Below are 113826 nucleotides of genomic sequence, written 5' to 3'. Positions count from 1 at the left end.
TGCACCTGGCGAGCATCTGGTGCGTCAGCGTCGGCACGATGATGTCGGCGTACTTCATCCTGGCCGCGAACGCCTTCATGCAGCACCCGGTCGGCTTCGCGATCAACGAGGCCAAGGGCCGGGCCGAGCTCACCGACATCTGGGCCGTCCTGACGAACAAGGTCGCGCTGGCCGCCTTCCCGCACACGCTCTTCGGCGCGTTCATGGTCGCGGCCTCGGTGATCATCGCGGTCGCCGCGTGGCACCTGGCCCGCAACCAGAACCTCGAGACGATGATGCCCGCGCTCAAGTTCGGCATGTGGACGATGCTCGCGTCCGGTGCGCTGACCGTGCTGTCCGGCGACCAGCTCGGGCTGACCATGGTCGACACGCAGCCGATGAAGATGGCCGCGGCCGAGGCGCTCTACAACACCTCGACGGGCAAGGACGCCTCGTTCTCGATCTTCACGCTCGGCACGCCGGACGGGGTCCACGAGCTGTTCTCGATCCGCATCCCGTACCTGCTGTCCTTCCTGTCGACGCACACGTTCACCGGCACGGTCGAGGGCATCAACGACCTGCAGGCGCAGTACTCGCAGGTCTACGGTCCCGGCGACTACAAGCCGATCATCTGGGTGACCTACTGGTCGTTCCGCTGGATGATCGCCCTCGGTGTCGGCGCGGTGCTCGTCTCGGTCGTCGGCCTGTGGCTGACCCGCAAGGGCCGGTTCCCCACGCAGCGCTGGGTCTGGCGCGTCGCGACCTGGTCGGTCCCGCTGCCCATGGCCGCGATGATCATGGGCTGGGTCTTCACCGAGATGGGCCGCCAGCCGTGGCTCGTGTTCGGCCTGCTCCGCACGGCGGACGGGGTCTCGCCGAACGTCACCGGGGTCGAGGTCCTCATCTCCCTGGTCGTGTTCACGCTGATCTACGGCGCGCTCGCGGTCGTCGAATTCGGGCTCATCAAGAAGGTCGCGCAGGAGGGCCCCGCCGCGCCTGCGGAGGTCGACGAGGCCACCGGCGAGGTCAAGCACGAAGTGACGGTCTACTAGGAATGGAACTGCCTGAGATGGATCTCCCCGTCCTCTGGTTCGCGATCGTCGGACTCTTCTTCGTCGGGTACTTCGTCCTCGACGGGTTCGACTTCGGCGTCGGCATGTCCCTGCCGTTCCTCGGCAGGGACGACACCGACCGCCGAGTCCTCATCAACACGATCGGCCCGGTCTGGGACCTCAACGAGACCTGGGTCATCGTCGCCGGGGCCTGCCTGTTCGCGGCGTTCCCGGAGTGGTACGCCACGATGTTCTCCGGCTTCTACCTCGCACTGCTGCTCATCCTGGTGGCGCTCATCGCCCGCGGGGTGTCGTTCGAGTACCGCCACCAGCGGAAGCACCCGGAGTGGAAGCGTCGCTTCGACCTGATGATCGTCGTCGGCAGCGCCGTCCCGGCGTTCCTGTGGGGTGTCGCGTTCGGCAACGTCGTCCGGGGCATCCCGATGGACGCCGGACACAACTTCACGGGCACGTTCCTCGACCTGCTCAACCCCTTCGCGCTGCTGACCGGGCTCGCGACCCTGCTGGTGTTCTTCACGCACGGTGTCGTGTTCGTCGCACTGAAGACCGAGGGCGACATCCGCGAGCGGGCGAAGCGCCTGGCGACCCGGGCGGGCGTCCTGACGATCGTCGTCGCCGCCGCGTTCCTGGTGTCGATGGCGTTCGTCCGCGCGACCCCGCCCAGCCTCGTGCTCTCGGTCGTCGCCGCACTCGCGCTCGTCCTGGCCGTGCTCTGCACCGCCTGGGGCAAGGAGGGCCGCGCGTTCGCGCTGATGGCGGTCACGATCGCCGCGGTGGTCCTCGCGATGTTCACGGCGATCTTCCCGGACGTCATGCCCGCGTCGAACGACCCGGCGAACAGCCTGAACGTCACGAACGCGTCGAGCGGCCAGTACACGCTGACGGTGATGAGCTGGGTGGCGCTGGTCTTCGTGCCGCTCGTGCTCGCCTACCAGGCGTGGACGTACTGGGTGTTCCGCAAGCGCGTCTCGCGCGCGCACATCGACCAGGCCGCGCACTAGGAGCCCCCGGTGAAGCCGCTCGACCCTCGTCTGCTCCGCCTGTCGCGCGCTGCGCGCTGGTCCGTCGTCGCGTCCGCGGCGACGGGCCTGGTCCGCACGCTCGCGACGATCGGCATCGCGTGGGGGATCGCCACGGCGGTCACGCTCGGCGTCGACGCGGTACGTGACGGGCGGCTCGCCGACGGGGAGCTCCCCGCCGCGTTCGTCCCGACGCTCGCGCTGCTCGCCGGCGCGTTCGTGGTCCGGGCGATCGCGGCCTGGGCGACCGACGACCTGGCGGCCCGGGCCGGCGCGACGGTGAAGAGCGAGCTGCGCGCGACCGTCCTCGCCCGTGCGGCGGAGCGCGGCCCGTCCTGGCTCGCGGAACGGTCGAGCGCCGGCTTCGCCACCGCCCTCGGCCCCGGGCTCGACGCCCTGGACGCCTACTTCGGCCGCTACGTCCCCCAGCTCGCGCTCACCGCCGTCGCGACCCCGGTGCTCCTCGTCGCGATCGGGTACGGCGACCTGACGAGTGCGGTCGTCATCGTGCTCGCCATGCCGGTGATCCCCGTGTTCATGGTGCTCATCGGTCTGGCGACCCAGGCGCTCCAGCGGCGGCAGTCGGACGCGCTCACCCGGCTCGGCGGTGCGTTCACCGAGGCGGTCGAGGGGCTCGCGACCCTCAAGGTATTCGGACGTGCCCGCCGCCAGGTCGGCCGCATCGGCACCGTCACCGACGAGTACCGCCGCGGCACCATCGGGGTCCTGCGGCTGTCCTTCGTCAGCGGCTTCGCCCTCGAGCTGGCGGCGAGCCTGTCCGTCGCCCTGGTCGCGGTGTCGATCGGCGTCCGGCTCGTCGACGGGTCACTCGGCCTCGGTGCCGCGATGTTCGTCCTCGTCCTCGCCCCCGAGGCCTTCGCGCCCCTCCGCCAGGTCGGTGCCGACTTCCACGCAGCCCAGGACGGCGTCGAGGCATCCGGTGCCGTGCTCGACGTCCTCGACGATCACAGCCGCGCGGCGTCGACCGACACCGATGCCCCCGACGCCCCGGCGGGCGCGGACACCGACCTGGTGCTCGAGGGCGTGGTGGTCCGCCGACCGGACGTCGTCGTCGGCCCGCTCGACCTGCGCGCGGGGCCCGGCACCGTCGTCGCGCTCGCCGGACCCAGCGGCTCCGGCAAGTCCAGCCTGATCGCCGCGATCCGCGGCGTCCTGCCGCACGACGGTACGGTGAGCGTGCCCGGCCCGGCGGGCGCACCCCGCGTGGAGCGCACGACCTGGGGCGACCAGCGCCCGCGCCTGGTGCGTGGCACGGTCGCCGAGAACGTCGCCCTGCACACGCGACCCGACGACCACGACGTGCGCCGCGCACTGGGCGAGGCGGGGCTGGGACTCGACCCGGGCCTCCCGGTCGGACCGGGGGGAGCCGGCCTGTCCGGCGGCCAGGCGCAGCGCGTCGCGGTCGCGCGTGCCCTCTACCGGGCCCGTCGCGCACGCACCCCGCTCGTCCTGCTCGACGAGCCGACGTCGGCCCTCGACGCGGACGCGGAACGCACCGTCGTCGACGCCGTGCGGTCGCTCGCGGCCGACGGTGCGGTCGTCGTGGTGGCGAGCCACCGCCCCACCGTGCTGGCCGCCGCGGACGTCCGCGTCGACCTCCGCCCCGGGGGAGTCGTGACCGTGACGCACCGACAGGAGGCACGCGCATGAGCCGGGAGGCCCGTCCCACCTCCGTCCTGCGGCTGGCCCTGCCCCACGGGGCCGGTTGGGCGAAGGCGGTCACCGCCGGCACGCTCAGTGCCGTCTGCGCGGTCGCGCTCCTCGCCGCGAGCGGCTACCTCATCACCCGCGCGGCCGAGCAGCCACCGATCCTGTACCTGACGCTCGTCATGGTCGGGGTGCGCGCGTTCGCCCTCGGCCGTGCCGCGCTGCGCTACGTCGACCGGCTCGCCGGGCACGATGCGTCGTTCCGTCAGCTCGCCGTCGTCCGCACCGAGATGTACCGTCGGCTCGCCTCGGTGGCGCCCGCCGGGCTCGGAGCGACCGGGCGCGGCGACCTGCTCACCCGGCTCGTCACCGACACCGACCGGCTGCAGGACCTGCCCATCCGCGTCGTCGGACCACTCGTCTCCGCGGGTGTCGTCGCCCTCCTCTCCGTCGTCGCGGTCGCCGTGGTCTGGTGGCCGGCGGCGGTCGTCCTCGTCGTCGCCCTCGCGCTCGCCGCGCTGCTCGGGACGGTCACCACGCTCGCCGTCGCCCATCGGTCGGACCGCGAGACGGCCGCCGAGCGCGGACACGTGGCCGACCTTGTGCTCGACACCGTCCGGACCCTCGACGTGTTCACCGCCTACGGCACGCTGCCCGACCGGCTGTCGACCATCGCGGCGCTCGATGCCCGTGTCACGCGCGCGGTCCGGCGTCGTGCGACCGTCGAATCGCTCGTCGGGGCCCTCATCGGCCTGGTCGGCGGCGGCGCCGTCGTGGGGGTGCTCGCGGTCGGGGCGCCCGCGGTCGTCTCGGGTGCGCTGGGCGGACCGCTCTGGGCGCTCGCCGTCTTCGTGCCCCTCGCACTCTTCGAGGTCGTCGGCGGGGTCCCGCTCGCCGTCCTGACGCTCCGACGGGTCCGCGCTGCCGCCGAGCGGGTCGAGCAAGTCGTCCCCGCGACGCTGCCGGACGGCATCGTGCCGGAGCCGGACGAGGCCGCGGACCCGGCGGAGCTCGTCGTCGACGGGCCCGTCCGCCTCGCGCTGCGCGACGTCACCGTGCGGTGGCCTGGCGCGACGACCCCGGCGGTCGACCGGGTCTCGCTCGACCTGCACCCGGGCGAGGTCGTCGTGCTCGAGGGTCCGAGCGGCGCCGGGAAGTCGACGCTCGTGGACGCCCTGGTGCGGTTCGTCGACCACGAGGGCTCCTACACGCTCGACGGGGTCGAGGCCCGGACGATGCACCCGGACGCGGTCCGTGCCCGGGTCGGGCTCGTGGAGCAGGATCCGTTCGTGTTCGACCAGTCGGTGCGGCAGAACCTGCTCTTCGCGCGCGACACCGCGACCGATGCCGAGCTCACCGACGTGCTCGACCGGGTGGGGCTCGGCCCGTGGGTCGGACGGCGCGGCGGGCTCGACGCCCCGGTGGGGGAGCGCGGCGGGCTGTTGTCCGGCGGACAGGCGCACCGGCTCGCGCTCGCCCGTGCGCTGCTGCACGCGTTCCCGGTGCTGGTGCTCGACGAGCCGACCGCCGACGTCGACCCGGACCTCGGCGACGCCGTGCTCCGCGACCTCGTCGGTGCCGCGCGGCAGGACGGTCGCACGGTCCTGGTCGTGTCGCACGTGCCGGTGCCGGCGGACCTCGTGGACCGAACGGTGCGGATGCGCGACGGGCGGATCGTCGCCGACGGAGTCGGTCCCCGGATCCGGTGACCGCCCGCCGGAGGTGCGGGCCGTCGGCGGGGCCGGGGCGGGCCTCCAGGCCTTGTACCCTTGGTGATCGTGACCACCGAGCACTCCACTGCGCACTCGACCGAGCACTCCGGCGCGCCCGCAGCCGTCGACCCGGACGCCTACGACTTCCGCCGCATCCAGGAGAAGTGGCAGCCCCGCTGGGAGGAGCTCGGGCTCTTCACGACCGACCTCGACGACTCGCGCCCGCGCAAGTACATCCTCGAGATGTTCCCGTACCCGTCCGGCGACCTGCACATGGGGCACGCCGAGAACTGGGCGCTCGGCGACTTCGTGGCGCGCTACTGGCGGCAGCAGGGGTTCAACGTCCTGCACCCGATCGGCTGGGACTCCTTCGGGCTGCCCGCCGAGAACGCGGCGATCAAGCGCGGCGTCGACCCGGCGGAGTGGACGTACGCCAACATCGAGCAGCAGAAGGCGTCGTTCAAGCGGTACGCGCCGTCCTTCGACTGGACGACCGAGATCCACACCTCGGACCCCGAGTACTACAAGTGGAACCAGTGGCTGTTCCTGAAGATGTACGAGAAGGGCCTGGCCTACCGGAAGGACAGCTGGGTCAACTGGGACCCGGTGGACCAGACCGTGCTCGCGAACGAGCAGGTCCTGCCCGACGGCACCTCGGACCGCTCCGGCGCCGTCGTCGTCAAGAAGAAGCTGACGCAGTGGTACTTCGCGATCACGAAGTACGCTGATCGGCTGCTCGACGACCTCAACCAGCTCGAGGGGCGGTGGCCGGCGAAGGTCATCGCGCAGCAGCGCAACTGGATCGGCCGCTCGGTCGGTGCCGACGTCGACTTCGTCATCGAGGGGCGCGACGAGCCCGTCACCGTGTTCACCACGCGGCCGGACACGATCCACGGGGTGACCTTCCTGGTCGTGGCGCCGGACTCCGACCTGGCGGCGTCGCTGGTCTCGTCTGCCGAGCCCGCGGTGCGCGACGCGTTCGACGAGTACCTGACCGCGACGCAGAAGACCTCGGAGATCGATCGGCAGAACGCCGACCGGCCGAAGACGGGCGTGCCGCTCGGACGCTGGGCGATCCACCCGCTGACGGGGGAGCGCCTGCCGATCTGGGCTGCCGACTACGTGCTCGCCGACTACGGGCACGGTGCGGTCATGGCCGTGCCGGCGCACGACCAGCGCGACCTCGACTTCGCCCGGGCGTTCGACCTGCCGGTGCGGGTCGTCGTCGACACCAACCAGCCGGTGACCGGCGCGATCCCGGTGATCCCCGAGGGCGCGACGCTCGAGGACCTGCCCGCCCTCGACCCGGTGGCGACGGGCGAAGCCCTGACCGGCCAGGGCCGGATGATCAACTCCGGACCGCTCGACGGCATGTCGAAGCAGCACGCGATCACCGCGGCGATCTCCCTGCTCGAGGAGCGCGGGACCGGCCGGGCCGCGAAGACGTACCGCCTGCGCGACTGGCTCATCTCGCGCCAGCGCTTCTGGGGCACCCCGATCCCGATCATCCACGGCACCGACGGCACCGAGCACCCGGTCCCGGTGGACGAGCTGCCGGTGCGCCTGCCGTCGACCGAGGGCCTCGACCTCAAGCCGAAGGGCACCTCGCCGCTCGGTGGGGCGACCGACTGGGTGAACGTGCCGAACCCGGTCGACGGTACCCCCGCGACGCGCGACACGGACACGATGGACACGTTCGTCGACTCGTCGTGGTACTTCCTGCGCTTCCTGTCCGCTCAGGACGACACGCAGGCGTTCGACCCCGAGGCCGCGCGGAAGTGGGCGCCGGTCGACCAGTACATCGGTGGCATCGAGCACGCGATCCTGCACCTGCTGTACGCGCGCTTCGTCACGAAGGTGCTGTTCGACCTCGGCTACCTCGACTTCACCGAGCCGTTCTCGGCGCTGCTCAACCAGGGCATGGTGCTGTCCGGCGGCTCGAAGATGTCCAAGTCGAAGGGCGGTGTCTCGCTCGGTGACGAGCTCGACGCGAACGGCGTCGACGCGATCCGTCTCGTGATGGGCTTCGCCGGTCCGCCGGAGGACGACATCAACTGGGAGGACGTGTCGCCGTCGGCGTCCGCGCGCTTCCTCGCCCGCGCCTACCGCCTGGCGCTCGACGTCACGTCGACCCCGGACGCCGTGTGGGCCGACGGCGACCGTGCCCTTCGCCAGGTGACGCACCGGTTCCTCGCCGACGCGCCGGGGATGATGGAGGCGTTCAAGTTCAACGTCGTGATCGCGCGCCTGATGGACCTGGTCAACGTCACCCGCAAGGCCATCGACAGCGGCCCCGGCGCCGGCGACCCGGCGGTGCGCGAGGCCGTCGAGACGATCGCCCTCGCCCTCGCCGTCTTCGCGCCGTACACCGGAGAAGAGATGTGGGAGAAGCTGGGCTACGAGGCGACCGTCGCCACGTACGGCTGGCGGAAGGCCGACCCGACGCTCCTCGTGCAGGACACCCTCACCGCGGTGGTGCAGGTCAACGGCAAGGTGCGCGACTCGTTCGAGGTGTCGAAGTCGATCGAGGCGGACGAGCTCGAGCAGCTCGCGCGCGATTCGGCGAACGTGCAGCGGTACATCGGCGACCGCGAGATCGTGAAGGTCATCGTGCGGGCGCCGAAGCTCGTGAACATCGCGATCAAGGGCTGACACGGCGCCTGCTGGGGCTGGCGGCAGTCCTCCCCAGCTGACCGGCCCGGCGGGTCCCTCCACAGGAGGGACCGCCGGGCCGTCGGCGTTCCCGCGGCCGACCTACCGTGCCGGGCATGACTGCTCCGTCTCCTGGACGGCCCGGTGGCGGGTCGTGGGTCTCCCGGTCCGCGCTGTCCCCGCGGGCGGCCGTGGTGCTGGCCGCGGTGGTGGTCGTGCTCGCCCTGGTGGTCGTCGCGATCAGCACGATCGGTACGCACTCGTCGGCCGGTGTGACGGTGACGAGCGGCCCGTCGTCCGCGGCGGTCAGCGGGCGCTCCGACTCCGTGCCGGATGCGGGTGCGTCGGCCCCGTCGGACGCGGGCTCCGGCTCCGGCGCGGGCTCCGGCTCCGGCGCGGGCTCCGGCACGCCCTCCGGCTCGCCGAGTGCGGCGGTGGTCTCCGTGTACGTGGTCGGCGCGGTCGCGCGGGCCGGGGTCGTCGAGGTCCCCGCCGGGACCCGCGTGGACGAGGCGCTGCGGCGGGCCGGGGGTGCCACGGGAGACGCCGACCTCGCTCGGCTCAACCTCGCTCGTCCGGTCGTGGACGGAGAGCGTCTGTACGTGCCGCGGGTCGGGGAGGACGACGTCCCCGAGGCACTCCGGCCGGATGCGCCGGGGGTCGGTGGCTCGGGTGGCGGGGGAACGGGTGCCGGCGGCGCCGCAGGGGGCAGCGGCGCGGGCGGAGGGGCCGCCGGTGCGGCCGTCGTCGACCTGAACACCGCCGACCAGACGACGCTCGAGACGCTGCCGGGCATCGGCCCGGCACTCGCGGCGCGCATCCTGGCATGGCGGGAGGAGCACGGTGGCTTCACGGCCGTGGACGACCTGCTCGAGGTCAGCGGCATCGGGGAGACGCGGCTCGCCGAGCTGCGCGACCGGGTCCGGGTCTGAGCCGTGGACGTGCGCACGAGCGTCGGGGACCTGCGTCCGCGGGCGGCCGAGCTGCGTCTGGCGGGTCCGGTGCTGCTCGCGTGGGTCGAGGCCGTCCTGCTCGTCGGGGTGCCGTCCGCCGCGTGGTGGTGCGCCGCGTCGACCGGGGCGGTCGGCCTCGTCGTCGTCCTGGTGCTCGTGGTGCTGACTCGGTCCGGACGGCAGGGCGGATCCGGCATCGACGACGAGGGCGCCGTGGTCCCCGACCCGTCGACGGATCACCACCGGGCGGTGGCGCGCGGTGTGCTCGGCGTCGTCCTCGTCACCGCCGGTTGCTGTGCGCTGGTCGCGGTGGCCGTCGCGGCGGGTGCGCCCGAGCGGTCGCCGGAGGCACTCGTCGACCGGACGGATCGGACCGTGTCCGTCGAGGTCGTGCTGACCCGGGACCTCGCCGACGCCGACCGGTCCACGACGGGCACGGTGCGTGCGCTCGACGCCGTCGGTGGGCTCGACGTCCCGGTGCGCGTGGTCCCCGGCGAGCGGCTCCGCGCGGCGGCCGGGTCGACGCTCCGCGCACGCGGGACGGTGCAGCTCGACGACGACGGGTCCCCGACCGCGGCGGTGGTCTTCCTGCGCGGACACCCGTCGGTCGTGCCACCGACGGGGCCGCTCGCGGCGACGGACCGCGTCCGGCAGGCGTTCGTGGCCGTGACGGACGGGCTGCCCGAACCCGGCGGCGCCCTGCTGCGCGGCTTGGCGATCGGGGACCGCAGCGGACTCGATCCGGCGACCGAGGCCGCGATGGAGACCACCGCGTTGACGCACCTGACGGCGGTGTCCGGTTCGAACTGTGCCGTCGTGGTCGCGCTCGTCGTGGCCGGGTGCCGAGCGATCGGGCTCCCGCGGGTGGTGCGGGTGGTCGTGGCCGTCGGGTTCCTCGCCGCGTTCGTGGTGCTCGTGCGACCCGACCCGTCGATCGTGCGCGCGGCGGTGATGGCGGTCGTCGTGCTGGCCGTCCGGCTCTCCGGCCGACCGCTCCGCGGGGTCCCGCTGCTGGCGCTGACGGTGCTCGGCATGCTGGTGGTGGACCCCTGGTACGCCAGGGCTCCTGCGTTCGCGCTGTCGGTGCTCGCCACGGGCGGCATCATCGTGCTCGCCCCGCCGCTGACCGCGCTGCTCGCCGAGCGGTGGGGTCGGGCCGTGGCCGCTGCCGTGGCGATCCCGGTCGCGGCACAGCTCGCGTGCTGGCCGGTGACGGTCGTGCTCGCCCCGTCACTGCCGACCTACGCCGTGCCCGCGAACCTGGTGACGGAGCCCCTCGCGCCGGTCGTCACGGTGACCGGACTCCTCGCGTGCCTGCTCGCTCCGGTGTGGCCGTGGGGCGCCGGGGTCGTCGCCCACGTCGCCTGGGCGCCCGCGGCGGCGATCGGCACGATCGCCCACGGTGCGGCCGCACTGCCCGCGGCGACACTCGACTGGCCGGCCGGACCACTCGGCGTCGCGACGGCGGGGACGGCGAGCACAGCGGTGGCCGCTGCCGTGCTTGCGGATCGCCGCCGACGGACCTCGGCGCTGGTGGCCGCCGGAGCCGTCGTCGCGATCGGCCTCGGGGTCGTGGCGGTCCCGCGGCTCGTCGTGCGGTCGACCGTGCCCGGCGACTGGTCGGTGGCGGCGTGCGACGTCGGCCAGGGCGACGCCGTCCTGGTCCGTGACGGCGCCGGGCCGGTCGCCCTCGTCGACACCGGGGACGACGAGGGACTGCTGCTCCGGTGCCTCGAGCTGCTCGGGGTCGACCGCATCGACCTGCTGGTGCTCACCCACTTCGACCGCGACCACGTCGGCGCGGTCGGGGCGGTGACGGACCGGGTGGCGCGGGCGCTCGTCGGGCCGGTCGGACGGCCCGAGGACGACCGGGTCGTCGAGGAGCTCGACCGGGCGGGCGTCGAGGTCCGCACCGCCGACGACGGGACCTCGGGCACCCTCGGTGCTCTCGACTGGCGGCTGGTGTGGCCGCCGGCCGGTTCGCCGGACTCCGGCAACGATGCGAGTCTCGTGCTCGAGACGATGCGCGGCGCAGCGTGCACGGCGTGCGTGACGGGAGTCTTCCTCGGTGACCTCGGGGCGCACGCGCAGCGGCGGCTCCGACCGATCGTGGAGTCGCACCCCGACGTGGTGAAGGTCGCCCACCACGGGTCCGCCGACCAGGATCCTGCGCTGTACCGACAGCTCGCGGCACCGGTCGGGCTCATCGGGGTCGGCGCCGACAACACGTACGGGCACCCGACGGCAGCGGCGCTCGACGCCCTCCGTGCTGCGGGGACGACCGCGTTCCGCACCGACGAGCAGGGCACCGTCGTGGTCTCGCGCTCGGCCGACGGCGCGCTGCAGGTCTGGACCGAGCGGACGGCTCCCCGGCCGTCGGTGGCGGCGCTGATCGGGACGGTGCCGGCTCGGTCGGCGGCTGCGGCTGCGGCAGTCCGGCCGGTCGCTGCTCCGTCGGCGGCGGCCCGTAGGATCGGACCAGGCCCCGACCAGCTCGTCCCGGAGCCGACGGAAGGAACGCATGCCCGCCAAGAAGCCCTCGCGCGCCGCCGCCGCGATCGACCAGGTGCCGTGGTCCGGCGTCCGACCGGCCCCCGTCGTTCTCGTCACCGGGCCCGAGCAGTTCCTGGCCGAGCGCGCGAGCAGCGTCCTCCGTGACCTGCTCGTCGGCGAGGACCCGGCGCTCGAGGTGCACGACCTCGAGGCGGACCAGTACGCACCGGGCCTCTTGGCGACGCTCGCGAGCCCGTCGCTCTTCGGCGAGCCGCGACTCGTGCGGGTGACGAACGTCGAGAAGTGCACCGACGCCTTCATCACCGAGACGATCTCGTACCTGCAGGCGCCCGCCGACGACGTCACGCTCGTGCTGCGCCACGGTGGCGGCATGCGCGGCAAGAAGCTGCTCGACACGATCCGCAGCGGTGTCGGCGGGGGCGTCGAGGTGCAGTGCGACGAGCTCAAGCGCGACACCGACAAGATCGACTTCGTCAACGCCGAGTTCCGGGCCGCCCGGCGGAAGATCGCTCCCTCGGCGGTCCGGACCCTCGTCGCGGCGTTCTCGGACGACCTTGCGGAGCTCGCGGCCGCCTGTCGACAGCTGCTGGCGGACGAGGCCGAGGAGATCACCGACCGGACCGTCGACAAGTACTACGGCGGCCGCGTCGAGACGAACGCGTTCAAGGTCGCCGACATCGCACTCGCGGGTCGCTCGGCCCCGGCGATCGTCGAGCTGCGGCACGCCCTGGCGACGGGCGAGGCCCCCGTGCCGATCGTCGCCGCGTTCGCGAGCAAGATCCGCACGATGGCGAAGGTCAGCTCCTTCCGCGGGACGAGCGGACAGGCAGCGTCCGCGCTCGGCATGGCGCCGTGGCAGGTCCAGCGTGCGCAGCGCGACGTCGCGGGGTGGAGCGAGGCTGGGCTGGCGAACGCGATCACCAGTATCGCGGCGGCGGACACCGCGGTGAAGGGCGGGTCGCGCGACGCGCACTACGCGCTCGAGGTCATGGTCCGGACCATCGCCCGTCGCGGCGAGGAGCGCTGAGGCGGGACGCGCCTCCCGGATCGAACCACGGATCCGACACCGAACCAGCGGGCGGTCCTGGTTCGATGTCGAGAACCTGGTTCGTCGGCCACCGCTCGTCGGCCGTCGCTCGTCGGCACTGCACCTCGGTCACCTCGACGCGCACACACCCGGAACGACGAGAGCCCCGCACCATCGGTGCGGGGCTCTCGTGCAGGTGTCAGACGCTCAGAGCGCGGAGACCTTCTTGGCGATGGCCGACTTGCGGTTCGCCGCCTGGTTCTTGTGGATGACGCCCTTGCTCACAGCCTTGTCGAGCTTCTTCGACGCGAGGGCCAGGGCCGCGACGGCCTTGTCCTTGTCGCCGGCGACGACGGCCTCGTTCGTGTGACGGATGACCGTCCTGAGCTCCGAGCGGTAGGCCTTGTTGCGCTCCTGGGCCTTGAGGTTGGTCTTGATGCGCTTCATCTGCGACTTGATGTTCGCCATGCGTGTTGCTCCTTGTTCGTCTGCTACGGGTGGTCGCGACGTCGGGTAGAGGGGCCCTCTGTCGCATCGCGTTCCACCCGTGGGCGGGGAACGCGGAAGCCAGCCACCGACTCTACCAGCAGAGCGACGGACGACCAAAGCCCCGACTCGCCGGACGCGCAACGCGCCGGACGAGCGACGCGCCGGACGAGCACCGCACCGGCCGAGCACCGCTGCACTCGAGCGTCACGGCACCGGACCGGCCGCGAGCGGCGGAAACGATCCCGCAACATGGACGGGCTACCGTGACGAGGTGCCCTCACTCGCCCCGCGCATCGACTCCGTCCCGGCCTCCGGTATCCGCCGCGTCTACGAGCAGGCCGCCCTGCTGCGTGCGGACGGCACCGACGTCGCGATGCTCGTCATCGGCGAGCCCGACGTCCCGGTCGCCCCGCACATCGGCGAGGCAGCCCGGCGTGCCTGGAGCGAGGACCGCACCGACTACACACCGAACGGCGGCGTCGCGCCACTGCGCGAGGCGATCCGCGACAAGCTCCGACGCGAGAACCGCATCGACGTCGACGTCGAGCAGGTCTGGATGACGATCGGTGCGACCCAGGCGCTGTTCCAGGCGATGACCCTCGTGCTCAGTCCGGGCGACGAGGTCCTCGTGCCGGACCCCGGCTACACGACCTTCACGATGAACGCGCACATCATCGGGGCGACCCCGGTGCCGTACCGGCTCGAGCCACAGCACGACTTCGAGCCGGACCTCGAGGCGCTCGAGGCGAGCATCACCGAGCACACCCGCGCGATCGTGGTGAACTCGCCGTCGAACCCGCTGGGCTCGGTGTTCGGCGAGGAGACCCTCCGCGCCCTGCTCGCCCTGGCGAAGCGGCACGACCTCTGGGTCATCAGCGACGAGGTCTACGAGTACTTCACCCACGGCACGCGCCACGTCAGCATCGCGTCGCTCGACGAGGACGACCGGGTCTTCACCGCCTTCTCGCTGAGCAAGACGTACGCGATGACCGGCGTCCGGGTCGGCTACCTGGTGACGCCGAAGGGCATGGGGCCGACGATGCGCACGACGCAGGAGGCCATGATCAGCTGCGTCGCCGAGCCGGACCAGTGGGCCGCCCTCGCGGCGATCGTGGGCGACCACCAGGCCGTGCAGGACGCCCGCGAGCACTACCGGGCGAACCTCGCCGTCGCGAAGGAGGTCCTCGACGCGGCTGGCATCCGCTACCTCGACCCGCGCGGGGCCTTCTACCTGTGGATCGACGTCTCGCACGCCTCGCAGGGCGACGTCGCCGAGTGGGCGCTCGCGTTCCTTCACCGGGAACACGTCGCGGTCGCGCCGGGCAGTGCGTTCGGCCGCTCCGGCGAGGGCTGGGTCCGGGTCTGCCTGGCGGCGACCGTCGAGGACCTACGCCGCGGCCTGGGCGCGCTGCCCGCGCCCGTCTCGGCGACCGTCTGACGGACGGGAGGGTGGTGGCGGCCCCGCCAGGCGCCTCCAGGCTGTCCTGCACACCGTCCCGGTCCGTGCCGCGCCACCACAGGCCGGGCGCCGGTGCGCGCTGCCCGCGTGCAACCGTGGGACAATCGTTCGACCGCACCGACCCCCTGAGGAACCGTGAGCCCACAAGCATCCGCGCCGCTCGAGCCCGCCGCGACCCCGGCCGAGGCGATCCGCAACTTCTGCATCATCGCGCACATCGACCACGGCAAGTCCACGCTGGCCGACCGCATGCTGCAGATCACCGGCATCGTCGAGGAGCGGGCGATGCGTGCGCAGTACCTCGACCGCATGGACATCGAGCGTGAGCGCGGCATCACGATCAAGTCACAGGCCGTCCGCATGCCGTGGGAGCTCGACGGGCAGACCTTCGCCCTGAACATGATCGACACCCCGGGCCACGTCGACTTCTCGTACGAGGTCTCGCGGTCCCTCGCCGCGTGCGAGGGTGCGATCCTGCTCGTGGACGCGGCCCAGGGCATCGAGGCGCAGACGCTCGCCAACCTGTACCTGGCGCTCGAGAACGACCTCGAGATCATCCCGGTCCTCAACAAGATCGACCTGCCCGCCGCCGACCCGGACAAGTACGCGGCCGAGCTCGCGCAGCTCATCGGCGGCAAGCCGGAGGACGTGCTGCGTGTGTCCGGCAAGACCGGTGCGGGCGTGCCCGAGCTGCTCGACCGGGTCGTGGGCTCCGTCCCGGCGCCCGTCGGCACCGTCGACGCCGAGCCGCGCGCGATGATCTTCGACTCGGTGTACGACAGCTACCGCGGTGTCGTCACCTACGTGCGCATGATCGACGGGACGATCAAGCCGCGCGAGAAGATCCAGATGATGTCGACGCGCACCACGCACGAGATCCTCGAGATCGGCGTCTCCAGCCCGGAGCCCAAGCCGACCAAGGGACTCTCGGTCGGCGAGGTCGGGTACCTGATCACCGGCGTGAAGGACGTCCGCCAGTCGAAGGTCGGCGACACGGTCACGAGCGCGCAGCGCCCCGCGACCGAGGCACTGCCCGGCTACACGGACCCGAAGCCGATGGTCTTCTCGGGCCTGTACCCGATCGACGGTTCCGACTACCCGGACCTGCGCGAGGCGCTCGACAAGCTCAAGCTCTCCGACGCTGCGCTCGTGTACGAGCCCGAGACCTCGGTCGCGCTCGGCTTCGGCTTCCGCTGCGGCTTCCTCGGCCTGCTGCACCTCGAGATCATCACCGAGCGCCTGTCGCGGGAGTTCGGCCTCGACCTCATCACGACCGCGCCCAGCGTGGTGTACGAGGTCACGAGCGAGGACAACTCCGTGACCGAGGTCACGAACCCGTCCGAGTTCCCGGGCGGCCGCATCGTCGAGGTCCGCGAGCCGATGGTGCGCGCAGCCATCCTCGCGCCGAAGGACTACGTCGGCGCGATCATGGAGCTCTGCCAGTCGCGCCGCGGCTCCCTGCTCGGCATGGAGTACCTGGGTGAGGACCGCGTCGAGATCCGCTACGAGATGCCCCTCGGCGAGATCGTGTTCGACTTCTTCGACCAGCTGAAGAGCAAGACGCAGGGCTACGCCTCGCTCGACTACGAGCCCACCGGCGACCAGGCTGCCGACCTCGTCAAGGTCGACATCCTGCTGCAGGGCGAGCAGGTCGACGCGTTCAGCGCGATCGTCCACCGCGACAAGGCCTACGCGTACGGCACGCTGATGACCGAGCGACTCCGCAAGCTGATCCCGCGCCAGCAGTTCGAGGTGCCGATCCAGGCCGCGATCGGCGCGCGCATCATCGCCCGCGAGAGCATCCGGGCGATGCGCAAGGACGTCCTGGCGAAGTGCTACGGCGGTGACATCACCCGCAAGCGCAAGCTCCTCGAGAAGCAGAAGGAGGGCAAGAAGCGCATGAAGATGGTGGGTCGCGTCGAGGTCCCGCAGGAAGCCTTCATCGCGGCGCTCTCGGGCGACGTGGAAGAGAAGAAGAAGTAGCTCGACGACCACGAGCAGCACGGCCGAGCCCCGCCACGAGCGGGGCTCCGTCGTCCGTTCCGAGCTCCGGGGGACACGGTGCGGTCGGCCCCGCCGGTACGATGGATCCATGAGTTCCCGCGGCAGCTACCGGACCGCCCTGACCTACGGTGCCGTCGGCGCCACGCAGGCGGCGGACCTCATGACCTACCCGCCGGAGGGCTTCACCCCGGCGGAGTCGCGGGCACGGATCGGCCACGGGGACGCGCGGTTCGAGACCGCGGTGACGCAGGCGTTGACCTGGCAGATCCAGGAGCGCAGCGGCATCCGGGTGCAGGTCGAGGACCAGCCCGACGACGACGAGGTCCGGTACAACCCGGTGACGTTCGACGAGCACGGCGTCCCCGTCGCGCCGGCGTCGATCGGCACACCCCGCGTCGAGAAGTTCGCGGCCGACGGCACCCCGCTGCTCACGGCCGGCACCACGGCGACGCTCGAGATGCACGCGTTCGGGCAGACCGTGCACGCGCCGGTCCGCGTCGTGTCGATCATCGACGAGACCGACCGCAAGGGCTTCGCGTACGGCACCCTCGAGGGTCACCCGCTCTCCGGCGAGGAGTCGTTCGTGATCGAGCGGACGAGCGACGGTTCGGTGTGGCTCCAGGTCCGGCAGTTCTCGCAGCCGTCGAGCCGGAAGTGGGCGTTCGTCGCGCCCCTGCTCCGTCGGCAGCAGCGCGTGATGGCCGCCAAGTACCTCAGCGCACTCCGAGGCGACTGACCGCGGCACGCGCCGCGGGGTACGGCCACGCGCGCGGCAGTGCACGGACCACGCCCGACCGCGCCCCGCTCAGCGCAGCGGCGGCAGCGCGGCGATCGCGTCCTCGAGCAGCCGCGCGTCCTGCACGCAGTCCCGCGCGACGCACACCGCGCTCGTCCCGCGCAGGGCATCGGCCTCGTACACCCCGGTCGCCACCGCGACGAACGGGATCCCCACCGCGTCGGCCGCCTCGCCGTCGCGCGGGGTGTCCCCGACGATCACGGCACGCTCCCCGGACAGTGCGGCGGCGGCCCGTGCGGTGACCCCGGTGCGCTCGACCTCCGCGTCCCCGAAGTACGAGTGCTCCCAGTCGAACGCGTCGAGGTCGAAGCCCGCGCCCCCGAGCTTCACCCGTGCGCGGTGCTCGGAGTTGCCGGTCAGCAGTCCGTTCCGCCAACCGAGCTCGGCGAAGCGTCGGACGAGCGCAGCGGCTCCCGGTGCGGGGGAGCGCCGTTCGCCCCGTCCGTACCGTTCGTCGGTCAGGTCGCGGAGGTGTCTGCTCACGGTGGGGATGAGCGCGTCGTCGAGGTCGTGCGCGCGGACGTGGTCGGCGATGAGGCCAGCGTCGGTGCGGCCGTGCTGGTGCCCGACCTTCAGCACCAGGTCGCGGCCGACGGCGCGTTCGACGGCCAGGTGGTACAGGTTGCCCGGCGACGCGGCGTTCAGGACGAGGGTGCCGTCGATGTCCCACAGCACCGTGGTGGGGACGGTGTGGTGCTCCATGGCTCCATCATGGCCGAGAATGGAGTCCATGCCGAGTGCGCTCCCGATCGCCGATCCCGCTCCCGCGGACGGCCTGCTCACCCCCGGCCCGGGCGCCGGCGAGGTCCCCTTCGGGGTGTACGTCCACGTGCCGTTCTGCCGGGTGCGCTGCGGCTACTGCGACTTCAACACCTACACGGCGTCCGAGCTGCGCGGGGTGCGCCGCGACGACTACGCCGGCCACGCGGTGCAGGAGATCCGCTGGGCGGCCGAGGTGCTCGACCGTTCCGGGGTACCGCGTCGCCCGGTCTCGACGGTGTTCTTCGGTGGCGGCACGCCGACGATGTTGCCGGCGGACGACCTGGTGATGATCCTGCGGGCCATCGACGACACGTGGGGGATCCTGCCGGGGGCCGAGGTCACGACCGAGGCGAACCCGGACTCCGTCGACGCCGACTCCATCGCCACGCTCGAGCGCGGCGGGTTCACCCGGATGAGCTACGGCATGCAGTCCGCCGTGCCGCACGTCCTGGCCACGCTCGACCGGACGCACGACCCCGAGCGCGTCCCGCTGGTGGTCGACCTGGCGAAGCAGCGGGGCCTCGACGTCAGCCTCGACCTCATCTACTCGACGCCGGGGGAGTCCCTCGACGACTGGCGCACCTCGCTGGATGCCGCACTGGCCTGCGCCCCCGACCACGTGTCCGCCTACTCGCTCATCGTCGAGGAGGGCACGGCCATGGGACGCATGGTCGCCCGCGGCGAGCTGCCCGCGCCGGACGACGACCTGGCGGCCGACATGTACGAGCTCGCCGACCGCACCCTCGTCGACGCCGGCTACGCCTGGTACGAGGTGTCGAACTGGGCCCGCGCCGACGAGCAGGGCGGTCCGGAGCGCCACGCGAGCCGGCACAACCTGTCGTACTGGAAGGGCCACGACTGGTGGGGCGTCGGCCCGGGCGCCCACTCCGCGGTCGCCGGCACCCGCTGGTGGAACGTGAAGCACCCGGCCGCGTACGCGAACCGGGTGCTGTCCGGGGAGTCCCCGGCGGCCGGGCGCGAGACGCTCGACGCCGACACCCGGTACGTCGAGCGGGTGCTGCTGGCCGCGCGCGTGCGGGGCGAACTCACCACCGCGGAGCTCGGCCGGGAGGCCCGTGGCCGCGTCGCCGGCCTCATCGCCCGTGGTCTCGTGGACGGCTCGGCCGCGGTGCGGGGACGGATCGAGCTGACCCTGCAGGGCCGGCTGCTCGCGGACGCCGTCGTCCGCGAGCTGCTCGACTGACGCGCGGGCTGCCGCCCGCGCGGCAACGCTCGCCTGCTACTGCTTGACGAACTCGATGGTGAGCGGGTAGCGGTAGAGGTCGCCGCGGTTCGCCGCGAGGGCGGCCATGATCGCGAAGACGATCACGATCACGTAGAGGATCGGCAGCAGCACGAGCCCGATGACGACGATGGCCAACAGGCTGCAGACGAACCCGGCGATCGCCATGGTGATGTGGAAGTTCAACGCCTGGCGGGTGTGCTCCTTGATGAACTGCCCGCGGTCGCGGAGCACCAGGTAGGCGATGATCGGCACGACCAGGCTGAAGAAGATGCCGCCGACGTGGGTCAGCGTCGCCCAGAGGCGCTGGTCCTCCGGTGACATCGGCCGGGGCGGCGTGAAGCCGGCCGGGTACTGCGGTCCCTGCGGGTTCTGGGGTCCTCCCGGCTGCTGGCCGTACCGGCCGTCCTGCGGGCCGCCTGGTTGCTGTCCGTAGCTCATGCCGTGAGCGTACCGGCGCGGGCCCCCGCGGTCCCGGTCGATCGGTGGTCGGGCGTAGGATCAGCAGTCGACACGTCCGAGTGCCAGCATCGAACGGAAGGGGTCCGGATGGTCAGCGAACGCTCCCTCGAGGTCCTCAAGGCCATCGTGCGGGACTACGTCGCGTCGCGCGAGCCCGTCGGCTCGAAGACGATCGTCGAACGCCACGCCTTCGGGGTCAGCGCGGCGACGATCCGCAACGACATGGCGCAGCTCGAGGACGAACAGCTCATCGCGGCACCGCACACGTCGTCCGGCCGGGTCCCGACGGACAAGGGTTACCGGCTCTTCGTGGACCACCTCGCCGCCGCACGACCGCTGTCGAGCGCCCAACGGCACGCGATCGAGACCTTCCTCGGCACGCCGAACGACCTCGACGAGGTCCTCGGGCGGACGGTGCGCCTGCTCAGCCAGCTCACCAACCAGGTCGCCCTCGTGCAGTACCCGTCGATGGTGCGGGCCCGCGTGCAGCACGTCGAGCTCGTCCGGCTCGGCGACACCCGGCTCATGGTCGTCCTCATCACGGACACCGCCCGGGTCGAGCAGCGCGTGGTCGAGACCGACGTCCCCCTCGACGAGGACTCCCTCGCCGAGCTCCGCACGGTGGTGAACGGCGCGAGTGTCGGGCTCCTGCTGCAGGACGTGCCCCGTGCCCTGCGCGCGGTGCCGCAGCAGCTCCGCCCGGACGCGCAGACCCTCGGCGGGGTCGTCGTCGCGACGCTCATCGAGCAGGTCGCCGCGAACCGCCAGGACCGCCTGGTGATGGCGGGTGCGGCGAACCTCGCGAAGAGCGAACGCGACTTCTCCGGCGGCCTGTTCCCCGTGCTCGAGGCGATCGAGGAACAGGTGACCCTGCTCCGGTTGTTCGGCGAGATGCAGGTGGACGACGTGGCCGTGGCCGCGAGCATCGGCGCCGAGAACGCCGAGTACGGCCTCGACGCGACGAGCATCGTGGCCGGCGGGTACCTCGCCGGCGGCGGTGCCGTCGCCCGACTGGGCGTCCTGGGCCCGACCCGCATGGACTACGGCACGAACATGGCCGCCGTCCGCGCGGTCGCACGGTACCTGTCCAAGCTGCTGGGCGAACATTGACCGGACCACGCGCCCGACGCGCGGTGTCCAGCGGACCGGCTCCGCGCCTCCAGACCGGACCGCGGCGACCGCCGCGACCCACCGACCGAACCGAAACCGACTGAGGGAACCGTGGCAGACCACTACGACGTCCTCGGCGTCCAGCCGGACGCCTCCGATGCCGACATCAAGAAGGCCTACCGACGGCTGGCGCGCGAGCTGCACCCGGACGTCAACCCGAGCCCGGACGCGGCTGAGCGCTTCAAGGACGTGACGCACGCGTACGACGTGCTGAGCGACCCGGAGCAGCGCCGACGCTACGACGCCGGCCCGCAGGAGAGCCCCTTCGGCGGTGGTGCCGCCGGCGGCTTCAGCGACATCTTCGACGCCTTCTTCGGCGGCGGTGGCGGCGGCGGACGCGGCAACGGTCCGCGGAGCCGCGCCGAGCGCGGGCAGGACGCCCTGCTGCGCATCGAGGTCGACCTGGACGAGGTCGTCTTCGGCACGCACAAGGACGTCGAGGTCGACACGGCCGTCGTCTGCGAGACGTGCAACGGCTCGTGCTGCGCGCCGGGGACGAGCCCGCGCACCTGTGACATCTGCGGCGGCTCCGGGCACATCCAGCGCCAGGTGCGCTCGCTGCTCGGCAACGTCGTGACGAGCGCGCCCTGCGGGACGTGCCGCGGCTACGGCACCGTCATCCCGAGCCCCTGCCCGACGTGCCAGGGGCAGGGCCGCGTCCGTGCCCGCCGCACGATCCCCGTCGACGTGCCCGCGGGTGTCGAGACCGGACTCCGGCTGCAGATGCCCGGTCAGGGCGAGGTCGGCCCGGCCGGTGGTCCCTCGGGCGACCTCTACCTCGAGGTGAAGGTCCGCCACCACGACGTCTACAGCCGGGACGGCGACGACCTGCTCGCCACGCTCGAGGTCCAGATGACCGACGCGATCCTCGGGGCGCACACCACGATCGACGGCCTCGACGGACCCGTGGAGCTCGAGATCCGACCGGGCGTGCAGAGCGCCGACGTCCTGGTGATCAAGGACCGCGGCGTGACGAAGCTGCGCGGCGCCGGGCGCGGGGACCTCCGCGTCGGCGTGCAGGTCGTGACGCCCACCAAGCTCTCGCACAAGGAGCGCGGCCTCGTCGAGCAGCTGGCGAAGTCGCACAGGGCACCGGGGCCGCAGCTCGCGCGCTTCCAGCAGGGCATGTTCGGCAAGCTGCGCGACCGCTTCTTCAACTTCTGATGGCCTCGCTCTACCTGGTCGAGCCGGGCCGGCTCGACGGCGTCGGCGTCGGCGACCCGGTGTCGCTCGACGGCGCGGAGGGCCGGCACGCGGTGTCGGTCGCACGGGTCCGGGTCGGCGAGACGCTGCGCATCGCGGACGGGCGCGGCACGGTCGTGACCGGTGCGGTGGCCGCGACGGGCAGGGACACGTTGACGCTCACCGTGTCCGACGTCTCGGTCGACCCGGCTCCGCGCCCCGCGCTGGTGCTCGTGCAGGCACTCGCGAAGGGCGGGCGCGACGAGATGGCGGTGCAGGCGGCGACCGAGATCGGCGTCGACCGCATCGTCCCCTGGTCGGCGGCGCGGAGCGTGTCCCGCTGGGACGGCGCGAAGGTCGAGAAGGGTCGCGCCCGGTGGGCGGCGATCGCGCAGGAGGCCGCGAAGCAGGCGGTCCGCTCGCGCGTCCCCGCGGTGGACGCGCCGGTGACGACGACGCAACTCGCCGGGCTGGCCGGCTCGTCGTCGGGGACCGGCCGGGAGGCACGGCGTGCGGTGGTCGTGCTGGACCCGGTGGGCGCGGTGCGGCTGTCGGCGTGGGAGCCGCCGGTGGACGTCGACGAGATCGTCCTGGTGGTCGGCCCGGAGGGCGGCATCGACGGGTCCGAGTTCGACCGGCTCGAGGCCGCCGGTGCGGTCCGGGTGCGGCTCGGCGACACCGTGCTCCGCACCTCGACCGCCGGACCTGCGGCCCTGGCGGTCCTGCAGACCCGGCTCGGGCGCTGGTAGCGGCGTCGGAGGCGGGTCCTACGATGGACACCATGAGCAGCAGCGAGCCGAGCATCTTCTCGAAGATCGTCGCGCGCGAGGTCCCGGCGACGATCGTGGCCGAGGACGACCGGGTGATCGCCTTCGAGGACATCGCGCCCAAGGCGCCCGTCCACGTGCTCGTGGTGCCCAAGACCGAGCAGTACCGCGACGTCACCGAGCTCGCGGCCGGCGATCCGGAGTTGCTCGCACACGTCGTCGCCACCGCCCGTCGCATCGCCGACGAGCGGTCCGGTGGCCAGTTCCGTCTCGTCTTCAACACCGGCGAAGCCGCCGGTCAGACCGTGTTCCACGTGCACGCGCACGTCCTCGCAGGTGATCTGCACGAAGGGAATCTCCTTGCCGGCTGACGAACCCGTCCGTCCCCAACCCACCCAGCCCGGGACCGACCGCCCCGTGGCGCGTCCCGTCACCGATCCGTCGGACGTCACCGTCGACATCCAGGTCGACGGCATCGCGATGGTGCAGCTCCTCGGCCCGCAGGACCGCCTGCTCAAGACGGTCGAACGCCAGTACCCGGGCGTCCGGGTGCTCGTCCGCGGGAACGAGGTGTCCCTGACCGGTGCCGAGCGCGACGTCGCCCGCGCGCACGCGCTCGTCGACGAGCTCGTCGCCATGGTCAAGCGTGGCCAGGACATCGGCCCGGCCGACATCCCGACGTCGGCGCGCATCCTCGACGAGGACCGCAAGCCCTCGGACACCTTCGGCACGCCGATCGTCTCGAGCCGCGGCAAGTCCGTGCGCCCGAAGACCGACGGGCAGCGCGCCTACGTCGACGCCATCGACCAGCACACGATCACCTTCGGCATCGGGCCGGCCGGTACGGGCAAGACCTACCTGGCGATGGCGAAGGCCGTCCAGGCGCTCCAGCGGCGCGAGGTCACGCGCATCATCCTGACCCGCCCCGCGGTCGAGGCAGGCGAGCGGCTCGGGTTCCTGCCGGGCACCCTGACCGACAAGATCGACCCGTACCTGCGGCCGCTCTACGACGCGCTCAACGAGATGATGGACCCCGAGCTGGTCCCGAAGCTGCTCGCGGCCGGCACGGTCGAGGTCGCACCGCTGGCCTACATGCGCGGTCGGACGCTGAACGACTCGTTCGTCATCCTCGACGAGGCGCAGAACACCACGCCCGAGCAGATGAAGATGTTCCTGACGCGCCTCGGCTTCGGCTCGAAGATGGTCGTCACGGGTGACATCACCCAGGTCGACCTGCCCGGCAACCTGTCCGGTCTCCGGCTCGTCACCCGCATCCTGGGCGACGTCGACGACATCCACTTCGCCCGGCTCGGCAGCGAGGACGTCGTCCGGCACACCCTGGTCGGCCGGATCGTCGACGCCTACACGGTCTACGACGAGGAACGACTGGCGGAGCAGGCCGGGCACCGACCCGGCGGCCGCGGGACCGCCCCGGTGGGCAACCCGGAGGGGGCGAACCGTGCCGAGCGCCGCGGACGCCCGCCGCAGGACCGTCAGCAGTCCCCGTACCCGCAGAACGATGCCCGAGGAGGCAACCGGTGAGCATCGAGCTCAACAACGAGTCTGGTGTCGAGGTCGACGAGCAGGCGGTCCAGCGCCTCGCCGCCTTCGCGCTCGACGCGCTGCACGTCCACGCGGACGCCGAGCTCGCGATCGTCCTGGTCGACGAGGGCGCGATGGAGCAGCTGCACGTCCGGTGGATGGACGAGCCGGGGCCGACGGACGTCCTGAGCTTCCCGATGGACGAACTCCGCCCCGGGACCGAGGACGAACCGACGCCCGCCGGGCTGCTCGGCGACATCGTCGTCTGCCCGCAGGTCGCCGCCGAACAGGCGAAGACCGCGGGGCACACCACGACCGACGAGATGCTGCTGCTCACGTGCCACGGCATCCTCCACCTGCTCGGGTTCGACCACGCCGAGCCGGAGGAGAAGGCCGAGATGTTCGGGCTGCAGGGCGAGATCCTCTCCGCCTTCGCGGCGCAGCGTCGCGGGCGGTGACCTGATGGTGCTCGTCGCCGTCCTGCTCGCGGTGGCGTTCGTCCTGGTCGTCGTCGGCGGTCTGCTCGCCGCGTCCGACGCCGCGCTGACCGTGCTGTCCCGCGCCGACCTCGACGAGATCGCGCGCGGCAGCCGGAACCGCCGTGCGATCGAGGCCGTGGCCGACGACGTCGGCGCGCACGTCAACGCGCTGAACTTCGTCCGGGTGCTCGCCGAGACCGCCGCCGCAGTGCTCGTCACCATCGCCCTGGTCACGGTCTTCGACACCTGGTGGGTGGCGCTGATCGTGTCCGCCGCGATCATGACGGCCGTGTCGTTCGTCCTCGTCGGGTCGAGCCCGCGCAGCGTCGGACGCGCCCACGCCGAACGCCTGATCGGCGCGACCGGCGGCCTCGTGCGCGCCGTCCGCATCGTGCTCGGTCCCCTCGCCGGCCTGCTCGTGGCGATCGGCGACCGGGTGACGCCCGGACGCGGGCGCAGTGCGTCGACGGTGTCGAGCGAGGAGCAGTTGCTCTCGCTCGTCGACGAGGCGACGGAGAGCAACGTGCTCGAACAGGACGACCGCGAGCTCATCCACTCGGTCTTCGAGTTCAGCGACACCCTGGTGCGCGAGGTCATGGTGCCCCGAACCGACATGCTCACCGTCGACGGCTCGGCCACGCTCGCCGCCGGGATGGAACGCTTCCTCGTCGCCGGGGTCTCACGGATGCCCGTCACGGGCAAGGACAGCGACGACGTGCTCGGCGTGCTCTACCTGCGCGACGTCTCGCGTGCGCTGTACGAGCAGCCCGGCAGCGAGCGGGAAGCGGTCACCACGCTGCTGCGCCCCGCCGAGTTCGTCCCCGAGTCCAAGCCGGCGGACGACACGCTGCGGCACATGCAGGTCGCGAAGAACCACCTGGTGCTCGTCGTCGACGAGTACGGCGGAGTCGCCGGGCTGGTCACGATGGAGGACCTGATCGAGGAACTCGTCGGGGACATCTCCGACGAGTACGACCGCACCGTCGTCGACCGCACCGAGGTCGGCCCAGGGGTCTGGCGCATCTCGGCCCGCATGCCGATCGACGAGCTCGGCGACCTGTTCGGCATCGAGCTCGAGGACGACGACGTCGACACCGCCGGCGGACTGCTGACGAAGGAGCTCGGCCGGCTCCCGGTCCGCGGCGAGCAGGTCACCGTCTCCGGGGTCGAGCTCACGGCCGACCGGGTCGAGGGCAAGCGCCGCCACCTGATCACCGTCCTCGCCGAGCGGAGCGCCGCACTGCAGGACGCCGAGGACGCCCTCGACGACACCACTCCGAGCACGACGGGAACCCCCAACGCATGACCGAGCACGAGTCCGACCACAGCACCGACACGGGCACGGACGCCGACGCGACGACGCAGCCGTACCGCGCGGGCTTCGTCTCCTTCGTGGGGCGCCCGAACGTCGGGAAGTCGACGCTGACCAACGCCCTGGTCGGCGAGAAGGTCGCGATCACCTCGTCGAAGCCGCAGACCACCCGCCGAGCCATCCGCGGCGTGGTCCACCGGACCGACGGCCAGGTCATCATCGTGGACACCCCCGGCGTGCACCGCCCCCGCACGCTGCTCGGCGAGCGGCTGAACGACCTGGTGCAGTCCACGCTCGGCGACGTCGACGTGATCGGCTTCTGCGTCCCGGCGAGCGAGCCGATCGGGCCCGGCGACAAGTTCATCAACGAGTCGCTCGACCAGTACCCCCGGGCGAAGAAGATCGCCATCGTCACGAAGATCGACCGCACCCCGAAGGACCGTGTCGGCGAGCAGCTCCTCGCGGTGTCGCAGCTGCGCGACTGGGACGCCATCGTGCCGACCTCGGGCACGAAGGGGCTGCAGCTCGAGGCCCTGCTCGGGGAGATCACGAAGCTGCTGCCGGAGTCGCCGCAGCTCTACGACGCGTCCACGGTGACCGAGGAGACCGACGAGGACCGCATCGCGGAGCTCATCCGCGAGGCCGCGCTCGAGGGTGTGCGCGACGAGCTCCCGCACTCGCTCGCCGTCGTCGTCGAGGACGTCGTCGAGCCGGACGAGGACGACGACCCGGACGGGCCGCTGCGGATCTTCGCGAACCTGTTCGTCGAGCGTGACAGCCAGAAGGCCATCGTCATCGGACGCGGCGGCGAACGACTGAAGGACGTCGGGTCCCGGGCGCGCGCGGAGATCGAGTCGCTGCTCGGCGGCCGTCACGTCTACCTGAACATCCGCGTGAAGGTCGCCAAGGAGTGGCAGCGAGACCCGAAGCAGCTCGGACGCCTCGGCTTCTGACCGGGGTCATCCCCTGGTCGGACGCGCGCCGCCCGGCCTGGCCGTAGCGTGGGGTGGTGTTCCGTCCCATGCTGCGCGCGCAGCTCGTCACCGACGTCACCGCCGCGGTGCTGCTCGGGGGGCTGTTGGTGCTCCTGCGTGTCTCGGCCGACCAGTCGTTCCTCTGGCTGGTGACCGTCGTCGGGCTGAGCGCAGCGTTGGCGATTCGGCGGCTCTCGCCCGGTCTGGCGCTCGCCCTGTGCTGGGTCGTCGCACTCTTCGAGATGGTGACCTGGCAGACGCAGCCCGACCCGTCGAACGTGCTCATGGCCGGTGTCCTCTTCACCACGAGTGCCTACGGCAGCCGTCGCGTCCGGATCGCGGGGCTCGTCTCGGCCGTCGGTGGGTCGTTCGTCGCGGCGGGGTACGTCGGTCTGCAGGACTACCAGCGGCGCTCCGGCATCCAGACAGCGTCGACACCGGCACTCGAGACCCTGCAGGTCGTCCTCGCCGCCTTCGCAGCCGTCCTCCTGCTGCTCCTGCTCCCGTGGCTCGCCGGTCTGGTCCGGCGGGCGCGGCGGTCCGCGAGCATGAGCCGTGAGGCCCAGCTCGTCGCCGAACGCGACGCGGCCCGGGCGGACCGTGCCGTCGCCGTCGAGCAGGAGCGCGTGCGCATCGCTCGCGACATGCACGACATCGTTGCCCACTCGCTCGCGGTCGTGATCGCGCAGGCGGACGGCGCCCGGTACGCCGCGAGGACGGATCCCGCCGTCGCCGACCAGGCGCTCGCGACCATCTCGAGCACCGCGCGCAGCGCCCTCGGGGACGTCCGTGAACTCCTCGGCGCCCTGCGGCACGAGCAGGGGACGGCCCCGACGCCGGAGGCGGCCGACCTCGAGGTGCTGGTGTCCGAGATGCGCGAGGTCGGCCTCGACGTCCGCGTGAACCGGGAGGGCGACCCGACCGGGCTGCCGACGACGACGCAGCTCGCGGTCTACCGCATCGTGCAGGAGAGCCTGACGAACGCGTGGAAGCACGGCGAGGGCGGCACACCGGTCCACGCGTCCCTGACCTACCGACCCGACACCGTGGAGATCACGGTGGTCAACCGACGGGCCGACGACGGCACGCGCGGCCCAGGTACCGGACACGGGCTCGTGGGGATGCGCGAGCGCGTCGCCATGACCGGCGGATCGATGACGGCGGGGCCGCGCGGCGACGACTTCACGGTGGCCGTCCGCATGCCGGCGGTCCCCGCCAGCGGCCAGTTCCCCCGGGGCCGCACCACCCAGAGGGAGCAGGAGCGCACACGATGACCACGACCCAGCCGACCGGCAGCCCGATCCGGGTCGCCCTCGTCGACGACCAGGCGCTCTTCCGCACGGGCATCAGGATGCTCATCGACTCGCAGCCCGACCTCCAGTTCGTCGGTGAGGCCGGGGACGGGGCCGAAGGAGCCGAGCTCGTCCGCCGCACCGGCGCCGACGTCGTGCTCATGGACGTCCGCATGCCCGTGATGGACGGCATCACCGCGACCGCGAAGATCGTGGAGCAGGGCGGAGCGGACGCCGCGAAGGTCCTCGTCCTCACCACGTTCGACTTCGACGAAGCGGCAGCGAAGGCGATCCGGGCTGGTGCGAGCGGCTTCGTGCTCAAGGACGCCGATCCGGAGTTCCTGCTCGCCGCGGTCCGGACCGTGCACGCCGGCACGGCCGTGTTCGCCGCCTCGGCCACCCGCGAGCTCCTCCGTCGGTACGACGACGGCGCGGCACAGGCCGCTGCGGTCCCGGCCGCCTTCGCCGAACTGACGCCGCGCGAGCGGGAGATCTTCGACCTCGCGGCGCGCGGCTGGAGCAACAGCGAGATCGCGCAGCACGAGTACGTCAGCGAGGCGACGGTCAAGACGCACATCTCGCGGGTGCTCACGAAGCTGGACCTGCGTGACCGCGTCCGGCTGGTCGTGTTCGCGCACGAGCACGGACTGGTGCCGAAGGCGTGAGTGACGCCGCCTCCGGGCGGACGTGCCGTCATCCGACAGGATGACCCCTCCACAGCAGGACGAGCCGAACGGACCATCCACAGGAGCCGCGTGACGGACGCGGGACGGGCCTCCCGGGCGCGAAGCTCGGAGCATGACCACCAACCAGACCCCGATCATCCGGCTCGACCACGTCTCCAAGCACTACGGTGACGCGGCCCGACGCGTCACCGCACTCGACGACGTCAGCGTCGACATCGGTGCGGGAGAGTTCACCGCGGTGATGGGGCCGTCGGGCTCCGGCAAGTCGACGCTGATGCACGTCGCCGCCGGGCTCGACTCCGTGAGCACCGGGCGCATCACCATCGACGGGGTCGACGTCACCGGTCTCGGGGACCGCGAGCTCACCGAGCTGCGACGGCGCCGGCTCGGGTTCGTGTTCCAGTCGTTCAACCTCGTCCCGACGCTCGACGTGCGCGAGAACATCCGGCTGCCGTTCCTGCTCGGCGGGCAGCAGCCGACCCGCGACGAGTCGGCGTGGATCGACCGGCTCGTCGGCCTCCTCGGCCTGGGCGACCGGCTGACCCACCGACCGCACCAGCTCTCCGGCGGACAGCAGCAGCGCGTCGCGATCGCCCGCGCGCTCGCCTCGCGGCCCGCCGTGGTGGTCGCGGACGAGCCGACGGGCGCACTGGACTCCCGCACCGGGCGCGACGTCCTCGCGATCCTCCGCGGCGCGGTGCAGGAGTGGGGGCAGAGCGTCGTGATGGTCACGCACGACCCGACCGCCGCCGCGAACGCCGACCGCATCCTCTTCCTGGCGGACGGGCGCATCGTCGACGACCGCCCGGCGATGAGCGCCGCCGAGATCTCGGCGACGATGCTCGGGATGGAGGCCGCCGCGTGACCGGCCTGCGCACGTTCGCCCCGACGGTCCTCGTCGCAGCCCTCGGCACGACGTTCGGGTCCGCCCTCGTCATCGCCCCAGGGATCGTCACGCAGGCGATGGGGGCCACGGGTCTCGACGACCTGGCACCCGTCCGGGCGATCCTGTCCGTCGTCGGCTGGCTGTTCCTCGGCATCGCGCTCTACGTCGGTGCGATCGTCACGGCGAACACCTGCGCCACGATCATCGCCGGGCAGACCCGCACGATCGCGCTGCAGCGGCTGATCGGTGCGACGGGGGCGGGGCTGCGCGCCAGGACGACCCGGACCGGACTCCTCGTCGGGGCGGTCGGCGGTGCCGTCGGGACCGTCGTCGGCACCGGGCTGTCCGCGCTGTTCGTCACGGTGCTGCGGGGCGACGGGTTCCTCCCCGACACGACCTACGACCTGGTCCCGTGGGAGCTCGCACTGCCGTTCGTCGCCGTCGTCCTGGCGACCTGGGGTGCGTTCGCGGCGGGGTCGCGTCGCGTGCTGACGGTCACCCCGCTGCAGGCGCTGTCCTCCAGCGTCGAACCGAGCCACGCCGACGTCCGCTCGGGCAGGGCCCGCACGGTGTGGGCGGTCCTGCTCATGGCCGCCGGTGCGCTGCTGATGGTGCTCGGGCTCGTGCTCAGCCCCGCGACGCCCGCCGCCGTGCTGCCCGCGGCGCTCGGAGGCTTCGTCTCCTTCGCCGGCGTCGCGGTCGGGGCGACGATCGTGATGCCGCCGGTCCTGCAGCTCATCGGCAGGATCGGGTCCCGCGATCCGGTCGTCCTGCTGGCCGGCCGCAACGCGATGCGGGCGCCCGGTCGGTCGTCCAGGGCCACCATCGGCCTCGTCATCGGCGTGACGCTGCTGGTCACCTTCGCGGTCGCACTCGGGATCATGCAGCACGTCGTCGAGACCCAGATGGCGGCGATGGGCGACGGGTCCCTGCCTGCGGACGCGGTGCAGGCGCAGCGGGACTTCTTCGTCCAGCTGAACGCCGTGGTGAGCGTGATCGTGGGGTTCTCCGCCGTCATCGCCGCGGTCGGGGTCGTGAACGCGCTGGCGCTCGGCGTGCTCCAGCGACGTCGTGAGCTCGGTCTGCTGCGCGTGCTCGGGCTCACCGCAGCGCAGGTCCGACGCATGATCGTGACCGAGGCCGTGCAGATGGTCGTCGCGGCGGTGGTCACCGGGCTCGTCCTCGGGACGGTCTACGGGTGGGTCGGTGGGCAGACGATGCTCGGCTCGCTCGGGACGGTCGTCACCCCCGTCCTGCCGCCGGCGACCGTCGCGGTGGTCGTGATCGGCGCCCTCGTGCTCGCGGTCGTCGCGACGGTGGCACCGGTCCGGCGGGCGATGCGGGTGTCGCCGACGGAGGCGCTCGCCGTCGACTGAGACGGCACGGGTCGGGGGAGCGCTCGGGCGTCATCCACTTGCACCACGCTGGTGTACCAGTGCTACGGTGGCAACGATGTACCCGGCGCTCCTCCTCCTTCGCTGCCGCGACGAGGCCTGACTCACGGCCCACCTCGTCGCGGAGTCCGTCGTGGCCCCCACAGCGCCGATGCCGGCGAGACGACGAAAGCGACGACCATGCAGAACACCCAGCGCCCCTCCGGGATGCCGATCCACAAGTACGTCCCCTTCCATGAGCAGATCCGCGTCGACCTGCCGGACCGCACCTGGCCGACCAAGCGCATCGACCGCGCGCCGCGGTGGTGCGCCGTCGATCTCCGTGACGGCAACCAGGCCCTGATCGACCCGATGGACTCAGAGCGCAAGCGGGCGATGTTCGACCTGCTGGTGCGGATGGGCTACAAGGAGATCGAGGTCGGGTTCCCGAGCGCGTCGCAGACGGACTTCGACTTCGTGCGGTCTCTCATCGAGGACGGCGCGATCCCCGACGACGTCACGATCCAGGTGCTGACCCAGGCCCGCGAGCACCTCATCGACCGCACGTACGAGGCGATCGACGGGGCGAAGCAGGCCATCGTGCACCTCTACAACTCGACGTCGATCGTCCAGCGCGAGGTCGTGTTCCGCACCGACGTCCAGGGCGTCGTGGACATCGCCGTCGCGGGTGCCCGGATGTGCAAGGCAGCCGAGGCCCGGCTGCAGCACGGCACGCAGGTCTTCTACGAGTACTCGCCGGAGTCGTACACGGGCACCGAGCTCGAGGTCGCGGCCCGCATCTGCAACGCCGTGCTCGAGGTGTTCGAGCCGACGCCCGAGCGGAAGGTGATCATCAACCTGCCCGCGACGGTCGAGATGGCGACCCCGAACGTCTACGCCGACTCCATCGAGTGGATGTCGCGCAACCTCGACCACCGCGAGGACGTCATCCTGTCGCTGCACCCGCACAACGACCGCGGCACCGCCGTCGCAGCCGCCGAGCTCGGGTACATGGCCGGGGCCGACCGCATCGAGGGCTGCCTGTTCGGCAACGGGGAGCGCACCGGCAACGTCGACCTCGTCGCCCTGGGCATGAACCTGTTCACGCAGGGCATCGACCCGGAGGTCGACTTCTCGGACATCGACCAGGTCAAGCGCACCGTCGAGTACTGCAACCAGCTGCCGGTGCCCGAGCGGCAGCCGTGGGCCGGTGACCTCGTCTACACGGCGTTCAGCGGCTCGCACCAGGACGCCATCAACAAGGGCTTCGAGGCGATGAAGGCGAAGGCCGCCGCGGCGGGCAGGTCCGTCGACGACATCGCCTGGGCGGTGCCGTACCTGCCGGTCGACCCGAAGGACATCGGCCGCTCGTACGAGGCGGTCATCCGTGTGAACTCGCAGTCCGGCAAGGGCGGGGTCGCCTACCTGCTCAAGACCGACCACGCGATCGACCTGCCCCGCAAGCTGCAGATCGAGTTCTCCGGCGTCGTGCAGCAGCGCACCGACACCGAGGGCGGCGAGTTCTCGTCCGAGCGCATCTGGGACCTCTTCCGCGACGAGTACCTGCCCGCCGACGACGAGTCGGACAAGTGGGGTCGGTACGAGATCACGAAGACGGCGACGTCGAGCGACTTCGACGGCACGACGAAGCTCAGCGTCGCGATGCGCGTCGACGAGGGGTCCGTCACCGCGGACGCGGTCGGCACCGGTCCGGTGGACGCGTTCCTCACGGTCATGCGGGAGCAGGGCGTCGCGGTCACGCTGTACGACTACTCGGAGCACACGATGAGCGCCTCCGGCGACGCCAAGGCGGCGGCGTACGTCGAGCTCGATGTCGACGGCACGCGGCTGTGGGGCGTCGGGATCGACGCCGACATCGCGACGGCCTCGCTCAAGGCGATCGTCTCCGCGGTCAACCGCGCGGTGCGCGCCGGGGCCGCGACCGGCACGCCGGAGCTGGTCACGGCGTAGGTCGCCGGGCTCCTCGTCGTCACCACGGACGGGAGTCGCGGTGCGGGTCCGACCCGCACCGCGCCTCCCGTCCGTGCGGGCGTCCGCTGCGTCGGTCCTGCTGCCGCGAGCGGCGCGGCGCCGGCCGAGGTCGCACGACCTGCCGCTCACCTTCGCTCGCGGCGGCGTGTCGTGCGACCTCAACGTGTGCCACGCGGCGTGTCGTGCGACTCGGCGAGGCCGACACGGAGTCGGAGACGGAGACGGAGACGGACGACGCCGCCGCCGCCGCCGACGCCGACGGCGACGCGGACGACGCCGCCCGGCCGCCCCGGCCGCCGGCTCCGCGCTGTCGGCGGGCCGGGGGATACTGGGGCCATGCCGCTGTACCGGGACGAGTGCGTCGTGCTGCGCACCCACAAGCTCGGCGAGGCCGACCGCATCGTCACGATGCTCTCCCGGCAGCACGGCAAGATCCGGGCGGTGGCCAAGGGGGTCCGGCGCACGGCGTCGAAGTTCGGCTCCCGGCTCGAGCCGTTCATGGTCGTCGACGCCCAGTTCTACGAGGGCCGCTCGCTCGACATCGTCACCCAGGCCGAGAGCCTCGGGTCCTACGGCGCGCAGATCGTCACCGACTACGGCGCCTACACGGCAGCCAGCGCCATGGTCGAGACGGCCGACCGGCTGAGCGAGGCGGACGCCGGACTCCAGCAGTACCTGCTGCTCGTCGGCGCCCTCCGGTCGCTGTCCCGTCGGGAGCACGTCGTCAGCGCCACCCTCGACTCGTACCTGTTGCGGGCGATGAGCATCGCGGGCTGGGCGCCCTCGTTCGGCGACTGTGCGGTGACGGGGGAGCCCGGACCGCACACCGCCTTCGTGGTGCAGCTCGGTGGTGTGGTGGCCGATCGCGCGGCTCCTCCCGGCACGCCGCGGCTCGACACCGAGACCCTCGGGCTGCTCGGCGCCCTGCTCGCGGGTGACTGGTCGACCGTCGACGCCTCCGACGAACGGACGCGGTCGCGGGCCTCCGGCGTGGTGGCGGCGTACGCCCAGTGGCACCTGGAACGATCGCTCCGGTCACTGCCCCACGTCGACCGCAGCGAGCACCCCGCCCCGGTCGCACCCACACCGGGTGGGGTGCCGGCAGCGGTGGCCGCCACGCCCGCGCCCGCCGTCCCCGTCCCGTCCGACCACGAAGGAAGCCCTGCATGAGCCCACGCCGCTCCGCGTCCGAAGCCGCCTCCGAGGGACTGCGACCCGTCGACTGGACGGGGGAGCAGCCGCCGTCGATCCCCGCGCAGTTCGTCCCGGAGCACGTGGCGATCGTCATGGACGGCAACGGCCGGTGGGCGAACCAGCGCGGCCTCACGCGGGTCGAGGGGCACAAGGCCGGCGAGGCCTCGCTGCTCGACGTCGTCGCCGGCGCGATCCAGATCGGCGTCAAGCACGTCTCCGCCTACGCGTTCTCGACCGAGAACTGGAAGCGTTCCCCGGAGGAGGTCCGCTTCCTGATGGGCTTCAACCGCGAGGTCATCCACCGCCGCCGTGACCAGCTGCACGCCTGGGGCGTGCGCGTCCGGTGGGCGGGCCGTCGCCCCCGGCTCTGGCGGAGCGTCATCGACGAGCTGCAGACGGCGGAGCGGATGACCGCCGACAACGATGTCTGCACGCTGACGATGTGCGTCAACTACGGCGGGCGGAACGAGATCGTCGATGCGGTCCGGGGCATGGCCGAGGACGTGGCCGCCGGACGGCTGAAGCCGAGCCAGGTCACCGAGAAGGCCCTGGCGAAGCGGCTGTACGTGCCGGAGCTGCCCGACGTGGACCTGTTCCTGCGGAGCTCGGGGGAGCAGCGAACGTCGAACTTCATGCTCTGGCAGTCGGCCTACGCCGAGATGGTGTTCCTCGATCGGCTCTGGCCGGACTTCCGGCGCACCGACCTGTGGGGAGCGATCGAGGAGTACGCGCGCCGCGACCGACGCTACGGTGGCGCGGTCGACGCACCCACCGCCTGACGGGAGGCGCGTGGCGGCGCCGCGACGGGCCTCCCGTCCGACGCGTGGCCGGCCGGATGAACCGCGTCGGACCGCACGCGCGGGTTCCGTTCCGTCGCCGACCAGGCGTGCAGGCGACCAGGCGAGCAAGCGAGCAGGCCTGCACGCGTGCACGCGCGCAGGCGGAGCCTCGTCGCCGACCGGGCGAGCACGCGGAGCCCCGTGGCCGATCAGGCGAGCAGACCCGCCACCCCGCGCACGGCGTCGAGCGCGGCCCGCACGCTGGGGACCCGGTCCGCACCGCGGGCGACCACGACCTCGACCCGGCGCGCGAGCGCGTCGTCGGCCGGCGTGACCGCGACCCCCGGCGGCACGACGGTGGTCGAGAGCGCGAGCCGGGGCAGCAGCGCGACGCCGAGGCCGGCCGCGACGAGTCCGACGACCGCCGCGGCGTTGTCGGTCTCGAGCACGATCTCGGGCGTGAACCCGGAGGCCGCGCACGACGCGAGCAGTTGCCCGCGGCACCGCGGACACCCGCCGATCCACCGTGCGTCGCGGAACGCAGCGAGGTCGGCCACCGCGCCGTCCCGGGACACCACTGCGTCGTGCGGCCGTGCGTCCGCCGCGGTCACGAGCGCGAGCGGGTCCCGCCCGAGGGCGCGCGTCGTCAGGGTCGGATCGCTCGCAGGGACATCCTGCAGCGCGTGCGAGAACGTCAGCGCGACGTCGACCTCGCCGCGGCGGAGCAGGTCGACGGCCTCGGGCGGTTCGGCCTCGACGTACGACGTCACCACCCCGGGACTGTCCGCCGCCAGCGCCGCGAGCACCGGCGGCACGAGGGTCGAGGACGCGCTCGGGAACCCGGCGAGCCGGACGCGACCGCGGCTCAGGCCGCCGACGGCGTCGAGGTCCTCGCGCGCCGCAGCCAGCGCTGCCTCGACGTGCAGGGCGTGGTCGGCGAGCACGCGACCGGACTCGGTCAGCGTCGCACCGCGACCCCCGCGGAGCACGAGGTCGTGCCCGAGCCGCTGTTCGGCGCGGGCGAGCAGCTGGCTGACGGCGGGCTGGCTGTAGCCGAGAGCGGCGGCTGCGCGACTGATGGACCCACCGTCACGCACGGCGAGCAGGACCCGGAGCAACTGCGGTTCGATCGTCTCCACAACGCGATGTTATGGGACCCCGAAGAAAGCTGCCCTGGTGTGATGGTCGCGGGCGTCGGAGCCTGGACGCATGGACTCCTTCGTCGACGGATCGGGTTACCTCGCCGCATGCACCGCCGGGCTCCCCACCCTCGGGACGCTGGCCGCGCAGCGGGCGGACCTCGACGCCTGGTCACGCGCCGAGACCTCGCCGGCGACCTACGGCGACCTGGTCGAGGAGGGCCGCGCACGCTTCGCCGACATCGTGGGCGTCGACGCCGGCCGGGTCGCCACCGGGTCGCAGACCTCGGCGATGGTGGCGGTCGTCGCGGCCTCGCTGCCGGACAGTGCCGAGGTCGTCGTCCCCGAGGGCGACTTCTCGTCGATCGTCTTCCCGTTCCTGGTACAGGCAGACCGGGGGGTGACCGTCCGCAGCGTGCCGCTCGACCGGCTCGCCGACGCGGTGCGACCCGGCACCGCCCTCGTCGCCTGGTCGGCCGTGCAGTCCGCCACCGGCGCGGTGACCGACCCGCGGCCCGTCCTCGACGCCGCCCGTGCCGTCGGGGCCCTCACCCTCTGCGACCTCACCCAGGCGGCCGGGGTCCTGCCGGTGTCGGCGGCCCCGTTCGACGTCACGGTCACGCACGCCTACAAGTGGCTGTGCGCGCCCCGCGGGGTCGCCTTCGCCACGGTCTCCGACGCCGCGCTCGAGCGCATCCGACCCGCGCAGGCCGGCTGGTACGCGGGTGAGGACGTCTGGTCCTCGTGCTACGGCCCGGCCATGCGGCTCGCCACCGATGCCCGCCGCTTCGACGTCTCCCCGGCCTGGCAGGCCTGGCCCGGGGCGGTCGCCGCCCTGCGGCACCTCGCGTCCGTCGACGCAGCATCGGCCTGGAGGCACGCGACCAGCCTCACGGACCGGCTCGCCGACGCGCTCGGTACGCCCCGGTCCGGACAGGCGATCACGACGTTCCCGGACCCGGACGGCTCGGCGCTCCGAGCGCTGGCGCACCGGGGTGTGACGGCGAGCGGGCGCGCCGGTCGGGTCCGGCTGGCGTTCCACCTCTGGAACGACGAGGAGGACGTGACACGCGTCGTCGAGGCGCTCGGGGCACTCCCCGGATTCCGTCCTGTGGGGTGAGTCGACCGGTCCCCAGGTGCCGCGCCTCCCGCCCGCCGACGGCCGCGAGGCCGGTACGCTTGCCCGGTACCTTCCCGCACCGGGCACCCAGTCCGGCGACCCCTGGAGTCCCTCTTGGCACAGTCCTCCCGTCTCGACAGCGTCATCGCCCTGGCCAAGGGCCGTGGCTTCGTCTTCCAGTCGGGGGAGATCTACGGCGGATCCCGCTCCGCGTGGGACTACGGGCCCCTCGGCGTCGAGCTGAAGGAGAACATCAAGCGCCAGTGGTGGCAGCGGTTCGTCCGCGGTCGTGGGGACATGGTCGGCCTCGACTCCGCCGTGATCCTGCCCCGCAGGGTGTGGGAGGCCTCGGGTCACGTGGCGACCTTCACCGACCCGCTCGTCGAGTGCCTGCACTGCCACCACCGCTTCCGCGCCGACCACCTGGAAGAGGCGTTCGAGGCGAAGAAGGGCCGGAAGCCCGAGGGTGGTCTGGCCGAGGTGCCGTGCCCGAACTGCGGTACCCGTGGTGAGTGGACCGAGCCGCGCGAGTTCTCCGGCATGCTCAAGACCTACCTCGGCCCGGTCGAGTCGGAAGAAGGCCTGAACTTCCTCCGCCCCGAGACCGCGCAGGGCATCTTCGTCGACTTCGCCCAGGTCGTCACGACGAGCCGCATGAAGCCCCCGTTCGGCATCGGTCAGGTCGGCAAGGCGTTCCGCAACGAGATCACCCCCGGCAACTTCATCTTCCGCACGCGCGAGTTCGAGCAGATGGAGATCGAGTACTTCGTGCCGCCGGCCGACGTCGACGCCCACTACGAGCAGTGGATCGCCGACTCGGTGGCGTTCTTCACCGACCTCGGCATCGACCCCGAGAACCTCCGCCGCTTCGACGTGCCGGACGGCGAGCGTGCGCACTACTCCGACGCGACCGCCGACATCGAGTACCGCTTCGGGTTCGCCGGGTCCGAGTGGGGCGAGCTGATGGGCGTCGCGAACCGCACGGACTTCGACCTGAACAACCACATCGAGTCGTCGGGTAAGGACCTGCGCTTCTTCGACCAGGCCGCGAACGAGAAGTACGTGCCGTACGTCATCGAGCCGTCGTTCGGTCTGACGCGCGCGCTCATGGCGTTCCTGCTCGACGCGTACCACGAGGACGAGGCCCCGAACGCGAAGGGCGGCGTCGACAAGCGCACGGTCCTGCGCCTCGACCCGCGCCTGGCGCCCGTCAAGGCCGCGGTGCTCCCGCTGTCCCGCAACGAGCAGCTCTCGCCGGTGGCGCGTGGTCTCGCCGACGACCTGCGGAAGTACTGGAACGTCGACTTCGACGACGCCGGTGCGATCGGCCGTCGCTACCGTCGCCACGACGAGATCGGCACCCCGTTCTGCATCACCGTCGACTTCGACACGCTCGACGACAAGGCCGTGACGGTGCGCGAGCGCGACACGATGTCGCAGGAGCGCGTCTCGCTCGACCAGCTGCAGGGCTACCTGGCACAGCGCCTGCTCGGCGCGTAGCGCGCCGCGCCGCGCGCTCCGACGGGTCGCATCGAACCACGAAACCGACATCGAACCGGGCTCCGCGCCTGGTTCGGTGTCGGTTTCCTGGTTCGACCTCGGAATAGGGCCGTGCGTCCCGCGTTGCACCAGCCGTGAACGAGTCTGTGAAGGTCGATGTCTGGTCGGACATCGCGTGCCCCTGGTGCTACATCGGCAAGCGGAAGTTCGAGGCCGGCGTCGCCGCGTTCTCGTCGACGCCCGAGGCCCAGCCGGTCGAGGTCGAGTACCACTCCTTCGAGTTGAGCCCCGACACGCCGGTCGACTTCGAGGGTTCCGAGGCCGAGTTCCTCTCGCAGCACAAGGGGCTCCCGGTCGACCGGGCGCAGCAGATGATCGACCAGGTCGCCGGCATCGCCGAGTCCGTCGGGCTGCACTACGACTACGACGCGCTGCGCCACACGAACACCGTCAAGGCGCACCAGGTGATCCACCTGGCGAAGCAGCACGGCAAGCAGCTCGAGATGGTGGAGCGGCTGTTCACCGCCTACTTCGAGCGCGGCGAGCACGTCGGGCAGGACGAGTCGCTCGCCGACCTCGGCGCGTCGATCGGACTCGACCGCGACGAGGTCCTGGCCACCCTGCGGGACGACGCCCAGCTCGCTGCCGTCCGTGCGGACCAGGCGCAGGCGCAGGCGTTCGGCATCAACGGCGTGCCGTTCTTCGTCATCGACGGCAAGTACGGCGTCTCCGGCGCGCAGGACCCGGCAGCCTTCGAGCAGGTCCTCCGCCAGGTGGTGGCGCTGCGCGACACGACGCCCGAGGAGCTCGCGGCCCAGCAGCAGCGTGCTGCGGACGACGCGGCCGCGGACGCGGAGGTGACCCGGTGACGGGCGCGACGACGACCGGACCGGTCCAGCCGAGCCTCCAGGCTGACGGACGGGAGGCGCGACCCGCCCTCCTGACGCTCGTCACGCCCGGTGGTGCGCCGGTCTGCGAGGGGGACAGCTGCCTCGTGCCCGGCGCGGAGGGGGACTGGACCGAGGTCCCGGACTGAGCCGACCGCTAGCGGACGGGTTCCTCGTCGGTGATGTCGGCGACGGTCGCGCCGTAGGCGGCGACGAGCGCGTCCCCGTCGACGAAGGCGCTCGCTCCGTGGCGACCGGCACCGAGCGCGATGCGGCGGCCGAGGATGCGCTCGTCCGCGAACACCGGGAGGTCGCCGATCGCTCCGATCGGCGTGATCGTGCCGCGCTCGTATCCCGAGGCCTCGAGCGCGGTGGCCGCGTCGGGCATCGAGAGCTTGTTGACGCCGACGACGGTGCGGAGCTTCTTCCACGCGATGCTCCGGCCGCCGGGCACGAGGGCGAGCAGGAAGCCGCCGTCGTGGCGCTTCACGACGAGCGTCTTCACGATGTCGCCGGGCTCGATGCCGAGCAGGGCCGCGGCGCCCTCGAGGGAGTCAGCCGCGGGACGTTCGACGACGTCCACGCTCAGGCCCCGGGCGGCGGCGTCGGCGTCGAAGCGGGCGATCGCGGTGTCGGACATGTGGAGAACGCTACCGGCCCGGACCGACGTGGGAGGATGGAACACGTATGACGATCACCGACACGCCCAGCACGGCGCCCCGCACGGCGAAGCCCCTGCGCATCGGCCCCATCGAGGTCGAGGCGCCGGTCGTGCTCGCCCCGATGGCGGGCATCACGAACATGGCCTACCGCCGGCTCTGCCGCGAGTACGGCGCCGGTCTCTACGTCTGCGAGATGATCACGTCCCGCGCGCTCGTCGAGCGCACCCCGGTCTCGATGCAGCTCATCCAGCACCACGAGTCCGAGACCCCGCGGTCGATCCAGCTGTACGGCGTCGAGCCGAACACCGTGGCCGAGGCCGCGACGATCCTGGTGGGCGAGGACCGCGCCGACCACATCGACCTCAACTTCGGGTGCCCCGTGCCGAAGGTCACGCGGAAGGGCGGGGGAGCGGCGCTGCCGTGGAAGCTCGACCTGTTCCAGGACCTGGTGACCAAGACCGTCAAGGCCGCGGGTGACGTCCCGGTGACCGTGAAGATGCGCAAGGGCATCGACGCCGACCACCTGACCTACCTCGACGCGGCGCGCATCGCCCGCGACGCCGGTGTCGCCGCGATCTCGCTGCACGCGCGCACCGCGAACGAGCACTACTCCGGCCACGCGGACTGGTCGGCGATCGCCACGCTGAAGGAGACGATCACCGACATCCCCGTGCTCGGCAACGGCGACATCTGGTCCGCCGCCGACGCTCTGCGCATGGTCGACGAGACCGGCTGCGACGGCGTCGTGGTCGGCCGTGGGTGCCTGGGACGACCGTGGCTGTTCGGCGACCTGGCTGCGGCGTTCCGTGGCGAGGACGTCCGTGCGATGCCCTCGCTCGGCGACGTCGCGACCGCGTTCCGCCGGCACGCCGAACTGCTCGTCGAGTTCTTCGGGTCCGAGGACCACGGGTGCCGCGATGCCCGCAAGCACGTCTCCTGGTACTTCAAGGGGTACCCGATCGGCGGCGACGTCCGGTCGGCGCTCTCGATGGCGTCGAGCCTGCAGGAGATCGACGACCTGCTCGGGCAGCTCGACTGGTCCGCGCCGTACCCGGGTGCCGACGTCGAGGGCCCCCGCGGTCGCGCCGGACACCCGAAGCGCACGGCGCTGCCGGACCGCTGGCTCGAGTCGCGCGACGTCGACGCCGAGTTCCGCAAGGTCCTCGCCGCCGCCGAGCTGCACCACAGCGGCGGATGAGCGCCACCGCCTCGTACGGGCCCGCCGACGCCGAGCGCTGGCTGCCCGAGACCCACGGCAACCGTCGCTCCGACTTCGCCCGCGACCGCGCTCGGCTCCTGCACTCGAGCGCCCTGCGACGCCTCGCCGCGAAGACCCAGGTGCTCAGCCCGACGACGGGGCTCGACTTCGCCCGCAACCGCCTGACCCACTCGCTCGAGGTCGCGCAGGTCGGGCGCGAGCTCGCCGACTCGCTCGGGCTCGACCCCGACGTCGTCGACACGGCGTGCCTGGCACACGACATCGGGCACCCGCCGTTCGGCCACAACGGTGAGACCGCCGTGAACGCCTGGGCAGCGGACATCGGCGGCTTCGAGGGCAACGCGCAGACCCTGCGGCTGCTGACGCGCCTCGAGCCGAAGGTCTACGGCGAGGGCCCCGACGACGACCGGCCGTACGGGCTGAACCTGACGCGTGCGTCGCTCGATGCGAGCTGCAAGTACCCGTGGCCCGCGGCGCAGGGCGTCGCCGAGGCGTCCTCCGGCCGCACGAAGTTCGGGTTCTACGACGACGACCACGACGCCTTCGAGTGGCTCCGTGCCGGCGCACCCCGTCGGCAGCGGTGCATCGAGGCGCAGGTCATGGACCTCTCCGACGACATCGCCTACTCGGTGCACGACTTCGAGGACGCCGTCGTCGCGGGGTTCATCGACGTCGCCGCACTCGGTGACCGGGTCGGCGAGAACGACATCGTCACCGCCATGCACGCGTGGGTCGGGTCGGACCTCAGCCGCGACGAGCTGCTCGAGGCGTTCGACCGACTCCGGTCGCTGCCGCTCTGGATGACCTCGTACGACGGGTCGCGCCGGGACATGGCGCGGCTGAAGAACCTCACGTCGCAGCTCATCGGCCGGTTCGCCCGGACGGCGACCGCTGCGACGCGGGAGTCCTACGCGTCGGGGTCGCTCGTGCGCTTCGCGGCCTCGGTCGTGACCCCGCCGGAGATCATCGGCGAGATCGCGGTGCTCAAGGGCATCGTCGCGGCGTTCGTGATGACCCACGGTGACCGGCAGCCGGTGTACGAGGACCAGCGCCGGGTGCTCACCGAGCTCCTCGACGCGCTGGCGGCGACGGGCAGCGCCGACCTCGAGCCGGGGTTCGCGGCCGACTGGCGTGCTGCGTCCGACGACGCCGGGCGGCTCCGCGCCGTGGTCGACCAGGTCGCGAGCCTGACCGACCAGGGGGCGTTGGCGTGGCACAAGCGGCTCGTGGTGGGGGACCGGGAGACGACGCACATCCCTGTCTGACGCCCGAGGGGGCGTGTGGGACGAGGGCGTTCGGCGCGCAGGCAGGTGCGCGCGGCGACGGCGTGTGCCTGAGGCGCCGGCGTGTGCCCGAGGCGCCGGCGCGTGCCCGGGACGCCGGCAGTCGCACGAGACGCCGTCGGATCTGCCTCCGTCTCGCGGACGTGCGACCGTGTCGCAGAGACGGGGCCGTCCCGGCGCGGAGCGACCGTCTCGTCACGGCTCCGTCTCGCGCAGACCGGACCGTCTCGTCGACGGCAGCCGGCGTGCCGGTCCTGCACCGCGCCTCCCGGCCGTCCTGCTCTCCACAGGCGGACGCTCGACGTCCGCCGGGGTCGGCCGCACGAACTAGGATCGAGGGGTGGCTGGCAGGATCGCGCGGAACGACATCGACGAGGTCCGCTCGCGTGTCAACATCGCCGACGTCGTCGGTGACCACGTCACGCTGAAGTCGGCGGGCGTCGGCTCGCTGAAGGGCCTGTGCCCCTTCCACGACGAGCGTTCCCCGTCCTTCCACGTGCGGCCGCAGGTCGGCCGGTACCACTGCTTCGGGTGCGGCGAGGACGGCGACGTCTTCGAGTTCATCATCAAGATGGACCACACCACGTTCCAGGAAGCCGTCGAGCGGATGGCTGCGAAGATCGGCTTCACGCTCCACTACGAGGAGGGCGACGGCCCTCGCACGGACTACAACCAGCGTGCCCGGTTGATCGCCGCGAACGAGGCAGCGCTCGAGTTCTACCAGTCGCAGCTCACCTCGGCGGCGGCCGAACCGGCTCGCCGCTTCCTCGGGGAGCGCGGCTTCGACCCGGCGGCGGCCCAGCACTTCGGTGTGGGCTTCGCGCCGCAGTCGTACGACGCGACCCGCGAACACCTGCGCGGCCGGGGCTTCTCGATGGACGAGATCCTCGCGGCGGGGCTCGCCGGCCAGGGCGACCGCTCGCCGTACGACCGGTTCCGCGGTCGGCTCGTGTGGCCGATCCGCGACGTCACCGGTGCCACGATCGGGTTCGGCGCGCGCCGCCTGCTCGACGACGACAAGGGCCCGAAGTACCTCAACACCCCCGAGACGCCGATCTACCACAAGAGCCAGGTGCTGTACGGGCTCGACCTCGCCCGGAAGGACATCTCGAAGGGCAAGCAGGTCGTCATCGTCGAGGGCTACACCGACGTGATGGCGTGCCACCTGGCTGGCGTGACGACCGCGGTCGCGACGTGCGGAACGTCGTTCGGCGTCGACCACATCAAGGTGCTCCGGCCGATGCTCGGTGACTCCGCGAACGCGCACCTCTCGCAGCTCGGCGACATCGTCTTCACCTTCGACCCCGACGAAGCCGGACAGCGGGCCGCGGCCCGGGCCTTCGCCGAGGAGAGCCGGTTCGCGTCGCAGACCTACGTCGCCGTCGCGCCTGGTGGCCTCGACCCGTGCGACCTCCGGCTCGCCCGGGGTGACGCCGCCGTCGAGCGGCTGATCGACACGAAGCGGCCGATGTTCGAGTTCATCATCCGGCGCCGCCTCGCCGCCCACGACATCGAGACCGCCGAGGGGCGCGTTGCCGGCCTGCGCGACGTCGCGCCGGTCGTCGCCGGCATCCGTGACCGCACCCTCGCGAGTGCCTACGTCCGTGAGACCGCCAAGTGGCTCGGGGTCGACATCCCCGAGGTTCGGCGCGCCGTCGACGCGGCCCGACAGCGGTCGGGCTCGGCGCCGTCAGACCGATCGGGAGGCCCGGTGCCGGTCGGGCAGGCCGGCCCCGGTGGCGAGCTGGTCACCCCGGCCGAGGAGCCGGTGGCCGGCCTGCGGCTGCTGCCGAACGACCCGATCACGCGGATGGAACGCGATGCCGTGATGGCGATGGTGCAGCAGCCCGCGCACGTCGGGGCGCCGCTGCTCGGGCTCGCCGCCGGCGCGACGTTCTCGGCGCCGATGCTGTCCGTGGTGCGGGATGCCGTCGTGGCGAACCTGGACTCGATCGGCGCGGCCAACTGGCTCGACCGACTGCTGCAGGACGTCCCGGCGCCGTTCCGTGGCCTCGTGCAAGAGCTCGCACTCGCGCCGATCCCCGCGCGCACCGACGAGGACCTCGCGCTCTACGCACGGAGCATCGTCGTGGCATTGGTCGAGCGCGACCTGCTCGCCCGCAAGGCGTCGCTGCTCGGGCAGCTGCAGCGCGCCGACCCCTACGAGCAGGCTGATCGGCGTGCCGAGATCCAGCGCCAGCTCGTCGACATCGATGCGCAGCGGATGCGACTCCGCGCCGATGCCGAGGCGGCAGCGCAGGACTGACCCGCGGGGGCGTTCGTCGCGTCGGCGTTGATCCGGGTCGGCTGTGCTCGTGCCGGTCGGCCGCGCTCGTCCGGGTGGGTTGTGCTCGTTCGGGTCGCACGACCTGCCGCGCGCGGTCGTCCTGGTCGCACGACCTGCCGTCCCCACCCGAACTGAGCGGCATGTCGTGCGACCGCGATTCGTGAGCTGTCTCCCGCGCGCCGCCGCCCCGAGCCCCGCGTTGCACCACGCAACTATCCTGCGCGACACGCCGCACTCTGGCGCGCGCATCATGCGTCACCGGTGCCGTTCGCGCATTACAAGGGTGTAAACAAATCTCCCTCGAATCGTGGAGTTCCGTGTCAGGGTGGTACCAATGAGCGTTCCCGGCGGGCCTCACAGTCGAACCACCGCCCGCCGTGAACCCCTTGCGAACCAACAAGAGAGAGAGCGGACATGGCATCCGTGAACAAGTGGGGCAGGCGCGGCATCGCGCTCGGCGCCGGAGTGGCAGCGACGGCGCTGGTGCTGACCGGCTGCGCGAGCAGCAGCGTCTCCGACACCGAACTGAACGGCCTGAGCATCGGGACGACGGACAAGGTCACGTCCCTCGACCCGGCCGGCTCGTACGACAACGGCTCGTTCGCCGTGCAGAACCAGGTGTTCCCGTTCCTGATGAACACCCCGGTGGGCAGCCCGGACGTCAAGCCGGACATCGCCGAGAGCGGTGAGTTCACGAACGACACGACGTACACGGTGAAGCTCAAGAGCGGGCTGAAGTTCGCCAACGGGCACGACCTGACCTCGAGCGACGTGAAGTTCTCGTTCGAGCGCGAGCTGAAGATCAACAACGAGAACGGCCCGCAGTCCCTGCTCGCCAACCTCAAGAGCATCGACACCCCGGACGACACCACGGTCGTGTTCAACCTCGACCACGCCGACCAGACCTGGCCGCAGGTGCTCTCGAGCCCCGCCGGTCCGATCGTCGACGAGCAGGTGTTCTCGGCCGACGAGCTCACGCCGGCGGCGGACATCGTCAAGGGCAACGCGTTCGCCGGGCAGTACGAGATCACCTCGTACAAGGAGAACGACACGATCCAGTACAAGGCCAACCCGAACTACGACGGGCTCCTCGGCAAGGCGAAGACCGACGAGGTCACCGCCAGCTACTACACCAAGGAGACCGACCTCAAGCTCGCCGTGCAGAAGGGCGACGTCGACGTGGCGTACCGCTCGCTGACGCCGACCGACATCGCGGACCTGCGCAAGGACGACTCGGTGAAGGTCACCGACGGCCCCGGCGGCGAGATCCGCTACCTGGTCTTCAACTTCAACACGCAGCCGTTCGGCGCGAGCCAGTCCGACGCGGACCAGGCGAAGGCCCTGGCCGTCCGCCAGGCAGTCGCGGACGTCGTCGACCGCGAGAAGCTCGCGAAGGACGTGTACAACAACACGTACTCGCCGCTCTACTCGATGGTGCCGGACGGCCTGACCGGTGCCGCGAAGCCCTTCGAGGAGCTCTACGGCAACGGCAGCGGCGGCCCCGACGTCGACAAGGCGAAGGAGACCCTGTCGAAGGCGGGCGTCAGCGGCAAGGTGCAGCTCGACATCCAGTACGCGCCGGACCACTACGGCTCGACCTCGGACGACGAGTACGCCGAGCTCAAGACGCAGCTCGAGAACTCGGGCCTGTTCACCGTGAACATCCAGTCGACGGTCTACACGACCTACGCGCAGGAGCGCACGAAGGACGCCTACCCGGTGTACCAGCTCGGTTGGTTCCCGGACTTCTCGGACGCCGACAACTACCTGTCGCCGTTCTTCACGAAGGACAACTTCGTGCAGAACCACTACGACGACCCGGAGATCCAGCAGCTCATCTCCGAGGAGCAGCAGGAGTCCGACAAGGACAAGCGCGCCGAGCTCATCGAGCAGGCGCAGGAGCGCGAGGCCACGCAGATCTCGACGCTGCCGCTCCTGCAGGGCAAGTCCGTGGCGGTCGCGGGCAAGGACGTCAAGGGCCTGACCCTCGACTCCTCGTACAAGTTCCGCTACGCCACCCTCTCCAAGTAACACCGACGTCGGCCCACGGGGGCGTTCCCAGGAGGAGCGCCCCCGTGACCGCGTCCCGAACGGCACCGAAAGGCACCCGTCCCCGTGACCCTCAGCACCCCCGAGGCGACACCGGAACTGGCCACCGACCCCACCAAGCCCCAGGCACAGCGACGTGCCCGTGGGCAGGGCGGCGGACTCGGCCGGTACATCCTGGTCCGCTTCCTCCTCATCTTCCCGACGGTGTTCATCCTGGTGACGCTCGTCTTCTTCCTGATGCGCGTCATCGGGAACCCGATCACGGCCTCGGTCGGCGGCCGACTCACCCCGACGCAGCTGCAGGAGCGCCTGCACGCCGCCGGGTACGACCGCCCGGTGATCGTCCAGTACCTCGAGTACCTCGGCAACATCGTCCGCGGTGACTTCGGCACGACGTCGACCGACAACCGGCCGATCACCGAGGTCATCGTCACGTACGGCGGTGCGACCGCCGAGCTCGTCTTCTACGCGCTCATCGTCGCGCTCGTGCTCGGCATCCCGCTCGGCATGCTCGCCGCGTACCTCCGCGACAAGTGGCCCGACGTCCTCTTCCGTGCCCTCGCGATCCTGACGTACGCGACCCCGGTGTTCTTCGGCGGTCTGCTCCTCAAGCTCGTCTTCTCGGTCTGGCTCGGCTGGCTCCCGCTCGGCGACCGTGCGTCGACCCGGGTCTCGCTCATCCTCGACAACATCCCCGGCGCGTCCGGCATCTACATCATCGACGCGCTCCGCACCGGCAACGCGCAGGTGATCGGCGACGTGCTGTCGCACGCCGTCCTGCCCGCGCTGACGCTCGGCCTGCTCACCGCCGGCATCTTCCTGCGGCTGGTGCGCGCCAACATGATCGGTTCGCTCGGCTCCGAGTACGTCGACGCGGCGCGCTCGCGGGGCGTCCGGGAGGCGCGGCTCGTCCGGACCCACGCCTTCCGTCCGGCGCTGGTCCCGATCATCACCGTGATGGGTCTGCAGATCGCCATGCTGCTCGGCGGGTCCGTCCTCACCGAGACCACCTTCGGGTGGCGCGGGCTCGGCTTCGAGCTCAACCAGTACCTGTCGGCCCGCGACTTCGTCGCGGTCCAGGGCATCGTCGCGATGCTCGCGGTGATCGTCGCGGTGACGAACTTCATCGTCGACGTCGTCGCGGCGCTGATCGACCCGAGAGTGAGGTTCTAGCGATGGCCGACACCTCGCTCGTCGACCGCCACGAGCCGCTCTGGAAGCGGCTCCCCGTGGTGGTCCAGCTCCGCAGGAGCACCGGCTGGCAGCGCGCCATGCTCATCACCGGCGTGGTCATCTGCGCCCTGTACCTCGTCGTCGCGATCGCCGCGCCGCTCATCGCCCCGTACGGCTTCGGCCAGCTGCAGGGTGCCGACGGCCAGGGCTTCCCGCGCACCTCGCCGCCGAGCCCCGAGCACATCTGGGGCACGACGGTGGGCGGCTTCGACGTCTTCAGCCGCGTCGTGTTCGGCGCCCGCACCGCGGTCCTCGTCGTCATCGTCGCCGTGGTCGTGTCGATCACCATCGGCGTGATCCTCGGCATGGTGTCCGGGTACATCGGGGGGTGGCTCGACCGGATCCTCGTCGTGGTCGCGGACGCGATCTACGCGTTCCCGTCGCTGCTGCTCGCGATCGTCGTCTCCATCGTCATCTCGGGCGGCAACTCGAGCTACTCCGGTGGCATCATCGCGGCGGCGATCTCGATCACGGTCGTCTACGTCCCGCAGTACTTCCGGGTCGTCCGCGCCGAGGCCGTCCGCCTGAAGAACGAGGCGTTCGTCGAGTCCGCCCGGGTCATCGGCACGAACCCCTGGCGCATCATGACCCGGCACGTGCTCCGCAACTCCACCCGCAGCCTGCCGCTCATCCTGACGCTCAACGCCAGCGACGCGATCCTGACCCTCGCCGGCCTGGGCTTCCTCGGCTTCGGCATCGGTCCGACCAGCGGCGCCGAGTGGGGTTACGACCTCAGCCGTGCGCTGTCGGACGTCGCCTCGGGCGTGTGGTGGACGGGTGTCTTCCCGGGTGTCGCCATCGTGGTGCTCGTGCTCGGTGTGACCTTCATCGGTGAGAGCCTGAACGACATCTCCGACCCGCGCCTCCGTGCGCGTCGGCGGCTGAAGCAGCTGGTGTCCCGCAAGCAGGCCGCCAGCACGGAAGGGGCGACGGCATGACCGACGCAACGAACGACCAGCAGGGCCGGCCGGTCGCGGTCGTGGACGACCTGACCGTCACGTTCGCCACCGACAACGGTGCGGTCGACGCGGTCAAGGGCGTCAGCCTCGACGTCCGTCCGGGCGAGGTCCTCGCCCTGGTCGGCGAGTCCGGCTCCGGCAAGTCCGTCACGGCGCGGAGCATGCTCCGTCTGATGCCCGAGACGGCGACCCTCGGCGGCGCGGTGTACCTCGACGGCACCGACGTCGTCAGCGTCGGCGCGGCGAAGCTCCGCGAGCTCCGCGGGACCGCCGGTGCGATGGTCTTCCAGGAACCGTCGACCGCGCTCAACCCAGTCTTCACCGTCGGGTGGCAGATCGCCGAGGGGCTCCGCGCGCACGGCGGCGTCTCGAAGAAGGAGGCCCGCGCGAAGGCGATCGACTACCTGCGCCGAGTCGGCATCCCCGATCCGGAGACACGCGTCGACCACTACCCGCACCAGTTCTCCGGCGGTCAGAAGCAGCGCGTGGTCATCGCGAGCGCGCTCGCCCTCGAACCGAGCGTCATCATCGCCGACGAGCCGACCACGGCCCTCGACGTGACGGTGCAGGCGGAGATCCTCGACCTGCTGCGCCGGTGCCGCGACGAGTTCGGTGCGGCGATCGTCATCATCACGCACAACATGGGCGTGGTGGCCGACCTGGCGGACCGGGTCGCCGTGATGTACCAGGGTGAGGTGGTCGAGGAAGCGCCGGTCGCGCAGCTCTTCGCCGCCCCGCAGGCCGACTACACGAAGCGCCTGCTCGCCGCGGTGCCCCGGCTCGAGGCGTCGACCGGAGCCGCCCGCCGCGCCGCGGTCGCGACCGACGTCGAACCGCTCGTCAGCGCGAAGGGGCTCGAGATCGAGTACCCCGGTCGCCTCGGCGCCCATGCGTTCAAGGCCGTGAAGGGCGTCGACCTCGACATCCGTCCGGGCGAGGTCCTCGGGCTGGTGGGGGAGTCGGGCTCCGGCAAGACCACCATCGGTCGGGCGATCGCGGGTCTCACGCGCATCACCGGCGGGTCGCTGGACGTCCTCGGCACCGAGATGCTCGGGTACCGCGAGCGGGACTTCAAGCGGCACCGCAAGGACATCGGGTTCGTCTTCCAGGACCCGGCGACCTCGTTCAACCCGCTGCTGACGATCGCCGAGTGCGTCGCCGAGCCGCTCGTCGTGCACGGCGAGGTGTCGAACCCGCGGGCCGCCCGGAAGCGTGTCGGCGAGCTGCTCGAGATGGTGCAGCTGCCGGCGTCGTACGGCGACCGCTACCCGCACGAGCTGTCGGGTGGTCAGCGGCAGCGTGCGTCGCTCGCCCGCTCGATCGCCCTCCGGCCGAAGCTGCTCATCGCGGACGAGCCGACCAGTGCGCTCGACGTGTCGGTGCAGGCCCGCGTGCTGGAGCTCTTCCTCGAGCTGCAGCAGGACCTCGGGTTCGCGTCGCTGTTCATCAGCCACGACCTCGCCGTCGTCGGTGCGCTGTCCGACCGCATCGCGGTGCTCTACCGCGGCGACCTGGTCGAGACGGGCACCACGGCCGAGGTCCTCGGCGCGCCGCAGCACCCGTACACGCAGCGCCTGCTCGCGTCGCTGCCCGTCCCGGACCCGGCGGAACAGGCCGAGCGACGGCGTACGCTGGTGGAACTGGAGAACGCCGGGTCCTGACCCGACGCGACCGGCCTGGAGGCGCGACCTGCGTCGGCGACGCACGTCGCGCCTCCCGGCCGGTCACCTCCACGGCACCACCGACGACGAGACACCGGTCCGTCGCGACACCGCCGCCAGGGGGCGGCGCGGAAGGGGACCCATGATCGCGGTGAACGGCCCGGCGGTCGTCGCAGACGACGTCTCGATCGAGTACCGGGGCGTCCGTGGCTCGGAGTCGATCCGTGCGGTCGACGGGGTCAGCCTGACCGTCCGCCAGGGCGAGATCCTCGCGCTCATCGGGGAGTCCGGGTCCGGCAAGAGCACCTTCGCCGCCGCGATCGCCGGCCAGCTCGGCGCGACCGGCGAGGGCGAGGGAGCGCACCGCCGCCAGATCGTCGGCGGCGAGCTCACCGTGCTCGGGCAGCACGTCCGCGGACTCCGTCCCTCGTCGCGGAAGGCGCAGCGCCTGACCGGCCGCATCGGCTACCTGCCGCAGGACGCCGCCGACCGGCTGAGCCCCGACCTGACCGTCGGCGAGGCGATCGCCGAACCGATCTACGCCCGCGACCGGCGGTTCGACCGCCGAGAAGCCGGTCTCATGGTCGCGCGACTCGTCGACGCCGTGCACCTGCCCCTCGGCATCATGCGGCTCAACACGTGGGAGCTCTCGAGCGGCCAGCGGCAGCGCGTCGCTCTCGCTCGAGCCCTGATCCTGGAGCCGCAGCTCCTCGTCGCCGATGAACCCGCTCGCGGCGTCGACGTCCTGGTCCGCCAGTCGGTGCTCGAGGCGCTGACCAACCTGCAGCGCGGCCGGCAGTTCTCGGCCGTCGTGGTGTCGAGTGACCTCCGTGAGGCCCGGGCCCTCGCGGACCGCGTCGGCGTGCTCGCCGAGAGCCGTCTCGTCGGTCTCGGCACCTTCGACGAGGTCCTCGACAACCCCGTCGATCCCTACGTCCAGACGCTCGCCGCGACGGCCTCGCGCCCCGTGAAGCGCCGCACCCCCGCCACCGGCGCACCGCGCCGCTCGTCCGCACCCCGTCGTCCGGTCGGCGCCGGTACCGGCCCCCGCACCGAGCGTCAGGAGAACGCATGAGCACCACCAGCGCACCGGACACGGCGAGCAGTCGAGGGCACCGCGCGGTCGTCACGGACGCGGGCGCACCGCTGCCCGTCGACCCGCCCGAGGCCGGGCCCGTCGCGATCCTGCCGACGGCGGCCGACCTGCACGCGGACGCGGTGCGGGACGCCGGCGGGACGGTCGGCGACCTCGGCGCGGACACGCGGGGGATCGTCTGGCTCGACGCGCGCGACCCCGACGGGCTCGAGGCCGCGCTGGCCGAGGCCCCCGGTGTCGGCTGGGTCCAGCTGCCGTTCGCCGGGGTCGACGCGTTCGCGCACCTGATCCAGGAGCACGGGGACCGGGTCCTCTTCACGTCGGCCAAGGGTGCGTACGCCGAGCCGGTGGCCGAGCACGCCCTCGCGCTGACGCTCGCGACGCTGCGGGTGCTGCAGCAGCGCGCTCGTGCGACCTCCTGGGCGACCGAGCCCGAGGGCGTGTCGCTCTACGGGCGGAACGTCGTCGTCATCGGCGCCGGCGGGATCGCGCTCGAGTACCTCCGGCTCGTCGCACCGTTCGAGGTCTCCGTCACCGTCGTGCGCCGCTCCGCCGACCCGGTGCCGGGCGCCGACCGCACCGTCACGACCGCGGAGCTCGACGAGGTCCTGCCCGACGCGGACGTGGTCGTCGTCGCGGCGGCCATGACGTCTGGCACCGCGAAGCTGTTCGACGCACGCCGCTTCGCACTGATGAAGCCCTCGGCGCGCCTGGTGAACATCGCGCGCGGGGGACTGGTCGACACCGACGCACTCGTCGCGGCACTCCGCGACGGCACGATCGCCGCCGCGGGGCTCGACGTGACCGACCCGGAGCCGCTGCCGGACGGTCACCCGCTGTGGGACGAGCCGGGCGCGATCGTCACGCCGCACCAGGCGGACACCCCGGACATGGTGGCGCCGCTGCTGGCCGAGCGCGTCCGCACCAACGCCAGGGCGTTCCTCGGCGGATCCGGCGACGGGTTCGTCGGCGTCGTGGACCCGGCCGCCGGGTACTGAGCGGCGCCCGCGCGCGGGTTCGCCGGCGGGGCGTCGGCGCGGCACGCCCGGGATGCGCGGCCGATGCGCGGAGCGGGCTCGGGGTGCTGCTATGCTGTTACCCGTTGTTCGCAAGACATTCGCCAGCGGACAGTGATCCTCGATAGCTCAATTGGCAGAGCAGCCGGCTGTTAACCGGCAGGTTGTTGGTTCGAGTCCAACTCGGGGAGCAGAACGGCCCTCACCCTCCGGGTGGGGGCCGCTTGCGTTGTCGACGCGGCTCCCTCGGCGTCGGACGCCCGATCGGGTTCCGGCTGGCTCGCAGGCGCCGTGCGGGCGGAAGCTGTTAGCGTTCACAGGTGATCACCGTCCGCCGAGCCCTCGCCGCGGTGGTCGTCGTCCTCGGAGCGGCGGGGCTGACCGCCTGTACCACGGGGCAGCCCGAGCCGGAGGACTCGTTCGACACCGCCTCCCGGTCCGAGGTCTCGGCGACGGGCAGCGCCCCGATCGTCTTCGCGTTCGTGTGCAGCGGCGCCGCGGACGGCAGCACCGACTCGGGCGATGAACCGAGCGACGATCCCGACGGCACGGCCGAGACCTACACCACCTACGCCGCCGTGTGGGAGGCCGAGCGCACCGACTGCCGCGCCGAGCGCATCACCGGCACGGAGATGTCCGCGCAGCAGCGTGCCGCCGTGCGGGCGACCGACGGCGCCGCGACGCTCGAGGAGCTCGCCGCGACCTGCGCGGAGCGCGGGGCGTCGCCGTGGCGGGACGTCGTCTCGACGCCGGAGCAGGCCGACCTGGCAGCCGGGCTCGTCGCGTACTGCCCCGGGCACCCGGACCGCGCCCGTCTGCAGGACGCGTTGTCGGTCTACCGGGGCTGAGCCGCGCCTCCAGGGCGGCCACCGTCCTCGGCGGGGCCTCGTGCGCGGGACGCGGCTCCGTGCGCGGAACGCCGTTCCGTCAGCCCTCGGGGTGGTCGCGACCGGGCAGCCACGACCTGCCCGGCCCACCCCAGCTGTTCTTGCGGATCGCCTTCGCGACCTGCTTGCCGTACGGGTGCACGAGCCGGTCCGCGTACAGGGTGCCGTCGAGGTGGTCGTACTCGTGCTGGAAGACGCGGGCGAGCCAGCCGTGCGCCTCGATCTCGAACGGCTCGCCGTGCTCGTCGACCGCGCGGAGCAGGACGCCCTCGGCGCGGCGGAGCGGGAAGCGCTCGCCCGGGATCGAGAGGCAGCCCTCGGACTCCTCGTCCTCGTCGAGCTCCTCGACCGACTCCGGCACGGGCGGGGTGGTCCAGAGCACCGGGTTCACGGCGACACCGCGGTGCAGGACCTCGTCGTCGTCGGTCCACGAGTACACGAACAGGCGCTTGCCGACCCCCACCTGCGGGCCCGCGAGGCCGACCCCGGGGGCGAGGTCCATCGTCTCGTACATGTCCTGCACCAGGGAACGGAGGTCGTCGTCGAACGCGGTGACCTCGGTCGCGCGCTCGTGGAGGACGGGTTCGCCGGTGATGCGGATGGGGAGGACGGGCATTCACCCAGGTTATCCGGCCAGGACCGGTAGCCTCATCGCGTGACGACGGACCTCCCGATCCCGGACGCGGTCAACCTGACGCCGTTCCAGGCCCTGATGATCCCCGTCGCGCTCGTCGGCGCCGTCTTCCTGTCACTCGGGGCGCAGTTCCAGAGCCGCGGGGTGCAGCGCGTCGAGGCCCGGCTCGGTCGGCAGTCGAAGGGTCTGTCGGTGCGGCACGTCCTCGGCCTGCTCGGCAGCGGCTGGTGGGTCCTCGGCACGCTCATGCTCGGGCTCGCGGTCGTGCTCCAGCTCATCAGCATCACCAACGCCCCGCTCATCGTCGTGCAGCCGCTCGGCGCCGTCGCGCTCGTCATCACCACGTGGTTCTCGTCGCGTTCGTCGGGCGTCCCGCTCGGGCAGCAGGCCCGTCGAGCCGTCTGGACCTGCATCATCGGCGTGGGCATCTTCGTCGGCATCGCCGCGGTGGTCGGTCGCGAGAGCGCGATCACGCACCAGCAGCTCGTCACGATCTTGGTGGTCCTGGCGGTCGTGCTCGTGGCCGTGCTCCTGTCGTTCCGGTTCGCGGCGAAGCGGGCGAGCGCCATGTACTACATCGTCGGGGCGGGGGTGCTCTACGGGTTCGTCGCGACGTTGGCGAAGGTGGTCCTGAACCGCTTCCTGCACGGCACGTTCGACTGGTTGACCGCGATCGCGATCGTCGGGGTCGTCGTGGCGGCCGCGCTCGGCGGGTACTTCGTGCAGAACGCGTACTCGAGCGGGTCGGCCGACCTGGTGATCGCCGGGCTCACGGTCATCGACCCGATCGTGGCGGTGGGGATCGGTGTCATCGTGCTCGGCGAGGCGGCAGGGGCGCCGTGGATCGCGGTGGTCGGGTTCCTGGTCGCCGCGGTCATCGCCATCGCCGGGGTGTTCCTGCTCGCGAAGCACCACCCCGAGACGCGGCGCTGACGGCGCACGCGGTCGGGGCGCGCGGTCGGCGGTGGGTCGGTGCGTGGGCGGCGTCCGGTCGGTGCGTGGGCGGCGTCCGGTCGGTGCGTGGGCGGCGTCCGGTCGGCTCGCGGTCGGCGTCTCGTCGGCTCCGGCGGTCGTCCGCGAGGCTGACGCGTGCGCTCGGGACCGTGCGGTACCGTCGAGGCCCGACCAGCAACCGCCCACGAGAGGACGATGCCAGCCGTGTCAGAGGACGCCACCACCGCCACCGCCGAGCCGACGGGTGCGACGGGCGGGTCCCGACCGCTGCGCGTCATGATCGCGGCCGACACCTTCCCGCCCGACGTCAACGGCGCCGCCACCTTCGCCGAGCAGCTCGCCGTCGGCCTCGCCGAGCGCGGGCACGAGGTCCACGTCGTCGCCCCCGCGTCGAGCGCCCACCACGGCACCTTCGACGAGGAGCACCGCGGGGTAGTGCTCACCGTGCACCGTCTCAAGTCCTACAAGTGGCCGTGGCACGCCTGGCTGCGGTTCGTGTGGCCCTGGAGCGTCCGCAAGTGGACCGCGCCGATCCTCGACGCCGTGCAGCCGGACGTCCTGCACATCCAGTCGCACATCGTCATCGGGCGCGGGATCGCGCACGAGGCCCACGAGCGCGGCATCCGCATCGTGGCGACGAACCACTTCATGCCGGAGAACCTGCTCGAGTACGTGCCGTTCGGCCGCCGGACCCTGCCGATCGCCCTGAAGATCGCGTGGAACGACGCAGCCAAGACCTACCGGCTCGCCGACGCCATCACGACCCCGACCGTCCTGGCCGCCGACTACCTCCGACACGCCATCGCCGGACAGCGGGTACTCGCGATCTCCTGCGGTCTCGACGCCTCGCGCTACACCGCACGGAGCGGACGGCCCACCGGCAACGACATCGTCTTCGTCGGCCGTGTCGCCCCGGAGAAGAACCTCGACGTGCTCGTCCGGGCGCTCCCGCTGCTGCCGGCGGAGCTCCACGCGACGCTCACCATCGTCGGCGGCGGCGAGATGATCCCGAAGCTGAAGACGCTCGTGCAGGAGCTCGGGCTCACCGACCGCGTCCGGTTCGCCGGGTTCGTCTCGGACGAGGCCAAGCGCCGGGCGCTGACGAACGGCACCGTGTTCGCGATGCCCTCGACCGCGGAGCTGCAGAGCATCTCCTCGCTCGAGGCGATGGCGTCCGGGCTGCCGGTCGTCGCCGCGGACTCGATGGCGCTGCCGCACCTGATCGACGGCAACGGGTACCTGTTCACCCCGGGCGACGTCCAGGACCTCGCCGCGAAGCTCGCGCAGGTGCTGCAGGCCTCGGAGACCGACTACCAGGCGATGCGGGAGCGCAGCCTGGCCATGATCGAGGCACACGACATCAACCGCACGCTCGCGACGTTCGAGTCGCTGTATCGTGGGGAGCCGGTGGCCTGACGGTCCCCGACGAGGGGCGGTAGCCAAGCTGGTCAAGGCACTCGGCTCATAACCGAACGATCGCGGGTTCAAGTCCCGCCCGCCCTACCGAGCAGTCCAGAAAGGCTGGCCCGCCCGTGCACCTGCCCCGACGACGAGACACCCCCGACGACCACGGACCGACCCCGAACGTGACGTTCGAGGCCACCCGGGTCGGTACCGGCGTGCGCGTCAACGCCTTCCGCATCGGGTTCATGGGCGCCCTCGGCGTGCTCATCGCCCTGCTCGCCGGCGTGATCGTCCAGCAGCTCAGCACGGTCCTCGTCTACATCGGCGTCGCGCTCTTCCTGTCGCTCGGCATCGACCCGCTGGTCTCCTTCCTCGAGCGCTTCATCCCGCGCTGGGCGGCGATCACCATCGTCGTGGTCGGGGTGCTCTCCGCCTTCGCCGGCGTGGTGTTCGCGGTCGTCCCGATCCTCATCCAGCAGGCGACGAACCTCGTCCAGAACTTCCCGGAGATCATCCAGGACATCTCGCGGCAGGAGTGGTTCCAGGACCTCTCGCAGCAGTTCGCGGGCGCGTTCGACGTGGATCACGCCCTGCAGTCGCTGCAGTCCTTCGTCGAGGACCCGGGCAACCTCCTGAGCCTCGGCGGCGGCATCCTGGCGGTCGGCAGCGGCATCCTGTCCGGGCTGACCGGGGCCGTGATCGTCATCATCCTGATGCTGTACTTCCTGGCGTCGATGCGCGGCCTCAAGTCGATGGCGTACCGCTTCGTCCCGGCGACCCGTCGGCAGAACTTCATCGACGTCAGTGAGCAGATCACCCAGGCGGTGGGTCGGTACGTCGTCGGGCAGATCAGCCAGGCGCTCATCAACGGCATCCTCAGCCTGGTCTTCCTGCTCGTCATCGGCGCGCCGCTGCCGGTGCTGCTGGCGACCTTCGCGTTCCTCGGCTCGCTCATCCCGCTGGTCGGCACCCTGGCCGCCGCGGTCGTCATCTCGCTGCTCTGCCTGTTCGCCTCGCCGGCCACCGCCCTGGCCGCCGCGATCTACTACCTCGTCTACATGCAGGTCGAGGCGTACCTCATCTCCCCGCGCATCATGTCCCGCGCGGTGCAGGTCCCCGGCGCCCTCGTGGTGATCGCCGCGGTCGCCGGCGGCACGATCGGCGGCGTCCTCGGTGCCCTGGTCGCCGTGCCGGTCGCCGCCTCGGTGATCATCATCGTGCAGAAGGTCATCTACCCGCGCCAGGAGCAGTCGTGACCGGTCTCACCGAGCACGTCGCCGCGCGGGACGCCTGGGCCAGGAGCCCCCGCGGCCCGCTCGCCCTGGTGAACGCGCAGCACGTCGACCGCCCGCAGCCGGTGTGGCCGGTCGCGGGACAGTGGGCACCGGCTCCGGGCGGGCTCACCGTCACCGCCGCCGCGTCGGACGGCGTCGTGGTCGACGGCGTCCCGGTGGACGGCACGGTGCTGGTCGCCGGCGACACCGCGGTGGTGCCCTCGACGGTCGCCTTCGCCGACGGGCTCGCCGGGACGGTGCACGGCTGGACGATCGACAGCCGGACACCCGACGGCCAGACCCTCCGGGTCTGGGACCCGGCGTCCGACGCGGTGTCCCGCTTCGCTCGCATCGCCCGCTTCGCCCCGCGTCCGGAGGGGTGGGTCACGACGGGCAGGTACGCACCCCGGTCCGGCCTGGAGGCACCCGGTCACCTCACCGACGCCGCCGGCGACGCCCTGCCGATCGCTGGCTCGATCACGACCACCGTCGACGGGGTCACCGTCCGTCTGACCGCGGCCCGGTCCGCGCCGTTCCACGGCCGGCCGCGGCTGCAGCTCATCGTGCAGGACACCACCAGCGCGCTGCCGGAGGACGACCCCGGCAGCTCGTACTCGATGGGCCGCTTCCTGTACCTCGACGAGCCGGACGGCGCCGCCGACGTCACCCTCGACTGGGAGTGGCTCGTGCTGCCGCCGTGCGCGTTCTCGTACCAGTACGCCTGCCCGGTCCCGCCGGAGGAGAACCGGATCCCGGTCTCCCTGACCGCGGGGGAGCGGCACCCGGTCGACGGCACCGGCGCCGTGCTGCACTGAGCTCGTCCCCACCCGTTGCCCGACGGGTGTGGCGTTCCCAGCGCGGACGCTGCATAATGGGCGTGTCCGCAGGGACATCACAATCTGATACCGATGGTTCCGCTACCGGGACTCCGCACCACAGGTCGATGGGGAAGTCGCACCTGACGAAGCGGAGGAATCGTGAACGGAACGACGACAGGGGTGCTCTACGTGCACTCCTCACCACGCGCGCTCTGCCCGCACGTCGAATGGGCAGCAGGTCGCGCGATGAGCCGCGCCGTGAACTTCTCGTGGCTCGACCAGCCCGCGCTCGACGGTTCCCGTCGCACGGAGTTCACCTGGACCGGGCAGGTCGGCACGGGCGCGGCGATCGCCTCTGCCCTGCGCGGCTGGGAGCACCTGCGCTACGAGGTCACCGAGGAGCCCACGGCGCAGTCCGACGGTGGGCGGTGGATGCACACGCCCGACCTCGGCGTCTTCTTCGCGCAGACGGACGTGTCGGGCAACATGGTCGTCCCCGAGGACCGTGTGCGCTACGCCATGGAGGTCGCCGGCAGCAACGCCCTCGAACTCCACCGTGAGCTCCGGCTGGCCCTCGGGCAGGCCTGGGACGACGAACTCGAGCCCTTCCGGCACGCCGCCGAGGGCAACCCCGTCGTCTGGCTGCACCGCGTCGGCTGACCGCAACCGCTTCCTCCGCACCACCTCGGACGCCGCCCGCTCCCTCCGGAGCCGGCGGCGTCCGTCGTCCCCACCGGAGTCGGGCGTGCGCCCTGCGCCCTGCGCCTCCCGATGCCCCCGTGGTCGCACGACATGCCGCCGGCGGACGTCCTGGTCGCGGGACATGCCGTCGGAGCGGGAGCTGAGCGGCATGTCGTGCGACGAGAGGTTCCACACTGCGTCGGCCGACGCTCGCTGTCCAAGTCGCACGACTCGCCGCGGGCGGACATTCCGGTCGCAGGACTCGCCGTCGGGGCCGGAGGTGAGCGGCACGTCGTGTGACCAGAACGGACCGGACGGGGCCGGAACGGGGCGCGGGGCCGGGACCGGGCGCCGGGACGGACGGAGGCCCGCCCTGCGGACGCAGGACGGGCCTCCAGGCCGACGCGGGGCCGGCGACGACGGATCAGGCCGTGCGGAACGCCACCACGGCGTTGTGCCCGCCGAAGCCGAACGAGTTGCTCACCGCGAGCAGGTCGCCCGCGGGCAGCTCGCGCGGCGCGGTCGCGACGTCCATCACGATCTCCGGGTCCTGCTCGGTCAGGTTGATCGTCGGCGGCGCGACGCGCTCGTGCAGCGCCATGACCGTGAACGCGGCCTCGATCGCACCGGCGCCGCCGAGCAGGTGCCCGGTCGACGCCTTGGTCGCGGAGACGACCACGTTGTCGAGGTGGTCGCCGAAGACCCGGCGCATCGCGTGGTACTCGGCCACGTCGCCGACCGGGGTCGAGGTGGCGTGGGCGTTGACGTGGACGACGTCCTCGCGGGCGGCGTCGGCGTGCTCGAGGGCGGTGATGACCGCGCGGGCGGCAGCGCTGCCCTCGGGGTCCGGAGCGGTGATGTGGAACGCGTCCGAGGTGATGCCGGCACCGGCGACCTCGGCGTAGATCGTCGCGCCACGGGCCTCGGCGTGTTCCTTCGACTCGAGGATGAGCGCCGCGGCGCCGTCGCCGAGCACGAAACCGTCGCGCGTCACGTCGTACGGCCGCGAGGCGGTCTCGGGGGAGTCGTTGCGGCGCGACAGGGCCTGCATCGCGGCGAACGCGGCAAGGGGCAGCGGGTGCAGCGCGGCCTCCGCACCACCGGTGATGACGATGTCGGCGTCGCCGTCGGCGATGTGCCGGTAGGCCTCGGCCAGCGACTCGGTGGACGAGGCGCAGGCGGACAGGTACGTGCGGGCGCCACCGCGGGCGCCGAACTCCATCTCGATGGCGGCGGCGGGGCCGTTCGCCATGAGCATCGGGACCGTCATCGGCATGACGCGGCGCGGGCCCTTCTCGCGCAGGGTGTCCCAGGCGTCGAGCAGCGTGTTGACGCCGCCGATGCCGGTCGCCCAGTCGACGATGAGGCGCTCGGGCACGACGGTCTCGGGGTCGATGCCGGCGTCGGCCCAGGCTTCACGGGCGGCGACGAGCGACAGCTGCGACGAGGGGTCGAGGCGCTTGGTCTCCGGGCGGGTGAGCTGGTCGGTGAGGAAGCGGCGCGCCTGGCCGGCGAACTCGACGGGGATCTCGAGCGACGAGTAGCGCTCGTCCTCGATGCGGGTGATGCCGGACCGGCCGGCGAGCAGCGCCTCCCAGGTCTCCCGGGCGGTCGCGGCGAGGGGTGTGATCGCACCGATCCCGGTGACGACGACGGTCTTCTTGGTCATGGAACGACGTGTTCTTTCGTGTGGACGAGTCGGCGGGACGACCGCCGTTGTGAACGAGGAGAGCGCCGCGGACCGCGGAGTGTGCGCGGTCCGCGGCGCTCAGGAAGCTCGCGTCAGGCCTGGGCCTTGGTGATGTAGTCGACGGCGTCGCCCACGGTCTTGAGGTTCTTGACCTCTTCGTCCGGGATCTTCACGTCGAACTTCTCCTCGGCGTTCACGACGATGGTCATCATCGAGATCGAGTCGATGTCGAGGTCGTCGGTGAACGACTTGTCGGCGGCGACGGTGTCGGTCGCGATGCCGGTCTCGTCGTTGATCAGCTCGGCCAGGCCGGCGAGGACTTCTTCGTTGGACAGGGCCATGGGTGTTCTCCTTGAGGGGGGTGTCGTTTGACCGTGGACCAGCCTAGGGCACGAGTGGTACGGGTGCCCGGAGCCGAGCCGGGATGGGGGGACTAGGGGAGGACGACGACCTGCGCACCGAACACGAGACCGGCACCGAAGCCGATCTGCAGCGCGAGACCGCCGGAGAGCTCCGGGTGCTCCTCGAGCAGGCGGTGGGTGGCGAGCGGGATGCTCGCTGCCGAGGTGTTGCCGGTCGTGGTGATGTCGCGGGCGATCGTCACCGTGTCGGGCAGACCGAGCTGCTTCGCGAACTCGTCGATGATGCGGATGTTCGCCTGGTGCGGCACGAACGCGACGAGGTCCTCGGGACGGACGCCGGCGGTCTCGAGTGCCTGGCGCGCGACCTTGACCATCTCCCACACGGCCCAGCGGAAGACCGTCTGACCGGCCTGGCGCATCGTCGGTCTCGGGGCACCCGCGGCCCACTCGTTGTAGGTCGCGGTCATGCCGATGGCGTCCCACTTCGAGCCGTCCGAGCCCCAGATGGTCGGGGCGATGCCGGGGAAGTCGCTCGGGCCGACGACCGCGGCACCCGCACCGTCTCCGAGCAGGAACGAGATCGAGCGGTCGGTCGGGTCGACCACGTCGCTGAGCTTCTCGGCACCGACGACGAGCACGTGGTCGGCGAGGCCGGACTTGATGAACGAGTCCGCCTGGGCGATGCCGTACGCGTAGCCGGCGCAGGCCGCGCTCACGTCGTAGGCCGCCGCGGGCGTCGCGCCGATGCGCTCGGCGAGCAGGGACGCCATCGACGGCGTCGCGACGGTGTGGGTCACGGTGCTGACGAGCACGACGCCGATCTGGTCCGGCGTGATCCCGGCCTTCTGGATCGCCTCGCGCGCGGCGGTCTCGGCGAGGTCGACCGCCTCGACGTCGGCGCCGGCGCGCTTGCGGGTGACGATGCCGGTGCGCTGCCGGATCCACTCGTCGGACGAGTCGATCGGGCCGACGAGGTCGTCGTTCGGCACGACGTGCTCACCGCGGGCGGCGCCGAACGCCAGGATGCGGGTGTACTCGTGGCCGCGACGCTGCTGCAGCATCGGCCGGGAGGCGCGGGTCGCGTCCGTCCCGTCGGCTGCGGGGGACGGCGAGGTGGCGTCGGTCATGCGGTTGCGTCTGCTTCCTGGCCTGCGGTCTCGCTGTCGTGCTGCAGGAGCTCGATCGCGGCGGGCAGGTCGTCGGGGGTCTTCACGGCGACGGTGGGGGTGCCGCGCAGGCCGCGCTTGGCGAGCCCGACGAGCGCGCCCGCCGGCGCGAGTTCGATGATGCCGGTGACGCCGGCGGCCGAGAACGACTCCATGACGGCGTCCCAGTGCACGGGGTTCGCGATCTGGCGGACCATCAGGTCGACGAAGTGCCGGCCGCCGTCGACGCGCGAGCCGTCCGCGTTCGTCCAGATCGGCAGCGTCGGGTCCTGCACCGTGGTGGCGGCGGCGACGGGTGCGACCCGGTCGACCGCGGGGGCCATGAACCGGGTGTGGAACGCACCCGCGACGGCGAGCGGGACGACCCGGGCGCGCGCGGGCGGCTCGGCGGCCAGTGCGGCGATGCCCGCGGCGGGCCCGGCGACGACGGTCTGGCCGCCGCCGTTGTGGTTGGCGGGCACGAGACCGTGCTGCTCGAGGGTCGCGGCGACCGCGTCGGCGTCGCCACCGAGCACGGCGGCCATCGACGTCGGCTCGAGCGCTGCGGCGTCGGCCATCGCCCGACCGCGCTCGGCGACGAGGGCGACGGCGTCGGTGGGCTCGAGGATCCCGGCGACACCGGCAGCGGTGAACTCGCCGACCGAGTGTCCGGCGACCCCACCGACCAGGGCGCGACGGCCGTCGGCGAGCAGGGCGTCGGCGGTCACGAGTCCGGCGGCGACGATGAGCGGCTGCGCGAGCGCGGTGTCCTTGATGGTGTCCGCGTCGGAGTTCGTGCCGTGCTCGACGAGGTCGACGCCGATCGCCTCGGACCACGCCCCGACGCGGTCACGGACGGCGGAGTCCTCGAGCCAGGGGGCGAGGAAGCCGGGGGTCTGGGAGCCCTGTCCGGGCGCGACGACGACGATCACCGGTCAATCCTTGCTGCCCTGGTCGTTCCGGTCCGTGTGGACATCCGACAGCGATCCGGCGGGGACGTTGTGCGATCCCTACCGGGACGGGTCGTCAGCGACGGTTGGGCAGGCGGCGTCGGCCGGCGTTCGACTCGGACATCGCGCCGAGGATGAGCGCCGACTGCACGATCAGGGCGTCACGGGCGTGCGTGGCGTCCCACCCGATGACGTCGGCGACGCGGCGGAGCCGGTAGCGGACGGTGTTCGGGTGCACGAAGAGCTCGCGTGCCGTCGCCTCGAGCGAGCGCCCGGTGTCGAGGTAGCACCAGAGCGTCTGCAGCAGCTCGGTCGACTGGTCCTTCAGCGGCACGTAGATGCGCTGCACCAGGGCCGACCGGGCGAGCGGGTCTCCAGCGAGGGCCCGCTCCGGGAGCAGGTCGTCGGCGAGGGCCGGACGGGGGGCACCACGCCAAGCCCGCGCGACGGCGAACCCGGCGAGGGCCCCCTTCGCGCTGGTCGAGGCGTCGACGACCCCGGGGACCTCGTTGCCGAGCACCAGGTGCCCCTCGCCGAAGGACGGCTCGAGCGCCTGGGCGATGGCGGTGAAGGACACCGGCTCCTCGCCCTCGGGCACGTCGTCGCGCGGGGTGGCACGACCGATGACGACCACGAGCCGCGAGCCCTGCACGCCGATGAGCACGTCGGCGTCCATGTGCCGCGCGGTCCGGCGGATCTGGTCGACCTCGAGCTGCTTCGGCGCGTTGCCGACCAGGACCGCGACCTCGCCGTGGCCGTGCCAGCCGAGCGCGGCGATGCGGGAGGGCAGCTCGTCGTCGTACTCGCCCGACAGGATCGAGTCCACGACCAGGGCCTCGAGCCGTGCGTCCCACAGGCCGCGGGCCTCGGCGGCGCGGGCGTAGACGTCGGCTGCTGCGAAGGCGATGTCGCGCGAGTACTTCAGGATCGCCTCCTGCAGCATCTCGTCGTCCTTCGCGCGCTCCTCGACGACGGTCACCACGACGCGGATGAGCTGCAGCGTCTGCTGCAGGCTCACCGAGCGCAGGAGCTCCCGCGGTGCGGAGCCGAACACGTCCGCCGCGGCGATCCACGGCGTCGAGGCGGTGCCCTCGAGCCACGAGATGAACGAGGTGATCCCCGCCTGGGCGACGAGTCCGACGGCGGACCGGCGCCCTGGTGGCATCTCGCTGTACCAGGGCAGCGTGTCCTCGAGCCGCTTGATCGTGGCGGTGGAGAGTTCGCCCGACACCTGCCGGAGCCAGGAGAGCGCGCGTTCGCGTTCCCTCTCCTGGCTCGCGGCAGGGACGGTGCGGGGGGTGCTCACCGGGGGATCAGGCCTCTCCGCCCGCGCTGCCGGTGGTGCCGGCGTTCACGTCGTGCAGGCGGTACTTGTCGATCGCCTGCTGGACGACGGCGCGGTCGACCTTGCCCTGCTTCGCGAGCTGCTGCAGCGTCCGCACGACGACCGAGGGGCCGTCGATGTGGAAGAAGCGGCGGGCCGCGGGACGGGTGTCCGAGAAGCCGAAGCCGTCGGCGCCGAGCGTGGCGTAGTCGGTCGGCACGAACGGACGGATCTGCTCCTGCACGGCGTGCATGAAGTCGCTCACCGCGACGACCGGACCCTCGGTGCCGAGCAGGCGCTCGGTCACGTACGGGGTGCGCGGCTGCTCGTCCGGGTGCAGGAACGCCTGCTGCTCGGCGTCGAGACCGTCGCGGGTGAGTTCGCCCCAGCTCGTGACGCTCCAGACGTCGGCGGACACGCCCCAGTCCTCGGCGAGGAGCTGCTGCGCCTCGAGGATCCACGGCACCGCGACGCCGGACGCGAGCAGCTGGGCCTTCGGGCCGTCGTGCTCGCTCGGCTTGAGCAGGTACATGCCCTTGACGATGCCCTCGACGTCGACGCCCTCGGGCTCGGCGGGCTGCACGATGGGCTCGTTGTAGACCGTCAGGTAGTACATGACGTTCGGGTCGGCGTGCTTCGGTGAGCCGTCCTCGTTCGTGCCGTACATGCGCTCGAGGCCGGACTTGACGATGTGCCCGATCTCGTAACCGTAGGCGGGGTCGTACGACACGACCGCCGGGTTGGTCGCCGCGAGGAGCGGCGAGTGCCCGTCGGCGTGCTGCAGGCCCTCACCGGTCAGGGTGGTGCGACCGGCGGTGGCGCCGATCATGAAGCCGCGCGCCATCTGGTCGCCGGCCGCCCAGATCGCGTCACCGGTGCGCTGGAAGCCGAACATCGAGTAGAAGACGTAGACCGGGATGAGCGGCTCGCCCTGCGTCGAGTACGACGTCCCGATGGCGGTGAACGCCGCGAGGGCACCTGCCTCGTTGATGCCGACGTGGACGATCTGGCCCTGCGGGCTCTCCTTGTAGGCCAGGAGCAGCTCGCGGTCGACCGACGTGTAGTGCTGGCCGTTCGGGTTGTAGATCTTCGCCGTCGGGAAGTAGGCGTCCATGCCGAACGTGCGTGCCTCGTCCGGGATGATCGGGACCACGCGGTCGCCGAAGTCCGGGGAGCGGAGCAGGTCCTTGAGCAGGCGGGCGAACGCCATCGTCGTGGCGACCTCCTGCTTGCCGGAGCCCTTCTTGACGACCTGGTACTTCGACTCGTCCGGCAGCGTGAACTGCGTGTACTTCGTCCGGCGCTCCGGCACGTACCCGCCGAGCGCGCGACGACGCTCGTGCATGTACTGGATCGCCTCGTCGTCGTTGCCCGGGTGGTAGTACGGCGGCGTGTAGGGGTTCTCCTCGAGCTGCGCGTCTGAGATCGGGATGCGCATCTCGTCGCGGAACTGCTTGAGGTTGTCGAGGGTCAGCTTCTTCATCTGGTGGGTCGCGTTGCGGCCCTCGAAGCTCGGCCCGAGGCCGTAGCCCTTGACGGTCTTCGCCAGGATGACGGTCGGCTGGCCCTTGTGCTCGGTCGCGGCCTTGAACGCGGCGTAGACCTTGCGGTAGTCGTGGCCGCCGCGCTTGAGGTTCCAGATCTGGTCGTCCGAGTAGCCCTCGACGAGCTGGAGCGCCTTGGGGTCGCGCCCGAAGAAGTTCTCGCGGACGTAGGCGCCGTTCTCGGCCTTGTACGTCTGGTAGTCGCCGTCGGGCGTCGCGTTCATCAGGTTGAGGAGCGCGCCCTCGGTGTCACGGGCGAGCAGGTCGTCCCACTCGCGGCCCCAGACGACCTTGATGACGTTCCAGCCCGCGCCGCGGAAGAACGCCTCGAGCTCCTGGATGATCTTGCCGTTGCCGCGGACGGGTCCGTCGAGGCGCTGGAGGTTGCAGTTGATGACGAAGTTCAGGTTGTCGAGGCCGTCGTTCGCCGCCACCTGCAGCTGCCCGCGCGACTCGACCTCGTCCATCTCGCCGTCGCCGAGGAACGCCCAGACCTGCTGGTCGGCGGCGTCCTTGATCCCGCGGTTGGACAGGTACTTGGCCTGCTGCGCCTGGTAGATCGCGTTGATCGGGCCGATGCCCATCGACACGGTCGGGAACTGCCAGAAGTGCGGCATGAGGCGCGGGTGCGGGTAGGACGACAGCCCACCGCCCGCGTGCGACTTCTCCTGGCGGAAGCCGTCGAGCTGGTCCTCGCTGAGACGACCCTCCATGTAGGCGCGTGCGTACATGCCGGGGGAGGCGTGGCCCTGGAAGAACACCTGGTCGCCGCCGGACGGGTGGTCCTGCGCACGGAAGAAGTGGTTGTAGCCGACCTCGTACATGGCGGCGCTCGACGCGTACGTCGAGATGTGGCCGCCGACTGCGACACCGGGGCGCTGGGCACGGTGCACCGTGATGGCGGCGTTCCACCGGATCCACCGGCGGTAACGGCGCTCGAGTTCCTCGTCACCGGGGAACTCGGGCTCGTCCTCGGGCGCGATCGTGTTGACGTAGTCCGTCGTCGGGACCATGGGCACGCCGAGGTGCAGCTCGTTCGAGCGCTTCAGCAGGCTCTGCATGATCTCGCGGGCCCGCTGGTGGCCGTGCGTCGCGACGAGCCCGTCGAGCGACTCACGCCACTCTGCGGTCTCCTCGGGGTCCTGGTCGGTCCCTGCGGTGCTGCGCGGGTCCTGGTCGTTCACCGTCACCCTTGACCTCGTTCGTTCTCGTGGTGGTGGACATGGGGGCCACCGGTGGTCGGGTCACGACCGGATGGGGCCCACACCACCTTAGGCCCCAGGACCGACGCCTTCGCTGATGGTGACGTGCAGGTGGACGGGTACTTGCGTCCTGGTGTCGTCGGCGTACGATTGCCGATCGTGCACGGGCGACCCGCACGTGCGCACGCGACACGGGCACACCCCACGCCCGAGGAAGAAGCAACGCACCGATGGCCCTGGAGATCGGCTCACTCGCGCCGGACTTCGAGCTCCCGAACCAGTTCGGTGAGCACGTCCGCCTCAGCGACTTCCGGGGCGTCCGCCCGGTCGCCCTCGTATTCTTCCCGCTGGCGTTCTCGTCCGGCTGCACCAACGAGCTCTGCACCCTGCAGGACAACATCGCGATGTTCCAGGACCAGCGCGTCGAGCTGATCGGCATCTCCGTCGACTCGAAGGCCACGCTCCGCTCGTTCGCCGAGACGCACGGCTACGACTTCGAGCTGCTCGCTGACTTCTGGCCGCACGGCGCGGTGTCGAAGGAGTACGGCGTCTTCCTCGACAAGAAGGGCTTCGCGACCCGCGCGACCTTCGTCATCGACGTGCACGGCCGCATCAAGGCGTCGATCATCACCGAGCCGGGGCTGCAGCGCGACGTCGCCGAGTACCGCGAGGCGCTCGACCGTCTCGCCGCGTGCACCGCGCCCGTCCCGGTCGCCTGAGACCGGGCGCGGTCCTCGGCGCGACGCCGTACGCGCCGTGGCCGGTACGCGACGCGCCCGCCGCGTGGGGACTGGCGCGCACCGTGGTCGCCTCCGGCAGCGGGCCCGTCGTGGTCCACCACCGGCCGGGACCCGATCCGGTGCTGCTGCTCCACGGCGTCGCCGGGTCCTGGACGACGTGGACGCCCCTGCTCGCCGCGGCCGACGGCGTCGGCGACCGGGGTCTCGTGCTCGTCGACCTGCCCGGTTGGGGCTCGTCACCGGAGCCCTCGACGCCGTTCACGGTGGACGACGGCGTCCGCGTGCTCGGCGAGGTCCTCGACGCCCTCGCCGTGGGGTCGGTCGACGTGGTCGGGCACTCGATGGGCGCCTTCGTCGGACTGCACCTCGCGGTGGTGGCCCCTGACCGCGTCCGGTCGCTCGGGCTCGTGTCCGGCACCACGACCGCGACCGTCCGTGCCGCCCGGCACCCCTGGAGGGCGCTCGTCTCCCTGCCCGCGTTCACGCTGTTGCGCGCCGGGCTCCTCGTGACGGGGCGGTCGGCGCGGCGGATCCTCCGCGCGACCGCACGGACCGGCCTCCTCCCGGTGCTCGCCGCGCCGGTGTTCGCACACGTGCGACGCCTCGACCCGAGCGTGCTCGACGCCTTCGTCGAGGAGTTCCGGCCCGCGCGCTTCACGGCGGCCGCACGGGACGCGGCCGCGTACGACGTCGAGCGGTGGAGCGCGGTCACCTGCCCGGTGGCAGCGGTCCTCGGACGCGGGGACGTCTTCGCGCGGGTGTCCGACCTCGACGACCTGCGCCGCCTGGTGCCGGGAGCACGGACGGCCGTGCTCGAGGACTGCGGGCACTTCGCGCACGCGGAGCACCCCGAGGCCGTGGCGGCGTTCCTCGCACTCGTCCCGGCGCAGGGCTGACGACGCCGGCTGCGTTCGGTCAGTGCACGAGCGCCCGCCGCGACGGGAACGTGGTGGCGACCCGCGAACGCACCTCGTCCACGACCGCACGGCGCATCGCCAGCGAGAACAACGCGTGGTCGCCGTCCGGCACCTCGACGACGGACACCCGGGCGCCCCAGCGCCGGACGGCACGACGGCCGCCGTAGCGCTCGAACCGCTCGATGTCCTCGGGTGCGGCGACCACGACGACGTCGGTGCCGTGCTCCACGAGCGGGCCGAGGTGTCCGACGACCCCACCGAGGGCACCGCGGCGCGCGACCGCGTCGCGCACCACCGCGGGTACGAGCCGGTTGTACGGACCGCGGAGCGCGCGCCGCAGCTTGGAGGCGTCCGCGACCGCCTGCGCCGACTCCGCGTAGGTCCCGGGCGCGGCGGGTGTCCGCCGGTAGTCGTTCGGGCTGATCTCGACGACGAGCCGCGGGTTCTCGGCCACCGCGCGGCCGGCGATCCACGCACCGGCGCACATGCCGACGATCGCGAGCCGTTCGGAGGGGATGCGCAGCGCCCTGACCACCTCGTGCTGGTCGTCGACCCACTCCTGGGCGAACAGGAACGCGTCCTCGTCCGCCCGCACCGCGGAGCTCTCACCCGTCCCGCGGCGGTCGACCCGCACGACGCGGACGCCGTCCCGGGCGAGGGTGCGGGCGAGCGCGACCTGGTAGTCGACCGCGCCGGTGCGGTGCTCGGCGCCGCCGTTGTGGAGCAGCACGACCGGGGCGTCCTCGTCCTGGGCCGACGACACGGTCTCCACCGCGAAGAGCCCGTGCGGTCCGAGCTGGAGCACCCGCTCGGACACGCGGTCGTCCACGTCGAGCACCTCGGCGACCGCCGGAGGGGTGGTCGGGACGGCCGCGGCGGGAGCCCAGCGGTCGAGCCGCCGGGCGACCGCCTCGACGGCGTCCCCGGGTATCCGGGCGTCGATGCTCGTGCCGTCCAGGAGCTCGGCGGTGCCGGGCACCTCGAGGACCTCCGCGGAGGCGAGCGCGCGGGGCGCGACGCCGCCAGGTCGGACGACCGCGACCGTCGTGGCGGCACGCGGCGGGTACGTCAGCGCGCCGAGGGTCGCGAGCTCCTCCGGGCCCAGGTCGATGCCGACGAGCGACTCGATCCGGTCGAGGACCCGGTCGGGTCCGATCGCGATCGCGGCGAGGGCACGCTGTCGCCGCAGCCAGGCGCGGCCGGACGCCGGGGCGTCCCACACCACCAGGGCGTCGTCGTCGGTCGCGGCGGCCGCGGCGACGAGGGCCGCCGAGGCGAGGCCCACGAACGCGACGTGCTCCACGCCGGACCGACGCAGCAGGGCCGCGGCGGCGCGTGCGGACCGGACCTGCGCGTCGGGGTCGTCGTCGTCCACGGAGTCCCCACGTCCGGACGGGTCGTAGCGCACCGAGGCCACGCCACGCGCCTCCAGGCGGTCCGCCAGCAGGCGCAGCGTGCGGTACGCGATCACGCCCTCCTGGCCGAGCGGCGGGCAGAGGACGACGCCGGCGCGCGCGGTGGCCGGCAGCTGCACGGCGACCCGCAGCGCAGGGGAGCCGGCCCAGCCGTGGTGGGTGGTCACAGCGCCAGGGCCGCGCGGACGTCCGACGTCCAACGGTCCGGGTCGGTGCCGTGCGCGGCGAACAGGGCGATGGTGATGCGCTCGAGGCCGAACGCGAGGCACGCACTGTGCGCGACCTCGCCGTCGGCGGTGCGGAGCCCGAACGCGGTGCCGAAGTGGTCCTCGTGGAGGTTCGCCGACGAGATCGCCGTCGGGTCGTGGTCCGGGCCGTACACGGGGCTGACGAACTCGTACTTGAGCGACTGCTCGACCTGGTTGCGGGCGAGGATCTGCCCGACGCGGCCGAAGAACGGGTCGTTGGCCGGCACGACGTCGATCGCCAGACCGAAGGACTCCAGCAGCGCGCGCATGCCCGGGATCCGGCCGTCGCGGTGCGCCTTCGCCGACTCCGGGGTGCCGACGTGCACGAACTCGTGCATGTGGAACGCCTGCAGCCGCATCGGGTCGAGGGACGGCTCGCGGCGGAAGGAGTCGCCGACGATGTCGAACGCGCGGCCGCCCTCGGGGACGGTGTCGCCGATCAGGCCGTAGACGGGGTGGCACACCGCGGGGGTGAGCATCAGGTCGGCCGGCTCGAGGAAGGTCTCCCAGCGCTCGCCGCGCTCCCGGGCGGCGAGCAGGGCACGGTGGGTCCGGTCGTCGCCGGTGAAGCCGGAGATCGACGCGGCGAGGTCGGGGAAGGAGGCGATGTAGTCGGTGCGCTCGAAGGCGGCCAGGGGTTCGACCGGCGGGAAGCGCAGGACCTCGGCGTCGAGGTCGGCCTGGCTCCGCACGGCTGCGGCGTCGACGGCCGTGTACACGCGCTCGAAGACACCGGTGCGTCCGTAGAGCCCGGGGGACCCGAGGTCGATGAGCACGCCGTCGGCGAGCAGGCGTCCGCGCAGCTCGGCACGCGCGGCGTCCAGGGCGGACGTGGTCGTGGTGGTGGGGTCGGTGATCGTCACAGGATCGCTCCGCTCATCAGTGCCAGTGCGGCGTCGTTGTGGAGGAGCCGGTCGTTGCTCACCATGACGGCGGCTCCGTGGGCGTCCCGGAGGTGCCGGGCGGTGCTCAGCGGCCCGGAGGCCGCGTAGCCGGCGATGCCGACGACGCGCATCGCCGCCGTCACGATGTCGACGACCCGCTGCGATGCGGCGACCTTGAGGGCGTTCGCGGCGAGCGCGTGGGCCGGGGACTCCAGGACCGCCGCGTCGTCGGCGGCACGGTCGAACCGCTCCGCCGCGTGTCGCACCGCGTCTGCGAGGGTCTGCAGCTCCACCAGCAGCTCGGCGAGCCGGAGGGCCCCGGGCGGGGTCGTCCCGACGGCGGCCCGGGCCTGCTTCCGGACCGCGCTCCGGGCTCGGTCGGCGGCTGCGGCGGCGATGCCGGTCCACACGGACGCCCACAGGACGTGGGAGACCGGCAGGACCGTCTGCGCCGAGATCGTCGCGTAGTCGTCACGGAGCACCCGGTCCTCGTGCGTCTCGGCGTCGAGCACCCACCCGTGGCTGCACGTGCCGCGGAGACCGAGGGTGTCCCACGTCGACGTCTGCGTCAGCGTCGTCTCCTCGGGCAGGCAGACGACGAGCCGCTGGTCCGACGGGGCGGCGTCCGGGTCGCGGCGGGCGGTGACGAACACGGCGTCGGCCTCGGTCGCGTAGGAGATCACCGGCGCCTCCTTGTGGAGGTGGATGCGGCCCGCCGCAGAGCTCTCGATGGCGCAGGTGCTCCGGCGAGCGTCGCCGCCGATGCCCTTCTCGGTGGTCGAGGAGGCCACGAGCGCCCCCGCCAGCACCGCCTCGGTCATCGCGGTGATGCCGAGCCCCACGCCGCCGTGCCGCCAGAGCGCCATCGCCTGTCCGTGGTGCATCGCGAACACCATCCCGGTCGCGGCGCATGCGCTCCCGAGGGTCGTCGCGATCGCGGAGAGCTCGGTGAGGGTCGCCCCCTCGCCGCCGAGCGTGGTCGGGACCGCCGCCGCCAGGAGTCCGTGCTCCTTCATGGCGGCGATCGCCTCGCGCGGGGGACGCGCGTCGCGGTCGACCTCGTCGGCGTGGTGTGCCGCGACCTCGGCGACCCGGGCGGCGCGGGCGGCGAAGCGGTCGGCTGCTCCGGCTCCGGCTCCGGCTCCGGCTCCGGCTCCGGCCGTGGTCGGGTCGTCTCCGGCGACGTCGTCGTCGGTCAGCAGACGGGTGCTCACGCCGCGGCCTCTGCGGCGGCCGCGATCGACTCGATCGTGGCGAAGGTCGACCGGTGCAGCAGGGCGTCCGGGAACTCCACGTCGAGCTCGTCCTCGACCGCGAGCATCACGTTCACGGTGGCGTGCGAGGTCAGCCCGAGGACGTAGAGGTCGGCGATGGACGCGACGTCGGACGCGTCGACGGAGAGGTGTCCGTGCTCGGCGAGGGCCCGTCGGACGGCCTGCTCGGCGCGCGGCGCGGCGAGGGCGACGGAGGGGGATGCGGAGGTCGGGTCCTGGTGCATGTGAGCCACCCTAGGGAGGGTGCGGACCCGGAAAACCGCCGTGCCGGTGCGTGATCCCGCACGTGCGCCGCAAGGAGGACCGGGTTCCGCCGGCCGACACCGGACCGGCGGTCGGTCAGCGCTCGGCGAGCGCGACGGCGGTCGCGATCGCCAGCCCCCGTTCGTGTGACAGCGACACAGCGACGTGGCCGCACCCGAGGGCGGCGGCGAGCTCCGCAGCGCGCCCGGACAGCTCGACGACCGGCCGGCCGGCGGTGTCCAGCACCACCGCGACGTCGGTCGGCAGGACCGCGTCGTCCGGTGCGGGACGCAGGAGCTTCAGGACCGCCTCCTTGCCGGCGAACCGGGCCGCGAGACGCTCGGGGTCGTCGTTGCAGTCGGCCCGCTCCCGCGCGGTGAACACGCGCGACAGGTAGCGCTCGCCGTGGGCGGTGATGCCGGCGACGACGTCCTCGACCGCGGCGAGGTCGGTGCCGGTCCGGATGGTCGTCATGGACGAAGCGTACGGGCCCCTGCGTGCTGCGACCGGGCAGGCGGCGACGACACGGCCGCGGTGTCGACCGTGTCACCGGCCGTGGCACCGACCGTGTCACCGGCCGCGGTGCCGTCAGCCGGCGCCGGCCGTCAGCCGGTGCCGGCCGTCAGCCGGTGCCGGCCGTCAGCCGGCGCCGGCACCGTGTCCGTCAGCGGTACTGCGGCGGCCAGTCGAAGGGTGCGGGCAGGTGCGGCACCTCGCCGATCGTCGTGACGGCGAGGACGACCTCGCGCCGGTTCGTCAGCTCGATCGACCGCGGGTTGCCGAGGTACCGCTGTCCGTCGACCCACACCGTGAGCTCGCCGCGGAGTCCGCCGACGTGCCCCGCGCCGAGCGAGACGTCCCACTCGTCGAAGAACTGCCCGAGCGTGAAGGTCTGCCGGGTCGGCGACTCGACGTGCAGGATGCCGGAGGTGTCGTGCGTGTGCAGCTCGGCGGCGAAGCGCTCCCGCGACGAGTGCCCGACGTTCCCGGGCACGGTCACCGGCGTCGACCCGTCCAGGATCGTCAGGTGGGTGTGCACGTGCTCGGCGAGCGGCTCACCCCAGACGTTCCGCAGGTCGGCCGCCTCGGCACGCGTCTGCAGGTCGGTCGGTGCCGGCCAGGGAGGCGCGGTGCGGGTCGTGCCCGCAGCCGGCGCCGTGCAGAGCGCGAGCAGGACGACGGCCACCGCCGCCACGAGCGTCACGACGACGCTGCGGGGCGCCGTCCGTCCGCCGGCTCGCGCGCCGGGACGGCGCCCGGGTCCCGGTCGGCGGCCCGTGCCGTCCGTGGGGCTCACCACTTCTCGTGCACGGTGGCGCGGAACCACCGGTCGTAGAGCTCGTGCACGGTGGTGTCGAGGCTGCCGAGGTCGAGGGTGCCGCCGTCGAGCAGGGCCGCCGCCCCGGCGTTGGAGCGTGCCTGCTCGGGGTTCCGCGCGCCGGGGATGGCGGCGGTCACACCGTCCTGCGCGACGATCCAGGCGAGCGCCGCCTGCGGGACGGACACCCCCTCGGGCAGGGCGGCGGCGAACGCCTGCGCGGCCTGCACGCCGTCCGCGAAGTCGACGCCGCTGAACGTCTCGCCCTGGTCGAACGCCTCGCCGTGGCGGTTGTAGTTGCGGTGGTCGCCCTCGTTGAACGTGGTCTCGGTCGTGTACTTCCCGGAGAGCAGCCCCGATGCCAGCGGGACGCGCGCGAGGATGCCGACCCCCGCCTCCCGGGCGGCCGGCAGCACGCGGTCCAGCGGCTTGAGGCGGAACGCGTTGAGGATGACCTGGACGCTCGCGACGTGCGGCCGGGCGATCGCGGTGAGCGCCTGGTCGGCGGTCTCGACGGAGACGCCGTACGCGGCGATCGACCCGTCGGCGACGAGCGCGTCGAGGGCGTCGTACACGGCGTCGTCGTCGAACACGGGAGTGGGCGGGCAGTGCAGCTGCACGAGGTCGAGGGTGTCCTGGCCGAGGTTCCGGCGGGACCGGTCGACCCACTCGCGGAAGTGCGCTGCGACGTAGTTCGACGCGACCTGCTCCGCGCGGCGGCCCATCTTCGTCGTGACCGTCAGCGGAACGTCCGGGTTCGCCCGTCGCCAGGAGCCGATGAGCTGCTCGCTGCGGCCGTCGCCGTACACGTCGGCGGTGTCGAACAGGGTGACGCCGGACTCGACCGAGGCGTCCATGACGGCGGCGGCGTCCTGCTCGCTGACGGGGCCCCAGTCACCGCCGAACTGCCAGGTGCCGAGGCCGACGACGGACACGGAGCGGCCGGTGCGGCCGAGGGTGCGACTCTGCATGCGGCCCACCGTAGTCACGGCGGCCGCGGACGGCCCGGGACGATCCCCGTGGCGCAGGGCCGGGCGGGAGCGGCGGCGCAGGGCCGCGGCGGTCAGGACTCCGTCGGGTGCGGCTCGGTCGCGACACCGCGGCGGAGCAGGGTCCGGGCAGCGCGGGCGCGGGGGATGACCCAGAGGGCGGACCAGGCCCCGATGCCGAGCCAGAGCGTCACGAGCATCCCGGTCAGGAGCGGGCCGTGCTGGTCGGCCATCGAGAGCGTCATCGCGGTCCACAGCACGCAGAGGACGATCTTGCCCCAGCCGGCGCCCTCGCGGTCCGCCTGCGCCTGCAGTGCCGGGACCCACTCGTCCGCCGTCACTCCGGGCGGCACGCGCTGCTCCGCGACCCAGCGCTGCACGGCCACCGATCGCTCGTAGCCGCCTGCGGCTCGCCACGAGCGCAGCTGCGTCCACACGCCGATCGCCGCACCGAGGAGCCCGGCCGGCACGCCGACCCCGACGAGCAGCGCCGTGGTCGTCGTCACCCAGGACGACGCGACGAGCACGGCGAGCACCACGCCGAAGGCGGCACCCGCGCCCGCGCTGCCGAGCAGCCGCAGCCGCCCGGCCTCGTCCACCACGCCGACACCGTCCACGCCGACGACCGTACCCGTGTCGTGCGAGGGTGCGCTGCGAGCGCGTCGGGAGCCGGGTGGGGCATGATCGACCGGTGCCCTCCCTGAACCCGACCACGGTCTACCGCGCCGCCCGCGACGAGCTGCTCGCCGTCCTCGACGAGCCCGACGCCGCGCGCGCCGAGGCCGCCCGACGCGCCTTCCGCTGGCCGGACCTGGGCGGGACGTTCAACTGGGCCACGGACTGGTTCGACGTGGTCGCGCACGGGAACGACCGCGTGGCGCTCTGGATCGTCGACGAGGACGGTGGCTCCCGCACGACCTACGCCGAGATGGCCGCCCGCTCGGACCGGCTCGCCGTGCACCTGGACCGGCTCGGTGTCCGGAAGGGCGACCACGTGCTCCTCATGCTCGGCAACCAGCTCGAGCTCTGGGAGACGATGCTCGCGGTGATGAAGCTCGGCGCGGTGATCCTGCCGACCTCGACCATGCTCGACACCGCCGACCTGCAGGACCGCATCGACCGCGGAGGCGTGGCGCACGTGGTGACGAACCACGGCGAGACGCCGAAGTTCGACGGCGTCACCGGGGCACCATCACGCATCGTCGTCGGGGGCACGGCGGACGGCTGGACGTCCTACCCGGACGACCTCGGCGATCCGGCACCCGCGGGCGAGTCGCGACCCGTCGTGACCACCAGCACCGACGACCCTTGCCTGGTCTACTTCACATCGGGTACGACCTCGCGGCCGAAGATGGTCGTGCACACCCAGGCGTCCTACCCGGTCGGCCACCTGAGCACGATGCACTGGCTCGGCCTCCGACCCGGCGACGTGCACCTCGCGATCAGCTCGCCCGGATGGGGCAAGCACGCCTGGAGCTGCTTCTTCGCCCCGTGGATCGCCGAGGCGACCGTCTTCGTGTACGACACCCCGCGCTTCGACCCGGCCGGTCTCCTCGCGCAGCTCGACGAGGCCGGCGTGGACACCTTCTGCGCACCGCCGACCGCCTGGCGGATGCTGCTGCAGGCCGACCTCGGACCGAAGCCACGCGCACTCCGAGAGGTGGTGTCGGCCGGCGAGCCGCTGAACCCCGAGGTGATCGCCCGCGTGCAGGCGGCCTGGGGTCTGACGATCCGTGACGGCTACGGCCAGACCGAGACCACGGCGATCATCGGCAACGTGCCGGCCGCACCCGTGACGCCCGGCGCGATGGGGCGCCCGCTGCCCGGTGTCGCCGTGACGCTGCTCGACCCGCTGACGGGCCGTGCCGGCGACGAGGGCGAGGTCTGCCTCGACCTGACCGAGCGGCCGACGAACCTGATGGCCGGGTACCTCGGCGACCCGGAGCGCACCGCGGATGCGATGCGCGACGGCTTCTTCCACACCGGCGACATCGCGAGCCGCGACGCCGACGGCCAGCTCACGTTCATCGGTCGGACCGACGACGTGTTCAAGTCCTCGGACTACAAGGTGTCGCCGTTCGAGGTCGAGAGCGCGCTCCTGCAGCACGCGGCCGTGGCCGAGAGCGCGGTCGTGCCCGCTCCGGACGACGCCCGGTTGAACGTCGTGAAGGCGTACGTCACGCTCGCCGCCGGGTTCGAGCCGACGGCCGAGACCGCCCGCGCGGTGCTCGAGCACGCCCGGGTCGCGCTCCCGGCGTACGCCCGCGTCCGCCGGGTCGAGTTCGGGCAGCTGCCGAAGACGATCTCGGGCAAGATCCGCCGGGTCGAGCTCCGCGAGCGTGAGGAGGCCGCGGCGGCGGCCGGCACGCCGGTCGAGGGGGAGTGGCGGGACGAGCAGTTCCCGGAGCTCCGGACGGTCGGCCGCGCTCAGGCGGCGCGGAAGAAGTCGCCGTAGGTCGGCTCGGGCGGGACCGCACCGTGCGTGCGGTGGTGCACCAGGGCGTCGATCTCGTCGGGGTGCCGCAGCCCGCGGCGGTGCCACTCGTGCGGGTGGCGCTGGAGTTCGCGGAGTTCGGTCGCGGTGCGCATCGTGTTCACGCCCCGAGGGTGACGACGGTGACGGCGGCGGTGGCGACGGTCACGGCGACGATGCCGAGGCTCGTGGCGACGGTGGCGAGGAGCCGCCCACGGGCGGCCTCCCGGACCTCGGAGAACTGCGAGTGCGTCGCGTCGATGGTGCTCATGGCCGGCCCTTCCCGTGCTGTGGACGGTCGCCGATCGGCGACTGGGACCAGCCTGCTCTGATTTCTCTAGTTTGTCTAACTACCGACTTGGATGCGTACGCATATCGGCCATCGCGCTCGGGCGGTCGGCGCCGTCGGCCTCGACGGCGGGGGAGTCGGCGCCCATCGCGTCGATCACCTCGGCGAAGAACGCCTGCATCTCGGCCACGGTCTCGGGTGACAGTCGGTCCGCCGCGGCGATCATGCGTGCGTGCACGTCGGTCAGCTCGGACCGGATCTCGTCATCGCTGTGCACCGTCGCGACGAGGATGGCTCCACGTCCGTCGGTCGGGTCCGCTCGGCGCTCCGCGTGGCCGCTGGCGACCAGTCGCTTCACGACGGCCGTGGTCGACGCCGACGTGATGCCCAGGTGGGCGGTGAGGTCGCCCGGACGCACCGTCCGTCGCTGTTCGGCTGCGCGCAGCAGGAACCGGACGGCCTCCGTGTCGGTCGCGTTCATCCCCATCGAGCGGCGCTTGCGCTCGCGCATCGCGACCTCCGCGGCCCGGTACCGGCGCATCGTCGTGAGCAGCTCGACACCCGTCCTGGTCGGCCGGTCCGGGTACCAGTACCCGGACGTGCCGTGCGTGCCGTCCTCGGTCATCGCACCCTCCTACGTCGTCGGATCGACAGTACCGAGCGGTTCCGGTGGGGTGGGGGACAACGGGGTACGAGACGGAGGGGAGGCGCGGGGCGGGCCCGCCACGGGCCTCCCGTCCGACGCGGGGCGACCAGGTCGCGCTCCCGCCCACGTGCAGATCGGCCCCGAGAGGGGACGGCGGCCGATCCGTGACCCGAACACAGACCGGCCGCCCGTGCCGTGGTGCCTGACCCGCACCACGACGTCTCGATTGAACACGATCCTGCTGGGAGCGCAAGCCCACAGCCGCTCCGCGCAGCGCGCGCAGCCGACGTCCAGGTGCAGCGATCGCGGTGGCACGCCCGGAGGCCCGCATCCGGTCCGCAGACCCCGCGGAGCCGTAGGCTCCGTGAGGAGAACTCGTCACGGGAGACGGAAGGCCGGCATGACCAGCACCACCACCAGCAGCCACCCCGCACCCGGCGCCCCCGACGGCGCCAGGACGACCCGGGCCACCGCCTCGGTCGCCGCGATCCTCGCCGAGTCCGCGGCGCGGTTCCCGGACGACGTCGCCGTCGTGGTGGGTGACCAGCGGACCACCTACGCAGAGCTGTGGCAGCAGACCCTCGCCTACGCCGGCGGACTGCGCGCACGCGGTGTCCACGAGGGCGACCGGGTCGCGATGCTCGTGCCGAACGTCGCCGACTTCCCGCGGGTGTACTACGCGGTCCTCGCGCTGGGTGCCGTGGTCGTCCCCGTGCACGCCCTCCTCAAGCGCGGCGAGATCGAGTTCGTGCTCCGCGACAGCGACGCGCGGCTGCTGGTCTGCGCCGCACCGCTGCTCGGCGAGGGAGCGGCCGGGGCGGAGCGTGCCGGCGTCGACGTCCTCAGCGTGCTCGGCCCCGCGGACGCCGCGGGTGCCCCGGACCGGCTGGAGACCGTCGCCGCGGCGAGCGAGCCGCTCGACACCTACGTGCCCCGCCACCCGTTCGACACCGCCACGATCCTGTACACGAGCGGCACGACCGGGAAGCCGAAGGGTGCCGAGGGGTCGCACTTCGCCCTGCTCGAGCAGGTCAACACGTGCCTGCTCACCACGTTCGACATGCGCCGGGGCGACGTGCTGCTCGGCGCGCTGCCGCTCTTCCACACCTTCGGGCAGACCTGCACCATGAACACCGGCTTCCGTGCCGGCGCGACCATCGTCATGCTGCCGAAGTTCGACGGCGACGCCGCCCTCGCGGCGATGGTCGAGCACGACACGGCCATCTTCATGGGCGTCCCGACGATGTACATCGCGCTGCTCGACGCGGCCACCCGGAGCGACGCTCGACCGCATCTCCGCTACGCGATCTCCGGCGGTGCCTCGCTACCGCTCGCCGTGCTCGAACGGTTCCAGCAGGTGTTCGACGCGCCGGTGCACGAGGGCTACGGCCTGACCGAGACCTCGCCCGTGGCGTCGTTCAACCACGTCGGCGCGACCCCGCGACCGGGCACCATCGGCACGCCGATCTGGGGCGTCGACATCGAGATCGCCGACCCCGAGGTCACCGATCGCACGGTCCTGCTGCCCCGCGGCGAGATCGGCGAGCTGGTGATCCGCGGGCACAACCTGATGAACGGGTACCTGAACCGACCGGAGGCCACCGCCGAGGCGATCGTCGACGGGTGGTTCCGCACGGGGGACCTCGGCACGAAGGACGACGACGGCTACCTGACGATCGTCGACCGCACGAAGGACATGATCATCCGGAACGGCTACAACGTGTACCCGCGGCAGGTCGAGGAGGTCCTCGCCGCGCACCCGGACGTCACGATGGCCGCCGTGTTCGGGGTCCCGCACGCGGTGCACGGGCAGGAGGTCGCCGCGGCCGTGGTGCTCCGCCAGGGGGCCGAGGTGACCCCGGACGAGCTCGTGCGCTTCGTCGCGGACGAGATCGCCGTGTACAAGTACCCGCGGGTCGTGCACGTCGTGGACGCGCTGCCGCTCGGACCCAGCGGGAAGGTGCTGAAGCGGGAGCTCGTCGAGCGGTTCGGCTGAGGGCTCCGCGCGACGGCCGACGGTCGGGACGGCACCGGTGAGCGTCTAGGATCGTCGGCAGGGGCCTTTAGCTCAGCTGGTAGAGCGCCACGTTTACACCGTGGATGTCAGTCCCGTCGCTCGCGCTCCGCTGGTCGCCGAAAGACCAGGTCAGGACGGTGATCGTCCCGTTCCCTCTGACTGGTCCGAGCGTTGCTCCGTGTCCGTGTCGGTTTGGTGTCGGTGCGGAAATGGCAACGGCTAGGCGGCAGCGACCGGTTCCACCGTGACCGAAGCCGCACCGATGTACGAGAGGCCCGGCACGACGGCGGCGCACATCTGCTCGAAGTGCGGCCGATCCACTGCCGCGATGAAGCGGAACACCGACTCGAGGACGACCACCGCCTCGTGCACGTCCACGGGCCGAGAGATGTCCGCTTCTTCGCTGTGCGACGACTGGTGAAGGAACCGCACCAGACGCTGGCGGAGTGGCTGCTCGATCTGGTGTTCGTCGAACGCCGTCCGCATGCTCCCTTCGAAGTCGCCCATGAGCACTGGCAACCGAAAGGCCAGGAACGACTCCAAGAGCCGCCTCGCGGCGTTCGGTAGGAGCGCAGCAGCTTCAAGCTCAGCCTCGAACTGCGTACCGGAGTTCCGCTCGAGGACGGCACTGCCGACTCGCCAGAACAGGTAGTGGTACTGGGAGCGCAGCTTCTTGCGGAGCTGAGGGTCGCTCCAGCTCCGCAGCACAGGCACACGACGGGGAACGTCCTCAGCGTCGCGACTCACCCTCGAGCGCAGCTCGTGCAATGAGTACGAGTTGTCCCGGCGGAGCCGCGAGTGCAGCCGGTCCAGTTGGTTCACCCACATCCGGAAGAGCTCGAAGCTGTGCGTGAGCAGGATCAACTGGTGGCGGATGCCCGCTCCGACGAAGGTGTTCCAGAGGTGCCCGGAGACGCCGACCATGATCTCCTGGTCCAGACTCGACACCGGATCGTCAATGACGACGGTCAGGTCGGCGCCACGCATCGTCTCGTCGCGGAGGCTGCACAGGAAGTGGAGCAGCGAGATCGCCGTCCGCTCGCCCTCGCTGAGACCGACGGCCGGGCGCCCGTCCCGTTCGATGGCGTAACGCCCATCGACGGCGGTGAAGCGGAGCTCGTCGCGACCGAGGAGGACGGCAACGTCTCGGGTGAGCTCGCTTGCAAGTGGTCCCGCGTCGAGCCCGGCAGAATTCAGGCGCCCACGTTCGCGGGTCAACTGCTCGCGCTCGGCGCCGTGGTCTGCCGCTTGTTGCTCGGCGCCGAGCGCTCGCTCCGACAGCGACACGTACTCCGAGCGGATCAACTCGACCCGAGCGCGCTCGACACGGTCGGCGGCGTCCGCGCGGATCGACTCGAACGCCGCCGAACGCTCGTTGTGGTCCCGCAGCACGAGGTTGATCGCGGCCACGTCGTCCGATTGGCCGTCGACAACACCGGGATCGAACGTGACCACGTCGAACATCGCGGAGCGCTTGGTCTCGATCGCACGGCGAACCGCGTCGAGGGCCTCGCTTCGAGACGTGGTGGCCTCTCGCACCCCGGCGAGCAGCTCACCGTACGACTCCCGGAGCGGCGGGTACAGGAGATTTGCTGCCGGCGCGCGGGAGATCATGCCCTGCTGAGCCGCGATGACCGCTGCGACGCGGCCGTCCAGCATGTCGAGCGTGCGCTCCAGCTGCCGGAACCGGCCGTCGAAGTGCGCGGCCAGAGCACCTCGGCGTTCGTCGGTCACCACACCGCCACAGAACAGGCACCGATCGCGTTGCTCGTGCCTCGACACGCCTTCACTCACCCAGGTGCTGTCCTCGGGATGCGCGGCCAGGTCGTCGAGGACCACGTTCGACACCGAGGTGGCAAGCGCGTCACCCACCTCGGCGACGAGCGGAACGACACTTTCACCGGTGATGGTGAGGAGGGAGACTGGCTCCATCTTCTGCGGACGAACAGTGCCGAGATGCGTCGAGATGACCTCGTCGAGGGGTTCGTCGAACCTGGTCGGCAAGGCATCCAGCAAGGTCTTCACCTGGCGACGGTTGTAGGCCCGGCCGTACCGTGCGCTCACGTGCTGCAGCTCGCTGTGGATCGTCGTCGCGGTCGCAGTTGCGAGACGGTCCGCAGCGTTTCTCGCGCGGCCGGCGTCCTCAACCGCGAGACGCTCCTCGCTCTCGATGATCTCGAGGCGTTCGGCGATCTGCGCGAGCCGTGTCTCGCGACCAACGCTCTTCTGGCCGAGGACGAGAAGCGGTGCTGCCTCGCTGCGATCGGTGCCGAAGCTCAGGTTGTTCTCGACGTAGTCCTGGTTGAACACGCGGACGCGTGTCCAGAAGGGGTCCTCGCTCGACGTGACTTGGCGAAGCCTGTCGCCGTCTTCGACTGAGACGTGCACGGTCGAGGCCGATGATGCCGCGGTCGCCTCGCCGAACGCGCGTGCGACTGACGACTTGCCGGTGCCGTTGCCGCCATAGACGACGTTGATCCGTTCGAAGTTGGAGGAATCGCTGCCGGGCTGCCAACGCCGGAAAAGACCGATGCCGTCGATACGGACGATGCGCTTGATCACGGGACCCCCGGCCCTTCGAGTGTGGACCCGGTCGGGTCGAACGAGCGCCGCAGCGCCGAGGGCAAGTATCGCGCAGGCGAGAGTCGGCCACCGTCGTCGGCGACGGCGAGTCAAGTCGCTCGTCGTCACGATGTCAGCTCATCGCCAAGTAGGATCGGCCTTGAGGGCTCTTAGCTCAGTTGGTAGAGCACTTCGCTTACACCGAAGTGGTCGGCGGTTCGAGCCCGCCAGAGCCCACCGGACCCTGGCAATGGTTCCGGCTCGAGCACGGGTCAGCTCCGCCGACTCGGCTCGTGATCAGCCGACGTAGAACACGTGGGGCGCACGGGCCTGCACCGAGAGCTGTCCGCCGGGACCGTTGCCCCCTACGATGACTTTGAACGGCTGCCCCGAGCCGTGATTTCGTCCAGCGCATGCGCACTCACACAGCCATGCGTTTTCGGGGAGTCCCGTCTTCCAGCACGCTTCCACGCACTTCTCGACACCGCCATGCTGAATCACCGTTACCCGGCCGTATCGTGCGGCGAGACCGTGGATGACAGCGTTCGTGTGCGGCCGCGAGACCGACCATGATCGGGAGCTGGGGGAGTAGTCGACCTGACCACGCCGTGAAGCGTTGAACATGTCTCCGAGGATGGTGTAGCCGCGTCCGTTGCCCTCGAACGGCATGTTCTGGATCTCCGTGCGCCGACCAGGACGAATCGTCACCGTGAGATCACCCATGCTCGGAGCCTAGAGGCTCTCGAGCGGTGCGCGCCGGAGGTCTGGAGCGGGATTGGGGCAAGGCGCACTTGTACGCGTCACCTTCTTGATGGCCTCCGGTCGGCGAGTTGACTTGCTCGACACCCGAACTCGGGGTCGCTTCGAAGGCCGACATGAGGGATCGTCGGTTGGATGGGGAGCACGGCAGCCACCGAGTCTGGATCGTTGAGCCACCACGCGGTGTTGCCGTGAGCGCCGACCAGCCAGGGACGATCGCGGTCACTCTGCACGGGAGCCGCGTGATGATCGACCGCGTCGTCTTCGTCGAGCTGTTCGAGAACTCTGTCGTGAGTGCACGCGTTCCGTATCGCCACGCCCTCGAACGGTCAACGATCAGCTTTTCTGATCTCGTCGATCTGGCGCGCACCGCACAGGTGCCGTACGCACTCTGCTTCGCGCCGCGCGAGCTGGTTCGGGCGCAGGTCGAAACGAAGACGCAGAAGCTGCTGCAAGGGTTGAGCAAAGACACCTTCGCCGTCAACTCGCGTACGACGATCGAGCTCAGCGACGTCGAGCTCATCGTCAAGGATCTTGTGCGGAAGCAGATGATGCTGCGCACTCACGACGAGTCGCTCGCCGAGAACAAGATCGTTGGAGTCCTCCGGAAGCCTCGGGCGACGATCGAGGAGGACGTCGCCGTGCTGCTCACAGCTCTCGACTTGGATGTGGCCGTACTCCGCTCGGCTCGATCGAAGGGCGCCGCCCTGTCGTTGCTCATCGAGACGCTGGAGTCGCACCAGATCCTCGTCTCGCGCAGCGTCCGCGGCTTCATGCCGCAGCTCATCGAGGTCAAGTTCAGTGGGCTGACCATCAAGGACAAGAAGGTCCCGTACATCTTCCTCTCGCGGGGGAGTCACGGCGACGACGAGGAGCCGGAGGGGCGTCAGCTCTTCACGCTTACCCTTCTCACCGTCTTGGTCGCTCGCGGCATCTTCGCCCCGGTGACCTACGACGGCCGGAACCTTGCGTCGAACCCGGGCCGCGAGTACGACATCGTTGGCGAGGTCCTAATGCCGGCGGCGCAGATGCGAACGGTTCCGTCCGACGACCTCGGGAAAATCAGGAGCACCGCCGACTCGTTCAAGGTGACTCCGAGCGCGCTGGTCGTGCGCCTCCAGCGGCTCGGACTCATCAGTTGTGTCGGTGCTCAGCAACACCTCGAGGAACTTCGCCTCGAGTTCGCCAACCGGCCGAAGTCGCAGGGCCGCCAACCGAAACCCGTGAACGGGGTCCGGACGTACAACGGCCGGGAGCTGTCCGTTCGCATGCTCGGCGCGCTGGATGCCGGCAAGATCACCGAAGGTGAGTTCTGCCGAGCGGTCTGCGCGAACAAGATCCGACCGCGAGAGATCCGGGACTTCCGGGAGGCGCTCGGATGATGGGGACGTTCTACCTCCTCGACAACAACGCGTTGACTCGGCTGACGCCAGAGCAACGCTCCTCGGCGTTCGTGCACGAACAGTGTCGGCTACCGTCCGAAGTGCTCCACGAAGCACGATTCCTTCCGGACGTCGATTCGCTGCGCGCGCTCGAATACTCGACCGATGAGGGCGTCCTCCTGCACCTCGCTGCCGTCCTTCAATGTGTTCCAGCCGACGACACGACCCTCATCGACCTCTACGCAAATCTCGGGAATGCCGACCCGATGTTGCTCGCGTGCGCGCTCGACGCGATGGCCGAGGCTGAGCTGGGTCTGTTCGGTGCGGAGTGGGTGGTCGTGTCGAACGACCGCGCCGTGGTGACGCTGGCTGGTGACCTAGGCGTGCCGACACTCTCGAGCGACGAGTTCTCGTTGGTGCTCATCGAGGAGGGCTGAGACGGAGCGGCCGGGCCGGGCCCCGTTCGGTTCCGCTGCCTCCGCCTCATGACAAGTCTCGCTCCTCGGAGCGCTCGCGTCGAGCTCGCATCATCCGGGCGATGGCGGCCATGTCGCCGTCGTCGTTCATCCAGTGGGAGTAGCGGTTGACGGTCTGCTGTGTCGTGCTGTGACCGAGCCATACAGAGATGGTCTTGACGTTGATTCCGTCGCTCATCCACGCCGTCGCGGCGGTGTGGCGAAGGTCGTGGACACGATGGTTCCCTGCCGTCGTCTTCCAGCGAAGGTCGCGGGTGAAGTTCGGTCCGCTCAGTTCGGAGCCGCCGGTCGACCGGAACAGGAACGCGTCGGGCGACTTGCCATCAGCATGGCGCATCGCGATTTCCTCTGCGTTGCCCATGAGAGGGACCTTCCGGCTTCGCCGTCCTTTCGTCTGCTTTTCGGGGTACCCGTCGCTCTTCGAGCGCTCGACCATGACTGCGGGGAAGGGGTTCGTGACGATGTTGCGGACACGGAGCGCCTTCATCTCTCCCCAGCGCAAGCCGGTCTCCCGAAGAAACTCGACAACGTCGGCGTAGTTCGGGTTCAGGGCTCGCTGAGCCACGAGCATCGACCTGAACTCCGACTCGGTGAAGGGCCGGACGGTGTTCGTTTCCGTTCCGTCCCCGCGACCGAGCGGCGCATCCAGGACTGGGTTGTGCGAGATGTACGCCTCCCGCACCGCGTACGCGAAGACCCCACCGAGCGACTCCCGAATTCGCTTCGCGGTGCTGTGCCGCTTGGTGCGCACGAGGTTGGCGACGTACCTTCGCAGCTGCCGGCCGTCGATGGAACCGATGGGAAGCCGCTTCATCTGGTCTGAGACGTGGAGGCGGAGGTTTGTCTCATCGGTGTCGTAGGTCTGCTGCGAGACGAGTCCGCGCCGCTCGGTCAGGAACTCCTTGATGAGTTCTGCGAGCGTCATCTCGGCGTTGCGAGGGTCGGACCAGGTTCCGGATGCGAGAGTCGTCTTCTGGCCGAGCTCCCAAGCGTCGGCGTCCTTCTTCCGGTCGAACGTCGCCATCGAGACCTGCTTGCCGCGGTGGTAGACGCGGGCGCGCCAACGTCCGTTGTCCGCCTTCTTGACGCTCATCAGGCTGCCTCCGCCTCGTCGCTCAGCATGTTGAGCCATGCATCGACGTCGGACGTCCGAAACCTGAGGGCTCGACCGATGCGGACGCCCCTCGGGCCGCGTCCCTGGCTTCGCAGCGAGTAGAGCGTGCTCTTCGAGGTCTGCGTATAGTGGCTGAGCTCGTCCATCGTGAGCATTGGCTCCAGCTGGGGGTTCGCGCTCGCGTCGGTCATGGATTGTGTATGCGCGGACGCATTCGGTACGCCGCACGTCGCGCAGCGGGTCTGGGTTTCGGTCATGGGAGGCCTATGCGTCGCTCACGGGACCAGCACCCGGAAACCGGGTTTTGCCTGGTCAGGCGGTAACTCGGGACGATCGTCGCCAGTCCAGTCGGTCACGATCGCACGCGAGACCGGGGAGTGGGGCGCCCGTTCCTTGAACATCTGGCACCCTTTGAGCGTGGCAACGATCATGACGAAGACAAAGGCAGCCGCGACCATCCGGGAGCACCTCGCCCAGAGCGGCGTCGATGTGACGAAGCTCCACACGGTCACGAACACCGCTCAGCTCGTCATTCTCGAAGACGACCTCGTCGTTTCTGCAGCGTTGCTTCGGCCGCGCGGCGTGACCGCCGACCAGGTCACGCCGGTCCTCGAGCGAGCTGAGATGCGAGCGGTTCGGGTGTACGTGGTGTCTGGCTGGAACGAGGATGCAACTGCGGCTCTTGACGCGGTAGGCATCGAGCGATTCAGCATTGGGTCAAACGGTGTTGTCACAGCGGACAACGTGGTGGCGGAGATCTCGGCTGCCTCGGGAGCGCTGCTGGACGAGGCTAGGGCGCTGAGCGTTGTCAACGACATCGCGGCCGCCGCACACCGGCTCCAGGCTGCGGCGGAGCAGCTTGTCGATCTGGCTTTGCGAGTCCGTATCGCGCAACAGCGCGGAGCTGTCACGTCGACGGAATGGTTGGACGTCGTGGACATTCGGAGACGAGTAGACGACGCGCGGAACTTGCTGGCTCCTGCTCTTGATCGTGCGAAGGTGGCGGTGCCCTTCGGCCGTGTTCCAGCGAGTCGGATCGCTCGTTGGCTTCCGGTCAGATCTGCGAACGAGACGCTGGCGGAAGTCATGGCAATCGGTCGCCGAGAGATCGACGCGTCGCAGAGGGCGCTCGGGCTGGCGTAGCGTCGCCAGCCCTGGCGTCAGGGCTCGTCGGGCAGCTCCGTCAGGGTGCGTCGAATGAGCTCGTGGGAGAGCACTCCGACATCCGTTCCGGCGTGCAAGGCCTTGAGTGCTCCGATGAGCTCCTCCCGCGCGATGTTCGCAACCTCCCCGCTGTCCCAAACTTCGGCCGCGCGCACCCGCCATCGGGTGCGTCGGATGACCTCGAACGCGGTCTCGTCCGACGCCGGGTCCTGCGCGGCGAGAAGAACGAGTCGTTCGAGTTCACGTGAGGTCTGGAGCAGCGCCCATCGTGCGCGCAGTTGAGATGCGATATCCATGCTCGTCTCTATGCGCGGAGTTCCTCGACCTGCTCCTCCGAGCCGTGCGAATTGGGCCTCAGAATGACACGCCGGGGCCAGCGCCAGCTCGCCAATTTCGCCCAGAACAGGGCCGAATTTTCGCTCGACGCCTCACCCATGTCGGAGACGGCGGAACCGTTGCGTCTTGTGAGGAAAGACCAACGGGCCAGACGACGTGGCACGCGGCGATGCGATCCTACGAGGCTCCCGCTGGTCCGTTGCGCCCGTGTCAGGCTCCGGTAGAGGAGCGGCGCGACGACGATGTCGTGGAGGCCTGAGGTCACCTCTCAGACCGTTCATGCGCGGCTCCTGTCGTCGACACGTCATCGCTTCGCCTTCGCCGAGCCCGCTGTCGTACACACCACGGGTCACGGCGGACGCACCGCGAGTGTCCTCGTCTCGTCAATTCACGTCGGGCCGACATCAGGGTGCTGCCGAAGACGGCCCCGCATGCTCGCCGCCCAGGTCGTGATCTCCCGGCAAGGCGTCGTGCGCCTGCCACGCGCGTCACATCTTGGTGATGTCCTTCTGGACACTGTGCCGACGTGAGCGCACCGACGTGGCGCTGCCGTTTGCGGTTCGCCGACCGTTCCTCCTGGACGATTCGACATCATCACACCGCTCGCTACGACGCTGTCGGCCAACACGCGATCTTGGCTGACGATCTCGCGCCGGTCCTACTGCCTTGGCACGACCAGGCTCCACCCATTGATGGTCATTAGCGGCGCTACCGCGCACATAAGGAGAACCGGGACCGCGGATACTCCGACCCTCCCTAACGTTGACGGTCGAGGGGTGACACGACTGGCAGTGACGCCGACTGGCCCAGCCCTCGTGTCCGCTCAACGAGGAGAGGCCCAATGCAGTCCACCCGCACCGTCGCGCGAGCACGACGCGCAGCTTTCGCCAGCTTCCTCGGCGGCACCCTGGAGTACTACGACTTCTTCGTGTACACGACCGCGGCATCGCTGATCTTCGGCCGGGTGTTCTTCCCTGCGGGGGATCCGACCGCCGCGCTGATCCAGTCCTTCGCGGTGCTCGGAGTCGGATACGTGTTCCGGCCGATCGGCGCCTTCATCTTCGGGCACCTCGGCGACCGCGTCGGCCGGAAGAACACGCTCGTGGCGACGCTGACGATCATGGGCGCCTCGACGTTCCTCATCGGCGTCCTCCCCACGTTCCAGACGGCCGGCTACCTCGCGCCGATTCTGCTCGTCGTGCTCCGGATCCTGCAGGGCTTGTCCGCCGGTGGCGAGACCGCCGGCGCTTCCACGTTGACGGTCGAGGAGTCGCCGGAGGGTCGCCGGGCGTTCTACGCGAGTTTCACGTCTTCGGGCATCAGCGCCGGGATCGTCCTGGCATCGCTCGTCTTCCTTCCCGTCGCCGCGCTGCCGGAAGCCGCCCGCGACAGCTGGGGATGGCGAGTCCCGTTCCTGCTTTCCGTCGTCGTCCTGATCGTCGCGTACCTCGTGCGCCGCCGCCTCGAGGAACCTGAGGTGTTCGTCGACGAGAAGGACGCCCATCGGCGCGCCCGTCTGCCGATCGTCGAGCTGTTCCGGTCGAATCCGAAGGCGTTCCTGGTCGTCGTACTGATGTCGCTGGTGATCGTCATCAACACGTTCATGCAGTCGTTCGGCCTCGCGTACGCGACCCAGATCAGCACGCTGTCACCGGCGGACATGCTCTGGACCAGCGTCGCGGGCAACGTGCTCGCTGTCGTCTGGGGACAGCCCGTTCATCGTCGCGGCCCCGGGGACATCGCGGAACTCGAATCAGGACACTCCGACGACTGGGGTCCACGAGCGCTTCTTGCCTGTCTACGGAAGCTTTGTGGCGGCGGGCCCACGGAAGCCGAGCGGGTGGTCGTTGAAGACGCCTGGGCCACAAACGATGAGTTTCGCGTCATCTACTCCTGGACCGGTGGCCGACGAGTCGGCATCATCCGGAATAGAGAGACCACCATCGACCGGATGGACGTCTACGCAACCGGAGACATTGCGACACCCGAAGAGTTCGGCCAGGAGGTAGCGGACTTCAACATCGGAGAGCCCCTGGGGGCGTACGGCGACATCCTCGATGTTGATGCCGACGGTCTCGGGTGGTGGGGCCACATCCCCCTTTGCCGCCGCTCGTGACCGCCCGTTGAGTGGTCCAGCGTGCGTATCCACGTCGCTGGTGCTGCGCGTCCGCGAGCGATAGACAAGGAGCTACGGCCGCCGAAGGAGTTGTCGATGCTGGTTCAGGTTTGTGGTCTTCCTGGTGCAGGGAAGTCGACGCTGTCTGCTGCTATCGCGGAGCTGATGCCCTCGCTGACGCTCCGCGTCGACGCGATCGAGGGCGCGATGTGGAAGTACCAAATCCCACGCGAGCAGTCCGGTATCGCTGCGTACTCGATCATGCATGCCATCGCGGTACCGAACCTCCGTCGCGGTCAGGTGGTCATCGCGGACGCGGTGAGCGGCGTTGAACCTGCTCGGGCTGGGTGGGTGTCCACGGCTGATGCCGCCGGGGTGCCGCTGCGCGTGATCGAGGTCGTGTGTGCCGACGTCGACGAACACCGCCGCCGCGTGGAACAGCGTGCGAACGACCTGCCCGGGTTCACGTTGCCGACGTGGGACGAGGTACAGCGCACCGCCGACGAGTACGAGCCCCGCACGGACGATCGGCTCATCACCGACAGCACCCGCCCTCTCGAAGAGACGGTTCGCCAGGCACTCGACTACCTCGAACTCCACGCCCGGTAGGCGATCGGCTACCGGACGGCGGAGGTGGGGGGCGCGGTCCTACGGAATGGTCAGGTGTGCGAGTGGCCGTGGCTGTTCTCCTCGGGTGCGTCGCTCATCATGCGGAGCATCGACCAGGAACCGCTGCGGATGAACACGACCAGCAGGAACGCGGCGATCAGGAGGAACACGATGTTGAGCCAGGTGGTGTAGTTCCAGCTGATTGTGGTCGCGACGATGCTCAGGTGCCGGTTCGTGGGAATCAGGCCCAGCGGAGTGAACAGCAGCTCGACGGCCCACCCGGCGAGGACCATGGCGCCGTAGAAGATGCCGGTGATCCGGAGGGCGGCCTTCCAGCCGTAGTACTTCCGGTAGATGACGATGATCGGGATGATGATCAGGTCGGCGAAGATGAAGCTGATCACGCCGCCGAAGCTGATCCCACCGTTCCAGAGCACTGCAGCCAGGGGCACGTTACCGACGGAGCAGACGAAGCTCACCATCGCCAGGATCGGTCCGATGATTGGGTCGATGATGAACGCGAGCGTGGGGTGCCCTTCGAGGAAGATCGCTTGCAGCCAGGCTTTCGGCACCCACGCGTCGAATGCGCCGGCGATGAGCAGACCGATGATGACGTCGCGGATGACGGATGCCCAGTCCATGACGAAGTACTGCGACACACTTGTCAGCCCCGGCTTCGAGAACAGTCGCCGCCAAAACCCCTGGTTGCCCTGCACGGACATGTCCATCGCCGCGTGGCCCTCCATCGATCCGGCAAGGCCCTTGTCGGCTTGCTCGCGGGCGGCGTCGAGGATCTTGCCACGCATCCAGAGTCGGAAACCGAGGGCGATGAGGATGATCATGATTGGGCCGCCGATGAACTCCGCGAGGGTGAACTGCCAGCCCATCACGAACGCCAGGATCAGGCCGAGTTCGACGACGAGGTTCGTCGATGCGACCTCGAACGCCATCGCGGATGACAGGCTCGCGCCTTTCCGGAACAGGGCTCGTGCGAGTGCGACTGCGGCGTAGGAGCAGGACGATGACAGGGCGCCGAGTCCGGTCGCGACGCTGATCGCGCGAGGCGAGTCGTCGTGCATGAGCTTCATGATCCGGTCCGTGCGGACGACGGCTTGGATGATACCGGACAGGGTGAAGCCGAGGATGAGGGGCCAGAGGATCTCCCACCCCATGGAGCCAGCGGCTGCGAGGGCGTCGCCGAGCGCGTTGAGGATGAACATGTACACCTACTTCGTTGCGGTGCGGGAAGAGTGTCCCGCAGCGTCGTGAGAATGAGGGAGACCGGACCGGGTCGGACCGGACCGGTTGCGCGCCGAGGAGGCGGTCAAGCCTGCCTCGGCGCGCGCCGGGTCACTTGGATGCGAGCATGTCCTGCATCTGGGTGATCTGCTCGGTCTGGCTCTGCACGATCGACTTCGCGAGTGCGACCGCGTCTGCGTTCTTGCCCTTGGTGACTTCGGTTTTCGCCATGTCGACGGCGCTGGTGTGGTGCTGGATCATCTGCTCGAGGTAGAGCTGCCCGGCGTCCCGCGGGGACGCGTTCTGGAGGTCCTGCATGTCGGAGTCGGACATCATCCCCGACATCGCAGAGTGGTTCATCCCAGACATGCTCGGCATCTGGGTCGGTTTGTTCCACGCCTTCAGCCAGCCGGTCATTTCCATGATCTCGGGGACCTGTTCGGCCTTGATCTGCTTCGCCAGCGTCCCGACGTCGGCCTGCACGCCGGAGCCCTTCGCGAGGAGCATGTCGCTCATCTCGATGGCCTGCTGGTGGTGGGGCAGCATCTGCTGCGTGAACTTGACGTCCTGATCGTTGTGCGACGCCGCGGAGGTGGATTTCGACGACGAGGATTCCGACGACGACGTCTCTGGGCTGCTGGTGTTGTTGGTGGAGCAGCCCGCGAGAGTGAGCCCGATGGCCAGGGCTGCGGCGGCCGCGAGAGCGCGCATGGTGGTGGTCTGCATGGTGGATTCCGTTTCCGTGGATGCGTCAGATGGGTGCGGGCAGGCGACTGCCTGCCCGGGTTCTGGGCATGCGGGTGCTCCCGGAGGGTGGGAGGACCCGCCGGGGTGGAATCAGACTCGGATGATCTGCAATGCCGATAGTGACGGCGGCCGCGGCGCCGCGACACGGCGTGCCACGTGGGCTGCGAGGGCGAGCAGCCGCGCGAGGAGATGCAGCACCCCGCCACTCCGGGCGCGGAGCAGCACCCACGCGAACAGGGCGATCGTCAGCATGCACGCCATCCCCATCAGCGAGCACATCAGCGCACACAAGCCACCATCGCAGCCGGCATCGCTCAGGACGTTCTTCACCGCAACCGCGGGAACCACGTCTTGAGCATGACCGGTGGCCGCGGTGTGACTGGTGGCAGCGGCCGGGTGGTGCTCCATCGCGGCGGTGGGAGCTGTCATCGGATGCTCAGGGTCGGCGGTGTGCCCGGCCATGGTGTGCATCAGGACCGTGAACCCGACCAGCAGCAGCAACGCCATCGTCGCCGTGACCTGCAACAGCAGTCGGCGACGCGGAGACGTGGTGATGATCATCTGGTTTCAGTGGGTCGGAGAGCGTCAGCCGTGCGAGGCGACAGGTGACCGTCATGATACCCCCAAGGGGTACCCGCCGTCCGAGGATCGTGGAGGGCAGCAGCCAGCACAGGTATCGAGGTGCGGAAGATTGTCGGTGCAGGCATGGGGTGGTGGGTGCATACTTGTGGGGTCTTCGGACCCGGCAGTGGGGCTTGCCGGACCCAACCTCGACAATCGTCGACAACAGTCCCTATCTCAGCTGGTCGCGCTTTTGCGCGCCTGAGGTAGGGATATGTCATGGTCGAGTCGAACACTGCCGGTGTTGTCGTCGTCGGTGTGCAGCCAGGGCAGGCGCACGACGTCGTCGGTGTCGCGGCTGCCGTCGCTGAACGCTTCAGCGCCCGCCTGGTGTGTGTGGTCATCGATCCGGCGCTGCTGTCGACGGGGTTCCGTGCGGATGGGTCGGAGATCATCGAACCGATTGACCCGGACACGGCGGACAGCGACCCGCAGCAGCTCCCCGACGAAGACGTGCGGGTCATTCAGGAGCTCGCTGCAGCGCGATTAGTGGACGTGGAAGTTGCCTTCCGGGTCGGGGATCCGGGTCGCGCACTCGCTGCGGTGGCTGAGGAACGTGATGCGGTGATGATCGTCGTCGGATCGCAGACCGGCCGACGCCGGGTGACGGAACTGCTCAATGGGTCTGTCGCCGCGCACTTGACCCATCAGCAGCACCGGCCGGTGTTGGTCGTCCCGCATGACCCGGTTGGTGCCACCGTGGTCCGGCCGTCGGATGCCCCGTGACGGGCACGCTGATGCTTCTGCGGCATGGGGAGAGCACCGCGAACGAAGCCGGCACTTTCACCGGGCTCCTCGACGTCCCGCTCACGCCTCACGGTGAAGAGCAAGCGGCAGCGGCGGGGCAGCTTCTTCGGTCGAAGCACATCACGCCGGACGTCGTGGTCACCTCCACATTGCGCCGAGCCGTCCGCACCGCCGAACTGGTCTGCGACGCCCTCGGGACACAGATGCCCACAGAAGCGGTGTGGCAGTTCAACGAACGCAACTACGGTGCTCTGACCGGGATGACGAAGACCGACGCCCGTCGGATGCTCGGTGACGACAAGTACTTGCGGCTCCGCAGGTCCCGTACCGGCGCGCCGCCACCGATGTCGCTGCAGCTGTGGGAGGAACTGCGGTCAAGTTCCGCGCTGCGCGGCCTGCCCGACGGCGCTCTCCGACGCACCGAGGCCCTCTCGGACGTCATCGAGCGGGTCCGCCCCGTCCTGCACGACCGGCTCCTGCCGATGCTGCGGGCAGGGCGGAGCGTCCTCGTCGTCGCGCACGGGAACTCGCTCCGTGCGTTGTGCGCATGCATTGGCGACCTCACCGGCCCGGAGCTCGAGCAGCTGAACCTGCCGACCGGGCAACCCGTGCAGTACCACCTCGCCCCGACGGGTGCTCTCGTCCCGCGGGGTGGGGCGTTCCTGGATCCGACAGCAGCACAGCACGCCGCGGCGTTGGTCGCGGCAGAAGGCGGAACATGACCACCCGAACGGACACCCCGATGCCCGACGACCAGCTCCCCTCCGACCCGGACGTCGACGTCTCCGACCCCGCAGCGACCATGCGGCCGGTGCATCTGCGGTGGCGGTACGTCGGCCTCGTCGCAGTCGGTGGGGCCGCTGGTACTGCCCTCCGTGACGTCATCAGCATCGTGCTTCCTGCCGATGGCGGGGTGAGTTGGTCGATCTTCTGGATCAACATCACCGGCGCGTTGGCCCTCGGTGTGCTGTTGGAAGCGCTCGCGCACCGCGGGCCCGATGCCGGCCGCCGGAGGGTGCTGCGGCTGCTCCTCGGGACCGGGGTCCTCGGCGGGTTCACCACCTACAGCACCCTCGCCGAGTCCACCGCCGCCCTGTTCCTCGACGGGCACGGACTCGCCGGCACCGGGTACGCGCTCCTGACCGTCCTGTCCGGCGCGATCGCGACCGCCTGCGGTCTCGTCGTCGCCGGCTGGTTCCGACCCCGAACGGAGGACGCATGAACGCCGCGCTCATCCTCGCCGTCGCCGTCGCCGGCGGTGCCGGCGCTGCCGGCCGGTTCCTCCTCGACGGGGTGATCAACACCGGCCGGGAGTTCCGGCTCCCCGTCGGCACGTTGACGATCAACGTAACCGGGTCGCTGCTGCTGGGGATCATCGTCGGTGCCGCCACCCACCTCGGTGCGGTGCCGGTCGCGGTCCTCGGCACCGGGGTGATGGGCGGCTACACCACGTTCAGCACCGCCAGCTTCGAAACCGTCCGCCTCGCCCGCAGCGGCCGGATCACCGCCGCCGCGATCAACGTTCTCGGGATGCTCGTCGTCTCCGTCGCCGCCGCGACCGCCGGCATTCTCCTCGGCGGCACCCTGTGACCACCCCGCCCACTGACCACACACCCGCTCCAGAACCGGAGGCGCTGATGCTGTTCGACGTCACGATCGAGATTCCCCGCGGCAGCGGCAACAAGTACGAAGTCGACCACACCACCGGCCGGATCCGGCTCGACCGGGCGGTGTTCACCAGCATGGTGTTCCCCCAGGACTACGGCTCCATCGACAACACCCTCGGCGAGGACGGCGACCCCCTCGACGCCCTCGTGCTCCTACCCCGTCCCACGTTCCCTGGCGTCGTCATCACGGTCCGGCCGGTCGGGATGCTGCGCATGGTCGACGAGAACGGCGGCGACGACAAGATCCTCACCGTCCCCGCTGGCGACGACCGCTTCGCGCAGCTGCAGGACATCACCGATGTGCCGGAGCCCACGCTGGCGGAGATCGAGCACTTCTTCGCCCACTACAAGGAGATCGAGCACGGTAAGCACGTCACCACCAACGGGTGGGCCGACCGTGCTGCTGCCGAAGCCGTCATCCGCACCGCACAGGAAGCCCACACCCGACACCCGTGACCCACGGGTCCACAGACTGCCGCGGGGAGGCACTGGCGCTGAGTGATCGCCAGGAGGTCGTCCCTCCGCCTCCCCGCGGCTTCCCCGCAACCACCCGCCAGCTCGACGCATGACCCGAACCGAAGGAGCGTCACCATGAACGACTACATCAGCGGCATCCACCACCACGGAGCACATCAGGGCGAGTACGTCACCCACCACGACCACCCCGTCACCATCGACGCCGTCCACGGCGCCCGCATCCTCGACTCCCGCGGCCACCCGACCGTTCGCGTCTCCCTCGAGCTCGACGACGGCCGCACCGTCACCGGGGACGCCCCCGCGGGCGCATCCACCGGCGCCCACGAAGCCGTCGAGCTCCGCGACGGCGGTTCCAAGTTCGGCGGCCGCGACGTTACTCAGGCGCTCCACCTGATCAACACCGACATCTCAGGGCTCCTCACTGGCCGGTCATGGTCTTCGATCGGGCGGATCGACGCCGCCCTCGCCGAACTCGACGGCACCACCGGGTACCGCCGGCTCGGCGCGAACAGCGTCGTCGCTACCTCGATCGCCGCATCCCGGGCCCTCGCCCACGCCGCGGACCTCCCGCTCTGGCAGTGGATCGCCGAGATCACCGGCTCGACGCCGCGCCTACCGGTCCCGCACTTCAACGTCCTCAACGGCGGCGCGCACGCAGCGAACGCCCTGGACTTCCAGGAGTTCATGATCGCCCCCGTCGATGCCGACTCGATGGCCGACGCCGTCCGCATCGGCGCGGACGTCTACCACGCGCTCGCGGCCCTGGTGCGGGACCGGTTCGGCAGCCTCGGCCTCGGCGACGAGGGTGGCTTCGCACCGTCAATTGCCGCCCCCGAGGAAGCGCTCGACCTGCTCGTCGCCGCGATCCGTGCCGCCGGCTACGAGCCGGGCGTCGATCAGGTGGCGATCGCCCTCGACCCGGCCGCGAACGAGTTCTCCCAGGGCGCCGGCTCCTATCGGATGCTTGACGACAGCCTCGACCGGGACGGGCTGGTCGACTACTACCGGCACCTGGTCGACGCGTATCCGATCCGGAGCGTCGAAGACGGGTTCGCGGAAGACGACCATGAGGGGTTCCGCCGCATGCAGGCAGCGCTCGGAGACCGGATCCAGATCGTCGGCGACGACCTCTACGTCACCGACCCGCAACGGATCCGCGACGGCGGCGAACAGCAGCTGACGAACGCGGCACTGATCAAGCCGAACCAGATCGGCACCGTCTCCCAGACCCTCGGCGCGATCGCCACCGCCACCAGCGTCGGGATGGCCAGCATGGTGTCGCACCGTTCCGGGGAGACCACGGACACGTTCATCGCGGACCTCGTTGTCGGGACCGGCACCGGGCAGATCAAGTCCGGCGCACCCGCCCGCGGGGAACGCGTCGCGAAGTACAACCGGCTCATCGAAATCGCCGAACAGCACCCGGAGCTGCCCTACGGACTGATCTGACCACCGGCGCTCGAGCTGCGGGCGGTGTCTAGGAACGCCGTCACAGCGGGCCCCGGGCGGCCCGTCCAGATTGCGCGCAGCGGCCGGATCAGTGGCGGGCCGAGTAGCGGCACTCGGACGAGGGCACCGTCGGCGAGGTCGGTGTCGACGGTGCGGAGACTCATCACCGCCGGCGCGATGCCGGCCCGCGCGTTGGCGCGGATGATGCCGGTCGTCTCCAGCACGGCCGCTGGGGCGACCAGGCGGAGCCCAGCACGGTCGAGCCACGCTTCGACCGTGGCGCGGGTGCCGGACCCTTCCTCGCGGAGCAGCAGTGGCGTCTCCGCGAGGTCATCCGCGGTGATGCCTGAAGCGCTTGCCCACGGGTGGTGCGGGGCGACGACGACCACGAGTTCGTCCTCGTCGACCACCAGCGAGGACAGGTCAGGTGGCGCAGCAGGTGTCTCCGTGAATCCGACGTCGGCAGCGCCGGAACGGACGAGGTCGGTCACGTCGGCGGAGTTCCCCGCGATCAAGCGCACCGACGCATCCGGCGCGGCAGCACGGTGGGTGAGCAACCACCCGGGGAGCAGGAGTTCGGCGATCGTCTGCGACGCTGCAACGACGAGGGATCCCGCGGGTTCTCGAAGCGCGGCGACGCCTGCTTCGAGCCGCCGGGATGCCTCCAGCACCGGGACGGCCAGACCGAGCACCACTCGGCCGGCGTCGGTCAGCGCGGTCCCTGATGCCGTCCGGTGCGCCAGCGGCTGACCGATTGCCTGTTCCGCGGCACGCAAGCGTGCCGACACCGCCTGCTGTGTCACCCCCAACACGTCGGCCGCGCGGGTCAACGAACCGGTCTCCGCGACGCGGACGAGGACCTCGAGGGTGTCGAGGTCCAGAGTCCGGTCCGTCAGCCGCCGCAGTGCCACAAGCAGCCATTGTGCCCTGCCAACGAGTTCGCCGTTCCCGAACCATGGGGCACACGCGCACGATGGGTGCATGTCCGCTCACCTCGCCCACGCACCCACGACGTCCGAGCATGGTGTGCGCGACCGGCGGTTGTTCCGAGAGTTGGAACGGCCGGGCCTGATCGTGTCGAACCTGACTCCGAACTGGTTCGCGTCGATCATGGGCACCGGGATCGTCGCCGTCGCGGCAGCGTCGCTGCCGCTGCAGTTCCCGGGGCTCCGGACTGCGGCGACGGTCGTCTGGGCGATCGCGGCGGTCCTGCTCGTCGCCCTCACCATCGCGACGGTCCTGCACTGGATCCGCTACCGGAGCACAGCGGCAAAGCACCACCTGCACCCGGTGATCTCGCACTTCTACGGGGCACCGCCGATGGCGTTCCTCACCGTCGGCGCCGGAACGATCCTCCTCGGCAAGGACTGGATCGGCCTCCCCGCCGCTGTCACCATCGACTGGGTCCTCTGGACCGTCGGCACCGTCGGCGGACTGCTCACTGCGGTCCTCGTGCCGTACCTGGCGTTCACCCGCCACGAGAACGGACCCGACTCCGCGTTCGGCGGTTGGCTGATGCCGATCGTCCCGCCGATGGTGTCGGCCTCCACCGGCGCACTCCTGCTGCCGTACGCGCCCGCCGGGCAAGCACGCGAGACCCTCCTGTGGTCCTGCTACGGCTTCTTCGGCCTCAGCCTCATCACGTCCCTGGTCGTGATCACGTTGATCTGGAACCGGCTCGCGCAGCACAAGGTCGGTGCCGCAGGCATGGTCCCGACTTTGTGGATCGTGCTCGGACCGGTCGGGCAGTCGATCACCGCAGTGAACCTCCTCGCCTCGAACGCCCCCACCGTCGTCGACGCCTCCACCGCCCACGCACTGCTGGTCGTGGCGTTGGTGTACGGGTTCGCGATGCTCGGCTTCGCGCTGCTGTGGACCGTCATCGCCCTTGCCATCACCATCCGGACCGCCCGCGAGCACCTGCCGTTCAGCCTGACGTGGTGGTCGTTCACGTTCCCCGTCGGGACCTGCGTCACCGGCCTGAACGGCCTGGCCCTGCACTCCGGACTCACTGTCGTCGCCGTGCTCGCGGTCGTCTACTACGCCGGCCTCGTCGCCGCATGGATCACCGTCGCCGTCCGCACGTTCCACGGCTCCGTCATCCGCGGCACACTCCTCGCACCACCACAGCCGGCGTGAGCACGCCGGACGAATTCGCGGATGAGGTCGCGGACGTTCGATCGCTGAACGCCCTCGCGGAGACATGGCGCACCGCACCCGACGGTGCGCGGCGCTTCGTCCCGAGTTTCGACCCACGATCCGGCGGCACGTCCAGCCGAGTGCTGGTCCTCATGCAGTCACCCGGCCCCCAGACGATCGCCGCAGCGCACGCGGCGGTCTGCAGCGAGGACAACCCGGGGCCGACCGCGGCCGCGTATCGCGCAGCCCGCATCGAGTCCGGACTCGCACGCAAGGAGTACCTTCGCTGGAACCTCATCCCGTGGGAGCTCCCCGGGCGCATACGACCTGCGGACATCGACGAGGGACGACATGCCCTGAGCGTTCTCCTCAAGGCGCTCCCCTCCGTCGAAGCGATTGTCACGTACGGGAGCATCGCTCTCGACGGAGTCATGCGGTACCTCACCTTGGACGAGCACGCCCGACTCGTCCCCGTCATCGCGGCACCACACCCCTCGCCCGCCAACGGCCGCCACCGCTCGGAACAACACCGACGTTCCGTTCAGGCACTCCGACTCGCCGCACGGATGCGTCGAATGTAGCGAGGCTTCAGCTGCCTCCACTGGCAAGGCACGAGTGACCGATAGCCGGTCGTCGACCGGCCGGCTGCGGACCGCCGCTCGATCGAGGGTTCGAGTGTCGCATATAGATGGTCCGCTTTGATTCTCTCAAGGCTGCCCCATACGAACGCTTCTGGCCGGCGGGCGCAGCGCGTCTGCTCGGCATTCAGAGGCCGAGGTCGTAGCGGCGCAGCGACGGACTCCAGGCGCCCGCGGACTCCTTTGATCGCGGGGCTCCCGTCGTGGCTGGTTCAATCTGTGCGGAGGAGAAGCCGATTGCTGTGTCGTCGAGGTCAGGCCTGTCGGCGCGGTCACTCCGAGTGGTTCGTTGTCGTGCTGAGGCGCCTTTTCGTCGCCCGACGGTCGCCAACCGAGGCCTGGTCGACTGAGGTGACGCGTCACGGGCTCGAGGCGACGTGCCACACCCCGTCGTTGGTCTCAACGAGTCCCGGCACGGGCGCGGGGTCCGCGGTTCGGCAGTTGTCGCACGAGACGCCGGCGCAATCTGGGGCGCCCACAGTCGTGGGTGACACTTCCGATGCTTGAAGCGTGCTGTCGTACGGGCCTGTCACGAAGGAAGATGGTGGATGAGGTCGTAGTGGACGTCGGTGCGGAAGTGGATTCGGCTGCGGAGCTGGTTGGCGAGGTCAGTTTCGTGGTAGCCGCGCATGAGAGTGGCTACGGTGATGGTGTCGTCGGTGATGCCGCCGGCGGAGAAGTTCGACGTCGCGAAGATGGTCTCGTCCTCGGGGACAGCGACGGTGAACTTCGGTCGCGCCCTCCCATCCCTTGGTGGGACGGCGGGCGTGAATCCCAGCGCGGCCATGTCGGGCATGTTGCGGGTGAACGCCACCCGTGTTCGTCCGGTTCCGACGTCGTCTTTCCGGCCGAGATACGAAAGGCCAGGGAACGGGGTCATCGCCGCCCAGGCGCCGGAGACGAGTGCGCCGGCGTCGATGAGGAGGCGCGCTTGTTCTTTGACGGTACCGGGGTGGTGCCAGCTGGTGGCGGTACCACCGGGCCCGTTGTAGGTCATCGCCCAGTCGGCGAGGGCGAACATGTCGACCGCTTCCCATCCGATGTCGACGTGCCGAACGGTGTCGCCGAGAACGCTGAGCGCGTCACCGACCCGTCCAACGCTCATCCCCGTGTGGGCCGCGATCTGATCGATACGGCCGCTGGCAACAGGGAGGGTGCGTGCGACGGCGAACACCGCGTACCGGTCACTTCGGAGCTCTTGGAACGCAGGCTCTCCGGCGATCTGCCGGCCGTCCTCCCATACCTGGGAGCCGTCAACGAGCAGCACGTTCGGTGCGGACCGCGCTACTTCGACGAAGGTGCGGCGGTTGACGTACGCCGGTGTCGGCACGAGCAGCAGTTCTGGCTCGTCGTCGAGACTCAGGCCGGGTTGGCGGCGGGGGGATGCGGCTGGTGCGACGCGGGCGCGGCGGCCGTCGGCGAGGCGGATTGTGTCGTGGGTCTCGATCGTGGCGGGCAGGCCCGCGCGTTCGAGGGCGACGAGTTCGCGCGTGATGTCGACCGGCCACGTGGACCAATCCCGCAAGTCGAGGATGTCGGTACGTTGCCGGGCTTGAGACCACCATTCGTCGCTGGCGCTGTGCATCAGATTCCCTTCGAGATCGGATCTGCCGTGCCGGCGACTGTCTCGGATGGAGACCGGCGGGGCTACCTGCGATATGTGCGGAGGTAGCGAGGTCATCGACAACATGCCTCGAGTGACCCCTCGAGGCGAGTCAGCATTCACAACCACGGAGGTCACATCAGATGGCACCCCGGTTCGCGACTTGCGGCGCTCCCAAAGCCCGTCCTGTCCGCGCATAGGAACGGCGCCGCCGATGTCCGGCCGGCTTCAAGAGAGGAACGACCATGATGATTTCCGCCGGAACCGTTGTCGCTGCGAGCAAGGACCATGGGGGAACGAGCAGGACGTTCGTACCCGGAGGGTGTCGTGGCGTCGTCACCAAGGGTGGCGGTTGGCCTCTCCAGGTGCGTTGGGAAGGTCTCGCGTGCGCACAGCCCGCATACCGTGACGAGATCATCTGACGAAGGCCGAGCTCGTGGCGGTCGGCTGACATCGCTCGGCCGACCCCCACCCTCACGCGGCCTGCGACCGGTTCAGCGCGGCGCCGAGGCGTCGCCCGTTGGCGTTGTCGGCTTCGATCGACGCGGAGAAGTCGGCGACCCAGTTCTCGCCGTCCTCGCGGGGCATCCGCATCTCGTTCCCGACGTAGAACGTCGAGTCCGGCAGCGGAACGATGTTGATGATGTAGTAGAGGGACTGTCGAGGGCATCCGATTTCATCAGCGAGCCACCCCAGGCCCACTGTCGCTCGCGATGCCTGTCGGCGCCTTGGGAACGGGCGTCGTCGGCGGCTGCGCTGCTCCTCGGCAAAGGTGCGTGCGTCTTCGATGGGCATCTGGATGGATCGCCCGATCCGTCGCGCGGATGCAGGCAGCGCGCCCTCTGCACTCAGGGCCCACACCCGGCGCAGTGACACGTTCAACTGAGCGGCGAGCCACTCGAGCCCGACTGTCTCGACATCCGGCGGGAACGGTTCGGTGTTCTGTCCGAAGAAGCGCTGCTTGTCCGCACGCCGTTCTGCGATGAGCACGTCGGCGTCAGCGCGAGGGATCCAGAACTTTCCGTCGACCTTGGATGCAGACTCGGGGAGCATGCCCTTGGCGCTCCAGGCGTAAACGGTGCCGAGGGTGACGTCAGCCGCCGCAGCGAGCTCTCGGAGTGACATGGCGCCGTTGCCGGCGGGCTGATTGGTGGGGGACATGTGTTCGCTTCCTCGTGGTGGACGGACAGGCTGTTTGCTGTCCACCCACCTCTATGCGGCGAAAATGTCGGAGTGACCGAGACGGGCTGAGTTGACCTGTGTTTCGGTCCAGTCCAGCGACGGCGAGGCCGGTGTGTCATAGCCGCCGTCCTCAGGGAGGAACCGGGCTGATGGCCCTTGTCGTCGGGGCTCCTGACATGCACCCAGGGTGCCCGGATCGTCGTTCCTGGCGGATAGTGCTTGCCCGTGATGAGCCCTGGAAGTGTCAGAAAAGTCGGTCTGAACTGGGGAAACCTCTCGTGGCTTCCGTGCATGACCGTTGCGGGGAGGTACAGCTATAGACCTTTTAGGGGGTATATAGGTGTGGGGATCTAGGGCCGATCTACTTCTTCTTCTTCTTCTTTGTATCCTCTATACATAAGTCTTCAAGTCAAAGGGCCCTCTACCCCTTCCGATCGGCTTGCCACCGGCGATCTGCGGTGACTTGACGATCCCGTCCACCCGTCGAGCACCGGCAAGTCACCGCTTGCTCGATGACGGCCGGATCGCGCCGGCCCTCGAGAAAGTCGCGTCAACGCCGCGGTTCGCCGCATAGAAGCGTTCGTGATGAACTCAGCCCCCGCCGCGCATTCGGACCTTCGACGCACGGACGCACCGCGTGCGGATGATCAGCACCAGCCCGAATGCTGTCGTCGTTCCGTCCGTACGCACGCATGTCGTGCAATCCGCGCATACATCTCTCGTGAACGGATCAGGATCGACCGGGGCGCCACGCGCGATCACTCCGGCAGCTGTGGACCTCGCATGAGCGGCTACCCCGAGGCCAAGCAGCACCTCGCGGCGGAGACGCTCTCCGTGCTGCAAGCGGGCGGCGGTACGTGGCGAGCCATCTCGTGGGGGCGCCTGCGTTCGACTGTCGATGCGCATTCGTCGTCGCCGACCACCGGCGAGCCGATGCTCATCGAGTACCGCAGTGGGCCCGAGGACGACGCGGAGGTCCGCGTTCGTGCGCAGGTCCTCACGCTTGGTCCCGGCGTCGGGTTGATAGTCGAGCTCGTCACCCCGCAGGAAGGCGCTAGGGAGTACGCGCGCGTTGCGAAGCGAGATGCGCCCGACGAGGTCCGCCGCGTCCACATCCGCGCTGGTTGGACCGCGGTGGTGCGGGCAGGCGAGATCTTCTCACCCGCTGAGGCGACCGCTCTCCTCGGCTGGGCAATGCCGGAAGACGGCCGCCTGCTCGATGCGCTGTGGTCGCTGCAACAACCGCTCGACTACCTCGCCGACATTCGCGCAGGACGGCGTCGGCCGCCGTCGTGACCATCGAGCCGTCGGCCCACACCCTCGTCCACATCAGCGGAGACTGGATGCTGTTCGATGACCCGCGAGCCGCGCTGGCTCAACTGCTCCCGGGCGCCTCGAATCGCGCCGAGCTGATGATTGCCGTCGCACAGAGAGCACAGCACGCCGAACTGGAACACTGGGAGCGCGTGCATCGCCGTCAGGGCACCGCGTCGATGACGGTTGAGGAGCTGGCCATCTACACGGCACCGAAGGGCGAGCGATTCGAATCCGACCTCCCGGAGCAGTGGGTCGGAAAACCGGCCCTCTACCTCACCGTCATGCAGCTGCACGGTGCGCCGTTACCGCTGGGTTCGGTAGAGCGGGTGGGGCCGAGCGACGGGCAGATGCTTCTGATGTTGGAGCGCGCTGGCATTCTCGACGTGATGTGAGCGCGCGAAGAAGCCCTCAATGCGAACTCGCATCGAGGGCCTCTGGGGAACCCGGTGGTCAGCTCAGAACGGAGAAGCAGAGCCCGAGGTCGGCCTGGCGGAGAACTCTCGCGGCCCGCTCTCCCCACGCCAGGAACATCGACCCCGCGCCAGGCGACCCCTGTGGCCGGCCCGTCCGGCCGTTGATGAACTTGATGCGGCCAGCGGTGAAGCAGACGACGTCGGCCGAAGCCATCGCCTTGTGCGCCCACTTGGTGTCCGTGCGTGCGAAGACGAGTGCGATGCCATCGCCGTGTGCAGCCAGCTTCTCGAGCCATGCGTCCGTGTCGTCGTAAGGCGGGTTTACCCAGCACATGCCGTGCCACGGGGAGGTCAGCCCGTCATCGTTGATGGTGAAGCAGTTCACGGCCGGAACGTTCGAGAGCGCGGAACCGGGGGAGCAGGGGTCCAGGTCGAAATCGACGCCCAGAGCGTCGAACACGGCGGCCGGGGTGTACCACTCGATGTTCGGGTTGTTCGGGCCCGACTCGTGGGTGAAACCGCGGCCTCGACGAGAAGGGGCGGTCTGGCCGTTCAACGTCTGAGCGCTGCGGGCCTTGATGGTGTGGGTGTTTGCGTTGGTCATGCACGCCCTATGCATGACCCGACGCCGCGGGGGCCTTGTTCGAGGAAAGCCCAGGTCAAGTCGGGTATCGTCGAGCACCCGGCGCAGCTGACTCGTCGCGCGGACCCTCGCCGCCTACAGTGCCGACGCCGCGAGTCCTGGTGTGTGCGGTGGAGCTTCCGCGTGTCGGTGTGATGTTGGTGAAGACGCGGAGGCGGTGGCAACTAACCGCAAAGAACCGGACTTTGAACAGCTGCGATGGTTGCGGTTACTTGCCTACCGGTCTGGCAGCGTCCAGGGATAAGGACATTTACACCGTGGATGTCGTCGGTTCGATCCCGGCAGGGCCCACAGGCAGGGCCCACAGGCAGGGCCCACCCCACACGCACTCCCTCGCCCGGACGACGTTCCGCGGGATGGCCGGCGCGACCGCGTCGGTCGGGGACCGCACGGCAGCACCACTCGCCTGGCACCGGGCCACCCGGTCGGTCGCCGCCGCGTTCCTCGTGCTCTGGTCGCCGCCGGTCGAGACCGTGCACCCGGCCCTGCGGTACCCACGGAACGCCCGCGTGCGCGCTGCCGTGGACCACGTCCACGCGAACGCCGCGCACCCGTTGACCGTCGCGGAGATCGCGGCCGCGGCGGGGATGAGCACCCGCAGCACGCAGGAGGCCTTCCAGCGGGTGCTCGGTGTCACGCCGATGCAGTACGTGCAGCAGCACCGGACGGAACGTGTCCGAGCGGACCTCCTCGAAGCCGATCCGGCCACGACGACCGTCGCTCAGGTCGCCCGACGATGGGGGTACCTGCACGTCGGCAGGTTCTCGGGCGCCCACCGCGCCCGGTTCGGCGAGTTCCCGAGGGACACGCTCCACCGGTGAGCGGTCGGTCGGCCTCCTCAGCGCCGCGCGCGCAGCGTCTCGCTCGGCAGCTCGCCGAACCGCTTCGCGTAGGCGGACGAGAACCGCCCGGCGTGCGCGAAGCCCCACTGCCGTGCGACCCCGGCGACGGTGGTCTCGCCGACCGAGTGGTACCGGAGTTCGGTCCGCACCCGGTCGAACCGGATCCCGCGGAGCATCGCGTTCGGCGACATCCCGACCTGGCGCTGGAAGCCCTGCTGGAGTCCGCGGACGCTCAGTCCGACGTGTTCGGCGACGTCCGTGGTGGTGATCGGTGTGTCGGCGTTGGCGTGCATGTACTCGATCGCCTGCTGCACCCGCCCCCGAGCGCCGACCGGCACCGGCGCGGCTGGCGCGAGCGTCGTGTGCGGGAAAGTCCGGAGCATCGCGACCGCGGTCCGTCGCGCGGCCTCGGCCATCGCGAGCGGGCTCAGCGGCGTGCTGCCGAGCACGACCTGCGCGGTCTCCCGCAGTTCGGCGTTCCACGCTCGGACGTCCTGCCGACGGGGGAGCGCGGCGTGGTCGAACACGAGCGGCGCCGGTTCCGTCCCGTGCAGCTCGGCCGCGGTGCGCTCGAGGGTGCGTCGGTCGAACTGCACGACGTTCTGCCGGACGTCGGCGAGGTCGAAGCGGTACGGGCGCTCGCTCGGGAACACCACCGGTCGCCCGGGCGCGAGCGCGACCTCGTCGCGGTCGATGTCCAGGAAGCCGCCGCCGTCGCTGACCCACGACACGAAGTAGTGGCTCGTCGCGTCGACCTCGCCGGCCATCCGACCGTCGAACCGCTTCGAGTCCAGGGACAGGGTGTCGTCACCGACGGACCGGAACCGGTACCCGAAGTCCCGCTCGGTCCGTTCGGGCAGGAACCCGGACGCACCGTACGCCGACTCGAACATCGCACGGGCCGCGTCGAGGTCGTCACCGGAGGCCTCGACGACGTGACGGACGTCGGGCCCAGCGGTGCTCATGACCCGATGCTGCCACGTCCGGCTGGGTAGCGCGCGTGCGCCGCGGTCAGGAGAGTGTCTCGAGGGGGTTCCGCGCGAGCTTCTCGACGACACCGCCGTCGACCAGGCGTCGCGCCGCGGTGTCGGGCTTCCGCGCGGCCTGGTCGACCACGCACGCGCCGAACTCCGCCGCGAGCGAGCCGCGTGGGTGCACCGCCAGGACCTCGCGCAGGTACGGCTCCGGGAGCAGGTCGGCTCCCGCTCCCGAGACGTCGAGGCCGGTCGCCCGTTCGAGCAGGTGCCCCTCGAGGTCGAGACCCACGTCGACGCTCGGCCAGTTGTGGCGGACGACGACGTCCAGCACACGCTGCTGCCGCTCCATCGTCCACCCGGCTCCGGTCGTCAGGGCGACGGCGACGTGCCCGCCGGCGTGCTCGTAGGACACCGTGTGGGCGTCGAACTCGGTGACGGTCCCGATGTCGTGCAGGAGCGCCGCGACCCAGAGCAGCTCGTGGTCGACGCCGGTCAGCCCGTCGAGCGCCGCGAAGCCGGCCGCCCAGTACCAGGACCGGACCGCGTGCGCGGTGATCGCGGGCGACTGGTAGCGCTCGGCGAGCGAGACGGCCGCACGGGCAGCGGCGGTGTCCGGAGCCGGGAAGTCCTCGATGTGCACACCGGATCATGGCACGCGCACGTCGGCCACGCGCCGTCGACCCGGCCCCGTGGCGGACGGGAGGCCCGTCGCCAGCCCGCCACGCGCCTCCCGTCCGGTGCCCCGTCCGTCTCCGTCGGGGTCGCCCCGCGGTCAGCCCGCGGCGACCGCTCACCGGTCCGGCTGGGTCGCGTCGGTCGGGCGAGGGCCCTCGTCGGCGGTGTGGTCGGGCGAGACCGGGTCCTCGACGAGGCGGACGGTCACGCTGACCAGGTCCGCCGTCGTGGTCGTGTCGCTGTCGAGCAGGTCGCGGACGCACTCACCGACCGCGCGGAGCGTCTCCGCGGCGGGTCGGCCGCCGTCGACGCTGATGCCCGTGACGACGTGCACCCGGCCGCCGTGCCGGTCGACGTCGACCAGGACGTCCGGGTCGTGCAGGCGGAGCGGCGCAGGGGTCACCGCGTCGACGACGGTCTCGGCGACGGCGGCGACCGGGCGCGGCGGGTAGACGCCGGTGACGCCGGGGACGCGGCGGATGCCGTCGGTCAGCGAGCGGGAGATCGCCTCGTCGTCCATGTCGTGGTCCTCGCTCCCGTGGGTGGTCTCGGCTGCTGGTCTGATCGGTGGTCGGGCGGGTAATGGTCAGTGGTCGGCGGCTGGTGGTCGGTCGGGTCGTGCTCAGGGCAGGTAGACGTCGTCGAAGTGGACGTCGACGGCCGCGACGCGCAGCTCGGTGTGCCGCTCGACGGCCTCGGCGACGGTCCGGCGGAGCCGCTCGGCGGTGTCGAGCGCCGATCCGCCGCAGACGAGGCCCGCGGTGACGTCGATGCTGACCGTCGCCCCTGGCTGCTCCACGTCGCCGCGGAGCACGCACCGACCCATGACGACGCCGCCCATGGTGTCGCCGGCGCGACGGACGAGCCCGCGGACGGCCGCCTCGGTCACCGCCAGGCGGAGCCGCGGGTCGGGGTGGGCGACCGGGACGTCACGGCCGGGCCGGACCTCGGCGCGGATCGCCTCGAGCAGTCGGTCGACCCAGGCGGTCTCCCGGTCGGGCTCGGCGTCGGCACGCTGTCCGAGGGCTTCGAGGGACAGCTCGCGGAGGCGCTGCATGTTCGTCATCGCGAGACGGCACGCCGCCGAGCCCTCGATGGTCGGGTCGACGGGCGTCCGGCCACGGTCGAGGTAGTCCGCGAGCTCCTCGATGGTGTGGCCGTCGAGGTCGTCCTCGGGCAGGGGGAGGTCGTCGGTCGTCATCGCCATCCCTCCATCTCCGCGGAGAGGAACCGTCGTGCCCGGGCGAGCAGACCCCGCACGGTCGACGCCGGGAGCTCGAGTTCCTCGGCGATCTGCTGGTAGCTGTAGCCGGCGGTCTCGCGGAGGAGCCAGCACCGCCGCTGGTCGACCGGCATCCGGTCCAGCGCAGCCCACATCGCGTCGAGCTGCATCCGTGTCTCGACGGTACGCTCCGGCGCCTGCGACGGATCGGCCGCCCCGTCGTGGTCGTCCAGGTCGTCGTGGTGTCGTCGTCGCCGGAGCCGGTCGAGGGCCCGACGCGTGACGATCTGCATCATCCAGGGTCGGAAGCGCTCGGCGTCCTCGAGGTCGGCGAGCTTCCGCCAACCGGTCAGGAACGCCTCCTGCACGACGTCGTCGGACTCGACGTTCGAGCCGAGGACCTGCTCCGCGTAGACCCGCATCAGCGGTCCGTGCCGTCGGGCGAGCACCTCGAACGCCAGGACGTCCCCGTCGGCCGCGCGGGCGACGAGCGTCGCGTCGGACGCGCGCTGCAGCGAGGTCCCGTCGCTCATCCCCGCCTTCCGTCCGACCCGGGCCGGTCGCTCGACCGGTCCCCTCCGAGCATGCACCGCCCGCGCACGCCGCGCCCGAGCGCGGACCGGTCGGTCACTTCGTGACACATCGGCCCCTGGCGTCGTCCCACTGGTGAGATGCACGACGACACCACAGCGACGCCCCTGCCCGAGACCGATCCCGCGACGGTGCCGGAGGTGCCCACCGACCCGGCGCCGCAATCGCCGGTCGTCGGCCCGGACCGTCCCGCGCGGGACCTCTGCATGAGCGTCTTCGACCGGTGGCGGTGCGGCCTGGAGGACGGGCACGCGGGTCTGCACACCGCGGTCGAGGTCGGTGCGACCACGTCCTGGAACGACGCCGTCTCCGGACGGATGCTCCGGGACCTCTGAGCGGTGCTCGGCACGACGGTCACTCGGCCGTGAAGAAGTCGCGGTAGGCGGGATCGGCCGGGACGTTCTCGAGCAGGCGCGTGTGCACGAGCGAGGCGATCTCGTCCGGGTGGCGCAGCCCGCGCTGGTGCCACTCCCGGGGTTCGTCGTGCAGGTCGGAGAGTCTCGGTCGCACCCGTCGCACCTCTCCGTCGTCCTCGTCGGCCGTCCACGCTCGGTCTGCGAGCTCGAGCCGCCGCCCGGTCGGACGACCCCGCCCACACTGCACGCGCTCGGGAGCGCCCGGCGGGACCGGTCGTCTTCCGGACGCGGACCGGCCGGTCGTCCGGTTTGCGCGCACCCCGCCCTGCTCAGCGCGCGGCCCGACCTGCTGAGCACGCGCGACCGGGCTGCTGGGCGCGCGACCGGGGCCTTCCGCCCGGCCCCGGCGGTCTGCGATCATCGTGCCGAAGCGGACGCCGGGGTCCGCGCGACCCGAAGGAGCGACCGTGTCCGTCCACCTGAACCCCTACATCGGCTTCCGCGACCAGGCGCGCCAGGCGCTCGACTTCTGGCACGGGGTCCTCGGCGGCGAGCTGAGGACGATGACCTTCGCGGAGGGCGGCATGGTCCAGGACCCGGCGGACGCCGAGAAGATCATGCACGGTCAGATCGAGACCACCGGGGGCCTGCTGCTGATGGCGTCGGACTCGCCGGCGAGCATGCCGACTCCGACCGAGAGCAACGTGTCCGTGTCGCTCAGCGGCGACGACGAGGACCTGCTCACCGGGTACTGGGAGGGACTGGCCGACGGGGCGACGGTGATCGAGCCGCTGACGAAGGCGCCCTGGGGCGACACCTTCGGGATGCTGACGGACCGCTTCGGCGTCACCTGGCTCGTGAACATCAGCGGCGCGGCGGCCTGACCCGGTCCGGGCGCTGCCGGTGCGAGACGCCGGCGTCAGCGCGGCACGCCCTCGTCCCCGCGAGACGCAGCCGGATGCGGCGGCGTCTCGCGGACGGGGCGGCGTCTCGCGGTTGCGGCGGCGTCGCCCCGGAACGGCGGCGACTCGTTCGACCTGCGCCACGGGGCTGGGTCAGCTGCTGCGCGCCGCGTCCCGCTCGTGACGATCGATCGCCGCGCGCCACAGGACGAGGGCGGCAGCGATCGCCAGGGCTGACAGGTGCCAGCCGAGACTCTCCGGAGCCGACACCAAGCCTGCCGTGGGGTTAGCGAGATCGGTGGCGGTGACGGAGAAGACCCCGGGTGCGCGGATGACCAGCGGCGGGTCGTCTGCTCCCGCCCCGAGTGCGGCGAGCGTTGTTGCGCCCGTCAGCGCGTTCACAGCCGCGAGTTCGAGCGCGACGAGCACCGCAGCCTCGCCGGCGAGGACGGCGCCCACGACCCGGACCACCGACCGCCACGGCCCCGCCGCTCGTCGCTGGGTCGTGTCCGAGACGAAGCGGGCACCGTCCGGCCTGCTCGGCAGCAGCGTCCAGACGAGGACGACGAGGTTGACCAGGGGGACGAGCTCGAGCAGCGCCCACCAGCCGCTCCGTCCGGTGTCGTGGAGTCGCCGGACGAGCAGGGTGGTCTGCGGTACCAGGACGGCGAGTGCGAACACCGGGGTCACGAGTGCCGAGACGAACTCCCCGACGGGGTGCAGGGCCCCCACGGCAGCGACCGTGCTCAGTGCGGCGGTGATCACGACGACGTGCAACTGCGCCCACCAGTAGGTCGACCGACCAGCCCGACCGTCGAGTCGGAGGGCATCGAGCCAGTAGCTGCGGACAGCGCTCCAGAAGGTCGAGCGGTGGACGTCGAGGGCGGTGAGGGTGAAGCTTGTCACGTGGAACACGGTACATCAGATGCCGGTCGCCTCGTGGGTGGGACGACGGGAGGCGGGGTGCCCAATGGGCCCGCGCCGCCCC

At 71.0% G+C, this 113826-nt stretch carries 109 protein-coding genes and 3 tRNA genes (1 of these 112 only partly in view); 70 read left to right on the top strand and 42 right to left on the bottom strand.

The features are described 5' to 3' along the window. The 8 genes from QUG98_RS07980 to holA form a co-directional block, all read left to right on the top strand. Positions 1–1031, top strand: partial view of a cytochrome ubiquinol oxidase subunit I gene (locus tag QUG98_RS07980; RefSeq protein WP_289470026.1) — the 3' portion only. 382 nt of this gene lie to the left of the window's left edge; 1031 of the gene's 1413 nt are visible here — the last part of the coding sequence; the start codon falls outside the window, past its left edge; it ends in the stop codon at positions 1029–1031. Positions 1032–1048: 17 nt separating this feature from the next. After that, a complete protein-coding gene (gene cydB, locus QUG98_RS07975; RefSeq protein WP_289470025.1) occupies positions 1049–2053 on the top strand; it encodes a cytochrome d ubiquinol oxidase subunit II in 1005 nt (334 codons plus the stop codon). A gap of 9 nt (positions 2054–2062) precedes the next feature. After that, positions 2063–3742 carry a thiol reductant ABC exporter subunit CydD gene (gene cydD, locus QUG98_RS07970; protein WP_289470024.1) on the top strand — a complete coding sequence of 560 codons (1680 nt, stop codon included), beginning with the start codon at positions 2063–2065 and terminating at the stop codon, positions 3740–3742. Beyond that, entirely contained in the window at positions 3739–5448 is a 1710-nt protein-coding gene (gene cydC / locus QUG98_RS07965) for a thiol reductant ABC exporter subunit CydC (RefSeq protein WP_289470023.1), read from the top strand. Before cydD ends, cydC begins: the two co-directional genes overlap by 4 nt. Positions 5449–5517: 69 nt before the next feature. Next, positions 5518–8103, top strand: coding sequence for a leucine--tRNA ligase (leuS, locus tag QUG98_RS07960; RefSeq protein ID WP_289470022.1), 2586 nt, complete (start codon positions 5518–5520; stop codon positions 8101–8103). A gap of 116 nt (positions 8104–8219) precedes the next feature. Further along, the gene (locus QUG98_RS07955; RefSeq protein WP_289470021.1) at positions 8220–9035 is read left to right on the top strand and encodes a ComEA family DNA-binding protein; all 816 of its coding nucleotides are present in this window, start codon (positions 8220–8222) and stop codon (positions 9033–9035) included. A gap of 3 nt (positions 9036–9038) precedes the next feature. Next, positions 9039–11714: a ComEC/Rec2 family competence protein gene (locus QUG98_RS07950; RefSeq protein WP_289470020.1), complete on the top strand. Its 2676-nt coding sequence runs from the start codon at positions 9039–9041 to the stop codon at positions 11712–11714. Continuing rightward, the gene (holA, locus tag QUG98_RS07945) at positions 11623–12597 is read left to right on the top strand and encodes a DNA polymerase III subunit delta (protein WP_289470173.1); all 975 of its coding nucleotides are present in this window, start codon (positions 11623–11625) and stop codon (positions 12595–12597) included. Before QUG98_RS07950 ends, holA begins: the two co-directional genes overlap by 92 nt. 207 nt (positions 12598–12804) lie before the next feature. On the opposite strand, the gene rpsT is transcribed toward holA, so the two are convergent. Further along, entirely contained in the window at positions 12805–13065 is a 261-nt protein-coding gene (gene rpsT, locus QUG98_RS07940; RefSeq protein WP_289470019.1) for a 30S ribosomal protein S20, read from the bottom strand. Positions 13066–13357: 292 nt separating this feature from the next. On the opposite strand from rpsT, the gene QUG98_RS07935 reads away from it, so the two are divergent. The 3 genes from QUG98_RS07935 to QUG98_RS07925 all read left to right on the top strand — a co-directional run bounded on the left by QUG98_RS07935 (position 13358) and on the right by QUG98_RS07925 (position 17285). Continuing rightward, the gene (locus QUG98_RS07935; protein ID WP_289470018.1) at positions 13358–14524 is read left to right on the top strand and encodes a pyridoxal phosphate-dependent aminotransferase; all 1167 of its coding nucleotides are present in this window, start codon (positions 13358–13360) and stop codon (positions 14522–14524) included. 156 nt (positions 14525–14680) lie between these two features. Beyond that, positions 14681–16528 carry a translation elongation factor 4 gene (gene lepA / locus QUG98_RS07930; RefSeq protein ID WP_289470017.1) on the top strand — a complete coding sequence of 616 codons (1848 nt, stop codon included), beginning with the start codon at positions 14681–14683 and terminating at the stop codon, positions 16526–16528. A 109-nt stretch (positions 16529–16637) separates the two neighbouring features. Further along, on the top strand, positions 16638–17285 hold the full coding sequence (locus QUG98_RS07925) for a DUF1990 domain-containing protein (protein ID WP_289470016.1): 648 nt from the start codon (positions 16638–16640) through the stop codon (positions 17283–17285). Positions 17286–17354: 69 nt separating this feature from the next. Here QUG98_RS07925 and QUG98_RS07920 read toward each other — a convergent pair whose 3' ends face one another. Then, the gene (locus QUG98_RS07920) at positions 17355–18047 is read right to left on the bottom strand and encodes an HAD family hydrolase (protein WP_289470015.1); all 693 of its coding nucleotides are present in this window, start codon (positions 18045–18047) and stop codon (positions 17355–17357) included. A gap of 28 nt (positions 18048–18075) precedes the next feature. Between QUG98_RS07920 and hemW the strand changes: the two genes are divergently transcribed. Further along, the gene (hemW, locus tag QUG98_RS07915; RefSeq protein ID WP_289470014.1) at positions 18076–19311 is read left to right on the top strand and encodes a radical SAM family heme chaperone HemW; all 1236 of its coding nucleotides are present in this window, start codon (positions 18076–18078) and stop codon (positions 19309–19311) included. 36 nt (positions 19312–19347) lie between these two features. Here hemW and QUG98_RS07910 read toward each other — a convergent pair whose 3' ends face one another. After that, positions 19348–19791: a DUF4870 domain-containing protein gene (locus QUG98_RS07910; RefSeq protein ID WP_289470013.1), complete on the bottom strand. Its 444-nt coding sequence runs from the start codon at positions 19789–19791 to the stop codon at positions 19348–19350. Between the two features lie 108 nt (positions 19792–19899). Here QUG98_RS07910 and hrcA point away from each other — a divergent pair, with 108 nt between their 5' ends. The 15 genes from hrcA to QUG98_RS07835 all read left to right on the top strand — a co-directional run bounded on the left by hrcA (position 19900) and on the right by QUG98_RS07835 (position 35440). After that, on the top strand, positions 19900–20922 hold the full coding sequence (hrcA, locus tag QUG98_RS07905) for a heat-inducible transcriptional repressor HrcA (RefSeq protein WP_289470012.1): 1023 nt from the start codon (positions 19900–19902) through the stop codon (positions 20920–20922). Positions 20923–21033: 111 nt separating this feature from the next. Next, a complete protein-coding gene (gene dnaJ, locus QUG98_RS07900) occupies positions 21034–22146 on the top strand; it encodes a molecular chaperone DnaJ (RefSeq protein ID WP_289470011.1) in 1113 nt (370 codons plus the stop codon). Beyond that, positions 22146–22913 (top strand): 16S rRNA (uracil(1498)-N(3))-methyltransferase, encoded by a 768-nt coding sequence (locus QUG98_RS07895; protein ID WP_289470010.1) that lies wholly within the window; start codon positions 22146–22148, stop codon positions 22911–22913. Before dnaJ ends, QUG98_RS07895 begins: the two co-directional genes overlap by 1 nt. Positions 22914–22945: 32 nt before the next feature. Next, positions 22946–23302 carry a histidine triad nucleotide-binding protein gene (locus QUG98_RS07890; protein WP_289470009.1) on the top strand — a complete coding sequence of 119 codons (357 nt, stop codon included), beginning with the start codon at positions 22946–22948 and terminating at the stop codon, positions 23300–23302. Between the two features lie 109 nt (positions 23303–23411). Beyond that, positions 23412–24473, top strand: a complete 1062-nt coding sequence (locus QUG98_RS07885) for a PhoH family protein (protein WP_289470172.1) — start codon at positions 23412–23414, stop codon at positions 24471–24473. After that, positions 24470–24931 (top strand): rRNA maturation RNase YbeY, encoded by a 462-nt coding sequence (gene ybeY / locus QUG98_RS07880; protein ID WP_066653869.1) that lies wholly within the window; start codon positions 24470–24472, stop codon positions 24929–24931. The genes QUG98_RS07885 and ybeY overlap by 4 nt, the downstream gene beginning before the upstream one ends. Before the next feature lie 4 nt (positions 24932–24935). Continuing rightward, positions 24936–26258: a hemolysin family protein gene (locus tag QUG98_RS07875; RefSeq protein WP_289470008.1), complete on the top strand. Its 1323-nt coding sequence runs from the start codon at positions 24936–24938 to the stop codon at positions 26256–26258. Next, positions 26255–27217, top strand: a complete 963-nt coding sequence (gene era / locus QUG98_RS07870) for a GTPase Era (protein ID WP_289470007.1) — start codon at positions 26255–26257, stop codon at positions 27215–27217. Before QUG98_RS07875 ends, era begins: the two co-directional genes overlap by 4 nt. Before the next feature lie 56 nt (positions 27218–27273). After that, positions 27274–28512, top strand: coding sequence for a sensor histidine kinase (locus QUG98_RS07865; RefSeq protein ID WP_289470006.1), 1239 nt, complete (start codon positions 27274–27276; stop codon positions 28510–28512). Then, on the top strand, positions 28509–29195 hold the full coding sequence (locus QUG98_RS07860) for a response regulator transcription factor (RefSeq protein WP_289470005.1): 687 nt from the start codon (positions 28509–28511) through the stop codon (positions 29193–29195). The genes QUG98_RS07865 and QUG98_RS07860 overlap by 4 nt, the downstream gene beginning before the upstream one ends. Before the next feature lie 133 nt (positions 29196–29328). Further along, on the top strand, positions 29329–30081 hold the full coding sequence (locus QUG98_RS07855; protein ID WP_289470004.1) for an ABC transporter ATP-binding protein: 753 nt from the start codon (positions 29329–29331) through the stop codon (positions 30079–30081). Further along, positions 30078–31478: an ABC transporter permease gene (locus tag QUG98_RS07850; RefSeq protein ID WP_289470003.1), complete on the top strand. Its 1401-nt coding sequence runs from the start codon at positions 30078–30080 to the stop codon at positions 31476–31478. The genes QUG98_RS07855 and QUG98_RS07850 overlap by 4 nt, the downstream gene beginning before the upstream one ends. Positions 31479–31676: 198 nt before the next feature. Beyond that, positions 31677–33446, top strand: coding sequence for a 2-isopropylmalate synthase (gene leuA / locus QUG98_RS07845; protein WP_289470002.1), 1770 nt, complete (start codon positions 31677–31679; stop codon positions 33444–33446). Positions 33447–33803: 357 nt separating this feature from the next. Then, positions 33804–34637 carry a DNA repair protein RecO gene (gene recO, locus QUG98_RS07840; protein ID WP_289470001.1) on the top strand — a complete coding sequence of 278 codons (834 nt, stop codon included), beginning with the start codon at positions 33804–33806 and terminating at the stop codon, positions 34635–34637. Then, positions 34634–35440 (top strand): isoprenyl transferase, encoded by an 807-nt coding sequence (locus QUG98_RS07835; protein WP_289470000.1) that lies wholly within the window; start codon positions 34634–34636, stop codon positions 35438–35440. Before recO ends, QUG98_RS07835 begins: the two co-directional genes overlap by 4 nt. A gap of 209 nt (positions 35441–35649) precedes the next feature. On the opposite strand, the gene QUG98_RS07830 is transcribed toward QUG98_RS07835, so the two are convergent. Then, the gene (locus QUG98_RS07830; protein WP_289469999.1) at positions 35650–36579 is read right to left on the bottom strand and encodes a LysR family transcriptional regulator; all 930 of its coding nucleotides are present in this window, start codon (positions 36577–36579) and stop codon (positions 35650–35652) included. Between the two features lie 70 nt (positions 36580–36649). Between QUG98_RS07830 and QUG98_RS07825 the strand changes: the two genes are divergently transcribed. From QUG98_RS07825 to QUG98_RS07815, 3 genes are all read left to right on the top strand, one after another. Beyond that, a complete protein-coding gene (locus QUG98_RS07825) occupies positions 36650–37699 on the top strand; it encodes an aminotransferase class V-fold PLP-dependent enzyme (RefSeq protein WP_289469998.1) in 1050 nt (349 codons plus the stop codon). A 114-nt stretch (positions 37700–37813) separates the two neighbouring features. Then, positions 37814–39199 (top strand): glycine--tRNA ligase, encoded by a 1386-nt coding sequence (locus QUG98_RS07820; RefSeq protein WP_289469997.1) that lies wholly within the window; start codon positions 37814–37816, stop codon positions 39197–39199. A gap of 134 nt (positions 39200–39333) precedes the next feature. After that, entirely contained in the window at positions 39334–40068 is a 735-nt protein-coding gene (locus QUG98_RS07815; RefSeq protein ID WP_289469996.1) for a DsbA family oxidoreductase, read from the top strand. 175 nt (positions 40069–40243) lie between these two features. On the opposite strand, the gene QUG98_RS07810 is transcribed toward QUG98_RS07815, so the two are convergent. Further along, a complete protein-coding gene (locus QUG98_RS07810; RefSeq protein WP_289469995.1) occupies positions 40244–40726 on the bottom strand; it encodes an aminoacyl-tRNA deacylase in 483 nt (160 codons plus the stop codon). Between the two features lie 47 nt (positions 40727–40773). Between QUG98_RS07810 and dusB the strand changes: the two genes are divergently transcribed. The 11 genes from dusB (at position 40774) to QUG98_RS07755 (ending at position 54399) form a co-directional block, all read left to right on the top strand. Next, entirely contained in the window at positions 40774–41946 is a 1173-nt protein-coding gene (gene dusB, locus QUG98_RS07805) for a tRNA dihydrouridine synthase DusB (protein ID WP_058729418.1), read from the top strand. Then, positions 41943–43232: a deoxyguanosinetriphosphate triphosphohydrolase gene (locus tag QUG98_RS07800; RefSeq protein ID WP_289469994.1), complete on the top strand. Its 1290-nt coding sequence runs from the start codon at positions 41943–41945 to the stop codon at positions 43230–43232. Before dusB ends, QUG98_RS07800 begins: the two co-directional genes overlap by 4 nt. Positions 43233–43590: 358 nt before the next feature. Next, positions 43591–45516: a DNA primase gene (gene dnaG, locus QUG98_RS07795; protein ID WP_289469993.1), complete on the top strand. Its 1926-nt coding sequence runs from the start codon at positions 43591–43593 to the stop codon at positions 45514–45516. A 435-nt stretch (positions 45517–45951) separates the two neighbouring features. Continuing rightward, on the top strand, positions 45952–47568 hold the full coding sequence (locus QUG98_RS07790) for an ABC transporter substrate-binding protein (protein WP_289469992.1): 1617 nt from the start codon (positions 45952–45954) through the stop codon (positions 47566–47568). A gap of 84 nt (positions 47569–47652) precedes the next feature. Beyond that, positions 47653–48759 carry an ABC transporter permease gene (locus QUG98_RS07785; RefSeq protein ID WP_434533422.1) on the top strand — a complete coding sequence of 369 codons (1107 nt, stop codon included), beginning with the start codon at positions 47653–47655 and terminating at the stop codon, positions 48757–48759. Positions 48760–48761: 2 nt separating this feature from the next. Then, positions 48762–49757: an ABC transporter permease gene (locus QUG98_RS07780; RefSeq protein WP_058729423.1), complete on the top strand. Its 996-nt coding sequence runs from the start codon at positions 48762–48764 to the stop codon at positions 49755–49757. Then, a complete protein-coding gene (locus QUG98_RS07775) occupies positions 49754–51439 on the top strand; it encodes an ABC transporter ATP-binding protein (RefSeq protein ID WP_289469991.1) in 1686 nt (561 codons plus the stop codon). The genes QUG98_RS07780 and QUG98_RS07775 overlap by 4 nt, the downstream gene beginning before the upstream one ends. 142 nt (positions 51440–51581) lie before the next feature. After that, the gene (locus tag QUG98_RS07770; protein ID WP_289469990.1) at positions 51582–52514 is read left to right on the top strand and encodes an ATP-binding cassette domain-containing protein; all 933 of its coding nucleotides are present in this window, start codon (positions 51582–51584) and stop codon (positions 52512–52514) included. Next, positions 52511–53533, top strand: coding sequence for a D-isomer specific 2-hydroxyacid dehydrogenase family protein (locus tag QUG98_RS07765; RefSeq protein WP_289469989.1), 1023 nt, complete (start codon positions 52511–52513; stop codon positions 53531–53533). The genes QUG98_RS07770 and QUG98_RS07765 overlap by 4 nt, the downstream gene beginning before the upstream one ends. Before the next feature lie 136 nt (positions 53534–53669). Further along, positions 53670–53742, top strand: a tRNA-Asn gene (locus tag QUG98_RS07760). A gap of 129 nt (positions 53743–53871) precedes the next feature. Beyond that, positions 53872–54399, top strand: a complete 528-nt coding sequence (locus tag QUG98_RS07755) for a hypothetical protein (RefSeq protein ID WP_289469988.1) — start codon at positions 53872–53874, stop codon at positions 54397–54399. Between the two features lie 79 nt (positions 54400–54478). On the opposite strand, the gene def is transcribed toward QUG98_RS07755, so the two are convergent. Continuing rightward, positions 54479–55054 carry a peptide deformylase gene (gene def / locus QUG98_RS07750; protein ID WP_058729426.1) on the bottom strand — a complete coding sequence of 192 codons (576 nt, stop codon included), beginning with the start codon at positions 55052–55054 and terminating at the stop codon, positions 54479–54481. 39 nt (positions 55055–55093) lie between these two features. Between def and QUG98_RS07745 the strand changes: the two genes are divergently transcribed. The 6 genes from QUG98_RS07745 (at position 55094) to QUG98_RS07720 (ending at position 60182) form a co-directional block, all read left to right on the top strand. After that, on the top strand, positions 55094–56005 hold the full coding sequence (locus tag QUG98_RS07745; RefSeq protein WP_289469987.1) for a DMT family transporter: 912 nt from the start codon (positions 55094–55096) through the stop codon (positions 56003–56005). Positions 56006–56221: 216 nt separating this feature from the next. Beyond that, a complete protein-coding gene (locus QUG98_RS07740; protein ID WP_353067836.1) occupies positions 56222–57442 on the top strand; it encodes a glycosyltransferase in 1221 nt (406 codons plus the stop codon). Positions 57443–57455: 13 nt separating this feature from the next. After that, a tRNA-Ile gene (locus QUG98_RS07735) sits at positions 57456–57529 on the top strand. Between the two features lie 29 nt (positions 57530–57558). Continuing rightward, complete coding sequence (locus QUG98_RS07730) at positions 57559–58686, top strand: AI-2E family transporter (RefSeq protein ID WP_353067835.1); 1128 nt, start codon at positions 57559–57561, stop codon at positions 58684–58686. Continuing rightward, positions 58683–59519 carry a DUF1684 domain-containing protein gene (locus QUG98_RS07725; protein WP_289469986.1) on the top strand — a complete coding sequence of 279 codons (837 nt, stop codon included), beginning with the start codon at positions 58683–58685 and terminating at the stop codon, positions 59517–59519. Before QUG98_RS07730 ends, QUG98_RS07725 begins: the two co-directional genes overlap by 4 nt. 183 nt (positions 59520–59702) lie before the next feature. Beyond that, positions 59703–60182 (top strand): DUF3145 domain-containing protein, encoded by a 480-nt coding sequence (locus QUG98_RS07720; protein WP_081984811.1) that lies wholly within the window; start codon positions 59703–59705, stop codon positions 60180–60182. A gap of 445 nt (positions 60183–60627) precedes the next feature. Here QUG98_RS07720 and QUG98_RS07715 read toward each other — a convergent pair whose 3' ends face one another. The 6 genes from QUG98_RS07715 to aceE all read right to left on the bottom strand — a co-directional run bounded on the left by QUG98_RS07715 (position 60628) and on the right by aceE (position 68408). Further along, entirely contained in the window at positions 60628–61872 is a 1245-nt protein-coding gene (locus QUG98_RS07715; RefSeq protein ID WP_289469985.1) for a beta-ketoacyl-[acyl-carrier-protein] synthase family protein, read from the bottom strand. 113 nt (positions 61873–61985) lie between these two features. After that, complete coding sequence (locus QUG98_RS07710) at positions 61986–62234, bottom strand: acyl carrier protein (protein WP_058729431.1); 249 nt, start codon at positions 62232–62234, stop codon at positions 61986–61988. A 92-nt stretch (positions 62235–62326) separates the two neighbouring features. Continuing rightward, positions 62327–63316, bottom strand: a complete 990-nt coding sequence (locus tag QUG98_RS07705; RefSeq protein WP_289470168.1) for a beta-ketoacyl-ACP synthase III — start codon at positions 63314–63316, stop codon at positions 62327–62329. A 62-nt stretch (positions 63317–63378) separates the two neighbouring features. Next, positions 63379–64332 (bottom strand): ACP S-malonyltransferase, encoded by a 954-nt coding sequence (locus QUG98_RS07700; protein ID WP_289469984.1) that lies wholly within the window; start codon positions 64330–64332, stop codon positions 63379–63381. 94 nt (positions 64333–64426) lie between these two features. Next, on the bottom strand, positions 64427–65656 hold the full coding sequence (locus QUG98_RS07695) for a PucR family transcriptional regulator (protein ID WP_058729433.1): 1230 nt from the start codon (positions 65654–65656) through the stop codon (positions 64427–64429). Positions 65657–65663: 7 nt separating this feature from the next. Continuing rightward, positions 65664–68408 carry a pyruvate dehydrogenase (acetyl-transferring), homodimeric type gene (gene aceE, locus QUG98_RS07690; RefSeq protein WP_289469983.1) on the bottom strand — a complete coding sequence of 915 codons (2745 nt, stop codon included), beginning with the start codon at positions 68406–68408 and terminating at the stop codon, positions 65664–65666. A 242-nt stretch (positions 68409–68650) separates the two neighbouring features. On the opposite strand from aceE, the gene QUG98_RS07685 reads away from it, so the two are divergent. Further along, positions 68651–69139, top strand: a complete 489-nt coding sequence (locus QUG98_RS07685) for a peroxiredoxin (protein ID WP_126891710.1) — start codon at positions 68651–68653, stop codon at positions 69137–69139. Next, positions 69112–70056, top strand: coding sequence for an alpha/beta fold hydrolase (locus tag QUG98_RS07680; protein WP_289469982.1), 945 nt, complete (start codon positions 69112–69114; stop codon positions 70054–70056). Before QUG98_RS07685 ends, QUG98_RS07680 begins: the two co-directional genes overlap by 28 nt. Positions 70057–70075: 19 nt before the next feature. Here the strand turns inward: QUG98_RS07680 and QUG98_RS07675 are convergent, their stop codons facing one another. The 8 genes from QUG98_RS07675 to QUG98_RS07640 all read right to left on the bottom strand — a co-directional run bounded on the left by QUG98_RS07675 (position 70076) and on the right by QUG98_RS07640 (position 77065). After that, entirely contained in the window at positions 70076–71659 is a 1584-nt protein-coding gene (locus tag QUG98_RS07675; protein ID WP_289469981.1) for an alpha/beta fold hydrolase, read from the bottom strand. Then, the gene (locus QUG98_RS07670) at positions 71656–72603 is read right to left on the bottom strand and encodes an amino acid--[acyl-carrier-protein] ligase (protein ID WP_289469980.1); all 948 of its coding nucleotides are present in this window, start codon (positions 72601–72603) and stop codon (positions 71656–71658) included. Before QUG98_RS07670 ends, QUG98_RS07675 begins: the two co-directional genes overlap by 4 nt. Continuing rightward, complete coding sequence (locus QUG98_RS07665) at positions 72600–73838, bottom strand: acyl-CoA dehydrogenase family protein (RefSeq protein WP_289469979.1); 1239 nt, start codon at positions 73836–73838, stop codon at positions 72600–72602. The genes QUG98_RS07670 and QUG98_RS07665 overlap by 4 nt, the downstream gene beginning before the upstream one ends. Then, complete coding sequence (locus QUG98_RS07660; protein WP_224442912.1) at positions 73835–74122, bottom strand: acyl carrier protein; 288 nt, start codon at positions 74120–74122, stop codon at positions 73835–73837. Before QUG98_RS07660 ends, QUG98_RS07665 begins: the two co-directional genes overlap by 4 nt. A gap of 115 nt (positions 74123–74237) precedes the next feature. Continuing rightward, positions 74238–74615, bottom strand: coding sequence for a holo-ACP synthase (locus tag QUG98_RS07655; protein ID WP_289469978.1), 378 nt, complete (start codon positions 74613–74615; stop codon positions 74238–74240). A gap of 190 nt (positions 74616–74805) precedes the next feature. Next, positions 74806–75438 carry a hypothetical protein gene (locus tag QUG98_RS07650; protein WP_289469977.1) on the bottom strand — a complete coding sequence of 211 codons (633 nt, stop codon included), beginning with the start codon at positions 75436–75438 and terminating at the stop codon, positions 74806–74808. After that, entirely contained in the window at positions 75435–76430 is a 996-nt protein-coding gene (locus tag QUG98_RS07645) for an aldo/keto reductase (RefSeq protein WP_289469976.1), read from the bottom strand. The genes QUG98_RS07650 and QUG98_RS07645 overlap by 4 nt, the downstream gene beginning before the upstream one ends. Before the next feature lie 92 nt (positions 76431–76522). Beyond that, complete coding sequence (locus tag QUG98_RS07640) at positions 76523–77065, bottom strand: hypothetical protein (protein ID WP_289469975.1); 543 nt, start codon at positions 77063–77065, stop codon at positions 76523–76525. Between the two features lie 83 nt (positions 77066–77148). On the opposite strand from QUG98_RS07640, the gene QUG98_RS07635 reads away from it, so the two are divergent. Further along, the gene (locus QUG98_RS07635; RefSeq protein WP_289470167.1) at positions 77149–78903 is read left to right on the top strand and encodes an AMP-binding protein; all 1755 of its coding nucleotides are present in this window, start codon (positions 77149–77151) and stop codon (positions 78901–78903) included. Here QUG98_RS07635 and QUG98_RS07630 read toward each other — a convergent pair. The 3 genes from QUG98_RS07630 to QUG98_RS07620 all read right to left on the bottom strand — a co-directional run bounded on the left by QUG98_RS07630 (position 78876) and on the right by QUG98_RS07620 (position 79835). Beyond that, complete coding sequence (locus tag QUG98_RS07630) at positions 78876–79046, bottom strand: hypothetical protein (protein ID WP_289469974.1); 171 nt, start codon at positions 79044–79046, stop codon at positions 78876–78878. The genes QUG98_RS07635 and QUG98_RS07630 overlap by 28 nt on opposite strands. After that, positions 79043–79192: a hypothetical protein gene (locus tag QUG98_RS07625; RefSeq protein ID WP_153257441.1), complete on the bottom strand. Its 150-nt coding sequence runs from the start codon at positions 79190–79192 to the stop codon at positions 79043–79045. The genes QUG98_RS07630 and QUG98_RS07625 overlap by 4 nt, the downstream gene beginning before the upstream one ends. A gap of 79 nt (positions 79193–79271) precedes the next feature. After that, positions 79272–79835 carry a MarR family winged helix-turn-helix transcriptional regulator gene (locus QUG98_RS07620; RefSeq protein ID WP_289469973.1) on the bottom strand — a complete coding sequence of 188 codons (564 nt, stop codon included), beginning with the start codon at positions 79833–79835 and terminating at the stop codon, positions 79272–79274. Between the two features lie 421 nt (positions 79836–80256). Here QUG98_RS07620 and QUG98_RS07615 point away from each other — a divergent pair, with 421 nt between their 5' ends. Further along, a complete protein-coding gene (locus QUG98_RS07615) occupies positions 80257–81852 on the top strand; it encodes a long-chain-fatty-acid--CoA ligase (protein WP_289469972.1) in 1596 nt (531 codons plus the stop codon). A gap of 240 nt (positions 81853–82092) precedes the next feature. Here the strand turns inward: QUG98_RS07615 and QUG98_RS07610 are convergent, their stop codons facing one another. Then, positions 82093–84435, bottom strand: coding sequence for an AAA family ATPase (locus tag QUG98_RS07610; RefSeq protein WP_281264286.1), 2343 nt, complete (start codon positions 84433–84435; stop codon positions 82093–82095). 164 nt (positions 84436–84599) lie between these two features. On the opposite strand from QUG98_RS07610, the gene QUG98_RS07605 reads away from it, so the two are divergent. Next, positions 84600–84672 (top strand) — tRNA-Val (locus QUG98_RS07605). 60 nt (positions 84673–84732) lie between these two features. Here the strand turns inward: QUG98_RS07605 and QUG98_RS07600 are convergent. Beyond that, positions 84733–85158 carry a hypothetical protein gene (locus tag QUG98_RS07600; protein WP_281264287.1) on the bottom strand — a complete coding sequence of 142 codons (426 nt, stop codon included), beginning with the start codon at positions 85156–85158 and terminating at the stop codon, positions 84733–84735. Positions 85159–85385: 227 nt separating this feature from the next. On the opposite strand from QUG98_RS07600, the gene QUG98_RS07595 reads away from it, so the two are divergent. Further along, positions 85386–86576 carry a hypothetical protein gene (locus QUG98_RS07595; protein ID WP_281264288.1) on the top strand — a complete coding sequence of 397 codons (1191 nt, stop codon included), beginning with the start codon at positions 85386–85388 and terminating at the stop codon, positions 86574–86576. Next, positions 86573–87013 carry a hypothetical protein gene (locus tag QUG98_RS07590; RefSeq protein ID WP_186317532.1) on the top strand — a complete coding sequence of 147 codons (441 nt, stop codon included), beginning with the start codon at positions 86573–86575 and terminating at the stop codon, positions 87011–87013. Before QUG98_RS07595 ends, QUG98_RS07590 begins: the two co-directional genes overlap by 4 nt. A 46-nt stretch (positions 87014–87059) precedes the next feature. Here the strand turns inward: QUG98_RS07590 and QUG98_RS07585 are convergent, their stop codons facing one another. Then, positions 87060–88145, bottom strand: coding sequence for a tyrosine-type recombinase/integrase (locus tag QUG98_RS07585; RefSeq protein ID WP_186317531.1), 1086 nt, complete (start codon positions 88143–88145; stop codon positions 87060–87062). Then, entirely contained in the window at positions 88145–88357 is a 213-nt protein-coding gene (locus QUG98_RS07580; RefSeq protein ID WP_186317530.1) for a helix-turn-helix transcriptional regulator, read from the bottom strand. Before QUG98_RS07580 ends, QUG98_RS07585 begins: the two co-directional genes overlap by 1 nt. A gap of 226 nt (positions 88358–88583) precedes the next feature. Here QUG98_RS07580 and QUG98_RS07575 point away from each other — a divergent pair, with 226 nt between their 5' ends. Next, positions 88584–89309, top strand: a complete 726-nt coding sequence (locus QUG98_RS07575; protein WP_144759176.1) for a hypothetical protein — start codon at positions 88584–88586, stop codon at positions 89307–89309. A 17-nt stretch (positions 89310–89326) separates the two neighbouring features. On the opposite strand, the gene QUG98_RS07570 is transcribed toward QUG98_RS07575, so the two are convergent. After that, on the bottom strand, positions 89327–89626 hold the full coding sequence (locus tag QUG98_RS07570; protein WP_281264289.1) for a hypothetical protein: 300 nt from the start codon (positions 89624–89626) through the stop codon (positions 89327–89329). An 881-nt stretch (positions 89627–90507) separates the two neighbouring features. Between QUG98_RS07570 and QUG98_RS07565 the strand changes: the two genes are divergently transcribed. Together QUG98_RS07565 and QUG98_RS07560 are read left to right on the top strand one after the other, a co-directional pair. After that, positions 90508–91782: an MFS transporter gene (locus QUG98_RS07565; protein WP_281264290.1), complete on the top strand. Its 1275-nt coding sequence runs from the start codon at positions 90508–90510 to the stop codon at positions 91780–91782. 21 nt (positions 91783–91803) lie between these two features. Then, positions 91804–92391 (top strand): P-loop nucleotide/nucleoside kinase family protein, encoded by a 588-nt coding sequence (locus QUG98_RS07560; protein WP_187290482.1) that lies wholly within the window; start codon positions 91804–91806, stop codon positions 92389–92391. Between the two features lie 50 nt (positions 92392–92441). On the opposite strand, the gene QUG98_RS07555 is transcribed toward QUG98_RS07560, so the two are convergent. The 3 genes from QUG98_RS07555 to QUG98_RS07545 all read right to left on the bottom strand — a co-directional run bounded on the left by QUG98_RS07555 (position 92442) and on the right by QUG98_RS07545 (position 94938). Then, a complete protein-coding gene (locus tag QUG98_RS07555) occupies positions 92442–93611 on the bottom strand; it encodes a permease (protein ID WP_281264291.1) in 1170 nt (389 codons plus the stop codon). Positions 93612–93741: 130 nt separating this feature from the next. Next, entirely contained in the window at positions 93742–94356 is a 615-nt protein-coding gene (locus tag QUG98_RS07550; protein ID WP_281264292.1) for a DUF305 domain-containing protein, read from the bottom strand. Between the two features lie 111 nt (positions 94357–94467). Further along, positions 94468–94938 (bottom strand): hypothetical protein, encoded by a 471-nt coding sequence (locus QUG98_RS07545; protein WP_281264293.1) that lies wholly within the window; start codon positions 94936–94938, stop codon positions 94468–94470. 279 nt (positions 94939–95217) lie between these two features. On the opposite strand from QUG98_RS07545, the gene QUG98_RS07540 reads away from it, so the two are divergent. From QUG98_RS07540 to eno, 6 genes are all read left to right on the top strand, one after another. After that, on the top strand, positions 95218–95724 hold the full coding sequence (locus QUG98_RS07540) for a universal stress protein (RefSeq protein ID WP_281264294.1): 507 nt from the start codon (positions 95218–95220) through the stop codon (positions 95722–95724). A gap of 11 nt (positions 95725–95735) precedes the next feature. Further along, positions 95736–96467, top strand: a complete 732-nt coding sequence (locus QUG98_RS07535) for a 2,3-bisphosphoglycerate-dependent phosphoglycerate mutase (protein ID WP_281264295.1) — start codon at positions 95736–95738, stop codon at positions 96465–96467. Continuing rightward, complete coding sequence (locus QUG98_RS07530; protein ID WP_031261894.1) at positions 96464–96967, top strand: fluoride efflux transporter FluC; 504 nt, start codon at positions 96464–96466, stop codon at positions 96965–96967. The genes QUG98_RS07535 and QUG98_RS07530 overlap by 4 nt, the downstream gene beginning before the upstream one ends. Then, the gene (locus QUG98_RS07525; RefSeq protein WP_022906549.1) at positions 96964–97335 is read left to right on the top strand and encodes a fluoride efflux transporter FluC; all 372 of its coding nucleotides are present in this window, start codon (positions 96964–96966) and stop codon (positions 97333–97335) included. The genes QUG98_RS07530 and QUG98_RS07525 overlap by 4 nt, the downstream gene beginning before the upstream one ends. A gap of 47 nt (positions 97336–97382) precedes the next feature. Continuing rightward, positions 97383–97868 (top strand): inorganic diphosphatase, encoded by a 486-nt coding sequence (locus tag QUG98_RS07520; RefSeq protein WP_144759151.1) that lies wholly within the window; start codon positions 97383–97385, stop codon positions 97866–97868. Between the two features lie 135 nt (positions 97869–98003). Then, positions 98004–99338, top strand: coding sequence for a phosphopyruvate hydratase (eno, locus tag QUG98_RS07515; protein WP_022906550.1), 1335 nt, complete (start codon positions 98004–98006; stop codon positions 99336–99338). On the opposite strand, the gene QUG98_RS07510 is transcribed toward eno, so the two are convergent. Continuing rightward, the gene (locus QUG98_RS07510; RefSeq protein ID WP_281264296.1) at positions 99323–100249 is read right to left on the bottom strand and encodes a LysR family transcriptional regulator; all 927 of its coding nucleotides are present in this window, start codon (positions 100247–100249) and stop codon (positions 99323–99325) included. The genes eno and QUG98_RS07510 overlap by 16 nt on opposite strands. 70 nt (positions 100250–100319) lie before the next feature. Between QUG98_RS07510 and QUG98_RS07505 the strand changes: the two genes are divergently transcribed. Beyond that, the gene (locus tag QUG98_RS07505) at positions 100320–101477 is read left to right on the top strand and encodes a TDT family transporter (RefSeq protein WP_281264297.1); all 1158 of its coding nucleotides are present in this window, start codon (positions 100320–100322) and stop codon (positions 101475–101477) included. Beyond that, positions 101474–102058, top strand: coding sequence for a uracil-DNA glycosylase family protein (locus QUG98_RS07500; protein WP_022906553.1), 585 nt, complete (start codon positions 101474–101476; stop codon positions 102056–102058). Before QUG98_RS07505 ends, QUG98_RS07500 begins: the two co-directional genes overlap by 4 nt. A gap of 586 nt (positions 102059–102644) precedes the next feature. Here the strand turns inward: QUG98_RS07500 and QUG98_RS07495 are convergent. Together QUG98_RS07495 and QUG98_RS07490 are read right to left on the bottom strand one after the other, a co-directional pair. Continuing rightward, complete coding sequence (locus tag QUG98_RS07495; protein WP_281264298.1) at positions 102645–103700, bottom strand: hypothetical protein; 1056 nt, start codon at positions 103698–103700, stop codon at positions 102645–102647. Positions 103701–104192: 492 nt separating this feature from the next. Continuing rightward, positions 104193–104879 carry a hypothetical protein gene (locus tag QUG98_RS07490; RefSeq protein WP_289469968.1) on the bottom strand — a complete coding sequence of 229 codons (687 nt, stop codon included), beginning with the start codon at positions 104877–104879 and terminating at the stop codon, positions 104193–104195. An 804-nt stretch (positions 104880–105683) separates the two neighbouring features. Between QUG98_RS07490 and QUG98_RS07485 the strand changes: the two genes are divergently transcribed. Both QUG98_RS07485 and QUG98_RS07480 read left to right on the top strand, forming a co-directional pair. Then, the gene (locus QUG98_RS07485) at positions 105684–106196 is read left to right on the top strand and encodes a hypothetical protein (RefSeq protein ID WP_144759133.1); all 513 of its coding nucleotides are present in this window, start codon (positions 105684–105686) and stop codon (positions 106194–106196) included. Next, positions 106193–106609, top strand: coding sequence for a hypothetical protein (locus QUG98_RS07480; RefSeq protein WP_144759130.1), 417 nt, complete (start codon positions 106193–106195; stop codon positions 106607–106609). Before QUG98_RS07485 ends, QUG98_RS07480 begins: the two co-directional genes overlap by 4 nt. Before the next feature lie 58 nt (positions 106610–106667). Here QUG98_RS07480 and QUG98_RS07475 read toward each other — a convergent pair whose 3' ends face one another. Then, on the bottom strand, positions 106668–107234 hold the full coding sequence (locus QUG98_RS07475; RefSeq protein ID WP_289469967.1) for a DNA N-6-adenine-methyltransferase: 567 nt from the start codon (positions 107232–107234) through the stop codon (positions 106668–106670). Between the two features lie 395 nt (positions 107235–107629). Between QUG98_RS07475 and QUG98_RS07470 the strand changes: the two genes are divergently transcribed. Further along, the gene (locus tag QUG98_RS07470) at positions 107630–108094 is read left to right on the top strand and encodes a helix-turn-helix transcriptional regulator (RefSeq protein WP_289469966.1); all 465 of its coding nucleotides are present in this window, start codon (positions 107630–107632) and stop codon (positions 108092–108094) included. A 17-nt stretch (positions 108095–108111) separates the two neighbouring features. Here the strand turns inward: QUG98_RS07470 and QUG98_RS07465 are convergent, their stop codons facing one another. From QUG98_RS07465 to QUG98_RS07445, 5 genes are all read right to left on the bottom strand, one after another. After that, the gene (locus QUG98_RS07465) at positions 108112–109080 is read right to left on the bottom strand and encodes a helix-turn-helix transcriptional regulator (protein WP_289469965.1); all 969 of its coding nucleotides are present in this window, start codon (positions 109078–109080) and stop codon (positions 108112–108114) included. Positions 109081–109126: 46 nt separating this feature from the next. Beyond that, the gene (locus QUG98_RS07460; RefSeq protein ID WP_289469964.1) at positions 109127–109732 is read right to left on the bottom strand and encodes an HD domain-containing protein; all 606 of its coding nucleotides are present in this window, start codon (positions 109730–109732) and stop codon (positions 109127–109129) included. A 150-nt stretch (positions 109733–109882) separates the two neighbouring features. Continuing rightward, positions 109883–110287: a hypothetical protein gene (locus QUG98_RS07455; protein WP_289469963.1), complete on the bottom strand. Its 405-nt coding sequence runs from the start codon at positions 110285–110287 to the stop codon at positions 109883–109885. 102 nt (positions 110288–110389) lie between these two features. Further along, positions 110390–110968, bottom strand: a complete 579-nt coding sequence (locus QUG98_RS07450) for an Asp23/Gls24 family envelope stress response protein (protein WP_289469962.1) — start codon at positions 110966–110968, stop codon at positions 110390–110392. Next, positions 110965–111522 carry an RNA polymerase sigma factor gene (locus tag QUG98_RS07445; RefSeq protein ID WP_289469961.1) on the bottom strand — a complete coding sequence of 186 codons (558 nt, stop codon included), beginning with the start codon at positions 111520–111522 and terminating at the stop codon, positions 110965–110967. Before QUG98_RS07445 ends, QUG98_RS07450 begins: the two co-directional genes overlap by 4 nt. Positions 111523–111660: 138 nt before the next feature. On the opposite strand from QUG98_RS07445, the gene QUG98_RS07440 reads away from it, so the two are divergent. After that, positions 111661–111915 carry a hypothetical protein gene (locus QUG98_RS07440; RefSeq protein WP_289469960.1) on the top strand — a complete coding sequence of 85 codons (255 nt, stop codon included), beginning with the start codon at positions 111661–111663 and terminating at the stop codon, positions 111913–111915. A gap of 19 nt (positions 111916–111934) precedes the next feature. Here QUG98_RS07440 and QUG98_RS07435 read toward each other — a convergent pair whose 3' ends face one another. Further along, positions 111935–112090: a hypothetical protein gene (locus QUG98_RS07435; RefSeq protein WP_161968432.1), complete on the bottom strand. Its 156-nt coding sequence runs from the start codon at positions 112088–112090 to the stop codon at positions 111935–111937. 313 nt (positions 112091–112403) lie between these two features. Between QUG98_RS07435 and QUG98_RS07430 the strand changes: the two genes are divergently transcribed. Beyond that, positions 112404–112820: a VOC family protein gene (locus QUG98_RS07430; RefSeq protein WP_289469959.1), complete on the top strand. Its 417-nt coding sequence runs from the start codon at positions 112404–112406 to the stop codon at positions 112818–112820. Positions 112821–112991: 171 nt separating this feature from the next. Here the strand turns inward: QUG98_RS07430 and QUG98_RS07425 are convergent, their stop codons facing one another. After that, on the bottom strand, positions 112992–113744 hold the full coding sequence (locus QUG98_RS07425) for a DUF805 domain-containing protein (RefSeq protein WP_289469958.1): 753 nt from the start codon (positions 113742–113744) through the stop codon (positions 112992–112994). Positions 113745–113826: the final 82 nt, after the last annotated feature.

The sequence above is a fragment of the Curtobacterium subtropicum genome (assembly GCF_030362975.1).
Lineage (GTDB): Bacteria > Actinomycetota > Actinomycetes > Actinomycetales > Microbacteriaceae > Curtobacterium > Curtobacterium subtropicum.
The sequence above is the reverse complement of the archived record's forward strand: the minus strand, read 5'-3'. Positions and strand labels throughout refer to the sequence as shown.

What these genes read in the sequence shown, in the direction of transcription:
- cydB (WP_289470025.1), top strand. Translation starts at nt 1,049, where the DNA reads ATGGATCTCCCCGTCCTCTGGTTCGCGATCGTCGGACTCTTCTTCGTC.
- cydC (WP_289470023.1), top strand. Translation starts at nt 3,739, where the DNA reads ATGAGCCGGGAGGCCCGTCCCACCTCCGTCCTGCGGCTGGCCCTGCCC.
- QUG98_RS07955 (WP_289470021.1), top strand. Translation starts at nt 8,220, where the DNA reads ATGACTGCTCCGTCTCCTGGACGGCCCGGTGGCGGGTCGTGGGTCTCC.
- rpsT (WP_289470019.1), bottom strand. Translation starts at nt 13,065, where the DNA reads ATGGCGAACATCAAGTCGCAGATGAAGCGCATCAAGACCAACCTCAAG.
- QUG98_RS07925 (WP_289470016.1), top strand. Translation starts at nt 16,638, where the DNA reads ATGAGTTCCCGCGGCAGCTACCGGACCGCCCTGACCTACGGTGCCGTC.
- QUG98_RS07920 (WP_289470015.1), bottom strand. Translation starts at nt 18,047, where the DNA reads ATGGAGCACCACACCGTCCCCACCACGGTGCTGTGGGACATCGACGGC.
- hemW (WP_289470014.1), top strand. Translation starts at nt 18,076, where the DNA reads ATGCCGAGTGCGCTCCCGATCGCCGATCCCGCTCCCGCGGACGGCCTG.
- QUG98_RS07910 (WP_289470013.1), bottom strand. Translation starts at nt 19,791, where the DNA reads ATGAGCTACGGACAGCAACCAGGCGGCCCGCAGGACGGCCGGTACGGC.
- hrcA (WP_289470012.1), top strand. Translation starts at nt 19,900, where the DNA reads ATGGTCAGCGAACGCTCCCTCGAGGTCCTCAAGGCCATCGTGCGGGAC.
- QUG98_RS07895 (WP_289470010.1), top strand. Translation starts at nt 22,146, where the DNA reads ATGGCCTCGCTCTACCTGGTCGAGCCGGGCCGGCTCGACGGCGTCGGC.
- QUG98_RS07890 (WP_289470009.1), top strand. Translation starts at nt 22,946, where the DNA reads ATGAGCAGCAGCGAGCCGAGCATCTTCTCGAAGATCGTCGCGCGCGAG.
- QUG98_RS07885 (WP_289470172.1), top strand. Translation starts at nt 23,412, where the DNA reads ATGGTGCAGCTCCTCGGCCCGCAGGACCGCCTGCTCAAGACGGTCGAA.
- QUG98_RS07875 (WP_289470008.1), top strand. Translation starts at nt 24,936, where the DNA reads ATGGTGCTCGTCGCCGTCCTGCTCGCGGTGGCGTTCGTCCTGGTCGTC.
- era (WP_289470007.1), top strand. Translation starts at nt 26,255, where the DNA reads ATGACCGAGCACGAGTCCGACCACAGCACCGACACGGGCACGGACGCC.
- QUG98_RS07860 (WP_289470005.1), top strand. Translation starts at nt 28,509, where the DNA reads ATGACCACGACCCAGCCGACCGGCAGCCCGATCCGGGTCGCCCTCGTC.
- QUG98_RS07855 (WP_289470004.1), top strand. Translation starts at nt 29,329, where the DNA reads ATGACCACCAACCAGACCCCGATCATCCGGCTCGACCACGTCTCCAAG.
- leuA (WP_289470002.1), top strand. Translation starts at nt 31,677, where the DNA reads ATGCAGAACACCCAGCGCCCCTCCGGGATGCCGATCCACAAGTACGTC.
- recO (WP_289470001.1), top strand. Translation starts at nt 33,804, where the DNA reads ATGCCGCTGTACCGGGACGAGTGCGTCGTGCTGCGCACCCACAAGCTC.
- QUG98_RS07835 (WP_289470000.1), top strand. Translation starts at nt 34,634, where the DNA reads ATGAGCCCACGCCGCTCCGCGTCCGAAGCCGCCTCCGAGGGACTGCGA.
- QUG98_RS07825 (WP_289469998.1), top strand. Translation starts at nt 36,650, where the DNA reads ATGGACTCCTTCGTCGACGGATCGGGTTACCTCGCCGCATGCACCGCC.
- QUG98_RS07810 (WP_289469995.1), bottom strand. Translation starts at nt 40,726, where the DNA reads ATGTCCGACACCGCGATCGCCCGCTTCGACGCCGACGCCGCCGCCCGG.
- dusB (WP_058729418.1), top strand. Translation starts at nt 40,774, where the DNA reads ATGACGATCACCGACACGCCCAGCACGGCGCCCCGCACGGCGAAGCCC.
- QUG98_RS07800 (WP_289469994.1), top strand. Translation starts at nt 41,943, where the DNA reads ATGAGCGCCACCGCCTCGTACGGGCCCGCCGACGCCGAGCGCTGGCTG.
- QUG98_RS07790 (WP_289469992.1), top strand. Translation starts at nt 45,952, where the DNA reads ATGGCATCCGTGAACAAGTGGGGCAGGCGCGGCATCGCGCTCGGCGCC.
- QUG98_RS07780 (WP_058729423.1), top strand. Translation starts at nt 48,762, where the DNA reads ATGGCCGACACCTCGCTCGTCGACCGCCACGAGCCGCTCTGGAAGCGG.
- QUG98_RS07775 (WP_289469991.1), top strand. Translation starts at nt 49,754, where the DNA reads ATGACCGACGCAACGAACGACCAGCAGGGCCGGCCGGTCGCGGTCGTG.
- QUG98_RS07770 (WP_289469990.1), top strand. Translation starts at nt 51,582, where the DNA reads ATGATCGCGGTGAACGGCCCGGCGGTCGTCGCAGACGACGTCTCGATC.
- QUG98_RS07765 (WP_289469989.1), top strand. Translation starts at nt 52,511, where the DNA reads ATGAGCACCACCAGCGCACCGGACACGGCGAGCAGTCGAGGGCACCGC.
- def (WP_058729426.1), bottom strand. Translation starts at nt 55,054, where the DNA reads ATGCCCGTCCTCCCCATCCGCATCACCGGCGAACCCGTCCTCCACGAG.
- QUG98_RS07740 (WP_353067836.1), top strand. Translation starts at nt 56,222, where the DNA reads ATGCCAGCCGTGTCAGAGGACGCCACCACCGCCACCGCCGAGCCGACG.
- QUG98_RS07715 (WP_289469985.1), bottom strand. Translation starts at nt 61,872, where the DNA reads ATGACCAAGAAGACCGTCGTCGTCACCGGGATCGGTGCGATCACACCC.
- QUG98_RS07710 (WP_058729431.1), bottom strand. Translation starts at nt 62,234, where the DNA reads ATGGCCCTGTCCAACGAAGAAGTCCTCGCCGGCCTGGCCGAGCTGATC.
- QUG98_RS07705 (WP_289470168.1), bottom strand. Translation starts at nt 63,316, where the DNA reads ATGCTGCAGCAGCGTCGCGGCCACGAGTACACCCGCATCCTGGCGTTC.
- QUG98_RS07685 (WP_126891710.1), top strand. Translation starts at nt 68,651, where the DNA reads ATGGCCCTGGAGATCGGCTCACTCGCGCCGGACTTCGAGCTCCCGAAC.
- QUG98_RS07660 (WP_224442912.1), bottom strand. Translation starts at nt 74,122, where the DNA reads ATGCACCAGGACCCGACCTCCGCATCCCCCTCCGTCGCCCTCGCCGCG.
- QUG98_RS07655 (WP_289469978.1), bottom strand. Translation starts at nt 74,615, where the DNA reads ATGACGACCATCCGGACCGGCACCGACCTCGCCGCGGTCGAGGACGTC.
- QUG98_RS07645 (WP_289469976.1), bottom strand. Translation starts at nt 76,430, where the DNA reads ATGCAGAGTCGCACCCTCGGCCGCACCGGCCGCTCCGTGTCCGTCGTC.
- QUG98_RS07625 (WP_153257441.1), bottom strand. Translation starts at nt 79,192, where the DNA reads ATGAGCACCATCGACGCGACGCACTCGCAGTTCTCCGAGGTCCGGGAG.
- QUG98_RS07620 (WP_289469973.1), bottom strand. Translation starts at nt 79,835, where the DNA reads ATGACCGAGGACGGCACGCACGGCACGTCCGGGTACTGGTACCCGGAC.
- QUG98_RS07615 (WP_289469972.1), top strand. Translation starts at nt 80,257, where the DNA reads ATGACCAGCACCACCACCAGCAGCCACCCCGCACCCGGCGCCCCCGAC.
- QUG98_RS07600 (WP_281264287.1), bottom strand. Translation starts at nt 85,158, where the DNA reads ATGGGTGATCTCACGGTGACGATTCGTCCTGGTCGGCGCACGGAGATC.
- QUG98_RS07590 (WP_186317532.1), top strand. Translation starts at nt 86,573, where the DNA reads ATGATGGGGACGTTCTACCTCCTCGACAACAACGCGTTGACTCGGCTG.
- QUG98_RS07585 (WP_186317531.1), bottom strand. Translation starts at nt 88,145, where the DNA reads ATGAGCGTCAAGAAGGCGGACAACGGACGTTGGCGCGCCCGCGTCTAC.
- QUG98_RS07580 (WP_186317530.1), bottom strand. Translation starts at nt 88,357, where the DNA reads ATGACCGACGCGAGCGCGAACCCCCAGCTGGAGCCAATGCTCACGATG.
- QUG98_RS07570 (WP_281264289.1), bottom strand. Translation starts at nt 89,626, where the DNA reads ATGGATATCGCATCTCAACTGCGCGCACGATGGGCGCTGCTCCAGACC.
- QUG98_RS07565 (WP_281264290.1), top strand. Translation starts at nt 90,508, where the DNA reads ATGCAGTCCACCCGCACCGTCGCGCGAGCACGACGCGCAGCTTTCGCC.
- QUG98_RS07555 (WP_281264291.1), bottom strand. Translation starts at nt 93,611, where the DNA reads ATGTTCATCCTCAACGCGCTCGGCGACGCCCTCGCAGCCGCTGGCTCC.
- QUG98_RS07550 (WP_281264292.1), bottom strand. Translation starts at nt 94,356, where the DNA reads ATGCAGACCACCACCATGCGCGCTCTCGCGGCCGCCGCAGCCCTGGCC.
- QUG98_RS07545 (WP_281264293.1), bottom strand. Translation starts at nt 94,938, where the DNA reads ATGATCATCACCACGTCTCCGCGTCGCCGACTGCTGTTGCAGGTCACG.
- QUG98_RS07540 (WP_281264294.1), top strand. Translation starts at nt 95,218, where the DNA reads ATGGTCGAGTCGAACACTGCCGGTGTTGTCGTCGTCGGTGTGCAGCCA.
- QUG98_RS07535 (WP_281264295.1), top strand. Translation starts at nt 95,736, where the DNA reads ATGCTTCTGCGGCATGGGGAGAGCACCGCGAACGAAGCCGGCACTTTC.
- QUG98_RS07530 (WP_031261894.1), top strand. Translation starts at nt 96,464, where the DNA reads ATGACCACCCGAACGGACACCCCGATGCCCGACGACCAGCTCCCCTCC.
- QUG98_RS07525 (WP_022906549.1), top strand. Translation starts at nt 96,964, where the DNA reads ATGAACGCCGCGCTCATCCTCGCCGTCGCCGTCGCCGGCGGTGCCGGC.
- QUG98_RS07520 (WP_144759151.1), top strand. Translation starts at nt 97,383, where the DNA reads ATGCTGTTCGACGTCACGATCGAGATTCCCCGCGGCAGCGGCAACAAG.
- eno (WP_022906550.1), top strand. Translation starts at nt 98,004, where the DNA reads ATGAACGACTACATCAGCGGCATCCACCACCACGGAGCACATCAGGGC.
- QUG98_RS07505 (WP_281264297.1), top strand. Translation starts at nt 100,320, where the DNA reads ATGTCCGCTCACCTCGCCCACGCACCCACGACGTCCGAGCATGGTGTG.
- QUG98_RS07495 (WP_281264298.1), bottom strand. Translation starts at nt 103,700, where the DNA reads ATGCACAGCGCCAGCGACGAATGGTGGTCTCAAGCCCGGCAACGTACC.
- QUG98_RS07490 (WP_289469968.1), bottom strand. Translation starts at nt 104,879, where the DNA reads ATGTCCCCCACCAATCAGCCCGCCGGCAACGGCGCCATGTCACTCCGA.
- QUG98_RS07485 (WP_144759133.1), top strand. Translation starts at nt 105,684, where the DNA reads ATGAGCGGCTACCCCGAGGCCAAGCAGCACCTCGCGGCGGAGACGCTC.
- QUG98_RS07475 (WP_289469967.1), bottom strand. Translation starts at nt 107,234, where the DNA reads ATGACCAACGCAAACACCCACACCATCAAGGCCCGCAGCGCTCAGACG.
- QUG98_RS07470 (WP_289469966.1), top strand. Translation starts at nt 107,630, where the DNA reads ATGGCCGGCGCGACCGCGTCGGTCGGGGACCGCACGGCAGCACCACTC.
- QUG98_RS07465 (WP_289469965.1), bottom strand. Translation starts at nt 109,080, where the DNA reads ATGAGCACCGCTGGGCCCGACGTCCGTCACGTCGTCGAGGCCTCCGGT.
- QUG98_RS07455 (WP_289469963.1), bottom strand. Translation starts at nt 110,287, where the DNA reads ATGGACGACGAGGCGATCTCCCGCTCGCTGACCGACGGCATCCGCCGC.
- QUG98_RS07450 (WP_289469962.1), bottom strand. Translation starts at nt 110,968, where the DNA reads ATGACGACCGACGACCTCCCCCTGCCCGAGGACGACCTCGACGGCCAC.
- QUG98_RS07445 (WP_289469961.1), bottom strand. Translation starts at nt 111,522, where the DNA reads ATGAGCGACGGGACCTCGCTGCAGCGCGCGTCCGACGCGACGCTCGTC.
- QUG98_RS07440 (WP_289469960.1), top strand. Translation starts at nt 111,661, where the DNA reads ATGCACGACGACACCACAGCGACGCCCCTGCCCGAGACCGATCCCGCG.